The following is a 114,241-nucleotide window of genomic DNA, read 5'->3' as shown; positions in this document are numbered from 1 at the left end:
ATGGTGTCCTCGTCGACGGGCTCGCCTCGCTCGATCTGGCCTACCTGAGCGTGCTCCACGCCGACCCGCGCGGCGAATTCGTGCAGAATCTGCGTACCCGCTTTGCTGGTGTCTTCCTGGTCAATACTGGATTCGGCGCCATCACCGCGCGCGACGAGGCCCTCGCCATCGTTCGTGACGACGTTGCCGACGCCGTCGTCGTCGGTCGCGCGGCCATCGCCAATCCCGACCTCGTGCGGCGCTGGCGCGATGACCTGCCGGTGAACGAGCCCAACCCGCTCACCTACTATGCCGACAGCGCAGAGGGCTACACCGACTACCCCGCACTCGCTTCGTAAATTTCCCACGAAGAGCGCAAAGAGTGCTCGTATGACAGGTTCATACGGGCACTCTTGTCATTCTCGCGCCCAGGGGCGCGACAGTGCCGCGAGTTGTGACGAGGCCTGATCGAGCAAGGCCTCTTTCTTGCAGTAGGCGAACCGGAGAAGCGGCGCATACTCGGCCCGGTGTGCGGGGGAGCAGAACGCCGTGATCGGCACCGCGACCACGCCGACCAGCGCCGGCAGTTGCCGGCACAGTTCGGCACCATCCGAAAAACCGAGCGGCGTCGCATCCGCCACGATGAAATACGAGCCCTGTGGCACGCTGATCGCGAAGCCGGCCGCGCGCAGTCCCGCAGCGAGCACGTCGCGTTTGTGCATCATGCCGGACGCGAGGTGCGCGAAGTACGAATCGGGCAGGTCGAGCCCGACGGCGATTGCGGGCTGAAAGGGTGCCGCATTTACATAAGTGAGAAACTGCTTGACTGCGAGGATCGCCGTCACGATCGCGGCCGGGGCGCTGAGCCAGCCCACCTTCCAGCCGGTGAGGCTGAAGGTTTTGCCGCCCGATGAAATGGTGATCGTGCGCTCCCACGCCCCGGGGAGGGTTGCGATCGGAATGTGCGGCGCCCCAAAGGTGAGGTGCTCGTAGACCTCATCGGTGACGATGAGCGCGTCGTGCCGGTGCGCGAGTTCCACGATCAGCTCCAGGGTGTGCCGCGGAAAGACCGTCCCGGTGGGGTTGTGCGGATCGTTCACGATGATCAGACGGGTGCGGTCGGTGACCACAGCTCGAAGCGCGTCCAAGTCGGGCTGAAAATCCGGGGCCCGCAGCGGCACCGTGCGGTGGATGCCTCCGCCCAAGCCGATCAGGCCGCCGTAGGCGTCGTAGAACGGTTCAAAGGTGACGACCTCGTCACCCGGCTCGATCAGCGCCAAAATGGTCGCCGCGAGGGCCTCGGTGGCACCGGCCGTGACCAAAATCTCACTGCCGGGGTCGACAGGCAGATCATAGAACCGCTGCTGATGCCGGGCTATCGCCTCAAGCAAGACCGGCTGGCCACGGCCAGGCGGATACTGGTTCACCCCGTCGCTGATCGCTTGGCGGGCTGCCTCGAGCACCACAGCCGGTCCGTCTTCATCCGGAAAGCCCTGGCCGAGGTTGACGGCCCCGGTGCGCACGGCGAGAGCGCTCATCTCGGCGAAGATGCTGGCCGCAACGGTCCCGTCAGCGGCGAGAAGCCCAGCCCCGCGAGCCGTGCGTCGCCACGCGCCGGAAATGGTCATCGCTGGCTTGCCTGTCTCGAATCCTGCATGGTTCCAAACTACGACATGGGCAAGATCTCGGCTGGATCATTGAATGCTCTCAGGAGGTACATATCGAATGTTCAGGTTCGGGCGCAAAGCTGGCAACGCTTGGAAGGAGCACCTGATGACTGATAACACCCAAGATCCCGGCCCCACCCCCGACAGGTCCGCGAATGCCGCCGATTTTACCGTGAACGAATCCGGCGAGGCAAACCCGCCCACGTCTCCGCCCACGTCTCCGCCCTCTTCTCCGGACGCTCCTCCCGCTCCGCCCGCCCAGCCGGTCAGTTCCCAGCCAGCCGATGCCCGGCCGGTCGAGGAACCCACCGTGCCGGTCGTGGAAGCACCGGCCATGCCGGCAGCATCCGCAGCAGACCAGGGCCAGCCAGACCAGGCCCAGACGGCCGCGTACCCGACGGATGCCTTCGGTCAACGGATCGAGACGGCCACCGCGTCGAACCCGGCCTATGCCACTGCGGATGTTCACCCCACGAACGCTTACCCGTCTCAGACGTACCCCGGGCAGCCCGTCGCGTCCAGTACGACCAAGGAATCCGGTCGCCGTAGGGGTAGCGTCGCGCTGATCGCCGCCCTCGCCATCGGTGCGCTGGTCGGTGGATCGTCCGGCGCCGGCATCACCGCCCTCATGATGAGCGGCCAGAATAACGGTGTGCCGATCAGCCAGGCCTCCGGCCCGAGCAACGTCGTCGTCAACAACACGAAGAGCGTCAACCAGGTCACCGCCGTCGCTGCCAAGGCCTCCCCGAGTGTGGTGACCATCGATGTTGCGGGCAGTTCGTCCGGCGGCACCGGATCCGGCGTGATCCTCACCGCCGACGGCTACGTGCTCACCAACACCCACGTAGTCACGCTCGACGGCGCCGCCTCCGATGTAAAAATCGAGGTCAAGAGCAACGACGGCAAGCTCTACACTGCCACCCTCGTCGGCACCGACCCCATCTCCGACCTCGCGGTGATCAAGCTGACCGACGCAAGCGGCCTCACCCCGGTCGCCTGGGGCGATTCGTCCCAGCTCAACGTCGGTGACAGCGCCATCGCCATCGGCGCCCCGCTCGGCCTCTCCGGCACGGTCACCGACGGCATCGTGAGCGCGCTCAATCGCAGCATTACCGTCGCGAGTTCGGCCGCTCCGTCCTCACCCGACACCACCACACCCGACGGGAGCCAGGGCCAGAACCCGTTCTTCTTCGACTTTCCGAAGCAGGACGGCACGCAGTCGCAGGGTCCCCGGGCCGCTTCTGCCAGCATCGCCCTCCCGGTGATCCAAACGGATGCCGCCATCAACCCGGGTAACTCCGGTGGCGCCCTGCTCAACGGTAAGGGTGAACTGATCGGCATCAACGTTGCCATTGCCAGTGCTGGCAGCACGACGGCCTCGTCCGCGGCGGGCAGCATCGGAGTCGGCTTCTCGATTCCGTCGAACTTTGCCAAACGCATTTCCGATGAGATCATCGCCAATGGCACCGCCACCCACGGCCTGCTCGGGGCGAGCGTCACAAACGCCTCGAGCTCGACCAGCAGCACGGTCGGCGCCCTGATCAGCGAGGTCAGCTCGGGCGGCGCCGCCGAGAAGGCCGGCCTGAAAGCCGGTGACGTGATCACGAACTTCAACGGTGTTCCCATCACGGATTCGATCGACCTCACCGCTCAGGTTCGCGTACTCGCCGCCGGGGGGACTGCCGACCTCACGTATGTGCGAGGCGGCAAGGCGACCACCATCCCTGTCACGGTCGGCGAGCTCGCGAGCTAACCGCCGGCTCCTTCGCCCACATCGCGTCGCCGGCTCTCCGGCGGCGCGATCGTGCGTTCCTGGCTGCCGGCACTTCACCATTTGCCGGGCTGGTAGGCTCGATCGTCCTACCATCAACCGGAAAGCTGGCTAGCAGGGTGCACCAACGTGGTACGGGATTTCTTGCCGGAGTGTCGTATGTGATGCCTGTGCTCAACGAGGCGACCCACGTGCGTGCCGCTGTCGAGAGCCTATTGGTGCAGGACTACCAGGGCTCATTCGAAGTGACATTGGCCCTCGGACCGAGCATCGACGGTACGACCGAACTGGTCGCAGAAATGGCCGCCGTTGACTCGCGCATTCGCATTGTGGCCAACGAGGTCGGCTCGACGCCGGCCGGCCTGAACATCGCCATCCTTGCGTCCCAGTACGCGGTGGTCATTCGCGTGGACGCCCACTCGGTACTGCCGCCCGACTATGCGCGCGTCGCGGTGGAGACGCTTGAACGCACCGGCGCCGCCAATGTCGGCGGCATCATGGACGCCCGCGGTATCAGCTCCTTCGAGCGGGCCGTGGCCCGCGCCTACGGCACCCGGATCGGCCTAGGCGGCACACCGCACCACGTCGGCGGGGCGGAGGGCGCGGCCGACACGGTATACCTCGGCTGTTTTCGCACAGAGAGCATTCTCAACGTCGGGCTCTTTGACGAGGGAGTGAAACGCGGCCAGGACTGGGACCTCAACCGGCGTCTGCGCGAAGCCGGCGGTACGGTCTGGTTCACCCCGAAGCTTCGGGTGCTCTACCGGCCGCGGCCGACTTTGGCCCAGCTGGCACGGCAGATGCTGTCGACCGGACTGTGGCGCGGGGAGCTGGCCCGGCGCTATCCGGCGGCCAACGGCCTTCGCTATTTCGTGCCGCCGGCCATGGTGCTGGCAGTGGCTCTCGGACTGCTCCTCGGCCTTGGCGGCCTCGTGCAGGGCGCTCTCGGTGCGGCGCCGTGGCTGCTACTGGGCCTGATCGTTCCCGCCGGCTACCTGCTCATTGTGGTGGGAGCGACGCTCATCGTGGCCAGGCCGGACGGATTTCGTGCGTCCGTGCGTTTTCTCGTAGTCTTGCCCTGCATTCACTTCTGCTGGGGGGTCGGGTTCGTTCTCGGTTACCTGAAACTCACCAGCAACATCACGGCACACACGGGAAGGTGAGCAGATGACCAGTTCGCCGAATATCTCACACCAGCGGCCGACCCGACCGGAGTCGATCGCCCAGCTGCGCGCGGTCGCGCAGCCGCCCGAGGTGCGCCTGCGCGCCAATGCTGAGCACTGGACGGCGAGCCTGTACCTGCGGGACCTGTCGCCGTACCTCACTTGGATGCTGCTGAAGACCCGCATCTCCGCCAACGGTGTGACCGCCCTGATGATCCTGGCCGGTTGGTCGACCGCCGCCGCCCTGCTGATCCCCGGAATCTGGGGAGCCCTGCTCGCGCTCGCGCTCAGCCAGGTGCAGATGCTCATCGACTGCTGCGATGGTGAGGTAGCGCGCTGGCGGGGCACCTCCTCGCCCGCAGGCGTGTTCCTCGACAAGGTTGGACACTACTCCACGGAATCGCTCATCCCCATCGTCCTCGGAATTCGGGCGGCCGCGTACCCATTCGAATCGCCCGCAGACTTTCTGTGGACCAGCCTGGCGCTGCTGCTGGCCCTGATCATCGTGCTGAACAAGTCCCTCAACGATATGGTGCACGTCGCCCGCGCCAACGCCGGCCTCACCCGACTCGCCGACACCCACGGTGAGAAGACACCGACCTCGAGCCTGATCGCCCGGGTACGTCGCCTCGCCCGCTTCCTGCCGTTCCACCGGCTCTACCACTCGGTCGAGCTGACCATGGTCATCTTCGCGGCGGCCGTTGTGGGGTTGGTTTTCGGGCAGCCGGTCGTGGACCGTGCCGTGCTCATCCTCCTGGTCCCGCTTGCATTTTTGTCGCTCATCGGCCATTTCGTGGCGATCATGGCGTCCAAGCGTGTCCGGTCTTAACGAAGCGGCCGGCACTGTGACGGCCGGTACCGTGACGGTCGGTGTCGTGGTGCTCACCCAGGGCACCAGGGCAGATGACCTCGAGCGGGGCATTCGGTCGGTGCTGGCCCAGCAGGGGGTGACTCTTGATGTGGTCTGTGTCGGCAATGGCTGGCAGCCGACAGGCCTGCCTACCGGCGTGCAGTCACTGGGATTGCCGACCAACCTGGGCATTCCGGCTGGCCGCAACCGCGGGGTGCCGCTCGTCACCGGCGAGTACCTGTTCTTTCTCGACGACGACGCGAGCATTCCCGATCCGAACTTTTTGATCGACGCGATCAGCAAGTTGCGCGCCGACCCGACCATCGGAATGCTCCAGCCGCGGGTCGAAGACCCGACCGGTAAGCAATCGCCCCGGCGGTGGATTCCCCGCATCCGCAAGGGTGAGGCCACGACGCCCGGACCGGTGTTCTCTGTCTGGGAGGGCGCCGTTTTGCTGCCGCGCAGCGTCTTCGACGCGACCGGAGGCTGGGCCGAACCGTTTTTCTACGCGCACGAAGGCATCGAACTGGCGTGGCGGGTCTGGGACCAGGACCGGGTCGTCTGGTATGCCGGCGACCTTGTGGCCAACCATCCGGTCATCTCCCCTACCCGGCATGCCGACTATTACCGGTTGAATGCCCGCAATCGGGTCTGGCTGGCCCGCCGCAACTTGCCCGCCCTGCTGGTGCCGCTGTACGTGGGCTCCTGGACGGCGATTCAGATGCTGCGCTGGGCCCCGAGCAACCGGCCGGCACTGCGCGCCTGGTTCGACGGCTGGCGCGAAGGGTGGCGCAGTGACCCGGGGCCGCGGCATCCGCTTCGAGCACGCACGGTCTGGCGGATGACCCGCGCAGGGCGCCCCCCGATCATCTGACGAAAGGTAGTCTTATTGGGTGGTAATTCGGAAAGACGTCAGGCGTGCAGTCAAACTGGTCAAGGATGTCATGGCCTCCCGCAAGGTCCAGCACCAGCTGCGTGGGCGGCTGCAAGCGCGGGAGCTGCGCGAGGACAATCACTTTAAGATCGCCGTCTACTTTGCCGACGGCCCGGTCAACATGTACCAAATGCGGCAGTGGTACCAACCCCTCGCCACCCTCGCCAAAACCTGGCCGGTACTCGTTCTCAGCCGGACCGGTGGTGGCACCCTGAGGCTCATGAACGAGTCGCCTGTGCCGGTGGCCTACGCCCGCACGGTGCCGCAGCTGGAGCAGATTATCGCCGAGCAGGACATCCGTATCGTGTTCTACGTCAACCAGAACCCGCGCAACTTTCAGATGATGCGCTATGGGCGGTGCTGGCACGTTTTCATCAACCACGGTGAGAGCGACAAAATGTACATGATCACCAATCAGTTCAAGGCCTACGACTATTCCTTCGTGGCCGGTGATGCCGCGCTGGCCCGACTCGACCGGGTGCTGTGGGACTACGACTTCGACAAGCGAGCCATCAAGATCGGGCGCCCGCAGGCCGACTACTTCAGCGGTGAGCTCCCCTACACGCCCGATGAACGCCAGGTCGTGCTCTATGCTCCCACCTGGGAGGGCGACCGGGCCGCCGCGGCCTACGGCTCAGTCGCAACCCACGGGGTCGCGCTCGTCACCGCCCTGCTGGCCAGCGGCACCCACCGGGTCATCTACCGACCGCACCCGCGCAGCGGCGTCGTCGACCATCTCTACGGGGCCGCCAACAAGAACATAATCGCCGCCCTCGCCGCGGCCAACGCCCGCGACCCGCGCGCGCAGCACGTCTACGACTCCGGTCCCGATCTCGGCTGGCAATTAGCCGCAGCAGATGTGGCCATCGTCGACATCTCCGCCATGGTCTACGACCGACTCGCCACCGGTAAGCCGCTCATTGTCACCCGGCCGGTGAACCCGGCGGCCATCATCGACACGAGCGGCTACCTCTCCGATTGCGAATGGCTCCCGGCTGAGCGCGCCGACGGCGTTGTGGCTGCCGTTGAACGGCTCACTCACGATGACGCGGCGGTGGAACGCCTGCAGGGCTGGGTGCAGCGTTACTTCGGAGACACGACCCCCGGTGTAGCGACCCAACGGCTGCATGTGGCCGTGCAGCACCTGATGGATGAGTGGGATCGGTTTGCGGCCGTGCCTGACGTGGGTATCGCACATGTTCGAGATCCCGCAATGATTGCACGCGACGAGCTATAGCGGCGGGTCCTGATCGGGCGCTGGCCGGGGTGTGGCCTGGAGAAACCTGCGTCGTCCCGGGTCGCGCACGGTCTTTTCCAGTACGGTGATCTCCCGTACGCGCGGGTCCAGGTCTGGTTGAAAACCGCTTGGCGCCGGACCAAACGCGAGGCGCGCGGCATGCATGACCTTCTTGCCCAGGATATGGTTTCCTGCGCCGCCGATCACCGCTCCGATGCCGAACGGGAGGGCTTTACCGAGCAGGCTGGCGCCGCCGCGGGCGGCGAACTGGCGTAGAAATGCACTCTTGAGGCGGTCGGTGAGCGGGCCGAGAATTGCCCGGGGAAGACTGTTGGTGATGAGCTCACCCCAATAGGTGGTGCGTGCTGTGCCCGACCCGGTCACCTGACTGGCGAGCTGCCGCACCAGGTCGCTGCCGTCACGGCCCAGCATCATGGTCATGACGAGGGCGCGGGCGCGGTCGGGGTCTTCCACGGCGATCCCATGCACCTCGCTGACCGATTGTGTGAACAGGGCCGTCGTTTCGAGAAAACCAGCGGTCTCTACCCCCGACAACGCGAGTGTGATTGCGGTACTGACGCCGGGAATGACCGCGGTGGCGCCCACGGCGGCACCGCCGGCCGTGACCGCGGCGAGGTAACGCTTCTCCAGGATGCGCACGATCTGTTCGGGGGAGGCGTCGGGATGGCGACGTCGGAGGCTGCGGATATGCGCAAGCACAACGGGGCGGTGAATGGAAAGCACCCGATCGAAGCCCGTGACGAACCCGGTCGGAAGTGCGCCACCCTGCGGAGTGCCGCCGGTGGAGGATAACATCGGTGCGCTCTTCCGTGCCATTGCTCGCCTTCCCTGCATCCGTTTGCTTGAGTGTACGGGGTGAACCGGGGTAGAAGCCGGGGCGCGCGCTGGGCCAGCCTGATCCAAATACCATCTTCCACCAAATGTCCACCCGCTAGTCAAGACCGTTCCGGGCCGCTACAACTGAGGAATGCTTGAGTCTAAATCAGAAGCGTCCCGACTGCTCGGCCTCCGTCTCCGGGAGCGTCGCCTGGCGCTCGGTTTCAAGCAGGAGTCCGTCGCGCTCCTCGCCGGACTCAATGTGTCGAATTACGCCCGCATCGACCGCGGTCACGGCAACCCGACGATGTATACGCTCATTCGGTTGGCGGCCGTGCTGCAGATCGAATTGAGCGAACTCCTGGCCGGTCTCGCCGTCGAGCAGCTTCCGCCTACTCGCGACGCCTACATCGCGATAGATTTTCGTCGATCGCAGGAATCGATAGCCAATCGACGACTCGGCTAAGCTCCAGTCGAGGGTTTGACGCCGTAGTCGGTGTTGTACCGGGCGAGCACCTCGGTGATCGGCCCGTCGAGCACCAGGTCACCCTTGTCGAGGTAGAGACCCCTGGTGCAGAAACGCCGTAGGTCTCGTTCGTTGTGCGAGACGATGAACAGGGTACGACCTCCCGCCAGAAGTTCTTCGATGCGGCGGTAACACTTCTCTCGAAATGCCTTGTCACCTACGGCCAGAACTTCATCGACGAGCAGAATCGGTTCCTCCAGCCGCGAGATCACGGCGAAGGCGATCCGTACCTTCATCCCGCTCGACAAATGCTTGTACGGAGTGTCAATGAAGTCGGCGATCTCGGCGAATTCGATGATTTCGTCGAACCGATCGGTGATCTGCTTGCGCGTCATGCCGTGCAGGCCCGCCGTCAGATAGACGTTGTCGCGCACACTGAGATCGTCGACGAACCCGCCGGTGATCTCAATCAGTGGAGCAACACCCTCGGTGACGTGTACCGAACCCGTGTCGGGCAGCACGACGCCGGTGACGAGCTTGAGCAGCGTGGACTTGCCCTGCCCGTTTCGACCGACGACGCCAATGGCTTCACCCGGTTGCACCGTGAAGGTCACGTGCTGCAGGGCCCAGAACTCTCCCGGCCGGCTCCGCCGCTTGCGCGCACCGAACAGGTCCTTGAAATTGCGACGCCCGCGCCGATTCCTGCGAAAGCGGATGCCGACATCGTGCAGCGAGATCACGGGTGCTGCCGAGGGTGTCACTGCCATCGTGGCCACTAGATCTCCTTCAGAACGGCACGTTCACTGCGGCGAAAGACCAGCAGTCCGAGCCCAAGGAACGCGAGGGAGATGACCGCGCTGAGCGTGACCGCGAACCAGTCAAGTTGCTCGGGAAAAAAAGCAGCCCGATACAGACTGAAAATGCCATTGAGCGGGTTGAAAGCAGCCCAGAAATGCAGTTCAGGCGGCAGATCGGTGGTGCCGTAGATTATGGGGGAGGCGTAGAACAGAAAACGCAGAATGAGTTTGACGGCCCGCTCGAGGTCGCGAAAGAACACCACGAGCGGGGCGACGAGCAGTCCGACGCCAGTAGTCAACATCGCCTGAATCGTAATGGCGAGGGGAAAGAAGAACGCCTCGACACCCAGTTCGGCCCCGTACACAATAACGAACAAGACGAGCACCGGGATCGATGCGACGAACTCGATGCCCTTGGACAGCACAAGTCGGTTCACCCAAATGGTGCGGGGGATGCGGGTGGAGCGGATCAGCTTCGCCTCGCGCAGAAACGCCCGGGTGCAGTCGGAGACGGCACCGTTGAACCACATCCAAGGCAGCAGGGCAGCCAGGAGAAACACAATATACGGGCCGTTGCCGACGCTGCGGTCGAATACCTGGGTGAAGACAAACCAGTATATGCCTGCCATCACGAGCGGATCGAGAATGGACCAGAAGTAGCCGAGCACCGAGGTGGAGTAGCGCACCCGCAGATCGCGCTGCGTCAGCAGCCACAGGGAATGCCGATAGCGGGCGATCGGCGTGCGCTGTTCGGGGCGCACTTGGGCGTAACTACTCACGCGGTCTATCGTATGGGAGCGCGGGGAGCGTTCCGTGCCAGTCGCCGCCGCGTTGCAGACGCACGGACGACGAAACCCCCACGCCGTGGCGAGGGGGTTTCGGGCGGTGCGGTTTCGCGTCGGTTAGACGAACAGGTTGGCGCGCTCGAGGTCTTCGGCGAAGTCCACCTCGACGGCGTAGAAGTCGGAGATGTTCACCGGCTCCACCAGCATGCGGTTCTGTTCGATGGCCAGCTCAATGCCGCGCTCGAAGTAGTCCTGGTCGGCCACCTTGGTCAGCTGGCGAATGAGGGTCGCCTTGTCGGCACCTGACACGTAATTGATGCCGACGGCTTCGCCGAGGCCGCCCTTCACGGTCTTGGACAGCTCCTTGATGTAGCCTTCGGCGCTCGTGGTGTACTTGACCTCTTCATCGGATACCTTGTCGGTGTTCACGGTGACGAAGGACTGGTCGCGCGCCATCATGGCGGCAGCGCGGTCGAGAATCGCCGGATCGAAGACCACGTCTCCGTTCATCCAGAGCACGCCGCCCGACTTCGAGGCCTGCAGGGCACGCAGCAGGCTCTTCGACGTGTTGGTCTGGTCGTACTCCTCGTTATAGACAAAAGATGCCTGCGGGAACGCTTCGATGATGTGCTCGAGCTTGTACCCGACGACGATCGTGACCTTGGCAGCTTTGCCGAAGGCGTGCGCAATGTTATCGAACTGCTGCTGCATGATCGTGCGGCCATCGCTCAGTTCGGTGAGCGGCTTCGGCAGCGAGCGCCCGAGACGGCTGCCCATACCGGCCGCCAGAATGACTACTTGCGTCGTCACGATTATCTCCTCAAAAATGGTTGGGGCTACGCCTGAAAACCCACTCAGTCAAGAAGAGTTTGCTTAGGATTCACCCACATGTTCATGTAAAGACACACCATTATGTCATTCTCACCATAACCTGTCGGGCAGTTCCGGGGGAGGAAACGGTTCAGCACGTGTCCATTTCGTGACCCGGTACTGAGCGTACTCACAGGTTGTAACGGTTGCTGCGCAGGCGTCCGCGCCCCAGGGACAACGGTCCTTGATAGGTTAGCGGAGTGACTTTCGTGCCGCCCCACCTCGAACCCGATAACGAGTCTGCCGCGGACCGTGCCGTCGAATCGGAGGCACCGCCCACCGCCAAGCCGGCGGCCAGCAAGCCCGCCGTTCGAACGCCAGCGGTACGCAAACCCGCTGCACGCACACCCGCTGCACGCACACCCGCTGCACGCAAACCCGCTGTACGCCCGGCGACTGCGACCGAGCCGACCGTAGCCAAACCTGCGGCCGCGACCGAGGCGACCGCATCCGGCCCAGAAGTTTTCAAACCGGCCGAATCGCAGCCGACTGCAGAAGCGGACATGAAACCGGTCGTGACCAAACCGGCCGTTGGTAAGGCGGCCGTTCGCAAGGCGGCCGTTCGCAAGCCGGCCGTTCGCAAGCCGGCCGTTCGCAAGCCGGCCGTTCGCAAGGCGGCCGTTCGCAAGCCAACAGTGCGGAAGCCGACGACAACGAAGAAACCGACCGTTGCCGCGCCGGCGACAGCGCAGATTCTCGCTGAGAACGCAGCCGACGACACTACGCGGCCCTACGTGACCCGCGATGCGCTGGTCACCACGACCGCGACAGAAAAGCCGCTTACAACGCCGATCTCACCGCCGCCTGAACCGGCAGCCACGCCGGCTCTTGACGCGACACCGAAGGCCACGTCGAAGACCGCGTCGCAGCCCGCCGCGAAGACCGCGTCGCAGCCCGCCGCGAAGACCGCGACCTCACCAGCGGCCACGGCCTCGACGCAGCCGGCACCCAAGGTGGCACCGATTGTTCAAGGCCCGATTGTCATTGAGGCGCGCGGACTGATCAAACGGTTCGGCCATAACGCCGCGGTCTCCAACCTCGACCTGACTGTGCGAGCCGGGTCGTTCTACGGCATCGTCGGACCCAACGGTGCCGGAAAAACGACTTCCCTTTCGATGATCACCGGACTGCTGCGCCCGACCGCCGGCACGGTCATGGTGCACGGCATCGACGTCTGGGCTCGACCCAGCGAGGCCAAACGTGTCATCGGTGTTCTGCCCGACCGGCTTCGGCTATTCGATCGTCTGACCGGCGCACAACTCCTCTACTACGCGGGTACCCTGCGCGGACTCGACAATGACACCGTGCGAAGCCGGTCGGCTGACCTCGCCGCAGCTTTCGGCCTCGAGGATGCCCTCAATCGCCTCGTCGCGGACTACTCCGCCGGCATGACCAAGAAGATCGCCCTGGCCTGCGCGATGATTCATTCCCCACGCGTACTCGTGCTCGATGAGCCCTTCGAGTCGGTCGACCCTGTGTCCGCGGTCAACGTCACCGAGATTTTGCAGAAATATGTGGCTGCCGGTGGAACCGTCGTGCTGTCCAGCCACGGTATGGACCTGATCCAGCGTGTCTGCGATCACGTCGCCATCATTGTGCAGGGGCGTGTTTTGGCAGCGGGAACCGTCGACGAGGTCCGTGGGCAGAAGACCTTGGAGGATCGGTTCGTCGAGCTCGCCGGTGGTCGCAAGGTCGCGGAGGGCATGGAATGGTTGCACAATTTTTCGGACTGAAACTACGGCTGGTCGCCAATTTGTTTCGTCGTAGCCCGTGGCAGGTCGTCGGCCTCGTTGTTGGCCTGCTGTACGGTCTCGGCCTCGCCGTGGCGCTTCTCGTCGCTCTGATCGGCCTGCGCTTCATCGGTGACCCCGCTCTCGTCCGGGATTCGCTCACGGTGGCCGGATCGGCCGTGGTCCTCGGCTTTCTCGTCATCCCGATTGTGGTCGGCATCGACGACAGCATGGATCCGCGCAAGTTTGCGTTCCTGGGTATTCCCAACCGATCTTTATCGCTCGGTCTGGCCGGTTCGGCGCTGATCGGAGTTCCGGCGCTCGCCTTGACCATTGTGTTGCTCGGCACGGTTTTCACCTGGTCGCGCGGCATCGGCCAGACCCTGCTCGCCTTGGTTTCGGCGGGGCTGATCCTCGTGACCTGCATTCTGCTCTCGCGGGTGAGCGCATCCCTCGCAGCTTTTCTCCTGTCGACCCGACGTTCTCGGGAGTTCACCGGGCTGATCGGTGTCGTCGTGCTCGTGCTGATTTCTCCGCTGGTAGTGGTGCTGTTCAGTACGGACTGGGGCCGTAACGGACGCACCCTGCTGGGCACCGTGGCTGCGATTCTGGGCTGGACCCCGCTCGGTGCAGCATGGGCTGTTCCCGGAGACGCCTCCACGGGCGCCTGGGGTGCGGCGATTCTCAAACTATTCGTTGCCGCGGCGTCTGCCTATGTCCTCTGGCTGGTCTGGCAGCTCGTTGTGGCCCGCATGCTGGTGTCACCCGGCCGTGAGGCAGCGGCGAAGCAGTACTCCGGGCTGGGTTGGTTCGACCGGCTGCCGCACAGCTCCGTTGGCGCCATCGCCGCTCGCACCTTCACTTACTGGGCGCGAGACTCGCGGTATTGGATGTCGCTGATCATGATCCCGATCGTGCCGATCATCGCGATTCTTCCGTTGAGTATCGCCGGGGTACCGCTGAACTACCTCGCGCTCGTCCCCGTACCACTCATGTGTGTCTTTCTCGGATGGACCATGCACAATGACGTGGCCTACGACAGCACCGCGATCTGGCTGCACGTGGCGTCGGGAACGCGCGGCATGGCCGATCGTGTCGGCCGACTCCTTCCCGCACTTCTCATGGGCATACCGCTCATCGGTATCGGCTCAGCCCTCAGCATCGCGTTTTACGGAGACTGGTCGGTGCTGCCGTCCATGCTGGGCGTAAGCACGTGCATCCTCTTGGCAGGCTTGGGCTTCTCCAGCTACACCTCGACCCGGTTCCCCTACCCGGTGACCAAACCCGGTGACAGCCCGTTCGCCCAGCCGCAGGCGTCCGACACTGCTTCGGCACTCGTGCAGTCGCTGACTTTCACGGGATCGATCGTCGTGGCGCTTCCCGCGCTCATCTTCGCCTATCTCGGAATCTTCGAGGACCCTGTCTGGCATCTGCGTGCCCTCGGTGTCGGCCTCGGCATGGGACTGGTAACCGTGATCGTGGGAATCTGGGTCGGCTCGCGTACCTTCAACCGGCGCGGGCCAGAGATGCTCGCCTCCGCGCAGCGCGCCTGACCACCAACCGCCACAGTGCTTAGACTGGTCATATGACTGAAATCATTCGTGCGAGCATTGCAGAGCCCGGCCAGCCCGGCGGCGGAACGTCCACGCTCGACCGAGAGCTCGAAGAACTCCTGAACCAGGAGCAGATCGAACCCGGCGACCACGAACGTTTTTCGCACTACGTACCCAAGGACAAGATTCTCGAGTCCGCCATTTCGGGCAAGCCGGTCAAGGCACTGTGCGGCAAGAAGTGGTTGCCGGGCCGCGATCCGGAAAAATTCCCGGTGTGCCCGACCTGCAAGGCCATCTACGAGAAGATGAAGGCGAAGTAGCTCATCGATACGTGGTCGGAATAACGGCCTCGCCGCGCCCCAACCGAAAAGCCTCGATCGGCAATTCCTGCATAACGGATGCGTTGTGCGCGCGTGCACGAAGCGTTCCGGCTGATCCCAGATAACGCTCGTCGACGGTGCCGTTCGTGATCAGCGGAACGAGAAGCGCTCGTTCCAGGCCGCTTGGGGAATCGCGTTGTGCCTCGGCGTCGGGGCCTTCGCCGAGCAGAATGATTTCTTCCTGGGCGGTGCCACCGGCATCCAGTCGGCGCAGGGCGCTCTTGCGGCCGCCGATGGAAAGTTTTGCGGTCGACGTTTTGGCGACGGAGATCCAGTCGTCGCCGTGCCCCTTGTGGGCGACGAGCTTGTACACCAGGCCGGCGGCTGGTTCGCCCGACCCGGTCACGACAGAGGTGCCGACACCGAAGGCATCCACCGGGCTCGCCGATAGAGCCGCAATGGCGAACTCGTCGAGGTCGCTCGTGACGGTGATCTTCGTATTGACCGCGCCGAGTGCATCGAGTTGGGCTCGTGCCGCGGCAACGACGGTGGGCAGATCGCCCGAATCGATGCGAATCGAGCCGAGCTCCGGCCCTGCGGTCTTGACGGCCAGGGCGATTCCGGCGGGAATATCGTAGGTGTCCACGAGCAGCGTGGTTGCGCTGCCGAAGGCATCCACCTGCGCCTGGAACGCTTCTTCTTCGCTGTCGTGCAGCAAAATGAAGGAGTGTGCGGCGGTTCCCATGGTCGGAAGGCCCCATTGGCGGCCAGCTTCCAGGTTGCTCGTCGACGCGAAGCCGGCAATGAACGCGGCACGGGCGGCGGCGACCGCTGAGTGCTCGTTGGTGCGTCGTGATCCCATTTCAGCGATCGGGCGTCCGAGACTCACCGAGACCATTCGTGCGGCGGCGCTGGCCACGGAGATGTCGTAGTTGAGCACGCTGAGAATGAGCGTCTCCAGAATGACGCCCTCGGCGAAGGTGCTTTCTACCAGCAGCAGCGGCGATCCGGGGAAGTAGGCATCGCCCTCCTGGTAGCCCCAGGCATTGCCGCTGAAGGCGTAGTCGGACAGGTAATCGAGGGTGCGCGTGCGTACGATGGTGTTCTCGGCAAGCCAGGTCAGTTCCGAGGTCTCGAAGCGAAACTTAGCGATCAGCTCGAGCAGGCGACCGGTGCCGGCGACGATGCCGTAGCGACGGCCGGCGGGCAGGCGTCGGGCAAAAGCCTCGAACATGCACTCCCGGTCGGCGGTCCCGCTCTGGATAGCGGCATCCACCATGGTGAGCTCGTACCGGTCGGTGCGAAAAGCGGGGGTGTAGGCAGCTGGTCTGCGCTGTGTTGACACGGGGAAAGCAGGGGACGGGGTCACCCGGCACAGCTTAGCCGCTACGTCGGGCTAGGCTAGATCACCGTGACGGATGCACCGATTGGTATTTTCGATTCCGGAGTGGGCGGCTTGACCGTCGCCCGGGCGATCAAGGACCAGCTGCCGGGCGAATCCATTCTCTATATCGGCGATACTGCACACTCGCCGTACGGGCCGAAGAAGATCGCCGACGTGCGTGGCTTCGCCCTCGACGTGCTTGACGACCTTGTGGCGCAAGACGTGAAACTGCTCGTGATCGCCTGCAACACGGCGTCGGCAGCGATGCTGCGGGATGCCCGCGAACGCTACAGCGTGCCCGTGATCGAGGTGATCCAACCGGCTGTGCGCCGCGCTGTCTCAACCACCCGCAACCAGCGGGTGGGGGTCATTGGCACCCTGGGCACCGTCAATTCCCGGGCCTACAATGACGCCTTCGCTGCCGCGCCCCAGATCAGTCTCTTCAGCCAGGCCTGCCCACGCTTCGTCGAGTTCGTGGAGGCCGGCGTTACGACCGGATCCGAGGTGCTCGAAGTCGCCGAGGAATACCTCGCACCGCTGCGCGCCGCTCAGGTCGACACCCTCGTGCTCGGCTGCACCCATTATCCATTTCTGCGCGGCGCGATCTCGTACGTGATGGGCGAGGGCGTCACCCTGGTGTCAAGCGACACCGAAACCGCCAATGACGTCTATCGGGTCTTGGTGAGCCAGGGCCTGGAACGCGCAAGCACGAGCCCTCCCAGCTACCGTTACGAGGCCACCGGCGACAGCGCCGAGGACTTTCTGGCCCTCGCCCATCGTCTGATCGGACCCGAAATCAGCCGCGTCGACCTGATCGAGACCGGCACGCTCAACCTGAGCGCGTTGGCTACACCCCCGCTTTTCACCGGAACCGCCACCGGGGCCCGAACCACTAGGAGTACACCGTGACCGAAATCCTGCGCGCCGACGGGCGCACCAACGACGAGCTTCGCCCGATCACGATCGAGCGCGGCTGGAGTGACCAGGCCGAGGGCTCGGCATTGATCTCCTACGGAGGCACCAGGGTGCTCTGCACGGCGTCGTTCACCAACGGCGTCCCTCGGTGGATGAGCGGCAAGGGTAAGGGCTGGGTCACCGCCGAATACTCGATGCTGCCGCGTTCGACCAATAGCCGCATGGACCGGGAATCGGTCAAGGGTAAGATCGGCGGCCGCACCCACGAGATCAGCCGCCTGATCGGTCGCAGCCTGCGCGCGGTCGTCGATATGAAGGCGCTCGGCGAGAACACGCTCGTGCTCGACTGCGACGTGCTGCAAGCCGACGGTGGAACCCGTACCGCGGCCATCACCGGCGCCTATGTGGCCCTCGCCGACGCCCTGGAGTGGGGGCGCGCCAAGAAATTCATCTCCCAGAAGGCGCAACCGCTCACCGACAGCGTCTCGGCCGTGTCCGTCGGCATCATCGGCGGAGTTCCCATGCTTGATCTCGCCTACACCGAAGACGTGCGCGCCGACACCGATATGAACGTCGTCGTCACCGGTCGCGGCAAGTTCGTCGAGGTGCAGGGCACCGCCGAAGCGGCACCGTTCGACCGCAGCGAGCTCGACACGCTGCTCGACCTCGCCCTCCAGGGGGCCGTCAGTCTGACCGAGTTCCAGACCAGCGCGTTGGAGCGCTGAGCGGTGCAGCTCGTTCTCGCCACGCACAACGCCCACAAGGTTGAGGAGTTGCGGCGCATCCTGGCCCCTCAGCTGCCCGGCATCGAGGTGCTTGCCTACGACGGCCCCGAACCTGTCGAGGACGGTGTCAGTTTCACCGAAAATGCCCTGATCAAGGCGCGCGCCGCTGCGGCTCATACCGGGTTGCCGGCGATCGCCGACGACTCGGGCATCTGCGTCGACATTCTCGGAGGGGCTCCTGGAATCTTCTCGGCACGCTGGTCGGGACCGGCCAAGGACGCCGGCGAGAACCTGCGCCTACTGCTCTGGCAGCTCAGCGACGTTGCCGAGCAGCACCGCGACGCCCACTTCACCTGTGTCGCGGCTCTCGCCTTGCCCGACGGCACCGAGCGGGCCGTCACCGGCGAATGGCCGGGACAGCTTCTGTTCGAACCGACCGGTGCCAACGGTTTCGGTTACGACCCGATCTTTCTCCCCGACGGCTACGCCATCTCGGCAGCCGAGCTCTCGGCACACGTCAAGAACCAGGTCAGCCATCGGGCGATCGCGTTCGACGCGCTCGTCCCGGTGCTGCGAGAGGTGCTCGGCGTCTGACTTTGGGGATGCTGAGAACGGCATTCATTCCCAACTAGCCGGTCGGCTGGCAAGCGGCGCGCTACAGGCCTAACGTTGCGCCATGGGCCACGACCACGAGCACGGCACCGGATCGAACCGGAGACGATTGTCGATCGCCATCGGCATCGTGGCATCCGTGCTGCTGGTCGAAGTGATCGGAGCATGGCTCACCGGCTCGCTTGCCCTGCTCGCTGATGCCGGGCATATGCTGTCCGATCTGTTCGGCCTCAGCGTTGCGCTGGTCGCGACCGTGGTCGCGGCCCGGCCGCCGACCGACCGGGCCACCTTTGGGTTTCAACGCGCCGAGGTGTTCGGGGCGCTCATCAACGGATTGATCCTGATCGGTGTGGCCAGTGTGGTCTCCGCCCTGGCCATCGCCCGGTTGATCAGCCCGTCGGGCACCGCGGTGCTCGGCACGCCGATGCTCGTCGTCGCCATTATCGGACTGGCCGCCAACGTGGCCGCGATGGTATTGCTGCGCCCGGCTGCTACCGGGTCAATCAACATGCGCGGCGCGTACCTCGAGGTGCTCGGCGACGCTCTGGGATCGGTCGCGGTTATCGTGGCCGCCATCATTATTCTGACCACCGGCTTTGCCCAAGCGGATGCCATCGCCTCGCTCGTCATCGCCGGAATGATCTTGCCGCGCGCCTACTTTTTGCTGCGCGACGTCGTGCGGGTGTTCAGCCAGTCGACCCCGGCCGACACCGACGTGAGCGAAATTCGACGCCACCTGCTCGCCACGGCGGGGGTGGTCGCCGTGCACGACGTCCACGTCTGGGCGATCACGAGCGGTGCCCATGTGTTCACCGCCCACATCGTCGTCGAGCCCAACGTGCTCGCTGCCGGTACCGACGCTCTGCTCGATGAGCTGTCGGGATGCCTCGCCGTGCACTTCGACGTGGCCCACTCAACTTTTCAGCTCGAACCAGCCGAGCATGCCGAGCACGAAGACCAGCAGCATCGCTGAGCTGATCAGACCTCGTGACGACCATTGTGATTGGTCTTGAACGTGTCCGGATCGAGCAGGTGGCTGCTCGGCGCGGTGGTCGGCTGGCCGCGCAGGCGACGGGCTTTCAGCATCGACTGCACGTAGTGATACACCGTGGGAATGAGGGTGACGACGACCGCGCCGAGCAGGATGAGGTCGATGTACTTCGTGACGAATTCGGCCACCGGTGGAATGTAGCCGAGAAAGTACCCGCCGAAGGTCAGGCCGGTACCCCAGAGCAGAGCACCGATGAGGTTGTACAGGGTGTACTTGCGGTAGTCCATGTGGCCGACGCCGGCGGCGACCGGTGCGAAGGTGCGCACAATCGGCACGAACCTGGCCACGATGACGGCGACGCCACCGAATCGAACGAAGAAGGCATTGGTGCGGTCGACGTTCTTGATGCTGAACAGGCCGGATTCCTTGCGCTCGAAGACGCGGGGACCAAATTTATGCCCGATCAGGTAGCCGACTTCACCGCCCAGAAAAGCGGCAAACCCAATAGCCAGGGCCACCCACCAGATGTCGATCTGGATCACGCCGGCGGCGGGGAACGCGAGCAGGCCGGTGATGATGAGGAGGGTATCGCCCGGCAGCAGAAATCCGACCAACAGGCCGGTTTCGGCAAAGACGATCGCACAGACGACGAGCAACGCCCACGGGCCGGCCGATTCAATGATCTGGGTCGGGTCGAGCCAAGGAATCAGAGCGGTGTGAATCACGCGGGTGTGCTCCAGTCGGCGGCGGGCAGACGTTCGGGTAACGACGGCGGATACCGAGACACAGGGTATCGCTTTATGGTGAGAATGCTCCGCCGATTACCCCCTGAAACAGGGGGGTTTGGTCGATTGTGGCCCTGGTTTCGCGACCGTCAATGGCGGCGTGCGCTCAACGCTGCTGAAACCTGCTCCATGTGCGGGAGAGGGGACTTGAACCCCCACGCTCGAAAGCACAGGAACCTAAATCCTGCGTGTCTGCCAATTCCACCACTCCCGCGGGTGTGGCCCCAGTCTAGTTGGGTTGATCATCGTCGGGAGCGCTAGCTGGGGTGTCGTGGCCGCGCAGCGCGGTCGCGTAGGACGCCATTTGAGCGCGAAGCGCACCCACGAGCGCCGCCACCGCCGGCAGTCGCAGCGATTCGGCGCGCACGACCATCCAGTATGAAAGTCGTTCCTGAAATTGCTCCGGCAGCAGACGCACCAAATCGGCGTGCTGATCGGCCATGAAACACGGCAGAAAGCCGATTCCGGCGCCGGCGCGGGTGCCCTCGACGTGCACGAAGACGTTGGTGGAACTCAGCGACTCCCGCATCTCTGGCACGAGTCGTCGGGGGGCGTCAAGGTCGTCGACCTGCAGCATCGAATCCACAAAATAGACGAGCGGATGCTGAGTCAGCTCGGCAATGCTCCGGGGCGTTCCGTGCGTCTGCAGATAGAGACGGGAGGCGTACATGCCCAGGTTGTAATAGCCGAGCAGAATCGACTCCGCCCGGTGCACTTGCGGCTCGCCAACGACCACTTCGATGTCCAGCCCGGAACGGTGCTGCAGGGCACGTCGGGTGACGGTGACGATTTCGACCCGCAGCAGCGGATGTTGTCGCTGGAGGCCGGCGACAGCGGGGGCGGCGATGTAGGCACTGAAGCCGTCCGTCGCCGACATGCGCACCACGCCGGCAATCTGCTGTGCTTCAGCGGCGGAACCGCGCAGCAAAGCGACGGCGGATTCCACCCCCTCCGCCGCGGTGCGGGCGCGTTCCCCGAGTTCGGTCAGTTCCCAACCAGCCACGGCATGGGCCAGGAGACGACCGTCCAGGGCTTTTTCGAGGGCGGTGATGCGCCGCGACACCGTGGTGTGGTTGAGCCCGAGGCTCTCGGCCGCGGTCGTGAATCGACCGGTGCGGGCGACGGCCAACAGGATGAGGAGATCATCGGGATTGGGGGCGGTGCCAGCCAGCTGAGAGGTCATATCTGCAATTATGCACACGTGCTCTGTCGTTTTGGTTCTTGTTGCCCGTTCGTCGTGCGGGAATACTCAATCAGGTCGTGTTTCTCTAGAGACGACCAAGCTTTTCCCTAGTACTCAGGCCAACGACGTGTCATCGACGACACAAAGGAGATAGACAATGAGTGTCAATCAACGCGTTGGGGCTGCCGATTCCGGCACGGCCACGCGCCTCGCCGGAAGCGAAACCGAAAAATCAGGTTTAAAGAAGATTGTCGCCGCTTCCATGGTGGGCACGGTCGTGGAATGGTACGAGTTCTTCTTGTACGCCACCGCCGCGAGCCTGGTCTTCGGCACGGTCTTCTTTCCGAACGCTGGCAGTGAGCTTGACGGCATCATTGCCGCCTTCCTCACGTATGCGGTGGGGTTCATCGCCCGGCCGCTCGGTGGCATCGTGTTCGGTCAGATCGGCGACAAGCTCGGCCGCAAGCACACCCTGCAGGTGACAATCATCATGGTCGGGGCAGCCACCTTCCTGATGGGCTGCCTGCCCGGTTTCGACACCATCGGCTACTGGGCACCGGCGCTCCTTGTGGCCCTGCGCTTCATTCAGGGTTTCGCCGTCGGTGGTGAGTGGGGCGGCGCTGTTCTTCTCGTTGCCGAGCACAGCCCGAACCAGTCCCGTGGCTTCTGGTCGAGCTGGCCGCAGGCCGCTGTTCCGGTGGGCAACTTACTCGCCACACTCGTACTACTCACCATGACCTGGATTCTCCCGCCCGAGCAGTTCCTCAGCTGGGGCTGGCGCGTGGCGTTCTGGCTGTCCGCAATCATCGTCGTGATCGGTTACTACATTCGTACCCACGTCAGTGAAGCCCCGATCTTTCTCGAGGCTCGCGCGCAGGTCGAGGCCGAGAAGGCTGTCAATTACGGGGTGCTCGAGGTTGTGCGCAAGTACCCCAAGGGCATCCTCGGAGCTATGGGACTGCGTTTTGCCGAGAACATTTTGTACTACATCATCGTGAGCTTCTCGATCGTCTACCTGAAAACGGTGCACGAGTACGACACCGGCCAGCTGTTGATTGCTCTGCTGATCGCGCATGTCGTGCACTTCATCGTGATTCCGCAGGTCGGTCGTCTCTCGGACCGCGTGGGGCGCAAGCCCGTGTATCTGGCCGGCGCCGTGCTCGGTGCTACCTGGGCGTTCTTTGCCTTCCCCATGTTTGACACCCTGAACCCTGTGCTCATCATCCTGGCCGTCACGGTCGGGTTGTGCTTCCACGCCCTGATGTACGCGGGCCAGCCCGCCATCATGAGCGAGATGTTCCCGACTCGCATGCGGTACTCGGGTGTGTCGCTCGGTTACCAGGTCACCTCGATCCTGGCCGGGTCGATGGCGCCGATCATCGCCGCCGCACTACTGCAGGAATACGGCACCTGGGTGCCCGTCGCGATCTACATCATGATCGCCTGCGCGATCACAGCGGTCGCTGTGGTCACCCTCAAGGAAACCAAGGGAGTATCGCTGCGCGAGGTCGACGCCGTGGATGCGCGCAAGCATGGGCTCGAGCCCGTCACCCAGAAGAACTGACCGGCTCGATCTGTCGGGGCAAGGCGGTGCCGTTGGTGCCCCGCCTCCCACCGCCCTGCTCGTGCAACAAGCGCGCAATCAAAGGAACAACATGACTGATCTCACCGACGCCGTTGGCGACACGCCTGTGCGCACCAGCGAACAGCCCCTCGCCGGGCGTCGAGCCCTCGTCACCGGCGGAGCGAGCGGAATCGGCGCCGCCGTGGTGCGGGCGCTCGCCGCCCGTGGCGCGCATGTCGTCGTCGCCGACATCGACACGGCCGGTGCCACCGCCCTGGCGGAGGAGATCGGGGGATCAGTCTGGACCGTCAACCTCATGGACACCGATACCCTCACCGACGATGCCCTCCGACTCGCGCTGGACGGCGTCGACATTCTGGTCAATAACGCAGGAATTCAGCGGATCAACCCGATCCAGGACTTCAAGCCGACCGATTTTCATAACATCCTCACGCTGATGTTGGAGGCGCCGTTCCTGCTGATTCGGGCAGTGCTACCGCAGATGTATGCGGCTAATTTTGGGCGCATCGTCAACGTGTCGTCGGTGCACGGCATTCGCGCCTCACCGTTCAAGAGCGCCTACGTGGCGGCCAAACATGGACTGGAAGGCCTGTCCAAGGTCACCGCTCTCGAAGGGGGAATCCACGGCGTCACGAGCAATTGTGTGGCTCCCGGTTATGTGCGAACGCCCCTGGTCGAAAAGCAGATCACCGACCAGGCGCTCGTGCACGGAATTCCGGAGGCTGAGGTACTGAGCAAGATCATGCTCACCGAGAGCGCGATCAAGCGTCTGGTCGAACCGGACGAGGTGGGGTCGCTCGTGGCCTGGCTCGCCTCCGACGACGCCGCTATGGTCACCGGGTCGAGCTACACGATGGACGGCGGCTGGTCGGCCCGCTGACGTTGGGTCGGGCGGGCTGGCAGGCTGGGTCGGTCGGGCGAGCCGGGTCGGGCACGGATGGCCGCGACGGATGCCGAGGCATCCGCCGCCGCCATTTTTGCTGTTCAGGGCACCGAAAAACAAGCCCTGTGGAGAACTTGCACAAAGAACTGTGAATGAGGCCATCATTCGGGGATGACCGAAGCCGTTCGTATCATTACAGAGCAAGTTCGACTACGGGTGCGCCGCGAGGGCGTTGACCTGTCAGCCAACAACGCGTTGGTGGAGCAGTATGTGCGCGACGAACTGCGTCGTTACAGCGAGCGGGCGCTCGGCGGGTTCGCGCCGATGATCGCCGACGAGCACCAGGCCACCCGCGAGGTTGTGGCGGCGCTCACCGGTTTCGGCGTGCTGCAGCCTTTTCTTGACGACCCCGACATCGAGGAGATCTGGATCAATGGCCCAGCCCGGGTGTTCGTGGCGCGCGACGGGGTTCCCGAGCTGACGACGCTGCTGCTCAGAGAGCAAGACGTGCGCGATCTGGTCGAGCGGATGTTGCAGGCCTCCGGTCGCCGGGTCGACCTCTCGTCACCGTTCGTCGATGCCTCGTTGCCGGATGGTTCCCGGCTGCACGTGGTGATTCCGGATATCACGCGCAAGCACTGGGCGGTGAACATTCGCAAATTCACTCGACGCATCCGCGAGCTCAACCAACTGGTCGGGCTCGGCGCGCTCACCCAGCAGGCCGCCGATTTTCTGCGAATCTGCGTACTCGGCGGGCAGAACATTCTGGTGTCCGGCGCCACTCAGACCGGCAAAACGACGATGCTGAACGCTCTGCTCTCATCCACGCGTCCGGGCGAACGCATCGTGACCGTGGAGGAGACTTTCGAACTGGACCTGTCGGCCCGCGACGTGGTCGCGATGCAGTGCCGACAGCCAAGCCTGGAGGGGACCGGGGAGATCACCCTGCGCCGGCTGATCAAGGAGTCGCTGAGGATGCGTCCCGACCGGCTGGTGGTCGGCGAGGTTCGCGAGGCGGAAAGTCTCGACCTGCTGATTGCGCTGAATAGTGGACTGCCCGGCATGTGTTCGATTCATGCCAATAGTGCACGGGATGCGCTCGCGAAACTCTCGACCCTGCCGCTGCTTGCCGGCCGCAATATTGACTCGTCGTTCGTGCTGCCGACCGTGGCGGGCTGCATCGACATTGTGGTGCACTGCGAGATCGATCGGCATGGCCGCCGACGGGTCACCGAAATCATCGCGCCGAGCGGCCAGCTGGCAGGCTCGACCATCGAGGCGAGCCCGCTGTTTCTCTCCCCGCACGGACACCTCGAACCAACCGGTTCGCACCCTACCAAGCTCGCCAAGTTTCGAGCTGCCGGCGTCGACCCGGCGCAGGTGTTGCGGCAGGGGGCCGCATGACGCTCGTGCTGGGGTGCCTGCTTGGCAGCGGACTCGTGCTGGTACTTGCACCATTCCTCTGGCCGGCCGGGTCCGTTGCCGAGCGTACGCGCGTGGGTGCGCGGATGCGGGTGCGCCTGGTTCAGGGCGGGCTGCGGTCGGTGCCAGTGCCGGCGTTCCTGGCGCTGTCGGCGATCGTGGGTGTGGCATCCGCTGCCCTCGTGCACGGAATCTTCGCGGTGCTCGCGCTCAGCGCTGTCGCCGGCCTGGCCGGGCTGCTGCTGCCGTGGTTGATCGTGTCGTGGCGGGCTGCGGCGCGGCGCCGGGCTAATCGCACGGTGTGGCCCGACGTTGTCGACCATCTGGTGTCGGCGCTCCGCTCCGGGCTGGCGTTGCCAGACAGCGTGAGCAGCCTCGCCCAGGCCGGGCCGCCCGCGACCCGCATCGCGTTCGCGCAGTTCGAGCGTGAATACCGCGCCACCGGCAATTTCAGCTATTGCGTCGACGAGCTTAAACGATCCCTCGCCGACCCGGTCTCCGATCGTATTCTGGAGACCTTGCGGATGGCACGGGAGGTCGGCGGGAGCGATCTCACGATCGTGCTGCGCAGCCTCGCTGCCTGGCTGCGACAGGATGCCGCGGTGCGGCTCGAAGTGGAAGCCCGCCAGTCGTGGGTGGTGAACGCGGCCCGGCTGGGCGTTGCGGCGCCGTGGATCATCCTGATTCTACTCGCCTCCCGGCCGGAAGCCGCCATTGCCTACAACTCGCCGGCCGGCGTCGTCGTGATCGCGAGCGGCCTGGCCCTGTCGATCGTTGCCTATCGCGTCATGATTGCCTTGGGTCGTCTGCCGGAGGAACGCCGATGGTTCGCCTAGACATCAACCTGTGCATAACTCTGACGTGTTTCGTCGCTATGCGTCACTATTCACGCATGACCCCCATGAGTGTTCTGAAGTCGTGGGACCGATGAGCGCCGCGTTGGGCTGGGCCGTGTTGTGCGGAAGTGGCCTCGGCGTGGGGTTGTGGTCGCTCGTGAGCTTGACACCGCGGCTGACCCGGCCCCGCCTGATCGACCGGGTGGTGCCCTACATCCTTGACATTTCCCCGGAAGCGCGCCGCATCGTCGCCCGGCGAACGGTGAATCCGATTCCCGTGCTGGGCGGCCTATTCGCGCCGATGTTCGGTGCGCTCACCCGCGGGCTGTCGAGTCTGCTCGGTGGCAGCGACACCATTGCGCGTCGTCTGCACCAGGCCGGGTCGGTGAAGACGGTCGAGGAGTTTCGCTCCGTGCAGCTCGTCTGGGCGTTGCTGGCCTTTGCCGCCGGAACAGTGATCACCATCGTCGCCCTATCCGAGCTGTTACTGCCTGCACGTCTGTCCGTGCCGTTCGTGGCCGCGGTCGGGGGCGCCATGCTGCGGGATTGGCTGCTCCAGCGTGCAGCCACCGCCCGGCTGGCACGCATGCGAAGCGAACTGCCGACCGTCCTCGAATTCCTCACCTTGTCCCTATCGGCCGGAGAAGGCATCCTGGACTCCATCCGACGCGTATCGCGGACGAGTTCGGGGGAGTTATCGCGAGAATTCGCCGGGGTGGTCGCGGAGGTGCATACCGGGGTTCCGATCGCATCGGCGTTGCAGGCCCTGTCGCGGAGTATCCAGTTGCCGGAGGTGACCCGGTTTGTGGACCAGGTCACGGGCGCACTGGATCGGGGGTCGCCGCTGGCCGAGGTGTTGCGGGCGCAAGCGCAGGATTCCCGCGACCAGACCAAGCGCACGCTGCTCGAGCTGGCCGGCAAGAAAGAAGTCGCGATGCTCGTGCCATTGGTCTTTTTGATTCTGCCGATGACCGTACTGTTCGCTGTTTTTCCAGGGCTCGTTGTGCTTCAGGCCGGGTTCTGACGCACCACCGCACCACCGCACCACTGCACCACTGCACCGCTGTACTGCCTTCGCACCGTCCGCGCTCAAGCTCACGAGAAAAGGGAATGCCATGAACGGATTCACGCTCCGCCTCCGCAGTCTGGTCCGCGATGAAACGGGTGACGTCCCCGGTTGGGTGCTGATCACGCTGATGACGGCCGGTCTGGTTTTGATTATCTGGGGACTCGCGGGCCCCGCCCTCAGCGGAGTGTTCCAGCAGGCCATGGATCGCGTCAGCAGTTTCTGACCGGGCGGCATGTACGAGAGCTGCAAGCGGATGCGACACCGCAACTGGCTGCGCCCGAACAGGCTCCGAGACGAGTCGGGTTCCGCTGTGGCCGAATTTGTCATGGTGGTGTCGCTGCTGACCTTTCTGACGCTCATGGTCATGCAGCTGGCCCTCGCACTGCACATTCGCAATACCGTGCTCGACGCCGCCGCCGAGGGCGCACGCTATGCCGCGCTGGCGGACAGCAGCTTGCTCGCGGGAGCCCAACGCACGCGCGATCTCATCACGACGGCCATTGGAATGACCTACGCCACCGATGTCGTGGCGAAATACGGCGTGAGTTCCGGGTACACCACCGTTGAAGTGCGGGTGATCGCGCCGCTGCCGCTCATGGGGTTGCTCGGCGCCCCGCGTGGGTTGGAGGTGGTCGCTCATGCTGCGGTCGAATCGCTGGGGTAGGGGCAGCGCTCGCGCCGGGCTGCGCGATGGGGAGGCTGGCTCGGCGTCGCTCGAGTTCATCACGGCGGGCATGATTCTGCTGGTTCCACTGGTCTACCTGGTGCTCGCGCTGTCGGCCTTGCAGGGCGGTGCACTCGCGGTGGAGGGCGCCGCGCGGCAGGCGGCCCGGGTATACGTGCAGTCCCCGGATGAGGTCACAGCCACGGTGCGGGCTCGCCGGGCCGTCGCGTTCGCGCTCGAGGACTACGGTCTGGACCCGGGCGATGCCGAGGTGCAGATCGAGTGCGCTGGTGCTGCGAGTCGCTGTCTGATCCGCCAGGGGCTCGTGACGGTCACCGTGCGCATTGGCATTTCACTTCCGCTGGTACCCGACCTGCTCGCGCTGAAGCAGAACGCGAGTGTGCCGATGACGGCGTCGTCGACGCAGATCGTGTCCCGGTTTGGAGAGCTCGGATGACCATGCGCTTTTCGCACTCGTCGAACGAAGACGGGTCCACATTGCTGCTCACTATTTTCTATGGCTTTCTGGCCTTGAGCCTGGTGCTCGTAGCCCTGTCTGCGACGTCGCTCTATCTCGAACACAAACGGTTGCTGAGCCTCGCCGACGGGGCGTCGCTCGCCGGGTCTGAAGCGTTCACCCTCGATGCGGTCCAGCTCGGCATCGTTGGACCTCGGCCACAATTGCGATCGGACGCGGTCTCAGCGGCAGTGGACGAGTACCTGCGCCTCGTTCCGCACGACTCGTTCGAGGCGCTCGCCGTGACGAGTGCGGCATCAGCAGATGGGCAGAGTGCGTCGGTGACGTTGCGCTCGTGGTGGCGCCCGCCCGTGCTCACCCTCGTGGTCCCTGATGGTGTACCGCTCGAGGTGACGGTGGTATCCCGGGCGGTGTTTCACTAGCGCCGATTTCAGCAGCATCGGTTACACAGATTCACCCCTCGAAGCCTGGGTGCGCCAGGGTGGTTCGGGGCTGGGGGTGTTGGCGCGGTGGGTGCGGGCGGGTCGCCAGGTTTGGGTCGGGTCCCAGAGCAGTGGCCCGCGTATCTGGGGTCGGCCGTTGACCATGCGGATCTTCCACCCACTCGTGTCGATGGTGTGGTGGTGGTACCAGCATAAAAGGGTGCCGTTGTCGATGTTGGTGGGTCCGTTCTGCTGCCAGGGGGTGACGTGGTGCACCTCACACCAGCGGGCCGGGATGGTGCAGCCGGGAATGATGCACCCCTCATCGCGGGCGGCGATCGCCGCGCGTTGCTTGGGGGTGAAGCAGCGGATGGTGTTGCCGAGGTAGAGCACGTTGCCGTCGTCGCCGAGCAGTACTTGTTGATACCCACCGGCGCAGATGAGTTCGCTCACGCGGCGGAAGCTGAGGGGGGCGTCGATGCCGTCGATCCAGCCGACGCCGCGGCCGCGTTCGAGGTCGACCGCGTTGATGTGCACCGTGACGGTGGGGGCGGCGCCGCCCATGGTGGGGGTGTGGGGGTCGCGGGCGGCGGATTCGAAGATGGTGCGGAGGATGTCGGCGCGTTTCTCCCCGCCGGTGCGACGGTCGCCGTCGAATCTGGCGTCGCCCGTGAACGGGTCGGCACTGAAAGGTTCAGCGTTGGAGATGCTCTCGCCCGCGTCGATGCGGGCTTGCGTATCGGCATCAGGCTCGCCGTTGAGCAGTTCGGTTGGCAGAAACCTGGGTGTGGTCGACCGTGCCGACAGGTAGGTGTCGAACAGGGTGTCCATGATGCCGCGGAGCTCGGGGGTGACGTCGGCGCGCAGCGGGTAGAGCCCGNGCCGCGGAGCTCGGGGGTGACGTCGGCGCGCAGCGGGTAGAGCCCATTGCGGAGCAGCCCGAACGTGAGGGTGCTTGTCGCTTCGACGGCGTCGTCATTGGGGGCGGTGCCGTCAGGGTCGAGGCGCCCTTGCCACTCCAGGGCTTGGGCCCGCAGCAGGTCGGGCGCGAAGCGGATCCCCGCGCCGGGTAGCCCGGCGGTCTCTGGGGTGATGGCGCCGGTCGCCGAGGCGACGAGGGCGCGTTCGACCCGGTCAAGGTCGTCCTGCCCGACCCGGCCGTGCAGGCCGGTGAGGGTGGTGGCGATGATCTCCGCCGACTCCAGCCCGAGGTCGCCACTGATCAGGCCGTCGGCAATGACCGGATACCGGGCAGGCACCGGCAAGCCAAGCGGCGTGCGTTCCACCGCGGTCTCGCCAAGCTTGAGGCGGCGTGTGGCTTCGCGGGCGGAGATGCCGGCGAGGTGGCTGATGAAATCGACCCGGTTGCGGCATCCGTTCCTGTAGGCGAGCGACCCGGTGCCGAGGTCGGTCTCGGCACGCGCACCAATGTCGGTGGTGGCTCGGAGCCTGGCCCCATCAACCTTGCGACCGAGAGCTTCCAAGGCCGCCATTACCGCGATGGCTTCGGCGTCGTCGAGGTGACCAAACCGCACCCCATCTAACGCCCCAGCCAGAATCGCACCAGCTTGCGCAATCGCCGCCACCCAGGAAACCTCGGGTTCCGGCACGGAGCCGGCTGCGGCGGGCGGGGCGGTGAGGGTCATGGCGGCGGTGCCTTCTTCACCCACAAGTTTACCCCAAACCACACTAATACGCGAGAGAGACTCAGTTAAATGCTGATGTTTTATAAGAGTTGTCTACGGAGCGCGAAGGCGGGCAGACGGTGTGCTTCACACTCGAGACGCGATCATTTTTCTCGCTCTCGCTCCGTGTCGAGCCATTGCATATGCGCAACCTGTGACCGATATTTCAGGACCCGTCGTCGCCGGCCCGACCCGAGCCTGCATCAATACTCGGGTGGGGGAGCGTTCGGCGGCGCCCGCGTAAGGTAGACGGGTGCCTACACGTCTCTCCAACTACTTTCTCCGTACTCTCCGCGAAGACCCCTCCGACGCCGAAGTGACCAGCCACCGCCTGCTCGTGCGGGCCGGCTACATCCGTCGTCAGGCGCCGGGTATTTTCGCCTGGCTGCCGCTCGGCTTGCGGGTGAAGGCCAAGGTGGAGCGCATCATCCGTGAGGAGATGCAGGCCGCCGGAGCGCACGAGGTGCACTTTCCCGCCCTGCTGCCACGCGAACCCTACGAGGTGACCGGCCGCTGGGACGAATACGGCGAGGGATTGTTTCGCCTGAAAGACCGCAAGGGCTCCGATATGCTGCTCGCGCCGACCCACGAAGAGGTCTTCGCGCTGCTGGTGAAAGACCTGTACAGCAGTTACAAAGACCTGCCGCTGTCGATTTATCAGATTCAGGACAAGTACCGCGATGAGGCCCGTTCGCGGGGCGGACTGCTGCGCGGCCGCGAGTTCACCATGAAGGACGCGTACTCCTTCGACTACACCGATGCCGGCCTCGACGTCAGCTATCAGTTGCAGCGCGACGCCTACGAGCGCATCTTCTCCCGATTCGGTCTCGACTATGAGATCGTGCAAGCGGATGCCGGCGCGATGGGTGGCTCCAAGAGTGAAGAGTTCCTGCACCCCACCTCCGTCGGCGAAGACACCTTCGTGCGCAGCAGCGGTGGCTATGCGGCCAACATCGAGGCGTTCCGCACCCTCGTACCGGCCGACAAAGATTTCACCGCTCTGCCCGCCGCGCAGGTCTTCGACACCCCGAACACCCCGACCATCCAGACGCTGGTCGACAAGGCCAACGCCGAACACCCCCGCCCCGACGGCCGGGTGTGGACGGCAGCCGACACGCTCAAAAACGTCGTGCTCGCGCTGACCAGCCTGGACGGCACGCGAGAACTCATCGCCATCGGCGTTCCTGGCGACCGCGAGGTCGACCTCAAACGCGTCGAGGTGGCATTCGCGCCGGCCGAGGTTGAGGCCGCCAACGAAGGCGACTTCGCCAAGAACCCCGGCCTGGTCAAGGGTTACATTGGCCCGTGGGGGCTCGGCGTCGATGAAACCCGTAGTGCGGTGCTCGGTGAAAAGTCGACCACCGGCATCCGTTTCCTGGTCGACCCGCGCGTGGTCGCCGGCACCGAGTGGATCACCGGCGCCAACGAAGCGGGCCGTCACGTGTTCGGCCTGGTCGCCGGCCGCGACTTCGCGATCGACGATGTGGTCGAGGCCTCCGATGTGCGCGCCGGCGACCCGGCCCCCGACGGGTCCGGCCCGGTCGAACTCATTCGTGGCATGGAAATCGGGCACGTTTTTCAGCTCGGCCGCAAGTACGCCGAGGTGCTCGGCCTCAAAGTTCTCGACGAGAACGGCAAGCTGGTCACGGTCACAATGGGCTCGTACGGCATCGGCGTCACCCGCATCCTCGCGGTCATCGCCGAACTCAACAACGATGCAAAGGGCCTGATCTGGCCCGAATCGGTCACTCCGTTCGATGTGCACGTGATCGCCACCGGCCGTGACGAAATCGTCTTCGACACGTCAGAGGCCGTTGTCGCGGCGATCGAGGCCACCAATCGTGAGGTGCTCTACGACGACCGCCGCAAGGTCTCGCCCGGCGTCAAGTTCGGCGACGCTGAACTCATCGGCGTGCCGTGGATCGTCATCGTCGGCCGCGGCGCCGCCGACGGCATCGTCGAACTGTGGAACCGCCGCACCGGCGACCGCGAGCAGGTCGACGTCGCCGACGTTGCCAAGCACTTCGTCTGAGAGCTGCCCGATTCGTTTGGAACGGATGCTGACCGACTGGCAGCATCCGTTCTGTTGCGACCCCGCCAGAACCAGCGAGGCACGGCTGAGTGGGTGACGGGGCGCCGCAGAGTCAGGTACCGTAGTATCCAGCCCGCTGCGCGGTTTCGCGGCGGCAAGATCTGAATAGAGGAGGCCGGCCATGGACATCGACCTCAGTGTTTTGCGGCTACTGGAGCGCGAAAAAGAGATTCCCTTTGAGGAACTCGTACAAATCATTGAACAGGCGATTCTGACCGCCTATGTCAAGCACATCCAGCAGGATGTGACCAAGCTTGAAGCTTCAAAGATTGCCGACGCCAATCATTCCAGTCAGGAAGTTCCCGAAGCGCGCGTCGTTCTCGACCGCAAGTCCGGGCACGTCGACATTTACATTCCCGAGCACGATGATGAGGGCAACGTCATCGGCGAGGCCGTCGACAACCCGACCGATTTCGGTCGAATCGCTGCCTTTGCCGCCAAGCAGGTCATCAACCAGCGTCTGCGCGACCTGGCCGACGACGCTGTGCTCGGTGAGTTCAAGGGCCGCGAGGGTGACATCGTTGCCGGAATCATCCAGCAGGGCCCCAACCCGCGCATGATTCACGTCGATCTCGGTACCATCGAAGCGATCATGCCCCCCGAGGAGCAGGTTCCCACCGAAAGCTATGTGCACGGCGCGCGCATTCGCGTGTTCGTCACTGCTGTCGGTCGCGGGCTCAAAGGCCCCCAGATCACCGTGTCGCGCACGCACCCGTCGCTCGTGCGTAAGCTCTTCGCACTCGAGGTGCCCGAGATCGCCAGCGGAGTCGTCGAGATCGTCTCGCTTGCCCGCGAAGCTGGCCACCGCACCAAGATCGCCGTGCGTGCGACCGAGCCCGGCGTCAATGCCAAGGGCGCCTGCATCGGCGAACTCGGCCAGCGCGTGCGCGCCGTGACCGTTGAGCTCAACAACGAGAAGATCGACATCGTCGACTTCTCGCCCGACCTCGCGACCTTCGTTGCGAGCGCCCTGTCGCCGGCCAAGGTGACGAGCGCCTACGTGATCGACGAGTCGATCAAGGCTGTGCGTGCCCTCGTGCCCGACTACCAGCTCTCGCTCGCGATCGGCAAAGAGGGGCAGAACGCCCGCCTCGCGGCCAAGCTGACCGGTGCGAAAATCGACATCCAGCCCGACAGCATTCTGGAGGATGCCGAATAGGGGGTACGATGAAACCCGTAAGAACGTGTATTGGCTGCCGTTCGCGCGCCCCTCGATCCTCACTATTGCGGATCGTTGCTGGGAATTCAGAAATTGTGGTGGATGAAACCGCCACACTCCCCGGTAGAGGTGCGTGGCTGCATGCCCGCCACTCGTGCTTTCAGGACGCCGTAAGGCGACATGCTTTCGGGCGTGCCTTTCGTGTGACCAGGTCACTGGACGCGAAACAACTAGAGAACAGGCTGAATTGGCTTATGGATAACTAATGAGCGGCTCGAAATGAGACCCGTCCGTTACTAACGGTCTGCCCCTTTCCGGGTGCAGGCCCGGAACAGGAGAATTGTGGCTGCGAAACCACGCGTACACGAGATCGCTACCGAGCTCGGAGTCGACAGCAAGTTAGCTCTTGCGAAATTGAAAGAAATGGGCGAGTTCGTTAAGGGACCGTCTTCCAGTGTTGAACCGCCGGTAGCGCGTCGCCTTCGCGCTGCGCTCGAGGCAGAGAGTGCCGCTGCCAAGGCTTCAACACCCGCGCCCGCCGCAGGTGCAGTCGTTGGTGCTGCCACTACGGCAACGCCCGCTCGTCCGAGCCACGGCGCCAAGCCGGGTGCTCGTCCCGGCCCCAAACCCGTCGCTGAACCGGTAGCCCCGGTTGTGGTCGAGTCAGTCCCGGCAGCGGATGCGGCGCCCCTTCCGGTAGCGCCGCTGACCGTGGCCGAGCGCCAGGCTCAGGCCGCTGAGAAGGCTGCTGCTGCCCAGAAAGCTGCCGCTGCCGACCAGGTCGCCGCAGCTAATGCCGCAGACAAGCCCGGCACGGACACCCCCGAAGCGAAAACCACGGAACGTTCGGCTTCGCCGGTCAAGCCGGGCATGCCTCGCCCCGGAGCAGCACGACCGGGCAACAACCCGTTCGCCAGCAACCAGGGCATGGGTCAGCGTCCCACCCAGCCGCCGCGCCCGGGTAACAACCCGTTCGCGAGTGCGCAGGGCATGGGCCAGCGCCCCGCAACACCCACCCCGAGCAACATTCCGCGGCCGCCAGCGCCTCGTCCGGGCGCACCGCGTCCCGGCGGACCCGGTCAGGCTGCACGCCCGACCGGTTTCGGCCAGCGCCCAGGCGCTTTCCAGCGCCCGGGCGGCGCCCCGGGTGGAGCCGGCGCCGCACGCCCCGGATTCACTCGTCCTGGCGCTCCGGCCGGAGCTCCCGGCTTCGGTCCGCCCCGCCCGGCCGGTGGCGGCGGCGGAGCCGGCCGCGGCCGCGGCCCGGGCGGTGGCACCGCTGGTGCCTTCGGTCGCGGTGGCGGCAAGAACAAGGCGCGCAAGTCGAAGCGTACGAAGAGAGCAGAGTTCGAGCTGCGTGAGGCCCCGTCGCTGGGTGGAGTATCCGTACCCCGCGGCGACGGTGGCACCGTTGTTCGTCTCCGTCGCGGAGCATCCATAACGGACTTCGCCGACAAGATTGACGCGAGCCCCGGAAACCTCGTCACCGTGCTGTTCCACCTCGGTGAAATGGCCACGGCAACGGAGTCCCTCGACGAGGCTACGTTTGACGTGCTCGGCAGCGAGCTCGGCTACAAGATCCAAATGGTCTCTCCCGATGACGAGGACCGTGAGCTGCTGCTCGCGTTCGACATCGACATCGACCAGGAACTGGAAGACGAAACCGATGAAGACCTCGAGATTCGCCCTCCTGTCGTTACCGTCATGGGCCACGTCGACCACGGTAAGACCGCGCTTCTTGACGCGATCCGCAACGCCAAGGTCGCCGAGGGTGAAGCCGGCGGAATCACGCAGCACATCGGTGCGTACCAGATCATCACCGAGCACGAGGGTATCGACCGCGCGCTGACCTTCATCGACACACCGGGCCATGAGGCGTTCACCGCCATGCGTGCTCGTGGTGCGCAGGTCACCGACATCGCCATTCTTGTGGTCGCCGCCGATGACGGCATCATGCCGCAGACGATTGAAGCGCTCAACCACGCCCAGGCCGCCAACGTGCCGATCGTGGTCGCAGTGAACAAGATCGACAAGCCCGGCGCCAACCCGCAAAAGGTGCGTCAGCAGCTCACCGAATTCGGTCTCGTCGCCGAAGAGTACGGCGGAGACGTAATGTTCGTCGACGTGTCGGCCAAGAACAAGACCGGCATCCAGGAAATCCTTGACGCTGTGCTCCTGGTCGCCGATGCCGGACTCGACATGCGCTCCAACCCGAACAAGGATGCCCGTGGTGTCGCCATCGAGGCCCGCCTCGACAAGGGCCGCGGCGCGGTGGCAACCGTGCTCATCCAGTCCGGAACGCTGCACGTGGGAGACTCCATCGTCGCCGGAACGGCCTACGGCCGCGTTCGTGCGATGGCCGACGAAAACGGTGTTGCCGTTCTCGCCGCCACACCGTCTCGCGCCGTGCAGGTGCAGGGTCTCTCGAGCGTTCCCCGCGCCGGTGACACCTTCCTCGTCATCGAGGAAGACCGCACCGCGCGTCAGATCGCCGAGAAGCGTGAAGCCGCCGAGCGCAACGCACTGCTGGCCAAGGCCCGCAAGCGCATCAGCCTCGAAGACTTCACCCGTGCCCTCGAAGAGGGCAAGGTCGAGTCGCTCAACCTCATCATCAAGGGTGACGTTTCCGGTGCCGTTGAGGCCCTGGAAGAGTCGCTGCTCAAGATCGAGGTCGACGATTCGGTTCAGCTGCGGATCATCCACCGTGGTGTCGGTGCGGTCACGGAGAGCGACGTCAACCTCGCGACCGTCGACAACGCCATCATCATCGGGTTCAACGTTCGCCCGGACACGAAGGCCCGCGAGCGTGCTGCTCGCGAAGGCGTCGACGTGCGCTTCTATTCCGTCATCTACTCCGCCCTCGAAGACATCGAGAATTCCCTCAAGGGAATGCTCAAGCCCGAGTACGAAGAGGTCCAGAGCGGTATCGCCGAAATTCGCGAGGTCTTCAGCTCGTCGAAGTTCGGAAACGTCGCCGGTGTCATTGTGCGCTCCGGTACTATCACCCGAAATGCCAAGGCTCGCGTCATTCGCGAGGGCATCGTGGTGGGGGACAACCTGGGTATCGAGTCGCTGCGCCGGTTCAAGGACGATGTCACCGAGGTTCGTACGGACTTCGAGTGTGGTATCGGACTGGGCAAGTTCAACGACATCCGGATTGGCGATGAGATTGAGACCATCGAAATGAAGGAAAAGCCGCGCGTCTAGCGTTTGGCTTTCCGGGGTCGGGCTCCGCTGGGGCCCGACCCCGATTGGGGTTGGGTCGGTGGGTGGCCGTCCTTTCCTCGCGGACAGAAAAGTATAGGGAATGACCGGGCGCCTCGGCGCCCGCTAACAAGGAGTGAGTCATGGCAGATCCGGAACGCGCCAGAAAGATGGCGGACCGCATTAAGGTCATCGTCGCCAAGCGACTGGAACGCGGCCTGCGCGATCCTCGGCTCGGATTCGTGACCATCACCGACGTGAAGGTCACCGGGGATCTCCAGCATGCCTCGGTGTTCTACACGGTCTATGGCTCGATCGAGGAGCGCACCGACAGTGCAGCCGCGCTGAAGGCCGCGACCGGCCTGATGCGCAGCGAGGTCGGCAAGAACATCACCGCACGGCTCACACCGTCGATCGAGTTCATCGCCGATGGCATTCCCGAGAACGCCGCGCTCATCGACGACCTTCTGCGCGAAGCGCACGATCGTGACAGCGCGACCGAAGACAGTAAGGGCACAGCCACCTACGCCGGCGACGCCGACCCCTACAAGAAGCCGCGCGACTACGACCTCGACGACGACGAGTCAGACGACCTCGACGAACCGGACTCGGCCAGCACCGCCAAACACTAGATTCAGCAGCACCATGTCGAACCGGGCCCGGGCCCGGAATGCGGCCCATGATCAATCGGGGCTCTCGTTCCGGGCCGGGGCCCGGCCTGGTTTAATGCGCGGGTTCCTGGGCGGGCGGATGCTCGGCACGCCCGCCGGTGCCAAAGGCTCGCTGGTAGCGTGCGAAACGAAACGGCAGGCCGGTGCTGGAGCGAAGCCATCCGTGTGCTGGGTCGGTGTCAACGAGGTTCCAGGCCGCGGTGATCGCGGGGGCGATGGTGTCACCGGCAATCTGTGCGTCGATCTCGGTCACCTCGAGGGTGTCGGCGTATGGCAACGCGAGCCGATAGATTTCGGCCCCACCGATCACCCAGACCGGCCCCTCGGTGAGGGCGTGCGCGTCGTCGAAGGTGTGCGCGACGGATGCCCCCGCCGCGGCCCAGCCGCGCTGCCGGGTGATCACGACATTCTGTCGGCCGGGCAGGGGACGAAAACGCTCGGGCAACGAGTCCCAGGTGCGCCGACCCATGATGACGGCGCCGCCCTGGGTGACAGAACGAAAATGGGCAAGGTCTTCGGGCAGATGCCAGGGCATCACCCCGTTGGCTCCGATGACGCCGGCGAGGGTCTGCGCCCAGATCAGGCCGAGCATCAGACGGCGACGCGCCCGCGGATGGCGGGATGGTGCTGGTAGTTCTCGAGCACGAGATCGTCGTAGTCGTAGTCGAACAGGCTCCTGCGGCCCGGCTTGATGCGCAGAGTGGGGGAGGGGAACGGGGTACGGGAGAGCTGCTCGGCAACCTGCTCGACGTGGTTGTCGTAGATGTGGCAGTCCCCTCCGGTCCAGACGAACTCGCCGAGCTCAAGGCCGGCCTGCTCCGCCACCAGCTGGGTGAGCAGCGCGTAGCTGGCGATATTGAAGGGGACGCCGAGAAAGAGGTCGGCGCTGCGCTGGTACAGCTGGCAGGAGAGTTTGCCGTCGGCGACGTAGAACTGGAACAGGGCGTGGCAGGGTGCGAGCGCCATTTTCTGCAGGTCGGCCACGTTCCAGGCGGAGACGATCATGCGACGGGAGTCCGGATCGGTTTTCAGGGTGTCGATCACCTGGCTGATCTGGTCGATGGTGTCGCCGCCGGGGGTGGGCCAGGAACGCCACTGCACCCCGTAGACCGGGCCCAGCTCACCGTTCTCGTCGGCCCACTCATTCCAGATGCGCACGCCCTTCTCCTGCAGCCAGGTCACGTTGGAGTCGCCGCGCAGAAACCAGAGCAGTTCGTAGGCGATCGACGCGAAGTGCACTCGTTTCGTGGTCACGAGCGGAAACCCGTCGGCCAGGTTGAAGCGCAGCTGACGGCCGAACACGCTTCGGGTTCCGGTTCCGGTGCGGTCGGCTTTCTGCGCGCCGTTCTCGAGGGTGTCCCGGAGCAGCGCCGAATACTGAGCATCCGCGGTGGGCGAAGAGGTGGGGAGTGTCGTTGGTGTCACCGGTCAATCGTACGCACTACTCGGGCAGCGTGTACCCGTCGGCCGCCGGTATGGCCAGACCGTCGGTCACGAGGCTGGCCAACGCGCGCCGCAACTGTGCCGGATCGGGCCAGAGCGTCATGATCTCGGCATCCGTAACCGAGCGGTGCGCCCCGCGCAGCTCGGCCATGATCAGTCCGCGCACCTGCCGGTCGCTGCCCTCGAACTTCTTCTGCACCGTTTTTCGGATTCCGGTGTACTCGGGGTAATCGGCAGCCCGCCAGGCACACGCATTCCGAATCGGGCAGAGGTCGCACTGCGGGCTGCGGCTGGTGCAGACGACCGCGCCCAGTTCCATGATCGCGGCGTTGAACAGGGCCGCTTCGTGCGCGCTCTCCGGCAGCAGCCGTCCCATCGCCTCGAGGTCCCGGCCGCGGCTGGGCGGTGCGGGTTCACCGGCGCCGGCGATTGCGCGGGCGATCACGCGCCGCGTGTTGGTGTCGACGACCGGATGCCGATGGCCATACGCAAACGCGGCCACCGCCCGCGCGGTGTAATCCCCGATACCGGTCAATGCCAGCAGATCGTCCAGGTCGGAGGGGACCACACCCCCGTGAAACTCGGTGATCTGCACGGCTGCGGCATGCAACCACAGCGCGCGCCGCGGGTAGCCGAGGCTGGACCAGGCCCGCACCGCCTCACCGGGGGGCACCGCTGCGAGATCGGCCGGTGTGGGCCAGCGCGCCAGCCATTCCTCCAGCCGGGGAATGACCCGGTTCACCGGTGTCTGCTGCAGCATGAATTCGCTCACCAGAATGCCCCAGGCCCCAAAACCGTCGCGGCGCCACGGCAGGTCGCGCGCGTTGGCCAGAAACCAGGCGTTGAGCGTTGCGCTGACGGTGGCCGAATTCACTGGCGGGGTGTGATTGGCGGGTGTGACGTTCATCCGTTCTAACCTAGGCTCGATTCATGAAGCTGGTTTCCACACCCCGCACGGAGTTCCTGCGCACGATCGCCGCCGAGATTCTGCACAACTACGGTCGCGGCCGCACGATCATTGCCATCGATGGAACGGACGCCCGCGGTCGAGCGGACTTCGCCGACGACCTCGCCGCGGTATTCCGCGAAGACGAACGGCACATCTTCCGGGCGAGCCTGCGCAACTTCCAGCACTCCCGCGCCGAACAGCAACGACTCGCGCCGGAACTGTCGGATACCCCCGAGCGGCTGTACCGGATCGGCTACGACTACTCGGCGCTGCGCCGGGTGCTCGTGGAGCCCTTTCGCATGGGCGGCAGCACTGGATTCGTCACCGAAGAATTTGATCCCGACCGGGATGCCTGGATTCAACCCACCTGGCAGACCGCGCCAGCCGACGCCATCCTGATCATCGACGGCGACTACATCAACCGCCCCGAGCTACACGGACTCTGGCTGTACAGCGTGTTGTTGGAAGGCGGAGCCGACAGCGGATCCGCGACTGATTCTGCCGCGCGTTACCTCGCCGAGGTTCACCCGCGCGACATCGTATCGGCCGTCGTCGATACGACGAATCAGCAGGTCCCGCGCCGCGTGTTGACGGACCGCTGCTGAGTGGCAGACCGACCGGACCGACCGGACTGACCGACAGATTGAGCGACCGGACTGACCGACCGGACTGTGCGCCGCGGCGCATCCGCTGGACAGCGCCCGGCCCTTCCTAGGTAAACCGGGCGAGAACGTCTCCCGGCCGCAGGAATTCGCCGCTTCGTTCAACCTCGTGCACGAGTTCGGTCAGCAGCGCGTTCACCGGCGCGGCCACGCCGATCCCTGCGGCGGCCTTCGCCACGGCCCCGTTCAGAAAATCGATCTCGGTGCGCTGGCCGCGCCCCAGGCTCTGCAGGGTCGAACCCTGGTTGGGCACCGTGCCCATGCGCGAGCGCATCGACAGCGGCAGCAACTGGTCGGCCCAGAGCGGAGCCAGTGCAAACATATGCAGCCGCCGGTGGGAGAGGCCCTGAAGCGAGCCGAACCGCACTTGCGTTGCCAACCCCACCCGAACGGTTTCGCGCATGCTCCGGGTCATCAACCGGCGCAGGCCCGCCTGCCCGATCACCTCCTGCACGCTGAGCCCGGTGATGGCTGGCAGAGCGTTGAGCATGTTGACGACGAGTTTGGTCCACTGCGCGCCGACGAAGTTATCCACGGCCAGGGTGGGCACTGCGGCGTCGAGAACCGCCTGCCAGTGCAGGGTCGCCGCATCGGCCGGGCCGTCACCGCGCCCGAGATAGCTGGGGGCCGCGGTCGTCACCCGCACCCGGCCGGGCCCCTCATAGTGAGCGGCAATGATCGTGATCAGCCCAAAACACGCGGACTGCGGCAGCAGCCGTCGTGCGGTCGTGACCCCGTCGAGCCCGTTCTGCACGACGATCACCGGGGTGCCATCGAGCACGGCAGCGTTCTCGGCAATCGCCGCCGCAGCATCCTGCGCCTTGGTGCAAACCAGCGCGAGGTCGCACGGCGCAACCAGCCGTTCAACGACCAGCGGCCGCGCGAGCCGGTCACCGTAGCCGCCGCTCAAACGGATGCCGTCGGCCTGTACCACCGGCAGCGCGGCCCCGCGGGCGGTCACGATCAGATCGTGCCCCTGCTCCGCCAGTAGGCACGCGAAGGTACTGCCCAGGGCGCCCGCACCGATCACCGCGATTCTCACGGCACATATACTACGCGTCAGAAGCACCGCCCCGATGTGCACCGCGGCCACGGTCGCACGCTGGTATCCTCGGGAAGTGACCAGCGGCCTTCTACTCATTGACAAGGCGCAGGGCTGGACCAGCCATGACGCTGTCGCTCGTACCCGACGTCTGGCCGGAACCCGCAAGGTCGGTCATGCCGGAACCCTCGACCCGATGGCCACCGGTCTGCTCGTCCTCGGCATCGACAGCTCGACCCGGCTGCTCACCTACGTCGTCGGCCTCGACAAGGAATACCTCGCGACCATCCGCCTCGGCCAGTCCACCACAACGGATGACGCGGAGGGCGACGAGCTCACCCGCGCCGCGCCCGGGCAGGTCGTCGCTCTTGATCCCGCAGCCGTCACGGCCGGCATCGAAGCACTCACCGGCGACATCATTCAGCAGCCGAGCGCGGTCAGCGCCATCAAGATCGACGGCAAACGCGCATACGCCCGGGTGCGCGCTGGCGAGGACGTGCAGTTGCCGTCCCGCCCGGTGACTGTGAGTGAGTTCGAACTGCGCTCGAGCACACACCGAGACGGTTTTCTCGATCTCGAGGTGCGCGTCGCGTGCGCCTCCGGCACCTACATTCGCGCCCTGGCCCGCGACCTCGGGCTCGCGCTCGGCGTCGGCGGCCACCTCACGAGCCTGCGCCGCACCCGCATCGGCCCGTTCCTCATCGCGGACGCCGCCACACTGGAACAGGTCGACGTTGGCGCCGACCTCATTTCTCCAGCGGATGCCGCCACCCGGCTGCTCCCGCGCCTCGACGTGTCGGCAGAGCAGGCGGTCGACCTCGGCCACGGCAAACGCATCCGTGCTGAAGGGGATGCCACCCGCACGGGACCGGTTGCCGCCATAGCGCCCGACGGCCGCCTGATTGGACTGGTCGAGTATCGCGGCGACCAGGTCAAGTCGCTGCTGAACTTTCCGCCGGATGAACCAGGCACCACCGAACCGAGGCAGACCTCGTGATCGATTGGTTCACCTGGCTGCAATTGGCCATCGCTGTGCCCGGTGGCCTGCTCTGTGTCATCCTCGGCATGGTTGGTCGCAAGCCCACCGACCTCACCATGGGGGCGACCGCGCTCGTAGAGTTGTTGTTGATCGTGCAGCTCGCTGCCGCGATCGCGGCGCCGCTGGCCGGCAACAATGCCACCGGCAGCCTGCTCGAGTTCTACACCTACCTGGTCAGCGCCATTTTGCTGCCGGTCGCGGCCGGGTTCTGGGCCCTCGTCGAACGCAGCCGCTGGAGCACGGTCATTCTCGGCGTGACCTGCCTGTCGGTCGCCGTCATGATCTATCGCATGAACCAGATCTGGAACGTGCAGGGAAGCTGACCCGTTCCCGGGTTCGCTGCGGATGCTGCAATAATTACCAAGCAATGATGAATGCGAAGCGATGACAGATTCCCAGACCGAAGCGCGCGTGCCCGCCAACCGGGTGAGCGGCATCGGCCGACTCCTCATCGCCGTCTACGGCGTGTTGGCCCTGGCGGCCACCGGACGTTCATTCGTGCAGATCGTCGCGGCGTTTGATGATGCCCCGCTCGCGTACTCGCTGTCGGCTCTGGCCGCCGTGGTCTACATCGTCGCGACGGTCGCCCTGATCAAGCGCAGTGCGCTCTGGTATCGGATCGCCTGGACCACGATCAGCTTCGAACTGCTCGGTGTGCTCGTCGTCGGAACGCTGAGCCTCATCGACCCGGCCCTGTTCCAACACAAAACGGTCTGGTCGGTCTTCGGTCAGGGCTATGGTTTCGTTCCGCTCGTGCTCCCGCTGCTCGGCATGTGGTGGCTCGCGCGCCACCCGGTGTCGCACGATGAAAGCCACGCATGAAAACCCTCTACGGTGTCGACTCGGTACCGGGTGACTGGCCTGCCTCGGCCGTGTGCATCGGCAAGTTCGACGGCGTGCACGCGGGGCACCGGGCAGTCATCACCGACCTGAAGGCCATCGCCGCGCGGGAACAGCTGACAGCCGTCGTCGTCACGTTCGATCGGCATCCGCTCGCCCTGCTCTCACCGGCAACCTGCCCGAGCACGCTGGTCAGCGCCGGGCAGAAGCTCACGCTTCTGGCCGAGACCGGGGTCGACGCGACACTGCTGCTCGAATTCAACCACGCCCTGTCCAGCCTGCCGCCGCGCGAATTCGTCGAGCACATCCTGGTAACCGCCCTGCACGCCCGCTTCGTGCTGGTCGGTCGCGACTTTCGGTTCGGCGCGGGTGGCGCGGGCGATGTCGACCTACTGCGTGATCTCGGCTTGGAGTTCGGCTTCGAAGTACGCACGATCGACGACGTGAAGCCGGACGGGGAACGCCGGGTGTCGTCAACCTGGATTCGCGAACTGCTGGGCACCGGCGCGGTGACCGCAGCTGGCCAGCTGCTCGCACACCTGCCGACCGTGCGCGGTCTCGTCGTGCACGGTGCTGCTCGTGGTCGCGAGCTGGGCTTTCCCACCGCCAACCTGTCGGCCGATTCTGAGGGCTTGATTCCCGCTGACGGTGTGTATGCCGGCTGGCTGACGGATGGCGGTCGCCGCTATCCAGCAGCCATCTCGGTGGGTAACAACCCCACCTTCCACGGCGTAGCCCAGAAGCAGGTCGAAGCGTACGTGCTCGACGAGGTTGATCTCGACCTCTACGATCACGTCGTCGACGTCTCATTCGTGGAACGGATTCGCGGAATGGTCGCGTACTCGGGCATCGACCCGCTGATTGAGCAGATTCGCGATGACGTCGTGCGGGTGCGTTCGATCCTGGCCCGCGAGAGCTCGCACTAGTCTCGGAGCGGCCGGTGTGACGGCAAACCGCGCCGTCACACCGTTGTAGGCTCATTCGTGGCGGTAAGTTCGCCCGGTACGCTGCGGGCACGAGCATTTTCCTGGGGGTTCCATGCCACAACAAATACGAGCGCAAGAAACGCGCGCGGCCATCATTCGCGGCGCTGCGGCGGCCTTTGAACAACGCGGGTACGGAAGCACATCCCTGGCGCAGGTGAGTGCTGCCGCCGGTGTCACCAAGGGTGCGTTGTACTTCCATTTCGATTCCAAGGAAGCCCTCGCGGTCGCCATCATCGATGCGCAGCACACGGAATCGGTCAGTGCCGGTCGAGAGCTGCTCGACAACAACGTGCCGGGCCTGCGTGCCCTCGTCTCGATAACGTACGAGCTGGCTCGCCAGCTGCGTGATGACCTCATCGTCAGTGCCGGGGTGCGACTGACCATCGAGGCCGTCAACTTTTCGACGCCGGTGTCTGCCTCCTATCTCGATTGGATAGCCGCCTGTGAGGAATTCGTGCGCCGGGGGATCGCCGACGGCGATGTGGTTCCAACGGTCGACGTGCGTGCAGCGGCACGCTTCGTCACGGCCGCTTTCACGGGGGTGCAGGTCGTCTCCGACGTGCTGACCAGGCGTGGGGACATCGATCAGCGACTGACCGAGATGTGGACGCTGCTGCTGCCTGGCCTCGTCGCCCCCGAGCGCTGGGACGACCTGAAAGACCTACCGGAGCGCGTCCAGCGGGAGCGCGTCGCAGCCCGGCCGTAGACTGGTCGAGTGATAACCGCTCTGTCCCGCCGACTGTGGCCGGGACGCGGCCTCGCCCTCTTTGGCATCATTCTGGTCGCCGCGAACCTGCGCACCGCCGTCGCCGCCCTCTCGCCGATCGTGGCCGAAATCAATGTCGACATCCCCCTCGGTGCGGTGTCGCTCGGGGTGCTCGGCATGCTCCCACCGGTGTGCTTCGCCCTGTTCGGCATCTTCACCCCGATGATCACTCGCCGTCACGGCCTGGAAGCACCACTCGTGTTCGCCCTCGTCGCGATCCTGCTCGGTCACGTCACCCGCGGCCTGTCCGGCTCGATCATCATGCTCATCATCGGCAGCGTCATCGCTTTCGCCGGGCTCGGCATTGGCAACGTGCTGCTGCCTCCGCTAGTCAAGAAGTATTTCCCCGACCGGGTCGGGCTCGTGACGAGCCTCTATGTCACCGTTGTGGCCCTGAGCACCCTGGTACCGCCGCTGATCGCGGTTCCGGTAGCGGATGCCGCCGGCTGGCGCATCTCGCTGGGCATGTGGATGCTGCTCGCCCTGCTCGCTCTGGTGCCCTGGATCACCATGCTGGTGCGGCACCGTGCGCGAACGCCCGGCCCGATCGTCGACGAGGCCGACGCCACCATTCTCGGGCGCCTCTGGAAGTCGTCAATCGCTTGGGCCCTCGCGGGCGTGTTCGCGGTCTCGTCGCTCAACGCCTACGCTATGTTCGCCTGGCTGCCGCAACTGCTCGTCGATACCGCCGGGGTGAGCCCCGCCCAGGCAGGAACGCTCCTCGCGGTCTATGCCGGCATGGGCATTCCGTGCGCACTGATCATTCCGGCTCTCACGGCTCGCATGACCAACGTCGGGCCGCTCGTTTACATCGGTGTGTTCGCGTTTGTCGCCGGTGACCTCGGGCTGCTGTTCGCACCGGAGACCCTGACCTGGCTCTGGGTGAGTCTCGCCGGCCTCGGACCACTGTTCTTTCCCCTCGCGCTCGTGCTCATCAACCTGCGCACCCGCACACACGCCGGTGCAGTCGCCCTCAGCAGCTTCGTGCAGAGCATCGGCTACACCCTGGGAGCGCTCGGGCCGCTGGTCTTCGGCTTGTTGCATGAACTCAGCGGCGGGTGGACCTGGCCGCTCATTTTTCTGTTGGCCACCGCGCTGGCCATCATCATCGCCGGCGCGGTGATCGGGCGTCCGCACATGCTGGAGGACGACCTGACACCCTCGCACTGAGTGCCTCAGGGCACGAGCTCGGCGCGGTGGATTAGCGCCGCGGCGCCGATCAGCGGGCCGTCGCCTGACAAAGCTGATGGGACCACGCGCACCCGGGTCGCGTAGGCGAACTGCACGCGCTGGGCAATCGCCTCCCTCGCGAACTCGAGCAGGTCCGGGGTGACGTTGGAGAAGCCACCGCCGATGGCGACCAGGTCGAGGTCGAGCAGGGTCGCGGCGGAGGCGATCGCCTGGCCGAGCGCCCGGCCGCTGCGCGCCACCGCCGCCACAGCGCTCCGATCGGCGGCAGCGTAGGCCGCCGCGAGGTCTTCGCCCGATTCGCCGGCGAATCCCTGCGTGCGCGCCCACGCGACGGTCTTCGGCCCCGAGGCGATCGCCTCGATGCAGCCGATTCCGCCGCAGGCGCACGGGTCGTCGAAGCCGCCCACCTCGATATGACCGATATGACCGGCATTTCCGGTCGGCCCCGACGTGGTGACGCCGCCGAGAATCAGGCCGCCGCCGATGCCGGTCGACACGATCATGCCCATCAGATTATCGATGCCCTGCCCGGCCCCCACCCAGTGCTCGGCGAGGGTGATGCACAACCCGTCCATCCGCAGGCGCACCGGCAGATCCGGCACGAGCGCGGCGACCAGATCTTTCAGGGGGTACTCGCGCCAGACCGGAAGGTTCAGTGGTGACACCGCTCCCTCCCGCAGGTGGATCGGGCCGGCACAGCCGATCCCAACTCCGACCAGGGCCGCGCCAGCGGGCAGGCTCGCGCGGGTCTGGGTCACCACGGTGCGCACAGCGGATGCGAGTTGCTCGCTCGAAGCGTCGGCGCCGGTCTTCGCCCGGTGCCGGCTGGCCCCGAGCACGACTCCCCGGTCGTCCACGAGAGCGGCTTCGGCCTTGGTTCCCCCGACATCAATGGCGAGAACGTAACGGGGCGCTGCACTGCTGCTCATGCACCGATCGTACCGGTGCCCACTGCGGCTGGTGTCTGGTCAGGTCCCCCTGCTCAGATGAGCGAAGATCCCTACGGCTGTTGATTCACGCGGCTGGTCAACGTAGGCTGGGCGCAAACGATTGGACCGCGACACCTTCATGAGCGACACCGACGAACTCCTGTCAATCCGCGCCGCCGAGCTCTATTACGAAGAAAACCAGACCCAGGACGAGATCGGCGTCATCCTGCGCCTGACCCGCTGGAAGGTCGGCCGGTTGCTCGCGAGTGCCAGGGCCAACGGGTTCATCCGCATCGAGATCGTGCATCCGCGCGCCCGCCGCCTGCCGATCGAGCGGCGTCTCCGCGAATCGACCGGCCTCACCGACGCGATCGTGGTCTCCTCCGCCGGGGTATCAACCGACGCCGAACTGCAGTCGCGCACCGCGCAGGCCGCCGCCGACTATCTCACCAGCCTCCGTCCGATTCCGCGTACCCTCGGCATCAGCTGGGGTCGTACCCTGCACGACGTGTCCCTGCACCTGAAGCAGGGCTGGGCGTCGGGGGTGAACGTGGTGCAGATCAACGGCGGTGTCAGTCTGAATCAGCGCACCGGCACCGCGGCGTCCACTGCCGTCACCATCGCGCACAAGGCCGACGGTTCGGCCACCCTGCTGCCGAGCCCGGCTATTTTTGAACGCCTCGAAACCAAGCAGGCGATGGAAGCCGACCGCACCGTCGCCGGGGTACTCGCCCTGGCGCGCGACGCGCAGGCCTACGTCTTCAGTGCCGGCCAGGCGGATGCGAATTCCGCCCTCGTCGACAGCGGCTACCTGACCGTCGACCAGATCAACGACCTCGTCGCCCGCGGCGCCGTCGGCGACGTGGTCGGCCGCTACATCGACCAGAACGGGCGCATCGTCGACCCGGAACTGAACGAACGCACCGTCGGGATTCAAATCGATCAGTTGCGCCGTGCCCCACTCACCATCGCTGTCATCTCCGGAAAGACCAAGCACGCCATCGCTCGCGCCGTCGTACGCAACGGCCTGTGCACGGTGCTGGTGACCGACGAAGATACCGCGAACGCCCTGCTTCACGATTGATTTCTGTGACAACTAAATTCTGTGACAACTAAATTCTGTGACAACCAAATTCTGTGACAACGCCCAAAAGGACACTCCCATGACCAGTAGCCCCTTGGCGACCTACCAGCCCGATCAGCGCGCCCTCGCGCTGATCGGGGGGGAAGCGACCGATGCCAACCTGCGCCGGTACCTGCACGGCATCCCCGGAATCGACGCCGTCGGCCTCGAAGCCCGCGCTGCCGACCTCGGCACCCGCTCGATCAAAACCAGCTCTAAACGCTGGGCGATCGACACCATTATCGGCCTGATCGACCTCACCACTCTCGAGGGCGCCGACACCCCGGGCAAGGTGCGTTCTCTCGTGGCCAAGGCCCTCGTGCCCGACGCGGGCGACCCCGGCTGCCCCCGTGTCGCCGCGGTCTGCGTCTACGGCGACATGGTCGGTTCGGCCGTCGCGGCCCTCGGCTCGGCCCACGCCGCCGGTGGTACAGAGGGGGTCAACGTCGCGGCGGTCGCGACCGCCTTTCCGAGCGGCCGTGCCTCACTCGCGGTCAAGCTCGCCGACGTGCGCGACGCCGTAACGGCCGGCGCCGACGAAATTGACATGGTCATTGACCGTGGAGCGTTTCTGGCTGGCCGTTTCGGCCAGGTCTACGACGAAATCGTCGCCGTGAAAGAGGCCGGCCGCCGCGCCGACGGAACGCTCGCCCACCTCAAGGTGATTCTCGAGACCGGCGAACTGAACACCTACGACAACGTGCGCCGTGCCAGCTGGCTGGCCATTCTGGCCGGAGGAGACTTCATCAAGACTTCCACCGGCAAGGTTGCCCCGGCCGCGACGCTGCCGGTGACGCTGTCGATGCTCGAGGTCGTGCGGGACTGGCACCGTCTCACCGGCGTGCGCATCGGAGTGAAGCCGGCCGGCGGCATCCGTACCTCCAAAGACGCCATCAAATATCTCGTGACGGTCGCCGAGACAGTGGGGGAAGAGTGGCTCAGTCCGCACCTGTTCCGGTTCGGCGCCTCCAGCCTGCTGAACGACGTGCTTCAGCAGCGCCAGAAGATGACGACCGGGCACTACTCCGGCCCCGACTACGTGACGATTGACTAGGGAACGACCATGAAATTTCTTGACTACGCCCCGGCCCCCGAGTCGCAAGCCCTGCTCGACCTCAAAAGCGACTACGGGCTGTTCATCAACGGCGACTTCACGGCCGGCCGTGGCACCCCCTTTGCGACCATCAACCCGGCCACCGAGCAGCGGATCGCGATGATCGCCACCGCCAATGAAGCGGATGTCGACGCCGCCGTCTCGGCAGCGCGTCACGCCTACGACGGGGTCTGGTCGCGCCTGTCCGGCAGCGACCGCGGCAAATACCTGTTTCGCATCGCCCGCCTGGTGCAGGAGCGCGCCCGCGAACTCGCCGTCGCGGAAACCCTCGATAATGGCAAGCCGATCAAGGAATCCCGCGACGTCGATATTCCCCTCGTCGCGGCCTGGTTCTTCTACTACGCCGGCTGGGCCGACAAACTCGACCATGCCGGAGTCGGCCCGAACCCGGCCTCCCTCGGCGTCGCCGCCCAGGTCATTCCATGGAACTTTCCACTCATGATGCTCGCCTGGAAGATCGCCCCGGCGCTCGCCGCCGGAAACACCGTCGTGCTCAAGCCCGCCGAAACGACCTCGCTGACCGCGCTGCTGTTCGCCGAGATCCTGCAGCAGGCCGATCTGCCCGCCGGCGTGGTCAACATCATCACGGGCGACGGCAGAACCGGCCACACCCTGGTCAACCACCCCGGCGTCAACAAGGTCGCATTCACGGGCTCGACCTCGGTCGGTCGGGCCATCGCCCGGTCGGTCGCCGGAACTGACAAAAAGCTCAGCCTCGAACTCGGCGGCAAGGGCGCCAACATCGTCTTCGACGATGCCCCCATCGACCAGGCCGTCGAGGGCATCGTGCGCGGCATCTTCTTCAACCAGGGCCACGTCTGCTGCGCTGGCAGTCGCCTGCTCGTTCAGGAGAGCATCCACGACGACGTCATCGACCGGCTCAAGCGCCGTATGCAGACCCTGCGCCTGGGCGACCCGCTCGATAAGAACACCGACATCGGCGCCATCAACAGCGCCGAGCAACTGGCCCGCATTCGTGAACTCTCCGACCGCGGTCAGCAGGAAGGGGCCGAGCGATGGAGCGCCGACTGCGAAATTCCAGCGAACGGTTTCTGGTTCGCGCCGACAATCTTCACCAACGTGGCGACCAGCCACCGCATCGCCCGCGACGAGATCTTCGGCCCGGTGCTCTCGGTGCTCTCCTTCCGCACCCCGGCCGAGGCAATTGCCAAGGCGAACAACACGCCGTACGGACTCTCCGCCGGAATCTGGAGCGACAAGGGCAGCCGCATTCTCGCCGTCGCCGACAAGCTGCGTGCCGGCGTGATCTGGGCGAACACCTTCAACCAGTTCGACCCGTCGAGTCCGTTCGGTGGCTACAAGGAGAGCGGGTACGGCCGTGAGGGTGGCCGGCACGGCCTCGCCGCGTACCTCAAGCCCGCCGTGCGCAGCGGCGCGCGGTCGATCTCCGCAGCCGCTGATCACACGACGACACCCGTCAGCAAGAAGTCCGCACCTGCACAGAAGGCAGCCAAGTGAAACGCCTCGCCATCCCCAAGACCTACAAGCTCTACATCGGCGGCAAGTTTCCGCGCAGCGAATCCGGCCGCGTCTACGAGGTGCTCTCGCACACGGGCGACTTTCTGGCCAACGCCGCCAAGGGCAGCCGCAAGGATGCCCGCGACGCGGTCGTAGCCGCCCGCGGCGCCCTCGGCGTCTGGGCCGGCGCCACGGCGTACAACCGTGGCCAGGTGTTGTATCGCATCGCCGAACTGTTGGAAGGCCGCCGGGCGCAATTCATCGCCGAAATTATGAGCTGTGAGGGCGTGAACGCCGCCGGCGCGGGTGCGCAGGTCGATGAGGCCATCGACCGCTGGGTCTGGTACGCCGGCTGGGCCGACAAATACGTGCAGGTCGCCGGCAACGCCAACCCGGTCTCCGGCCCGTTCTTCAACCTGTCGGTGCCCGAACCGACCGGGGTCGTGGCGATCATCGCGCCCCAGGGCGACGAATCGTTGCTCGGGCTGGTCAGCGCGATCGCGCCGGCCGTCGTCGCCGGCAACACCGTCGTCGTCGTCGCCAACGAGAACGCTCCGCTGTCGGCGATCAGCCTGGCCGAGGTGCTCGCCACGAGCGATGTACCCGGTGGGGTGATCAACATCGTGACCGGTTCGCCGGCCGAGATCGCACCGTGGCTGGCCAGCCACGCCGACGTCAACGCCCTCGACCTCGTCGGTGCCGGCGACCTGGACTGGGTGGAGCTGCAGATCAGCGCCGCCGACACGCTCAAGCGGGTGCTCCCGCCCGAATCAGGTGCAGATGCCGCGGCACCGGCCCTGTCCCGCATCCTCGCGTTCACCGAACTCAAGACGATCTGGCATACCAAGGCCATACTCTGATTCGGTTCGGGGCATCCACTCAGCGCCCGGCCGGGGGAACAAGATAAACTCCGGCGCATGACCTCACGCAGAGCACTTGTCACGGGCGCTACGGGCTACATCGGCGGACGCCTCGTGCCCAGACTACTCGAAGCCGGCTTCACCGTCCGGGTGCTGGTGCGCACCCCGTCGAAGCTGCAAGACGTGCCATGGGCCGACCAGGTGGAGATCGCGGAGGGTGATCTGGGTGACCTCGCGTCGGTACAGCGCGCCTGTGCCGACATCGACGTGCTGTACTACCTCGTACACTCCATGGGTGCGCCGGGAGACTTCGAGAAAACCGAGCACCTGGCCGCCGAGAACGTCGCCCACGCTGCTGCCGAAGCAAACGTTCAGCGCATCGTCTACCTCGGCGGTCTGCACCCCGACACCGACACGCTCTCCGCCCATCTGCACTCCCGCAGGGAGGTCGGCCGCATCCTGCTTGACAGCGGCGTGCCGACCATCGCGTTTCAGGCCGGCGTGGTGATCGGCTCTGGTTCAACCTCGTTCGAGATGATCCGCCACCTCACCGACGTTTTGCCCTACATGCCCGCACCGAAATGGGTGCGCAACAAGATCCAGCCGATCGCCGTGCGCGACGTACTGTACTACCTGCAGGCCGCGGCCGACCTTCCGCACGAGGTGAATCGCACTTTCGACATCGGCGGCCCCGACGTGCTGCGCTACGGCCAGATGATGAACGGTTACGCCCTCGAAGCCGGCCTCAAGCAGCGAGCCATCGCCGCTTTGCCCGTGCTCACCCCGTGGCTCGCCTCGCAGTGGGTAAACCTGGTCACGCCCATTCCACGCAATCTCGCCGTCCCCATCATCGCCTCCCTGCAATACGACTGCGTCATGCACGAGAGCGACATCAACGAGTACATACCGCCGCCGGAGGGTGGCCTCACCGGCTACCGGCATGCGGTGCGCCTGGCGCTTGGCCGTATGCGCGACGGTGACGTCGAGACCAGCTGGCGCAACTCCTCGATCGACGGCGCGTCGAGCAACCCGCTGCCGAGTGACCCGGACTGGGCCGGTCACTCCGTCTACACCGACCTGCGCATGAAGACGACCTCGGCAGCGCCCGCGGCGCTGTGGCGAGTAATCGAAAGCATCGGCGGCGAGAACGGATGGTATTCTTTTCCGCTGGCCTGGGCCGTGCGCGGTCTCATGGACAAGGCCGTCGGCGGCGTCGGGCTGCGCCGCGGCCGCCGAAACCCCGACCACCTGCACAACGGCGAGGTGCTCGACTTCTGGCGGGTCGAGCGGATCGACCACGGCAGTTTTCTGAGGCTGCGGGCCGAAATGCGCGTTCCCGGCCGAGCCTGGCTCGAAATGAGCGTCACCCCGACGGATACCGGCGGCTCGATCTATCGCCAGCGTGCGGTTTTTTTCCCCCGCGGTCTCAGCGGTCGGCTGTACTGGGCGGCGATACTCCCATTTCACGGCATAATCTTCGAGGGGATGGCCACTCGGATCACGGCGACAGCCGCAGCGGAAAGCGTAGCCGCGGCGCAGCATCCGCTCGCGTCTGTCTAACACGGCGACCGACTCCGCCAGTAGAACGTGCGTATAGTCTGAGAATTCTGGCTACACGGGCCGGTTCGGGGCATGATGGAGTACGAGTAGGAGGTCAAAATGTCAGTTTCTCTCGTTTTTTTGGGCGACGGCCTCGTTGCGGATGGTCGGTGGGACGAATGGTTTCCCGAGCACGACGTGCACAATCTGGCCGTCAGCGGCAACTCCACCGACGAGGTGATTGCCCAGCTCGAACAGGTGATTGAGCTGGGGCCCGACGCCATCGTGATCGGGGTCGGAACCAATGATCTCGGCTGGCGCAGGTCCGACGAATACGTTGTCCGCAACCTCGAGACCATTTTGTACACCCTGCGTCGCGCCCTGCCGGATACCCGCATAATGGTGCAATCCGTTTTGCCTCGTGACCGGGACTTTGCCGAGACAATCCGCTCCATCAACCGACATGTCTGGCAGTACGCGCCCACCCAGCACGTGCAATACCTCGACCTCTGGCCCGCCCTCGCTCTGCCAGACGGCGAACTCGACCCGGCGCTGGGCATCGACCGCCTGCATTTGAACCCGGCCGGTTATGCGGCTTGGCTGGCCGAACTGAAGCCCGGGCTGGAGATGTTGTTCGAACGCCCGCCGTCGACGACGTCGATCCCTATCCAGCACGCCTGAGGCCCCAGCCGGCGTTGACCGGGAAGTGGCCTGCGCTGCGCGCTCGGTAGACTGACTTCATGCTTTGCTCCGCCCGCCCCGCACCTGTCCTCACTCTCGGTGCCAGCTCATCCTCCGCGCCCGAGACCGCATCGTGCGCAAGGAACTTATCGAGTCCCGGCTGCGGTTTCTCTGGCGGCGGTCTCTCAGGCTGCGGTCTCTCAGGCAGCGGTAGGGGCGTCTGATGGGCACGCCAGCCGCACCGACCTTTACCCGCTCGGCCCTCGCACCCGGCCTGCTCGGTGCCATCGTTCTGCTCGCCGGACTTGCACTGCTGGACAGTGAAAGTTTCATCATTATCCGTTACGCCGTGAGTATCCTCGCGCTGATTATCTGTGTTTTCGTGATCCAGGCACGCTCTTGGTACTGGCTGATCGGACTCGTTCCGATGGCCATTCTGTGGAACCCGATCGTGATCCTCGACCTCAGCGGTCAGGGCTGGGTCTCGGTGCAATTCATCGCGGCAATCGTGTTCATATTCGTTGGCCTTCGCACCAAGGTGCCGGTTCGCAAGGGTTGAACGTCGGGCGTAGACTACTATCGCGTTGAGAGAACTGGGTCAGGTCCCTACTGTGCGCTCGCACGCGGTGGCAGAACCCGTTGAACCATGTGGGTTGAAACATTCGGGTTGAAACATTCGGATTGAACCATTGGGTCGAACTGCTTGGTCTGATGGTTGTCACCGCTGTGGCAGCATCTGCTTGGCCTCGGGTTCGGCGTGATGATCGTGACCCATGCTGTGTTTCGTGAATCGGTTGTTTCTGGAATAAACGGCAACAATTTGGGGAATGCGGCGTTTTCGGTAACACCAGAATGCCGTGTCCGGCAAGTTCGGTCCCCGTACCGTGCTGCTTCGAAGTGGAGAACAATGGCTTATTCCCGTACCGATGCCTCGAGCAGCCGGAACAACCTCGGCCGTGGCGGAGTCACCCGCAATCGGGCTCACACGCGTTCCCGTGACGATGACGCGCCCATCATTCCCATTCTCGCCCGCAAGGTGCGGGAGGTCGAAGCGAAGGCGCAGTCCGGCACCAAACTCGGACCCACCAACCGCACGAAATATCAGGTCATCGCCCTGCTCATGCGCGAAGAACGTGCCCGTGTCAAAGGCGACAAGGAACTCTCCGACGGTAACCGAGCAGAGTTGCTCAAACGCCTCGACGGGATCGCTCAGATTCTGGCAAAGACCGCGGCCCGTGACACGAGCCTGATCACCCTGCTCGAGCCCGACGCCGGCGTCTCCACCGTGGCTCAGCGCTTTCGCCGGGACTGGCTGCTCGAATCCGGTGCCGAACTGAGCCCCGACGAACTCATCATCACCCGCGAGCCCGAAGCCCAGCCGGTCGTGCTGCAGAACCAGGTCATTCCGCAGTCGGTGAAGGCCCGTCAGCTGGCCAACCCGTTCCTCGCCCCCGACTTCAGCGCCACTGCCCAACCGATCGTGCACCCGCGAAGGCTTGCCAACTGGGAACTGCTCGGCCCCCTGTTTAAATCGTTCGAGTACGGCTCAGGCGGGCAGGCAGCCAGCATGGACATGCCGGAGGCCCCCCGCCTCGATCGGCTCTCGCCAAGCGGCATGGAGCTCATGCGGCACCAGGCCCGTTTTATTGAGAGCGCTCGTCTGGGGCACCGCAGCTACCTGCTCGCCGACGAGCCGGGTCTCGGCAAAACCGCGCAGAGCCTGCTGGCAGCATCCGTTGCCGATGCCTACCCGCTTTTGGCCATCGTGCCCAACGTGGTCAAGATGAACTGGGCCCGTGAAGTGGAATTGTGGACGCCGAACCGGCGTGCGACCGTCATTCACGGTGACGGTGACAAGCTGGACGCCTTCGCCGATGTCGTCGTGGTGAACTACGACGTCCTGGACCGGCACCTGGCCTGGCTCGGCACCCTCGGCTTCAAGGGGATGGTCGTCGACGAGGCGCACTTCATTAAGAATTTGTCATCTCAGCGGTCCAAACACGTACTCTCGCTGGCCAACCAGATCCGACGGCGTACGCCCGGCGGCAACCCGCTGCTCATGGCGCTCACCGGAACCCCGCTCATCAACGACGTCGACGATTTTCGAGCCATCTGGCAGTTCCTCGGCTGGATCGATGGAGACAAGCCTGCCCCCGCCCTGCTGAAACGCCTGGAAGAGACCGGACTGACCCCGGCCGACATGGGCTTCTATAAGGAAGCCCGCGCCGCCGTCATAGACATGGGCATCGTGCGCCGCCGGAAGGTCGACGTCGCCGCTGATCTGCCGGCCAAGCGCATCGCCGACCTGCCGGTCGAACTGGATGACGACCTCGGCCGTTCCATCCGCCAGGCCGAGCGCGAGCTCGGTGCCCGTCTGGTCACCCGTTATCAAACGCTCGTCGCGGCCAGGTATGCCGGCTCGGGCGGCCCGGCCGTTCCCGACGAAGATCAGCGGGATGCGTACATACGCGCCGTCGCCCACGCCGAGCTCGAAGATTCCAAAGGCCAGACCACCGGCGAAAACGTCTTCACCATGGTGCGCAAGATTGGCCAGGCCAAGGCCGGGCTCGCGGCGGACTATGCAGCGCAGCTGGCACGCTCGGTCGGCAAGGTCGTGTTCTTCGCCAAGCACATCGACGTCATGGACACCGCCGAGGAGATCTTCGCCAAGCGTGACCTGCGCACGGTCTCGTTGCGCGGAGACCAGACCGCGCTGGCCCGGCAAGCCGCGATCGACTCCTTCAACAACGATCCTGAGGTCGCGATCGCGGTCTGCTCGCTCACCGCGGCCGGAGTCGGCGTCAACCTGCAGGCGGCGTCGAACGTCGTGCTCGCTGAACTCAGCTGGACCGCTGCCGAGCAGACCCAGGCCATCGACCGGGTGCACCGTATCGGCCAGGACGAACCGGTCACCGCCTGGCGCATCATCGCCGCCCACACCATCGACGCGCGAATCGCCGACCTGATCGGTAGTAAGCAGGGTCTCGCAGCGCGCGCCCTCGACGGTTCCCAAGAAGAGTACGCGGCGGCCGATTCCGTGCAGACGAGTGCACTCATCTACGTACTCACCCAGGCTCTCGATGGAAAGTTGTAGACCGACCAGCCAGGTCGGCGGGGTACGGCCGATTTGAGTCGGACCTACTCGAGGCACCATGATTGTGGCAATGCCATTGTAAGAACATGGTGTGACCGAGCGCGGGTCACGCCATGACTCGTTTCACGCGACGTGTCCCGCTACCAAGATCGGCCAGATATGAAAATCGGTATTCTCACGAGCGGTGGCGACTGCCCCGGACTGAACGCGGTCATTCGCGGCGCCGTGCTCAAGGGTGTGCGCACCCACGATTTTGAGTTCATCGGAATTCGCAATGGTTGGCGGGGGCTCGTGCAGAACGAGTTCATGCCCCTCGATCGGCACAGTGTGCGCGGTCTGTCCCGCCAGGGTGGCACCATCCTCGGCAGCTCCCGCACCAACCCGTTCGAGGGCGAGAACGGTGGCCCGGCTAACATCCAGCGCACGCTCGACGCCAATGGCATCGATGCCGTCATCGCGATAGGCGGCGAGGGCACGCTCACCGCCGCCCACCGACTCACCGAGGCCGGCCTGAACATCGTCGGGGTGCCCAAGACGATCGACAACGACCTCGAGGCCACCGACTACTCCTTCGGGTTCAATACGGCCGTCGAAATCGCCACCGAGGCCATCGACCGGCTGCGTACCACCGCCGAATCCCACGGACGCTGCATGGTGGTCGAGGTTATGGGACGTCACGTCGGCTGGATCGCCCTGCACTCCGGCATGGCGGGCGGCGCCCATGCCATTCTCATTCCCGAACAACCCAAGTCGATCGATCAGATCTGCGGCTGGGTTGAGCACGTACGCGACCGTGGCCGGGCCCCGGTCATCGTCGTCTCCGAGGGCTTTCTGCTCTCCGGCATGGAGGAAGCGCACTCCACCAAAGGTCTCGACGCCTTCCATCGGCCCCGGCTGGGCGGAATTAGCGAGGTCATCGCCCCGCTCATCGAGGAACGCACCGGCATTGAGAGCCGGGCTACCGTTCTCGGCCACACCCAGCGCGGTGGCGCTCCCTCGGCCTACGACCGCGTGCTGGCCACCCGCCTCGGCATGGCCGCCGTCGACGCGATCCACAACGCGCAGTGGGGGTCGATGGTGTCGCTGCGTGGCACCGAGATCGACGTCGTGAGCATCGCCTCGGCCACTATCGGCCTCAAGCGGGTCTCTCCGGCCCGCTACGACGAGGCCGCCGTTCTTTTCGGCTAGGCCCCGTTACGCAGGTCCGACAATCGCGTGAGGACGGTCGGGTGAGTAGGGTCAGGCGAGTTTAGCCTGCACCTGGGCCAGCGAGGGGTTGGTCGCGGCCGATCCGTCGGGATACAGAATCGTCGGCACGGTCTGGTTGCCGTTGTTGAGGCTCATCACGAGCTCCGGCGTGCCGTCAACCCGCTCGATGTTGACCTCGGTGTATCCGATGCCGGCGGCCTCCAGCTGCTTCTTCAGGCGTTTGCAATAGCCGCACCAATCGGTCGTGAACATGGTGATGGTTCCGGTTGCGGGTACAAAGTCCATGTTCGGAGCATATCCGAGCTGCCTTTGAATTCACTCCGTGCGCGTTAAGCTGGGCCGATGACTTTGCCCCAGGTATGCGTGTGCTATCTCACTCGGCTCTCTCCCGAAGGTAAGCGGCAGGTTTTGCTGGGGCGTAAGAAGAAAGGCCTCGGCGTGGGCAACATAGTCGGCCTCGGCGGCAAGCTCGAAATCGGTGAGAGTGCGGTGGATGCTGCGGTGCGCGAAATCGAGGAGGAATCCGGTCTCGTGGTGGCGGCATCCGCTCTGACCGAACTCGGATTTCTCACCTACCTGTTTCCGCACCGCGAGCAGTGGAGCCAGGAGTCGACCGTGTTCGTCTGCGACGAGTGGTCGGGTACCCCGCGTGAATCGAATGAGCTGAACCCCCTGTGGTTTGACGTCGCGAGCCTGCCGGTTGACGAGATGTGGGACGATGCGCGCCACTGGCTGCCGGGAGTGCTGGCCGGGGTGCCGGTGCGCGCCACGTTCACCTTCGGCGCCGATCTGGAGAGCGTGGTGTCTCGTGCCTGATTCGGCCTCATCATCGTTTTGGTCATCGCGCTCACGCTTATCTTCGACTTCAGCGTGAACGGGCGCGCGAGGCGGCCGCGGCTAACCCGGCTGCCTCTGGGCTGAGGCTCGTGGCAATCTACGGCGGCGACGCCTGCCTCATTCTCTGCGGCGTCTACTTGTCGTGCCGGCCCTGCACCGCTGGTCGTGCCATTTCGCACCGAACCGAACACGTTCGGTGGCCGTTACGCAGTCTTGCGCACCCGACCGAGCCAGGTCATCAGGTGATAGATGACGATGGCGGCGACCGTGCCGAGGGCGATGCCGTTGAAGCTCAGCGCGCCGGCGTTGAGCGTGAAATCGGCGATGCCGATGATGAGCGCGGTCGCGGCCGTGAATTGATTCACCGGCTTCGAGAAGTCGACCTTGTTGTCAAGCCAGATCTTGACGCCGATGACACCGATCAGCCCGTACAACGCCGTTGTGACACCGCCGAGCACACCGTCAGGAATCGTGAAGATGATCGCACCGACCTTGGGGGAGAGGCCGAGCAGAATCGCGACGATTCCGGCCACCCAGTAGGCCGCCGTCGAATAGATGCGGGTTGCTGCCATGACGCCGATGTTCTCGCCGTATGTCGTGGTGCCGCTGCCCCCGCCAAAGCCGGCGAGCATGGTGGCCAGCCCGTCGGCCAGCAGAGCCCGGCCGGTGAGCCGGTTGACTTTCGCACTCGTCATCTGGGCCACCCCCTTGATATGGCCAACATTCTCGGCGATCAGCACGAGCACAACCGGCAGGAAAGCGGGCAGTACCCCAAACACGGCTGCGGGGTTCTCAAACGGATTGGCCGGCGCGATGAACGGCGGCAGGCCGATCCACGCGGCGTCGGCGACCCGGCTGAAATCGACCTCGCCAAAGAAAACCGCCGCGACGTAGCCCACCAGCACACCGAGAAAAATCGACAACCGACCGAGGATGCCGCGAAAGAGCACCGTGCACAAAATGACGGCGACGAGGGTGATCAGCGCGGTGAGCGGTGCCTTGTCGAAGTTCGCCTTAGCGACGGGGGCGAGGTTGAGGCCGATCAGTGCGACGATGGCGCCCGACACGATCGGCGGCATGAGCCGGTCGATCCAGCCGGTGCCGGTGAGCTGCACGATGAGGCCGACGAGGGCGAGCAGCACACCGACGGCCATGATGCCGAACAGGGCGCTTCCCATTCCGGCCGAGGCCGTTGCCGCGGTGATCGGTGCGATGAACGCGAACGATGAGCCGAGGTAGCTGGGTAGTTTGTTGCCGGTGATCAGCAGAAACAGCAGGGTTCCGATGCCGGAGAACAACAGTGTCGTGCTCGGCGGAAAGTCGGTGAGCAGCGGCACCAGAAAGGTCGCACCGAACATGGCGACGACATGCTGCGAGCCGATACCGATGGTCAGGGGCCAGCTCAGTCGCTCGCCCGGGCCGACGACATCTTGCGCCCCGACCGTTTTTCCATCGCCGTGCAGGGTCCAGGGCAGTGCCATGTGCGTTCTCGTCTCGTCTGGTGCGTGATCAGTTCTGTTGCGTGAGCACTGTCGAGCGTAGTGCTAGCGGATACCGCCTCGAGCAAGCTCCCAATGTGCCGGCGCGCCCCATAGACTCGGGCGTATGAGCCAGCTCGCCGATTCCAGCGCCATGGCGGGCCTTGAGGTGCGCGTGGCGACCGGCCTGCTGCGCGGGGTGCGCGAGCGCGGCGTGCTGGCATGGCGGGGTATTCCCTACGCGGCGGCACCGGTTGGCGATCGACGTTTTCGTGCCCCACAGCCGGCGCCCGCCTGGCGCGGCGTGCGCGACGCGAGTGCGTGGGGGCTGGTCGCGCCACAAAGCTACAAGGGCCAGTTTCGTGGCGCTCACCCGCGTATTCCGCAGGGGGAAGATTGCCTCAACCTCAACGTGATCGCGCCCGACGAACGCATGCGACCCGGCGCGCAGGTGCAGGACGACCTCCGACCGGTGATGGTCTTCATTCACGGCGGCGCCTACAGTGTCGGCTCCAGCCGCGAGGTGCCCCGGCAGGGGGAGGGGCTGGTGCGGCGGGGCGGCATCGTCTACGTCAGTGTCAACTACCGACTGGGCGCCCTCGGATACCTGGACTTTTCCCGGTTTGCCACGCCGGAGCATCCGTTTGAGAGCAATCTGGGGCTGCGCGACCAGGTCGCCGCCCTCCAGTGGGTGCGGGACAACATTCGTGCCTTCGGTGGAAACCCGGATGCCGTCACCCTGTTCGGAGAATCGGCCGGCGGTAACGCGGTCACCACCCTGATGACCGTGCCGAGCGCGGCCGGCTTGTTTCACCGGGCCATCGCGCAGAGTGCGCCGCCCAACGCGGTCTACCCGAGCGACCTCACCGCGCGCTGGGCGGGTGAGTTCGTTGACAGCCTGATCGAGGGCAGCGAGCCTGGCCAGTACAGCACCACCGACGCCGCGCGGCTGCTACTCGCCGTCGATCCCACGGTGCTCGCCGCCGCGACGACGGCGCTGACCGTGCGCACGCCGGACCAGGACCCCGGCACGATTCCGCTCTGCCCGGTCATCGATGGTACTTTTCTCCCGGAACGGCCCCTTGATGCCTTTCGCGACGGCCGAGCCACGCGCATTCCGCTGATCATCGGCACCAACGCGCGCGAAGGCTCGCTGTTCAGCGGCCGGATCGACATTCTCGCCACGACGCCCGCGCGCATCCGGGCCATTTTCAAGAAGACCACCAAGAAAGCGAAGAAGGCCCTCAAAGCACAGTATCCGGGCATTCCGGCGCTGCGGGCCGCGCTCGATTTCGGAGGCGATTACTCGTTCTGGTACCCGAGCGTGAAAGTCGGCGAACGCCATTCGCGGTATGCGCCGGTGTACTTCTATCGGTTCGATGCCGCTCCGCGGCTGCTGCGGTTGATGGGCCTCGATGCCACGCACGGGCTCGAACTGTTTCCGCTGTTCGACCGGCTCGACGGCTGGTTCGGCCGCGGTATGACGGCGCTCGGTGGGCGTCGTACCTTTCAGGACATCGCCGCGCGGATGCAGGGCTGGTGGCTTGGCTTTGTGCAAGACGGGGTGCCGTCGGACGCGTGGCCGCGCTACGACGAAACCATGCGTGAGACGCTCATCATCGATCAAACCGACCACGTCGAATCCGACCCGCATCGGGAACGGCGCCTGGCTTGGGGACGGTTCGTGCCGCACGTTTGAACCAGCTGCCCGCCCCGGTCGTAGACTAGAGCCTTGCGTTGAGAGCCACGGCACCGGGAGCACACTATTTCGAACACTAAGACAACCAGCGAAGCGGCATCCCCGCAGCCGGCAGCACGGGGCCTGAAGGCACGTCTCGACGCTTACTTTGAGGTCACCAGCCGCGGCTCCAGCTGGTCCCGAGAATTTCGCGGCGGAGTCGTCACCTTCGTCACGATGGCCTATATCGTCATTCTCAACCCGCTGATTCTTGGCGGGTTCAGCGCCGGTCAGGCCGCCGTCGACGTGGAGGGCGGCTGGCTGCCCAACGAGCAGGTCGCCGCGGTCACCGCACTGACCGCGGGCGTCATGACGATTCTGTTCGGCGTCATCGCCCGACTGCCCTACGGTTTCGCGGCCGGGCTCGGCATCAACTCTTTCCTCGCTGTGAGCGTCGTCGGCCAGGTCACCTGGGCCGAAGCGATGGGCCTCGTCGTCATCAACGGTCTCATCATCGTGCTGCTCGCCTCGACCGGCCTGCGCGAGCTCATCTTCAATGCCATTCCCCGCCAGCTGAAAATCGCCATCACGGTCGGCATCGGTCTGTTCATCGCCTTCATCGGCCTGGTCGACTCTGGCTTCGTGCGGGCCAGCGGCGCGAACTCGCCGCCGGTTCAGCTCGGTGACGCCGGCTCGGTCGCCACCCTGCCGACCGCGGTTTTCGTGGTCGGACTCATCATCATCGGCGTGCTCCTAGCCCGTAAGGTCAAGGCCGCCCTGTTGATCGGCATCGTCGCGACGACGGTCATCGCCGTGATTTTGGAAGCCATCTTCAAGGTCGGCCCCTCACTCGGCACCAACCCGGCCGGCTGGAACCTGAATGCCCCCGTGCTGCCGACGAGTGTCGTTGCCCTGCCCGACCTCGGCCTGATCGGTCAGGTCTCCTTCGGCGCATTCGAGCGCATTGGCATGCTCGCCGCCGTCATGCTCGTATTCACCCTCGTATTCACGAACTTCTTCGACGCCATGGGCACGATGACCGGCCTGGCCAGTGAGGCCGGGCTCGCCGACCAGGACGGCAAGTTTCCGCGACTGAAATCCGCACTGATCGTCGAGGGTATCGGCGCCGTCGCCGGCGGCGCAACCAGCGCCTCTTCGAACACCGTATTCATCGAATCGGGGGCTGGGATCGGTGAGGGCGCGCGCACCGGCGCAGCCAACGTGATCACCGGCATTCTCTTTCTGGCCGCCATGTTCTTCACCCCGCTGACCCAGATCGTGCCGCTTGAAGTGGCCGCCGCCGCCCTCGTCATCGTGGGGGCGCTCATGGTGTCGCAGATTCGCCACCTCGACTTTACCGAGTTCTCGAGCACGCTGCCCATCTTCCTGACCATCATCGTGATGCCGCTGACCTACTCGATCGCCAACGGCATCGGCGCCGGGTTCATCAGCTGGGTGCTCGTGCGGAGCTTCTCGGGCAAGGGTCGCGAGATCAGCCCGCTACTCTGGGTAGTCGCGGTCGGTTTCGTGCTCTACTTCGTGCGCGGCCCGGTCGAGGCACTCATCGGCTGAGTGGCCCAGCGAGCGAATGTTGCGGCTCGCCTGCTCGAGCTGCGGCGACGCCAGAGGGGCCTAATCGAGAAAGCCGCGCAGGAGCAGGGCGGTACCGCTCAGGTGCTCGCGCATGGCCTCGGCCGCGGTATCCGGCCGACCGGTGAGAATCGCGATGACGATCTGTTCGTGCTGCTGATTCGAATGGGCGATGTTGGGCGACAGCAGGGGAATGGCATCGAGCAATTCGTTGACGCGCATCCGCACGTCGGCGAGGAGCGGTACGAGCGACGGCGACCCGGCCAGCTCGCCGATATACAGGTGCAGGCGGGCATCGACACGGCGGTATTCGTCTGCGCCGGCGTTCACGGCCGCTCCGAGGCTGGACCAGAGCAACTCCCGCTCCGGCGGTGTCAGCAACCGGCCGGCGGCGGCGCGGGCAGCGCCGACCTCGAGAATGTCGCGCAGGGTGAGCACATCATCGATCTCCGCGGCAGTGATCGACGGGTGCGGGTCGCCGGCTAGGGGCTCAGTGGCATTCACCCGCGGCGTGGGAATGACCTCGCTGACAAAGGTGCCGCCGTATCGCCCGCGCTTGGGGATCAGGTAGCCAGCCTCGGCCAGCGACCCGATCGCCTCCCGCAGGGTGTCGCGACTGACGCGCAACTTGGCCGCAAGTTCGCGCTCCGGCGGCAGCCGAGCGCCCGGAGCGATAAGGCCCAGGCGCACGGTTTGCAGGAGGCGTTGAACCGTCTCCTCGAACGTGTTGGTGCCCGAGACCGGGCCCAACAGCAGATCACTGTTCAGACCAGCTGTCGGTGTCGGCGCACTACTCTGGCGTGACATAGGCCGAGCTGATGCCACCGTCGACGAGAAAAGTCGAACCGGTTATGAATGATGAATCGTCACTGGCCAGAAAAGCAACGGCCGCCGCGAGTTCCTCGGGTTCGGCGAAGCGACCTACCGGAATATGCACGAGCCTCCGAGCGGCGCGTTCGGGGTCTTTCGCAAACAAGTCCTGCAGCAGCGGTGTGTTGACCGGTCCCGGGCAGAGCGCATTCACGCGAATACCCTGGCGGGCAAACTGTACGCCCAGTTCCCGGCTCATTGCGAGCACTCCGCCCTTGGACGCGGTGTAGGAGATCTGGCTGGTCGCCGAACCCAGAACGGCGACGAAACTTGCCGTGTTGATAATGGAACCGCTGCCCTGCCGAACCATGTGGCGAAGAGCCGCGCGGCAGCAGAGGTACACCGACTTCAGGTTCACGTCTTGCACTTTTTGCCAGGCGGGCAGTTCGGTCGTTTCGATGGAGTCGTCGTCGGGCGGTGAAATTCCTGCGTTATTGAAGGCCACGTCCACCGAACCGTAGGTCTCAAATGCGGTGTCGAAGAGGTGGTCTACCTGCTCCTGATTGGTGACGTCGACCCTCACGAACAGACCCCCCACCAGCAGTGCGGCCGCTTGGCCGGCCTCGTCGTCGAGGTCACCGACGACGACTGTGGCGCCCTCGGCTCTGAAACGTTTCGCGGTGGCCAGACCGATGCCGCTGGCCCCGCCGGTGATGACGGCGATCTTGCCGGCCAGGCGCTGGGTCAGGTCGATGGGAGTGATGCTCACAGGTTCTCCTTAGTGTGGGACTAGTCCGCCGCGATGAAAACGTTCTTGGTTTCGGTGAAGTTCAGGGGCGCATCCGGCCCCAGCTCCCGACCGAGTCCGGATTGCTTGAACCCGCCGAAGGGGGTCGAGTAGCGCACCGAGGAGTGCGAATTGATCGACAGATTGCCCGATTCGACCCCCCGTGCCACGCGAATGGCTCGGCCGACATCGCGAGTCCAGATCGACCCGGACAGTCCGTACGGGGAATCGTTCGCCAGCGTCACAGCGTCGTCTTCGTCGTGGAAGGGCAGCACGGTCACAACCGGGCCGAAGATCTCCTCGGTCACACATCGGTCCGTGCGGCTCGGGGGGAGCAGCACTGTCGGAGCCATCCAGAATCCGGCACCGGTCGGAGCGCTGCCGCGGAAGGCGATCGGTGCGTCCTCCGGCAGATACGCCGAGACGAAAGCGTGGTGCTGGCGGGAGACGAGGGGCCCCATCTCGGTGACCGGGTCGGTCGGGTCGCCGACCCGCACCGCGGCCACGGCCGGTTCGAGCAGCTCCATGAATCGATCCATCGCGCTGGCCTGCACCAGGATTCGGCTTCGAGCGCAGCAATCCTGTCCCGCATTCTCAAACACGCCGGACGGCGCCGCGGCGGCCGCACGTTCCAGATCCGCATCGGCGAAGACGATATTGGCGCTCTTGCCGCCCAGTTCGAGCGTTACCCGCTTGACCTGGTCCGCGCAACCGGCCATGATCTGCTTGCCGACGGCGGTCGAGCCGGTGAACACGATTTTGCGAACGTCGGGGTGCGTCACGAACCGTGTTCCCACGACCGAACCACGACCCGGCAGTACCTGGAACAGTCCCTCCGGCAGCCCGGCTTCGAGGGCGAGTTCACCCAGACGGATGCTCGACAGCGGTGTCCACTCCGCCGGCTTCAACACCACGGCGTTGCCGGCAGCGAGGGCCGGCGCGAAGCCCCAGGCGCCGATCGTCATCGGAAAGTTCCACGGGGTGATCACTCCGACGACGCCGAGCGGTTCGTGAAAGGTGAGATCGATACCGCCAGCGACCGGAATCTGTTGGCCGAAAAGTCGCTCAGGTGCCGCCGCATAATACTCGAGAACATCACGCACATGCCCGGCTTCCCAGCGCGCTTGCGTGATCGGATGCCCAGAATTGCGCACCTCGATCCCGGCCAGGTTTTCTCGGTCACCGTCCACGACCTGGGCGAATCGGCGCAAGACGCGGGACTTGTCGGCGGGAGCCACGCGCGCCCACAGCTTTTGGGCTTGGACGGCGCGGGCGATCGCCTCGTCTGTTTCGTCCCGGCTCAGGTGTTCGACGGTTTCACCGAGCGATTCATCGGCCGGGTTGACGACGGTGTAGCTGCTCATGCTGTTGCGTCTCCTTCCTCGTAGAGTGCGCGCCTGGACGCGCGCGCCTCTGCTGCGCGGTAGCCGCGGGCGGCACTGACCAGTCCGGTGAAGAGGCGAAGGTCGTCGGGCGCCTGCTCCGGATGCCATTGCACGGCCACCCCGAACGGCACAGTCGTGAGCTCGATCGCCTGCACAATGCCGGCATGCGTTGTGGCCGTCACCCGCAGCCCTTCGGCGACGCGGTCGATGGCCTGGTGGTGGTACACCGGCACCCCGGGCAGCAGGGTTTGGCCGCCGAGAAGCGTACTGAGCGTCGAGTCCGGTTCAACGGCAACGTCGACGACGTTGAACACACCATTGCCAGCCTGATAGGTCGTGTTGCCGATCAGATCGGGCAGATGCTGGTGCAGGCTGCCGCCGAGGGCGATATTGAGCATTTGCGCTCCCCGACAAATGCCGAGGAACGGCAGCTCGCGAGCGATGGCCTGGTGCAGCAGGACATCCTCCCAGGCGTCTCGGTCGGGTCGGGGGTCGTCGGTGTGGGCGTGCCGATGCTGCCCGTAGCGGGCCGGGTCGACGTCTTTCCCGCCGGTGATGATCAGGGCGTCGAGCCCGTCGAGCACGCGATTGGCGATGGCGGCGCTCACCGGCTGTGGGGGTAACAGTACGGCTATGCCGCCAGCGCGCGTGATCGCGTCGAAGTACACGCGCGGCAGAATCGCGGCTGGTACATCCCAGACCCCCGTCTGGGCTTGTTCCAGATACGTGGTCAGGCCGATGACCGGTCCGGCGTCAGAGTCGCTCAAATCCGCGCACCCGCTCCCAGTCGGTCACGGCGGCGTCGTAAGACTCCACCTCTATGCGGGCGTTGTTCAGGTAGTGGTCGACGACCTCGTCACCGAAGGCCTCACGGGCCACAATGGAACCGGCGAACAGTTCGGCCGATTCGCGCAGGGAAGACGGAACTCGCGGCACGTCGCTGGTGTACGCATTCCCCTGGTACGCAGGTTCCAGTTCAAGTTCGTGCTCGATGCCGTAGAGGCCGGCCGCGATCAGGGCGGCAACGGCCAGATATTGGTTGACGTCGCCCCCTGGCACCCGGTTCTCCACCCGCAGAGCAGGGCCGTGCCCGACGACGCGCAGCGCGCAGGTTCGATTGTCGAAGCCCCAGGCCAGCGCGGTCGGCGCGAAACTGCCCAGAACGTAACGTTTGTACGAGTTGATGTTGGGTGCGGAGAACAACGTCAGTTCACGCATGAGGGTGAGCTGTCCGGCCAGGAAGTGTCGGAACAACTTCGACATACCGTTCTCGGCCTCCGGGTCGTGAAAGACCGGTTCGCCACCCGGGCCCTGCAAGCTGATGTGGATATGGCAGCTGTTGCCCTCGCGCTCGTTGAACTTGGCCATAAAAGTAAGGCTCTTGCCGTGCGCGTCGGCGATCTCCTTCGCGCCACTCTTGTAGACGGAATGATTGTCACAGGTTGCCAGTGCCGTCGCATACCGAAACCCGATCTCCTGCTGCCCGAGATTACATTCGCCTTTCACTCCTTCGCAGTACATGCCCGCGCCGTCCATGGCCAGACGAATATCGCGCAGCAGCGGTTCCATTCGCGTCGACGCCAGCAGCGAGTAATCGATGTTGTAGTCGCTGGCGGGGGTGAGGCCGTGGTACCCCTTTTTCCACGCCTCGCGATACCCGTCGTCGAAGATGATGAACTCGAGCTCGGTCGCGCAAAATGGAGTGAGACCGTGTTCGGCCAGTCGATCCAATTGCCGACGCAAAATCTGGCGTGGCGAGGCGAGCACGGGTTTTTCATCGAGCCAGTGCAGGTCGGCGGTGACCAGGGCGGTTCCGGGGAGCCAGGGAGCCAGGCGCAGCGTGTCGAGGTCGGGAATCATGGCCATGTCGCCGTAGCCGTGCGACCAGCTCGACGTGGAGTAGCCCTCGACGGTGTTCATTTCCACGTCGACGGCGAGAAGGTAATTGCAACATTCCGCGCCATGCGCGGCCGCATCCTCCAGGAACAGCCGAGCGGAGAGTCGTTTACCCACGAGGCGGCCCTGCATATCCGTGAACGCGACGATCACCGTGTCGATCTCGCGCCGGGAAACCAGAACGGTCAATTCGTCGAGGGTCAGGTTTCCGGATCGAGTAGCCACTGAGCTTCTCCTCATTGAGCGGGTCAAGGGATAGAGCGGGTCAATCGTGCGATTTTCCACCATTAGACCACACTTCGCCCGCGCAAAGTGCGGCACTACTGCCTGGATCGAGGTCCTCAATTTTTCTCAAAGGTATATACACCGCACCATTCAGCCCCTAGCATCATGGCAACCTCACTGAACGATTGCTCCCCGACCGCAGTTTTCGCCATCGGGCGCGCAACGAGCGAAAAGGAATTGAGATGTCCAAAGACACCTTGAAAGTTTCAGGCGTGAAGTACAGCACGGCGCAGGCTGGATATTTTGAGAAGCGCCGGCTGACCCGCAGTGCCGGCATCTGGGGCCTGTGGGGTCTGGCCGTGGCAGCGGTGATCTCCGGGGACTTTTCGGGCTGGAATTTCGGTATCGACTTTGCCGGTTTTGGCGGAATGTTGATCGCCTTCCTGGTTCTCATCGTCATGTATTACGGCATGATCTTCAGCATCGGTGAGATGGCGGCAGCTATGCCGCACACCGGCGGGGCCTACTCGTTTGCCCGAGCGGCAATGGGGCCCTGGGGCGGATTCGTCACGGGGCTCGCCGAGACCATCGAATACGTGGCGACCACTGCGGTCATCGTGTATTTCTCCGCCTCCTACGCCGACGGAATAACGCAGGAACTTCTCGGCATCTCCCTGCCGCCGTGGCTGTGGTGGGTCATTCTGTATGTGGCCTTCATCGCTCTGAACGCTGCCGGGGCGGCCATATCCTTCAAATTCGCCATTGTCGTGGCGATCATCTCCATCGCCATTCTGTTGGTGTTTTCGGCCATGGCCGCCTTCTCGGGCTTGTTCAGCTGGGACCGTCTTTTCAACATCGCGCCGGATGCCGGCCAGAGCGCATTCCTGCCCCACGGGATCATTCCGATCCTGTTCGCTCTGCCGTACGCCATGTGGTTCTTCCTGGGCATCGAGGAACTTCCACTGGCCGCCGAGGAATCGCACAATCCGGTGCGAGATATTCCGCGTGCCGGCCTCATTGCCCGCACCACGCTGATCGTCACCGGGCTGCTCGTCTTGTTTCTCAATACCGGCGTAGTCGGCGCTTCCGAGATTGCCGGATCGAGCGAGCCCTTGCTCGATGGGTTTCGGGCTATCGTGGGCGACGGCGCCGCAGCGGTGCTGGCCCTGTTCGCGTTGATCGGGCTTCTGGCATCCTTGCAGGGGATCATGTTCGCCTACGGACGCAACATGTACTCGCTGTCTCGGGCCGGTTATTACCCCAAATTCTTGTCGCTCACGGGAAAGCGACAGACTCCGGCCATCGCCCTGCTGGTGGGTGCGATTATCGGTTTTGTGGCGCTTGTGCTGGTCGATTCGCTCGGCGGGGCCGGGGGCGTCGCCGGTGCTATCGTGCTCAACATAGCCGTCTGGGGCGCTGTGGTCGCCTACGTGCTGCAGATGGTTTCCTTTGTGCTGTTGCGCAGAAGGTTTCCGAACGCCAGCCGCCCCTACCGCAGCCCGTGGGGGGTTCCCGGAGCTGTTATCGCCGGCATCCTCTCAGTAGCGATCTTCTTCGGATTTTTCATCAACGAGCCGGCCCGGCCAGCGATTGCGGCTATTGCCGTGGTCTACGTCGTCATGCTGGCGGCATTTGCCATCTGGGGGCGCAAACGGCTGGTCCTCTCGCCCGAGGAGCAATACGCGGTTTCGGGCGGATTGCACCGAGACCCGCAAGCGGATGGCTACGGCGGCATCGTCGAGGACGAGCTGCTCGCCCTCGACGGCAAGGACGACCCCCGACTTTGACGAGCTGAAGTGAGCGCGGCTAGATTTCGCGGCAGTGCGTGGTGAGCATGCCGATCTTGTCGATCGAAATGGTTACGGTCGACCCTTCGCCGAGGAAGATCGGGGGTTTGCGGCTGTAACCGGCACCCCCCGGGCTGCCGGTGGAGATCAGCGTTCCGGGCAGCAGTGTAGACGTTTTCGAGAGGTAGGAGATGATCTCCGCGACCGTGCGCACCATGTCGCCGCTCGACGCGTCCTGCAGAATGCGACCGTCGACGTGGGTGGTCAGCCAAAGGTTCTGTGGGTCACCGATCTCATCGGCGGTGACCACGAGCGGGCCGGTTGGGGTGAATCCGTCGAAGGACTTGCAGCGCGACCACTGTGCCTCGGAGAACTGCAGGTCGCGCGCGGTGATGTCGTTGACGACCGTGTAACCGAAGACATAGTCCAGGGCGTCGGCGACCGACACGTTGCGGGCCGGACGGCCGATGATGACGCCGAGTTCGGCTTCGTAATCGACCTGGGTGGTGAGGTCGCGCGGCCAGGTGATGGTTGAGCCGTGCCCGGTGAGCGAGTTCGGCCAGAGCGAGAACACGGTCGCCGACGTTTCGAGGCGCAAGCTCAGCTCGGAGGAATGGGCGGCATAATTGGCGCCGATCGCGATGATCTGTGGCGGTCGGAGCACCGCGGAGGAGTGCCGCAGTTCGTCGACCGGGGTCAGTACGGCACCGTTGGAGACGGCGTCCAGGCTGATCGCGCGGATGCGTTCATACCCGGCGTCGCCCCGTTCGAGCAGGTCTTGCAGGTCGCGGGGGGCGTCGTCCGTGACGTCGTCGAGAAACAGTGCCGCATCGTCGAAGATCACGGCCAATCGTGGAACGGAGGAGCCGTCAACTCTCAGATGCGCAAATTTCACTCTTCTAGGCTAGCTGGCCCTGCCCCGGGGTCGCCCTGTGGGGTACTCCAACCCTCGAACGGTCTGCTTGGAGGATATCGGGGAAGTCGCCAGCCACAGGTGCATTCCGGCATAGCTGCGCCACGGAGCCCAGTCGGCCCCGCGGGCAGCCAGAGCACGCTGTTCACCGGTGAGCCCGAAACGGACGGCACCCTGCCGCAGTGCCAGGTCACTCGTCAGCAGAATGTCGGGGCTACCGAGCACCCGCATAGCCACATACCCGGCCGTCCACGGTCCGATCCCGGGCAGCGCTACGAGGCTGGCCTCCAGCTCGGCGCGCGTCTGCCCGAACGACAGCGCCAGATCGCCCGATGTCAGAGCCTGCGCGACCCGCAGAATGGTCTCGATGCGGGCACCCGGCCCGCGCAGGACCGCGCGACCGCCCGCGGCGATCTGCGCCGGCGTGGGAAACACCAGCCGCGGCTCCGGGCCGGGCAGACGCTCACCGAGTGCGTCGGCCAGTCGCGTCAGCGCGGTGCGGGCGGCTGCGACCGAGATCTGCTGCCCGATCAGCGCCCGAAAAAGTGTCTCCTCGGGATCCATGCTGCCCGGCACGCGGATACCCGGGGTCTGGGTGACGGATGCAGCCAGCGCCGGGTCTGCCCCGAGGTGACGGTCGATCGCCGATGCATCGGCATCGAGATCGAACAGGCGGCGCACCCGGCTGACCAGCGGTGCCAGATCGGCGAGATGCGCGAGACGGATGCTGCAGGCCAGCGCGGGGGCCGCCTCCGTTCCCGACAGGGTCACCTCAACCGCGGCCGTGCCGTGCGGCAACCGCACGGTGCGGGCGTAGCTCGTGCCGGTGGCGCTCTCGACGCCGGGCAGCGCGCGCGTGCCGAGAAACCGCAGCACGCCGGCACCGTCGAACGGTGCCCGTGCCGGCAGCTGCAGCGTGATTCTGGTTTCGGCCTGATCGACGACCGGAGCGGCGTGCTCAGGCGCTGTCCGCCGGGCAGCGCGCACTTCGGACGGGGTACGTTCGTACACGGCGACGACGGTGTCGTTGAACTGGCGCACACTGCCAAACCCGGCGGCGAAGGCCACGTCGGTGATCGGCAGGTCGGTGCTCAGCAAGAGCAGGCGGGCGGTCTGCGCACGATGAGCCCGGGCGAGCGCGAGCGGACCGGCACCGAGCTCGGCGACGAGCACTCGGGTGAGATGGCGCGGAGTGTAGCCGAGCCGGGCGGCGAGGCCCGGAACACCATCACGCTCCACGACACCGTCAGAAATGAGTCGCATCGATCGGGCGGCGAGATCGTCTCGCATGTTCCAGGCGGGGGAGCCGGGTACCGCGTCGGGCAGGCAGCGTTTGCAGGCCCGCAGCCCGGCATCATGGGCGGCCGCAACCGTGAGGTAGAACGAGACATTGCCGGGTTTGGGCGTGGTAGCCGGGCAGCTCGGCCGGCAGTAGATTCCGGTCGTGTGCACGCCGGTGATGAACTGGCCGTCGAACCGGGTGTCTCGCGAACACATGATGCGGTAACGCTCGGCGAAGACCGGGTCGGTCAGCCCGGTCCGGGTGGCGGGAGAGGTGGTCACCCCTTGAGCCTGCCACGCGTGGCCGCCCCAGGGTAGCGAAAATCAGACATGGAACGGCTCGATAGGCTGGTGCGATGAACGCACTGCTGCGCCTCCAGTCCGAGCTCGGACGTCTCGTCAGCGTCGACCCCCAGGACTTGGCGGCCAGCCGCACCGACAAGTCTGGCTGGGTGGCCGACGGCACACCGCTCGCCGTCGTTCGCGCCACGACGGTGGGCCACGTTCAAGCGGTGCTGCGCATAGCAACCGAATTTCGGGTGCCGGTGGTAACCCGCGGCGCCGGAACCGGCCTGGCGGGCGGTGCCTGCGGCACCGACGGTTCCATCGTGTTGAGTGTGGCCGGACTGGGCCGCATCCTCGAGATCAACCCCGACGACGAACTCGCCGTCGTCGAAGCGGGCGTGATCAATCAGCACCTCAACGACGTGCTCGCGCAGCAGAACCTCTGGTTCGCCCCAGACCCGGCCAGCAAAGCCATCTCCACCGTCGGTGGCAACATCGCCACGAACGCCGGCGGCTTGCTGTGCGCCAAATACGGGGTCACCCGGGAGGCGGTACTCGGCCTGACCGTCGTGCTCGCCGACGGCAGCCTGCTGCACACCGGGCATCGCACAGTCAAGGGCGTCACCGGCTACGACCTCACCGCGCTGCTGACCGGATCCGAGGGCACACTCGGGGTCATCGTCGAGGCGACCGTGCGGGTGCGGTCGCTGACCCCGGGCACGGTAGCCACGATCGGTGCGGTCTTTGAGACGGTCACGGCGGCGGCCGCAGCCAGCGCTGCCGTCACGGCTGCACGCATTCGTCCCGCCATCATGGAACTGATCGACCCGGTCGCACTCGGTCTGGTCGCCACCTACCTTGGGCCAGAAGGCTCGGCCGGACTGCCGTTGGGGCGGGGTGCGTTTCTGCTCGTGCAGACCGACGGCCCGGCAGCGCTCGCCGAGGCCGAGGCGGCTCTGGCGGTATTGCGGGCCGCCGGTGGGGAAGCCAGCCTGTCCACGGATGCTGCCTCGGGCGAGCGCCTGCTGGCCATTCGCCGTGCCATGCACCCGGCCCTGGAGCAGTTCGGTCGGGTGCTCATCGAAGACGTGGCGGTGCCACGCTCGCGCATGGCCGAAATGTTCGCCGCGATCGCTGAGATCAGCGCCCGCACCGGCATCGCCATTCCTACGGTCGCCCACGCCGGCGACGGCAACCTGCATCCCAACTTCGTCATTCCGCGCGGCGACACTGCGGATGCGTCGGTGCCCGAGGAAATTTGGGCGGCCGCTGATGAGCTGTTCCAGGCGGCGCTCGCCCTCGGCGGCACGCTCACCGGCGAACACGGCGTCGGCGTTCTGAAGCGTCGCTGGCTGCAGGGCGAGATCGGCGACACGAGCCTCGCCTTGCAACGCCAGCTTAAAGCGGTCTTTGACCCGTTGGGTATTCTGAACCCCGGCACCATGTTCGACGCCTGAGTGGCGCGGGCGGTACCCGGTCGATTTTCACATCGTTCCCGGTACCGGGGCCGGTATTCTCTAATCATGAGCCTCGACCAGACACCAGGCCACGACCCGGCCCCCGTGCAGAGGCCGGAACAGTCTCTTCCCGTGCAGGCGAGTCCGGCCCCGGTGCAACCGGTCTGGAGCCGGCCGGTGCGCCCGTCGCGCGCCGGCCGCATCGTCGTTGCCGTTGTCGGCATCGTGCTCGCCGGGCTGGCCCTGCTCGTTGTGTTCGTGTATTTGACCACCTTCCTCGGAACCGGCGCGCTGCTGTTCGGACTGCTCCTGGCTCTGCTGCCGCTGGCCGTCGTGCTACTCGCGGTGCGCTGGATCGATCGCTGGGACCCGGAGCCGCGGCCCGCGTTGATCTTCGCGCTGCTCTGGGGCGCCGGAATCTCCATTTTCAGCGCCCTGGTGTTCGACCTCGGCGTGCAGATCACGATTGCGGCCAGCGCGGGCGCGCTCACCGGGAGTGATTTCGCATCCGCTGTTATTCAAGCCCCGATCGTGGAGGAAGTCGCCAAGGGCTTTGGCGTGCTCGTGTTGTTCTGGGCGGTGCGACGACATTTCGGCGGCCCCGTCGACGGCGTCGTCTACGCCACCACGATCGCGGCCGGCTTCGCGTTCTCGGAGAATATTCAGTACTTCGGCCTGGCCATGACCGAGGGCACCGCGCAGAGCCTCGGCATCACCTTTCTGCTGCGTGGGGTATTCTCGCCGTTCGCGCACGTCACGTTCACGATCTGCATCGGGCTCGCTCTCGGCCTGGCGGCGCGCCGCGGCGCCACCAAGAGCGCAGCGGTTGGCTACTTTCTGCTCGGCCTGGTGCCCGCGATCGCCCTGCATGCGCTCTGGAACGGCTCAACCTTCGTGCTCGCCGGCGACGCCTCGATGCTGTTCTACTACGTGGTTGTGCAGGTGCCGTTGTTCATCGTCGCCATCCTGATCGTGGTGTTCCTGCGCCGCCAGGAGGAACGCATCACCCTGCGCCGGCTGCACGAATACTCGCAGGCCGGGTGGTTCACGCCGGCGGAGGTTTCCATGCTGGGAACCGGCACCGGCCGACGCCAGGCGCTGGCCTGGGGCAGACGACAGGACCGATCGAAGAAACTCGCAATGAGGCGCTTCATAGCGGATGCCACGCGGCTCGCCTTCGTGCGCGACCGCCTCGTTCGTGGCCAGAGCACCCCGGCACTGCACGCCTATGAGGCGCGATTGTTCCAGCTCCTGATGAATCATCGGGCCGACGTACTCGGGCCGACACTGCCCGGTGCGGCGCCAGCGGCACGGTAGTCGCGCTCACCCGGACCGCGATTCTTCGGTTGCAAGATCAGCACAAACAGAAACCCGCCGCCTCGGTGGTGTGGCAATGCCGACGACTCTACCGATGCGACGAGTTGGTGTACGTCAAGAGTGCACCCGTCGGCGACCGGGCGCAAGCATTATTTTTGAAGGTCCCGCTCGGTGTGCATTCCGGCGCTGAATCCGGTTGGATAGGGGCATGACTGATTTGAATTCCAAGCCCGAAATTGACTTCCCCGAGGGCGCAGCGCCCGAACAACTCGAGATTACCGATGTCGTCGTCGGTGACGGCGCCGAGGCCACCGCCGGTGCCACCGTTGACGTGCACTACCTTGGCGTCGAGTTCTCGTCCGGCGATGAGTTCGACTCGTCCTGGAACCGGGGCCAGTCGATCAACTTTCCGCTGCGTTCGCTCATCGCCGGCTGGCAGCAGGGTATTCCCGGAATGAAGGTCGGCGGCCGGCGCAAGCTCATTGTGCCCCCGCACCTCGCCTACGGGCCAGCCGGTTCCGGCCACCGTCTGTCCGGCCAGACCCTGATCTTCGTCATCGACCTGCTCGGCGTGAGCTAGGCGGAGTCCCACCCGAAGTGCCACACCGGCCGGGATGCCGCTGATAAAGTCGCATCTCGGCCGGTGCCGTTCATCATGTTTGCCCCGGTTCGTGGCGACGGAAAGCAACGCCACCAGATATCAGCGCAGGGCGGCTAGAGCAGGGTCGCTGCCGGCTCTGGGCCGAGTGGGAACCGCCGGCCGGTGATCGATGCGGGCACGATCTCGACGAAGACCGGCTTGACCGTTGGAATCAGCGGTCGCAACGGCAAGCCCCCGGCAACATCGATGTCACCCTGGGTATCAAGCGCCCTGGCCGTTCCATGCACGACGACGCTCCACGCGTCGTCCCGGCCGACGCCATCCGTTTCAAAAGCAACCCGGTTGTTGACCGTGAGTTCGACCAGTTTGGTACCGGCTGCGGTGCGAAACAACAGCCGCCGGTCGGCGGCGATGAAGTTGACCGGAAAAATATCGGGTATCCCGCCCGCGGACACCGCGAGGCGCCCCAGACTGGCCGAGAGCAGCGCATCCCAACATTCTTCATCGCTGAGAATCTGCACCGCTACTGCAGCCGCGTTCGCATCGTCGAAAGTCATGATCCATCGTCACACGCCGGAAGCTTCAGGGCGAGGGGGAGAGACCCGATTGCTGCGCCGGAGTTGGCAAACACGCAATAAAGCATATTGCCCCGACAACGTGGGCCGCATACCTGTAGGCTGGAATTTTTGCCCGGTGGGGCAGGTTCCTGGCAGTGCAGCACCGTATTTCCATCGCGCGCCGAATTCTATTTTTTGAGAAGGTCCGAGTGAGCGCACAACCCGAAGTACCGGCCAGAACGCCGAAGAGTAGCCCGACTAAATCCCGACGTTTCGTCGTTTCTGCACCCCGAGTGTTTTATCCGGCGCTCGGCATCATTCTCGCCGTCGTCATCGTCGCCATCGCCTTCCCGGTGCGCACAGGCAATGTTCTCGCCCTGCTGCAAGGCTGGGTAGTGGCTGGCCTCGGCCCGTACTATATGGTCATCGTGGCCGCGTTCGTGGTGTTCGCGATCTGGATGGGTGCAAGCCGTTTCGGCGACATCAAGCTCGGCCAAGACGACGATAAGCCCGAATTTGGCATCATGAGCTGGTTTGCCATGCTGTTCGCGGCCGGTATGGGCATCGGCCTCGTGTTCTGGGGGGCGGCCGAGCCGCTCACCTTCTTTACAGACCCAAAACCCGGCGTGACCGGGGGCTCGCGGGAGCTCGCTGCGGCCGCCATGTCGCAGACCTTCTTGCACTGGGGCTTCCACGCCTGGGCCATCTACGCCGTGGTGGGGCTCGCTCTGGCCTACTCCATTCACCGCAAGGGGCGCCCGGTATCCATTCGCTGGGCGCTGGAGCCCCTGCTCGGTGACCGGGTCAACGGCCGCCTGGGTGATGCCATCGACGTCATCGCCATTGTCGGAACGCTGTTCGGAGTGGCAACCTCGCTCGGCCTGGGGGTCAAACAGATTGCAGCCGGGCTGAGTTACCTCGGTGTGGTGGGAGACGTCAACAACACCCTCCTCGTTGTGCTCATAATCGTGATAACGGCCATCGCCACTGTCTCCGTGGTCAGTGGTGTCGGCAAGGGCATCAAATGGCTCTCCAACATCAACCTCGGCATGGCCGGACTGCTCCTGATCGCCGTGCTGGCTCTCGGCCCCACCCTGTACCTGCTGCGCCTACTCGTCGAGTCCATGGGCGGGTATTTTCAAAACATCGTTGGACTCACCTTCGACGCCGCTACCTTCACCGGCCAGGCCGGTATCGACTGGCAGGGCGCTTGGACGATTTTCTACTGGGGCTGGTGGATCTCGTGGGCGCCGTTCGTCGGTGTCTTCATCGCCCGTATCTCGCGTGGCCGTACCGTGCGCGAGTTCATCGCGGGCGTGCTCCTCGTTCCGACCCTGGTTACCTTCGTCTGGTTTGCTGCCATGGGTGGAAGCGCCATCCGCCTCGCCTGGGAGGGCGATGGCGGCGGGCTCTTCGACCCCGCGGTCGGGATCATTTCCGAGAACGTGCTGTTCAACTTTCTCGGTCAGCTGCCGCTCGGCGGCATCCTCTCGGTGCTCGCGGTTATTGTCGTGGCGATTTTCTTCATTACCTCGGCTGACTCTGGTTCTCTCGTGATCGACATGCTCGCCTCCGGCGGCGACACCAACCCGCCCAAGTGGAGCCGCATCATGTGGGCGAGTCTCAGCGGAATCGTGGCCATCGCCCTATTGCTGGCCGGTGGGCTCGCTGCGTTGCAGACCGGTGCGATTCTGACTGCGATTCCGGTGAGTATCGTCATGATCGGTATGTGTATCGCCACTTACCGGGCATTCCGCACCGAACACGAGGTGCTCGTCAGCGCTGAGCGCCGCCAGCGCCGCGAGGAGATGGCTCGCCGCGTCGGCAAGACCGTCACCGCGAACCTCGAGAAGAACTTCGACGATCACTTCGGCGACCAGGTCGACGGGCACATTGAAGCGGCACTGACCGATGATCCGGATCGCCGGCCGCGCTGGGGCCGTCGCCCCAAAAAGTAGCGCCGGCTGCAGCGCTCAGGCGGCTACATGCCGTTGGCGGCCCTGACCCGGTTGACCAGATCGCGCCACGGACCGTTCATCTCCTGTTCGGCGAGCACCACTTCGTGTGGGGCACACCGAATGCGGTAGGCGAACCGGTCGGGGGTGGCCTCGCTGTCGGTGACCTCGTCCCAGGGCAGGGAGTTCAGAAACTCGGTCCAGAGAATCGGGTCGGGTTGTTCTTCGACCTGGACTTCCCATGTCAGGCGGATGCCCGCCATCCCGCCGCTGCGAGAGACGATGACTTTCATGGCGCGATGTTACTCCGGTGGTTGGGCCGGGGCTGGTGGCGTCGGCAATGTGGGTTGCGTGAGTGCCGGTGCAGGGGATGCCGCCACCACACCGACCGTCGCCCAGGCCTGCAGAACCGCGTCGTGGGCGGTGGAACTGTTGCCGTAGAGACGAGCGGCCGTGTCGGCCGTTGCCGCCGCGAAGGCGGCAAAGTTGCTCCTCCGGTCGAGACCGGTGCCGGTCAGCGTGTCGTACCAAATGCGACCGGGTGTTTCCCAGGCATTGCCGCCGAGACTCTCCGCAACCAGGAAGAACGCACGGTTGGGGATGCCCGAGTTCAGGTGCACCCCGCCATTGTCGTCCTCCGTTTCAACGTAGCCGGCCATGCTGGCGGGCTGCGGATCCTTACCGAGGACATCGTCGTTGTACGCCGTACCGGGCGCTTTCATCGAACGGAGGGCTTCGCCCTCGACTTGGTCGGTGAACAGGCCTTTGCCGATCAGCCAGCTGGCCTCGGCCGTCGATTGTTTTCTGGCGTGCTGCTCGACCAGGGCGCCGAAGACGTCGGAGATGGACTCGTTCAAGGCCCCCGACTGGCCCCGGTATTCCAAGTTTGCCGTGAACTGAGTGACGCCGTGTGTGAGCTCGTGCCCGATCACACTGAGCGAAATCGTGAATCGGTTGAAGACCTCCCCGTCACCGTCGCCGAACACCATGCGTTCGCCATCCCAAAAGGCGTTGTCGTACTGCTTGCCGTAGTGCACGGTCGCGTCCAGCGGAAGTCCGGAGCCGTCGACGCTGTCCCGACCGAACTGCGACCAGAACAGGGTCTGGGTGGAGCCGAGACCGTCGTACGCCTCATTCACGGCTGGATCGCTACCGGGCGCTTGGCCTTCGGCGCGCACCCGGCGACCGGGCAGGCGCTCCTGGCCGCCAGCATCTGAAATTGTGCGGTCAAACTCGCCCGGGGTACGAGTAGGCAGAGTGCGAGCCCCGGAATAGGCAAATGGACGCCCCCCACCGCGCAATTGCCGAATCTGCGAGTCCCGCAGCAGCGACTGCCGCGCGGCCGCCGCGGCCTGTGCGAATCGGGGGCCGTCAAGTTTCGCCAGCCGCACGAGCAGGTACGGCGGAACGATCGTGCAGTGCGGGGGGAGCCTGGGATTCAGCGGATACGGCAAAGTGTCCATGATCAGAGTCTGGCACCGGCCACCGACATTGCAACCGCTCCGGCGCCGAGCCGTACGGTTTCGATCATGCCTTCACCTACGATCACCTGTCGTGGCGGTCGCTCGCCGACGGGCCGTGGAATGCGACCATGCCCACCCTGACCGCGCGAGCGCGGCATCTTTGCCGGTGACGAATCCATTCTCGACACGGTCGCGGCCACCCTCGAGTGAATCGGCCAAAGAGCCGGTCGGTCGAGGTTTCTGCGTAGCGGATGTCTAGGCTGGGTGTATGCGCGCACAAGACGACCCCACGCCCTTGGTTTCTCGTACCCCGCTGACCGACCGACTCGGCTGGCTCGGATTGCGTAGCGGGCAGATTCTGCTCGTCATCCTCCTGTCCGCCGTGGTCATCTACGGGCTGGTGCAGCTCAAGCTCGTCGTTATTCCCGTGCTGATCGCCATCATCCTCGCCGCAGCATTGAGCCCGGTCATCAACGGCCTGCGCCGGCGCGGCGTCGCTGCGATTCTGGCCACCTGGATCACCCTGCTCGGCGGCATTGCCTTTTTCGGCGGCATCATCACGCTCATCGTCTTCGCGGTGCGCGATCAGTGGAACGAGCTATTTTCCTCGGCCTCCCAGGGCATCGATCGGCTGCAACAGTTTCTCATCGAGGGGCCGATCCAGATCGATGAGAAGCAGATAGACGACGCGCGCACCGCGGTGGTCGATTTCCTCACCAGCAGTCAGTTCGGCACCGGAGCGCTCGCCGGAGCGTCGGTAGTGTTCGAGCTGGTGACCGGGGCCGTGCTGCTTGTGGTCATTCTGTTCTTCTTTCTCAAGGACGGCGACCAAATCTGGAACTTCTTCCTGACGCCCTTCAAGGGCGAGCGCCTCGCCCGCGGGCGCCGCATCGGCCAGACCTCGCTGCGGGTGCTCGGCGGCTACGTGCGCGGCACGGCGATCGTCGCCGCCGTCGATGCAACCGCGATCGGTGTCGGCCTGGCCATTCTGCAGGTGCCGCTTGCCCTGCCGTTGGCGGTGATCGTGTTCCTCGGAGCGTTCATTCCGCTGATCGGTGCGACCGCGGCCGGTGTCCTCGCCGCCCTGGTGGCCCTCGTCGCGAGCGGGCCGGGCGTCGCGCTGATCGTCATCATCATCGTGATCGCCGTCAACCAGCTCGAGGGCAACTTTCTGCAGCCGGTCGTCATGGCTCAGTCGCTCAAGCTGCATCCGCTCGTCATTCTGGTGGGGTTGACCGCCGGAACCATCCTCGGCGGCATCGTCGGCGCCGTGCTGTCGGTGCCGATCGCGGCCGTCGCATGGGCCATCGCCAAGGCCTGGCACGCAGCGGATGTTCCGCGCCCGCGCGCGATCCCGCCCAAGCGTCGCGTACGTAAGCGCTGACCCGGCGCATCCATGTCACCTCGTCGGTCTACCCGTGCTCGTGCCACCCTCGTGACTGGAGAACAATGACCAAGCACAGCCCCTTCCACCTGCCGCGCCCACGCCTGACGCTCGCGCAGGCGACCCAACTTGCCCGCGATCGGTTTGGCGTCACGGGCACCGTCAGGGAACTCGGCAGCCACCAAGACCGCAACTTTCGCATCGAGACGGATACCGCCACCGTCGTTCTCAAAGTCTCCAACCCGGCCATCGCCACGGTCGAGCTCGAGGCTCAAAACGCTGCCCTGGCGCACCTCGACAGCGCTGGACTCGACGTTCCCGCAGTCGTTGTCGGGATCGACGGCCGTGCGATTCAGCGCGTCACCGTCGACGGACAAAACCTGGACCTGCGCCTGCTGACCTATGTCGACGGGCATCCGCTGACCGACTCCGTGCGCCTCTCGAACGAGCAGATCTGCTCGCTCGGTGACGTGGCCGGTCGCATTGTTCGCGGCCTCGCCGACTTCGAGCACCCGGGAGCCGACCGGTTTCTGCAGTGGGACCTGCGGCGCGGCGGCGAGGTCATCGACGCCCTCCTTCCCGCCGTCGACGACGATGCCCGCCGCGAGCGACTGCGCAGGGTCACCGACGCCGCCCGGCAGCAGCTCGCACGGGTCGCCGCCGAACTGCGGGTGCAGACCATTCACGGTGACCTGACCGACGACAACGTGGTGAGCCGGGAGGACGTCGCCGAGACCATCACCGGCGTGATCGACTTCGGCGATGTGGCCCACGGCTGGATCATCGCCGAGCTTGCCGCGACATGTGCGTGCGTGCTCTACCGCAGCCCGCAGCATCCACTCGCCATTCTCGACACGATCGAGGCTTTCGCCGCGCAGGTGCCGCTCACCGACGCCGAACTCACCGCCCTGTGGCCCCTGATCGTGCTGCGCACGGCGGTACTCGTCGTGAGCGGCGAACAGCAGGTGCACCTCGACGGTGACAACGACTACGCCGATGCCAACCGTGCCAGGGAGTGGCTCGCCTTCGACACGGCGGCCGACCAAACCGCAGCGCAGATCGAAGCCCTCATTCGCTTGGCGTTGACCGACGAGGGCGCGCCGGTCGTGGCCGGCAACCACCCCCTGTTCGGCCCACTGGAGCCGGCGGCCATCATCGACCTGTCGGTCACGAGCGCCGTGTTCGATGCCGGAAGCTGGCTCGAGCCCGGCATTGACGAGCGGGTGGCAGCGGATGCCGCAGCCCATCTCGGCCACGCCGTCACCCGTTACGGCGAGTACCGGCTGTCGCAGACCCGCCGAGACACGGCCGACGAGTCGATCACCCTGGCTCTCGGCGTCGAGGTGTATCTGTCTGCCGAAACCCCGGTCATGGCGCCGATCGACGCGACCGTGGTGGTGGTCGATGCCGATACGGTTCGGCTGGAAGGCGGCAACTACGACCTCTGGTTGACCGGCGTCGACGCTGCCGCCCTCGACGGCCAGGCCATTCGAGCCGGAACCGCTCTCGGCACGATCTCCGGCGCCGTGGGGGCGCGCTCCATCGGAGCACGGCACGGCACGGCCATCGCCCGGGTGACGGTGCAGACCGGCCGGCTCCGCGGCATCCGCCCCCCGTTTTTCGTCGCACCGTCGAGCGCTGTGCTGTGGCAACGGGTCTGCCCCGACCCCTCTGCCCTGCTCGGGCTGGCGACCATGCGCCCGCTCGCCGACCCAGCCGCCCTGTTGCAGCGCCGCGACACGGTCTTCGCGCGCGTGCAGGAACACTATTACGCGGCACCGCCGCAGATTGAACGCGGCTGGAAACACCACCTCATCGACACTCACGGCCAGAGCTACGTCGACATGATCAACAACGTCACGACCGTCGGACACGGTCACCCGCGCATTGCCGAGGCGGCACGCAGCCAGTGGTCGCTGCTCAACACCAACTCCCGTTTTCACTACGAAGAGCTCGTGCGGTTCACCGAGCGCCTCGCCGAACTCGCTCCCGACCCCCTCGACACCGTATTCCTGGTCAACAGCGGCACCGAGGCCGTCGACCTGGCCCTGCGCCTGGCCCTGACCCATACCGGCCATGACACCGTGCTTGCGGTGCGGGAGGCGTATCACGGCTGGTCGATGGCAGCGGATGCCATCTCATCCTCGGTCGCCGACAACCCGCGGGCGCTGGAAACGAGGCCGGACTGGGTGCATCTCGTCGAGGCACCGAACGCCGTGCGCGGCAAATACCGGGGCCTGCAATCGGCGCCGCACTACCTGAGCGATCTCGACGGCGACCTGCAGACCCTCGCCGGAGACGGACGCACGGTCGCCGCGTTCATCGCCGAACCGGTGTTCGGCAACGCCGGCGGTGTGCTGCTGCCCGATGGCTACCTGGCCGGAGTCTACGAGAAAGTGCGCTCGCGCGGCGGGCTCTGCATCGCCGACGAGGTGCAGGTGAGCTACGGGCGCCTCGGCCAATACTTCTGGGGCACCGAACAGCAAAACGTGGTTCCCGACATCATCACCATCGCCAAGGCGATGGGCAACGGGCATCCGCTCGGGGCGGTGATCACCCGCCGGGACATTGCCGAACGTTTCGCCGATGACGGACCCTTCTTCTCCTCCGCGGGTGGCAGTCCGCTCAGCTGCCGCATCGGCCTCACCGTGCTCGACATCATGCGCGACGAAGGCCTGCAGCAAAATGCCGAGGCGGTTGGTCGGCACCTGAAGCGGGGACTCGAGCGTCTCGGCGAACGATTCGATCTGGTCGGTGCGGTCTACGGTACGGGGCTCTACCTCGGCGTCGAACTGGTGAGTGATCGGGAGGACTTCACGCCGGCCACCGCCGTCGCCGCCATGATCTGCGACGAACTGTTGCTGCGCGGCTGCATCGTGCAGCCCACCGGCGACTTCAAGAACGTACTCAAGATCAAGCCGCCGCTCTGCCTCAGCGTCGCCAGCGCCGACCATTTTTTGCTCGCTCTCGAAGACGTGCTGGGTGTACTCACGACCTGAGACGGGTCTCAAATTCGCCCAGCGTGACCGCGTCGGCCGCCCACTCTGCTAAAGTATGTAGGTTGCCGTTCAACGGCCGCGGATAAAGAGAGCTCAGGCATTCAGCCAAGGGCACCGCGCAGTGAGAGAAAGGGGATCCCACTTTATGGCACTCGAACCAGATGCTAAGAAGGCGATCATCGAAAAGTACGCTACCCACCCAGGCGACACCGGGTCCCCGGAAGTTCAGATTGCAATGCTCACGCAGCGCATTCTCGACCTCACGGAGCACCTGAAAGAGCACAAGCACGACCACCACTCACGTCGTGGCCTGCTTCTTATGGTTGGTCAGCGTCGCCGTCTGCTCGGTTACCTGTCGGACATCGACATTACTCGGTACCGCACACTGATCGGCAGCCTCGGCCTGCGTCGCTAACGTTCTTCCAGCGAATGCAGCGTTGATAACGCGAACTTCTTACAAACGGGTCGTCACCTTGCAGGTGGCGGCCCGTTTTGTTTACCCCGCGTTGTGAAAACGGATGCCTCTGGCCAGATTCACACGGAGATGCCGACCCAAAAAACCTCGCCCGGTCGCATGCGGACCCTCGAGCGCTAGCATGGAGGGTCGGTAATAAACGGATCGGACCCCACCACGCATGAGTCTCTGGCGCATCAAAAGTATTGAAGATTCCATCGCAGACTCGCTGGAGAAGGGCCATAGTCTCAAACGGACCCTCGGCACCTGGGACCTCATGATCATGGGTGTCGCCGTGGCTGTCGGCGCGGGCATTTTCTCGGTCGGAGCCAAGGCAGCGGGCAGTTATGCCGGTCCGTCTGTCACGCTCGCCTTCTTGCTGGCCGCCTTCACCTGTGCCCTCGCCATCATGTGTTATGCCGAGTTTGCCTCCGCTGTGCCGGTCGCCGGCTCCGCCTACACCTTCACCTACGCCACCCTCGGCGAGCTGCTCGCCTGGATCATCGGCTGGGATCTGATCCTCGAGATGCTTACCGCTGCTGCCGTGATCGCCAAGTATTGGGGCATCTACCTCAGCACAGTGTTCGACCTGGCCGGCTGGAACGTTCCTTCTACGATCAGCGTGCTGGGGCTCGACGTCAGCTGGGGTGCCTTCGTCATCGTGGCCATTTTCACCGCGCTGCTCGTGCTCGGCACTCAGCTCTCCGCTCGGGTTGCGAGCGTCTTCACCATCATCAAGGTCGCCATCGTCGTCTTCGTCATCGTCGTCGGGGCTTTCTTCATTAATCCGAAAAACTACACCCCGTTCATTCCGGCCGAAGTTCCCACGACCGGCGGCGGCGATGATGTCTGGATGCAGTCGCTGTTCTCCTTCATGACCGGTGCGGCTCCCGCCCAGTACGGCCTGTTCGGCCTGCTCGCCGGCGCTTCCCTGGTCTTCTTCGCGTTCATCGGCTTCGACGTCGTGGCCACGAGCGCCGAAGAGGTGAAGAACCCGCAGAAGACCCTGCCGCGCGGCATCTTCGCCGGCCTCGCCATCGTCACCGTGCTCTACCTCGGCGTGAGCTTGGTGCTCACCGGCATGGTGCCGTACACGGTGCTGGCCGATGACCCCAATGCCTCCTTGGCGACCGCATTTGTTGCCGTCGGCGCCGGGTGGGCCGCGCAGGTTATCTCCCTCGGAATCCTGGTGGGCCTCACAACCGTGATCATGGTGTTGTTGCTCGGTCTTTCCCGGGTGTTGTTCGCGATGAGTCGCGACGGTCTGTTGCCACGCTGGCTCAGCGTCACGAGCGAGAAGCGCCGCACTCCGGCCCGCATCCAGATCATTTCCGGCACCGCCGTCGCTCTCATCGCCGGGCTCACCGACGTGGGCGTGCTGGAAGAAATGATCAACATCGGTACGCTGTCGGCCTTTGTTCTGGTCAGCATCGCCGTCGTCGTGCTTCGCAAGAAGCGACCAGACCTGCCTCGTGCCTTCAAGGTGCCGTTCTCGCCGGTGCTGCCTATTCTGTCGGCCGGGCTGTGCTTCTGGCTGATGCTCAACCTCACCACGCTCACCTGGGCGCGGTTTGCGGTCTGGCTGGCCGTCGGCTTCATTGTCTACTTCGCCTACGGTCGTCGCCATTCCGTGCTCGGCATCAAGCAGCGTGCTGCCCTTGCGGAGAGCGCGAAAGCGTCGGTCACCCAGCCTTAGGGCCGGGGACCGGGGCAGCCACCAAGACCCATTCGGTACCGACCGCGGGCCACGCCGATGCGCGCGCCCCTGCTGCCGTGCCAGGACCGACGGTTTCTGGAGGGTCTGTTAGAATTAAGGCGGTTAATCTTGGGATTGGCCGGTTATCTGGAGCGGCCCGGTAGAACGCTGGTTGTCGGTGGTGATTTTCCAACACGGTTTGCACGTGGTGGTGAGTTTCTTCTGATGGCCAGCGGTTACGCCGTTTGACACTGCTCCCTGTCCCACTCGCCTGCCATATGGGCACGCGAGCCTTCATCGCCAGCATGGCGAGAAGCAAACCTAAAGGAGAAAACCCCCACATGGAGGGTCCAGAAATCACGTTCGCCGAAACCGTTATCGATAACGGCAAGTACGGCAAGCGCACCATCCGTTTTGAAACCGGGCGTCTCGCCCAGCAGGCGCAGGGCTCTGCCGCCGCGTACATCGATGAAGAGACGATGCTGCTCTCCGCCACGAGCGTCAGCAAGCAGCCGAAGGACAACTTCGACTTCTTCCCGCTCACCATTGACGTCGAAGAGCGCATGTACGCTGCCGGCCGCATCCCGGGCAGCTTCTTCCGTCGCGAGGGTCGTCCCTCGACCGACGCGATCCTCACCTGCCGTCTGATCGACCGGCCACTGCGCCCGTCGTTCGTCGACGGTCTCCGCAACGAGATCCAGGTTGTCATCACCGTCCTGGCCATCGAGCCCGACGAACTCTACGACGTTCTCGCCATCAACGCGGCCTCGATGTCGACCCAGCTCGCCGGTCTTCCGTTCTCCGGACCGATCGGTGGCGTTCGTGTCGCCCTGATCCCCGACGAGAACGGTGGCGGCCAGTGGGTCGCCTTCCCGAAGCACTCGCAGCTGGACGATGCTGTGTTCAGCATGGTCGTCGCCGGCCGCGTGGTCACGGATGCCGCCGGCGCGCAGGACGTCGCGATCATGATGATCGAGGCCGAAGCGACCGACGCCGCCTGGAACCTGATCAAGGGTGGCGCCATTGCGCCGAACGAAGCCGTTGTCGCTCAGGGCATTGAGGCCTCCAAGCCCTTCATCAAGCAGCTCGTTTTCGCACAGCAGCAGGTAGCCGACGCTGCCGCCAAGCCGACCGCCGACTTCGCCCTGTTTCCGCCGTACCAGCCGGCGACCTATGACGCCGTCGCCGCGCTGTCCTACGACCAGCTCAAGACGATCTATGCGATTGCCGACAAGGTCGAACGCCAGAACGCCGACGACGCGCTCAAGGCATCCGTCAAGACCGCCATCGCCGCCAAGGTCGACGCCGGTCAGCTCGACGCGAGCGCCAACAACCAGGTCAATGCGGCGTACAAGTCGGTCACCAAGCTCGTCGTGCGCTCCCGCGTTCTCGACGAGGGCATCCGTATCGACGGTCGCGGGCTGGCGGACATCCGTCCGCTCGACGCCGAGGTTGCGGTCATCCCGCGCGTGCACGGCTCGGCCATCTTCCAGCGCGGCGAAACCCAGATTCTGGGAGTCACCACTCTGAACATGCTCAAGCTCGAGCAGTCGATCGATTCGCTGAACCCGGTCACCAAGAAGCGCTACATGCACAACTACAACTTCCCGCCCTACTCCACCGGTGAAACCGGTCGGGTCGGAACGCCCAAGCGCCGCGAGATCGGTCACGGAGCGCTCGCTGAGCGCGCCCTGGTTCCGGTCCTGCCGACGCGTGAGGAGTTCCCGTACGCCATCCGTCAGGTCTCCGAGGCGCTCAGCTCCAACGGATCCACCTCGATGGGTTCCGTCTGCGCCTCCACCTTGTCGCTGCTGAACGCCGGAGTGCCGTTGCGCGCCCCGGTCGCCGGCATCGCCATGGGCCTGATCAGCGACACCGTCGACGGCCAGACCCGCTACGCGGCCCTCACCGACATCCTCGGCGCCGAAGACGCTCTCGGCGACATGGACTTCAAGGTGGCCGGCACGAGCGAATTCATCACCGCGATCCAGCTCGACACCAAGCTCGATGGCATCCCCGCCTCGGTTTTGGCTGGCGCGCTGACGCAGGCGAAAGACGCCCGCACCACGATCCTTTCCGTGCTCAACGCGGCGATCGACGCTCCCGACGAGATGGCGCCCACCGCGCCCCGCGTCATCAGCGTGCAGATCCCCGTCGACAAGATCGGCGAGCTGATCGGCCCGAAGGGCAAGACCATCAACTCGATCCAGGACACCACCGGTGCCGACATCTCGATCGAGGAAGACGGCACCGTGTACATCGGCGCCGTCGACGGACCGTCGGCCGAGGCCGCTCGCGCCCAGGTCAACGCCATCGCGAACCCGACCAACCCCGAGGTCGGTGAGCAGTTCCTCGGAACCGTCGTCAAGATCGCCGCGTTCGGTGCCTTCGTCTCGCTGCTTCCGGGCAAGGATGGTCTGCTGCACATCTCTGAGGTGCGTAAGCTTGCAGGTGGCAAGCGTGTCGAGAACGTCGAAGACGTGCTCGGCGTCGGCCAGAAGGTTCTCGTGGAAATCACGAAGATCGATGACCGTGGCAAGCTGTCGCTCGCCCCGGTGCTCGACGAGGCTGCTGACACCGAAGGTCGCGCTGCGGCTTCCGACAGCGCAGACGCTTCGACCGAGCAGTAACACCCCGGTCCAACCTGCCCCACTAGATCTCCCGATCACCTCTCGCCAGGTCGGTCGGGTAGACGGAAGGCCCGCACTGCTTGCAGTGCGGGCTTTTTCGCGCCTGCGGGCCTGCAGAACCGCGACCATGCCTTGCCGACTTCCCGCACCGGGTTTACCGTTCAGCGCATGGCAAATCATCGGTTAATCGTGCGCTTCCTGTCGCGCCTCGGCGCCCTCTCCCTGCTCACCGTCGGCCTGGTCGCGGGCGTGGCAACCGCTCCGGCGCTCGCACAGTCCAGCGCACAGTCCAGTGCGGCATCCGCTCTGGGCTATGTCGCTCTCGGTGACTCATTCACGGCCGGTCAGGGAGCCCCGCCGTACGCGAGCGACGGCACCTTGTGCCTGCGCAGCAAGCGGGCGAGCTACCCGGCGATCGCGGCCCTGGTCAGCCCGTATCGGCTGGTCGCCAACCAGGCCTGCTCCGGCGCCAGCACGGCGGATATCCCGGCGCAGCTCCGCGGTGTCAGCACGCGCACCGCCCTGGTGACCATAACCGTCGGTGGCATCGATGCCGGCTCGAACGCCGTTCTGGCGGCGTGCGCCCCCGACCCGACCAGCCCGGTCTGCAGCGGCGCCATCGATAATAGCCTGGCCGCGCTGGGTGTTCTCGCCCCGAAGCTCGTGGCCACCTATTCAGCCGTGGCGGCGGCCGTCCCGCAGGCGAAGATCGCGGTACTGAGCTACCCGCGCCAGTTCAAACCCGGTTTCTCCCCGCTCGGCGATCTGCTGAACACGGCGACCGACGCCCTGAACGGCGTCATCGCCGGGTCCGTCGCGGCCATGGCGACTCCGCGCATCCGCTTTGTCGACGCCGCACAGGAATTCGCCGGACACGGTATCGGATCCGGGATTCCGTACTTCGCATTTGATCCGCTGAACCCGTTTGCGGTGGCGAACTTTCACCCGAACGCGCTCGGAAACAGCCTCGGTTACACGAGGGCTCTCGCCAACGATGGGGTGTTGCGTCGGCCGTAGCCCGCGTCGCGGCATCATCTAAATGAAGGAATTATAAAGTAGCGATATACTAAAGCTGTGATGTCTTCTGGTCTCCCCGCCGCGCAATTGAAATCCGAGTTGTTCAAGTCGCTCGGGCATCCATTGCGCGTGCAGGTTTTGGAGCAGCTCATTGCCGGGGAACGTTCGGTGGGTTCGCTGGCTGAAGGGCTCGGCTGCGAGCTGTCCAACCTCTCACAGCAGCTCGCCGTGCTGCGCCGCGCTGGCGTGGTCGCGACCCGCCGCGAGGGCAACTCCATCTTCTATGCCCTGCGAGACCCGAGCGCGGTCGAGTTGCTGGCGGCGGCCAAGCGCATGGTGCTGGCCAACCTGACCGACTCGCACGCCATGCTCCAGCACCTCGAGAAGGAATAGCGTCTCGGTACGCTGTGCCGACAGGAGTCAGACAACTGTCGGCCCGTGTCGCTTATGTGATCACCTCATCGCTCGCGGCTACTTCGCGCAGTGAGGCCATCGCTACAGGTCGTTTCCGGCGTAGGAGAGGTTGAAGCTCTTGTTGGCCAGCGGAAAGTCAGGAACGATCGTCTCCGACAGGGCGTGCGGTACGGCGGGCCAGTTGAAGAACGACGGGTCGACGATTTTTACCCGGGCGAGCGTGCCGTCTGCGGCGAGTTCGACCCGGTGGGTGACTGTCCCGCGCCACGCCTCCACCAGGCCCAGCCCGGTGCCGGCCGACGTCGGATTCACGATGAAGGCCGTTCCGGTGTGGCCGTGCAATCGCCGCAACAGGTCCAGGGCGAGGGCGGTGGAGACTTCCACCTCGCGGGCGCGCACGGTGTACCGGGCTAGGACATCGCCACCCTCCTCGGTGACGACGTGGAAGACCTCACCGAGGTTGACGAACGGATGCTGGGTGCGAGCATCCGTAGCGATGCCGGACGCGCGGGCGACGTAGCCGAGGGTTCCGATCGTGGTCGCGTGCCCGTTGGAGAGCCGGGCAGTGCCGGTGAAACGACCGCGCACGATGGCGTGGCCAAGCGTGATGCCGACCAGTTCGGCCATGGCCGCGCTCACGCTGGTGAGCTCGGCCGCATCGGGGAGTGCGTTCACCCGCGTGCCGCCGACGCTGAGGGCGCCGCGCAGCAGGCGATGCCCGGTGACCGATTTGTTGATGCGCAGCAGTTGCTCGCGCAAACCCTGCGCATGGGCGTCGATGATGCCGAAGCCCACGTCATTGGCGAGGGAACCGAGGTCGGTCACGTGGTTGTACAACCGTTCGAGCTCCAGTAGCAGGGCGCGCAGCAGCCGGTCGGGCTCGGAGACCTCGATACCGGCGGCCTGCTCGACGGCCATGACGTAGGCGAGGGAGTGGCCGACGGCGGTGTCACCGCTGATCTGCTCGGCCAAAAGCACTCCCGCGGCGGCGGTCTTGCCCTCGAACACCTTCTCGACGCCGCGGTGAAGATACCACTGGCGGGCTTCCATGCGCACGATGGTCTCGCCGACGACCGAGAATCGAAAGTGACCCGGCTCGATGATGCCGGCGTGGATGGGACCGACTGCAATCTCGTAGACGCCGGGGCCTTCCACGGGCACGAACGGAAACGATTCGACGTCGGGCTCGAACTCGGGCACGACGGCGTTGGCACGCAGCATCGGGTACCAGCCGCGCGGCCAGTGGCCGTGGCGCACCAGGCGGTGCGGCTGCGGGTGGTTGCGGGGAACGACGCCATACAAGTCGCGTAGTTCGCGCTCGAAGTTACCGGCCGACAGGGAGATTTCGGCGAGGCTGGGGATCCAGGCATCGTCCCGCGGCACCCTGACCGAGAGGTCGGCGCGTTGCGACGGGGTGACTCCGACGAAGGAATAGACGATGCGAAAGTCGTCATCGTCCTCGTGGCAGGCGACCAGGGCCAGGCGGCTGCCGGCATCCAGCAGTGCGCCGGCCTCCCTCGTTAGTCTGGAGCGGTCGAGGTGGCGCAGTTCGGCCCCGCCAGCAGCCAGGTTCGTGTCGGCGGCCGGGTCGTGGGGCGTTTGCTCGTCAGTCATCAGTTGGTACCTCCCAGAACAGCTGTGGCCTGCAGCAGCAGGGTGCCGACCGGTTCGGCGACGAACGCGACCGTCGCCGTCGTCGCCAGGGCCAGAATGATCGGCAGGCGTGGCCCGTGGGCCGAGTAGTCGGGCGTGAACGCAACGCCCTCCGGGGGAGCGCCGATGGTCATCTGCACGGTCAGTCGGGTGAACGCGGCGAAGATCACGAGCAGCAGCATGAGGGCCGCTGCGACGACGCCGCCGAGGCCCACCGACCAGCCGGCCATGAAGATGCCGATTTCGGAGAAGAAGATGCTGAACGGCGGAAAACCGACGATGGCGGCCATGGCGATGAGCCACGGTACGGCGAGGCCAGGCCGTCGTATCAGCAGGGCGCGCACGTCCGAGATCACCGGGGTGCCTTCGACCGAGAGGATGCGTCCGGAGATCACGAACAGGGTCGCCTTGATCAGGCCGTGGCCCAGAATGTACAGCAGTACCGAGGGCAGCGCGGCCGGTCCGATGGCGACACCGATCGCCATCAGACCCATGTGTTCGATGCTGGAGTAGGCGAGCATCCGCTTATAGTCGCGTTGGCGGATGAGCAGGGAGGCCGCCACGAGCAGGGAGAGCAGGCCGCCGATGCTGAGCATGATGCGCAGAAACTCCGGGCCGATCACGAGGTTGGTGATCGACTGGATGCGCAGGATGGCGTAGAGAGCGACCGAGAGCAGTACGCCGGACATGAGGCCGGAGACCGGCGCCGGGGCTTGGCTGTGGGCGTCCGGCAGCCAGCTGTGCATCGGGGCGAGGCCCGCTTTGGTGGCGAAACCGAGCACGGCGAGGGCGCCGCCGGCGGTGATGAGCGCCGGGTCGAGGCCGAGGTCGGACCGGCTCAGCAGCAGCCAGGACAGGGTCGGGGTGTCGGTGCCGACCGAGGCGGCGTAGATGAGCACGATACCCAGCAGCGCGATGGCCACTCCGACCGAACCGAGGATGACGTACTTCCAGGCGGCTTCGAGCGATCGGCGGGTGCGGTGGTGACCGACCAGGAACGCGGTCGCGATGGTCGTTGCTTCGACCGCGGCCCACATCAGGCCGATGCTGTCGGCGAGTACGGCGAGTGACATCGCGGCGAGGAACAGGGCGATGAGCGCCTCGTAGCCGGCGGCATCCTCGGTGGGGTGGGGCGTAGCGGGGCTGAGACCGCCCCAGGTGGAGATGAGCCCGACCACCCCGACGACGCCGAGCATGTAGGCCGAGAGCGCATCGGCGCGCAGCATGCCGCCGCCACTCGACGGCACGGTGCCGTCGAGCGCCGCGCTGACCAGGAGCAGCCCAGAAACGAGCACGGCGCTCGACGCGGCCACGCCGACGAAGCGGTGGAGCGTCGAGTTGCGCAGCAGCAGGCCGAGGCCGGCGAAAGCGAGCGGGCCGACGAGGGGAATCCACAGAACCAAGGACATCAATCGTGCAACTCTCTGAGCTGATCGACGGAGGTGCCGCCGAACTTGGTGCGCATACGGCCGGTGAACACGTGCAAAATGAGCACGACCAGCAAAACGTCGAGGGAGACGGCGAACTCGAGCAGAACCGGCACGCCGCCGCTGGTCAGGAAGGCGATGGTGGCAATGCCGTTGTCGAGCAGCAGAAAACCGATGAGCTGCGAGCGGGCGCGGCGCCGGCTGATCAACAGGAGAAAGCCGATCAGCACCATGGCGAGGCCGATCGGGGCGGCATGGCCGGTCTCATTGTCGCCGAGGCCGAAGACGCGGCTGACGACGACGTAGCTGAGGATGGTCAGCAGGGTAACGGCGAGCAGCGCGGCCGTCGGGTTGAGCCGGGGCGATTCCTGAATCTGCTTGATCGACGCTTTGGATTGGTGCGCAAGCACCCACGGCAGGCCGATGCCCTTTACCGAAAGGATGAGGAGCGACACGAGCACCAGCTCCGATTCGCCCTCGGCGATGCCGATCACGGCGACGAGAGCGGCGAGGGCGATGCCCTGCAGCGCGAGTAGCCGGATCGACGCGAGCAGGGAGTGCCGCCAGACCATCAGCGCGCTCGTCAGCAGCAGGGCCCCGGTGCACAGGCCGATCAGTTGGGGATAGAAAGTTTCAAACATGACGGATGCTCCTCAGGCGACCAGGTAGGAGGCGGTGACGGCGAGGAAGGCGAGGGCAAAAGAACCCGCGAGCAGCTCGGGCACCTGGAACAGGCGCACCTTGGCCAGGAAGATCTCGCCGATGCTCAGCATCACGCCGAGCACGAGTACCTTCACGGCAATGCTGACGACGCCGACAGCCAGGCCGAGGGCGCTGAAATCCGTGACGACGCCCCACGGCACGGCCAGGTTGCTGACCAGGCCGAGCAGGGCGGCCAGCTTCAGCCAGGAGCCGACCTCGAGCCAGGCCAGGTCGCGCCCGCTCGCTTCGAGGGTCATCGCCTCGTGCAGCATGGTCACTTCGAGGTGGGTACCCGGATTATCGACCGGCAGACGACCCGTTTCGGCCATGATCGCGATCGACAACGCTACGAGGGCCAGCACGCTGACCGGCGAGATGATGATCTCGGGGGAGAGCAGGCGGGTTTCGACGATGGCAGAGATGGTGCTGGTTCCGGCCGGGATCGACAGTGCGTAGACCGAGAGCAGCAGCGTCGGTTCGACGAGCGCGGCGACCGTCATGTGCCGGCTGGAGCCCATGCCGCCAAACGCCGTACCGCCGTCGAGGCCGACCAGGGCCAGTGCGACCACGCCGATCAGCATGACCGAGACAACGACGAACAGGTCGCTGGGAATGGTCAGGAACGAGATGGTACCCACGAGTGGAAGCAAGACGCACAGCAACAGGCTCGAGACCGTCAGGGCGACCGGCCCGGCCCGCAGCATCCAGCTGCTCTCGGCGGCGCGCACCGGGTCTTTCGCGAGCAGCTTGCGCAGGTCCCGCCAGGGCTGCCAGATTCCCGCACCGGCGCGACCTTCGATCGTGGCCCGAACCTGGCGGATCACCCCGATCAGCAGTGGGGCGAGGAAGACGAACAGAACGACCTGCACGACGGCGATGATGATGGCGCTGATGACGGCGTTCATAGTGAGACCACGATCAGCACGATCAGTAGAGCAACGAAGGAATAGGACAGGTAGCGGTGGATGCTGCCGTTGGCGACGTGCCGCACGACGATTCCGTAGCGTTGGAACAGGTTGAGTACCGGCCGATACAGCCGGGTTTCAAAGACGTCCGAGACGCGCTGTTCCACCCGCACCCGTTCCACCAGATAGCGGGACTCGGCCACGTGGGTGACCTGCACGTCACGCGACGGCTTGAGCACGTCGTCGAAGACCCGCACGAGCGGTTCGGCGTAGGAGGTCGCGGTGTACTGCATGCGCGGCCTCGCCCGGGAGCCGCCGCCGCCCCAGGGCAGGTCGACCGTGCGATGCGGATGTCCGCGGGCGGACACGATGATCGAGACGATCACCGGGATGGCGACCAGCGCCGACAGCACGACGAGCATGATCGGGTCGAGCACCGCCCCGATACCCGGCAGCGAGACGCCGCCGAGACCGATGGACTGCACGGCGGCGCTCGGATTCGAGCTGACGGTGTGCCCGACGAGCGCGGCAATCGGCCCGGGGAGCAGCCCGAGGGCGAGCACGAAGAGGGCGCCGAGTGCAAGCGAGAGCTGCATGAGCGGCGGCACCTCGCGCGCCTTTGCTGCTTCGGCGCTACGCGGTCGGGCTAGAAACGCGATGCCGTAGGCCTTGACGAAGGTGAGCAGCGCGAGGCCGGCGGTGAGGGCGATCACGGCGACCGCGAGGGGCATGGCAACGGATGCTGTGACCGAGACGACCGCCCCGTCCAGACGACCGCCGTGAATGAGCGACTGCAGCAGCATCCACTCGGCGACGAAACCGCTCGTGATCGGGATGGCGGCGGCGCCGAGGCTGGCCACGCCGAACGCGGCGGCGGTGACGGGCATGCGGGCACCGAGCCCGCCGAGCCGGTCGAGGTTGCGTTCCCCGGTAGCGTGGATGATGGCGCCGGCGCCCAGGAACAGCGTCGATTTGAACGCGGCGTGGCTGACGGCGAGGAGCAGGGCGGCCACGAGCGCGGCATCCGCTGCCGCTGTGGCGTCGTAGCCGCGCAGCAGCAGGCTGGCGCCGAGCCCGAGAAAGACCAGGCCCATGTTTTCGGTCGTCGAGTAGGCGAGCAGCACCTTGAGATCGCTCGACACGGAAGCCTGCAGAATGCCATAGAGAGCGGAAGCGCCACCGACCACCATGATGGCGATGCCCCACCAGGCGGGCCCGTCGGGCAGCAGCCGAACGCACACCAGCAGGCCGCCGTAGACACCGATCTTGACCATGGCGCCACTCATCGCGGCTGAAACGTGGCTGGGCGCTTCGGGGAGCACCCGTGGCACCCAGACGTGCAGCGGCACCAGTTCGGCCTTGCCACCGAAGCCGAGCAGGAACAGCACGAACGCCACGTTCGCAGGCCCGGGTTCGATCGCTTGCGGGGTGCTGAAGCTCGTTCCGCCCGAGGCGGCGGCGAGCACGGCGAAGCCAGCCAGAATGAAGAAGAAACTCAGCTGCGACATGGCCGAGTACCAGATTCCCGCCGAGGCGACAGTGGCGCGGCTGGCATGGTCGGCCAGCAGCAGCACGGTGGAGCCCAGGGTCATGATTTCCAAGGCCAGCAGAAACGAGACCGAATCCGTCGCGGCCGGCACGAGCTGCATGCCAACCAGGAACACCGGCATGGCGACCCAGGCGGTGCGGCTCGCGTCGGGTCCATGGGTGGAACTCATCGAGTAGAGCGACACGAGAATGCCGACACCCGAGACGATGAGCATGAACAGGCCGCCGAGGCGGTCGGGGGCCAGCAGCAGTGGGTCCATGGGCAGGGCGATCGAAATGCGCAGGCCACCGGTGCCGCCGAGCATGGCCACGAGGCCGGTCAGAAAGCCGGTCACTGCGATGAGGGTGCAGAGGATGCCGACAGCCCGCGACCGCAGGAACGGTGCCGCTGTCAGGGCGGTCAGCACGGCCAGCGCGCCGAGCCCGAGTTGCAGCAGCAATCCTGCTTCCAGTCCGGTTTGTGGGATCAGTCCCGCTTCGATTTCGGTTTGCAGGAGCAATCCTGCTTCCATTCCGGTCATCGGCCGGTCATTCGGCGCAAGGCTCGCACAATATCGGTCGGCTCTGGCGGGCTGCCCGGCACCTCGATATCCACGTGCACGAAATCGGAAACGGGCCCGATGACGCCGTAACCATCGCGGAAGGCGCCGCCGTGCAGGGCGCAATCACCGACCGCGATCACGAACCGGGGCGTGGGGGTGGCCTCGATGGTGCGCAGCAGAGGCTGGGCCATATTGCGGGTCACGCTGCCGACGATGAGCAGCACGTCGGCGTGTCGCGGTGAGGGAACCAGGCGCACGCCGTAGCGTTCCACGTCGTAGACCGGGCCGAACGCGGCTGCCACCTCGAGCGCGCAGTCGTTGCAGCCGCCGGCGTTGATGAAGCGCACCTGCACGCTGCCGCCGAAGACCTGCGCGCCGTCGAACAGGGGCGGAGCGATCGCGGCCGGTTCGGCGATGCGCGCGCCGTGCCGAATAAGCGTGGCCAATCGCAGGAAACTCACACGAGCCCCCGGTCTGCATGGATGTTCACGAAGCTGGTGCCTTCTGTGGGGAACCCGACGTCGAAGAGAGACGGGCAGACGACGGATTCTGCCATGCGTCTGGTGACGGCAAGACGATCAACGCATAACTTCATTACTTCTTTATATAACTATATAAAGAATATAGCAAATAGATCGTGGCGGACGGGTGCCGCCTACCCGCGTCGGTCGAGCAGCGGAGTGAGCCGATAGGGAATGACCTCGCCCATCGCGAGCGAGGTCTCGGTGCGTTCCACACCATCGCAGGCGAGGATTGTGCCGTCGATGCGAAACAGATCGGCGGCGTCCGTGCAAACCACCCGCACGAGCAGATCGGTCTGCCCGCTCATGCCGTGTGCCTGCACGATCTCGGGGATCAGGGCGAGATCGAGCACGATCTGGGCGAGCCGTTTCTGCTGCACGTGCACCTCGATGAACGCGGTCAGGGGGTAGCCGAGGGCGGCCGGATTGATGCGGCGATCAAAGCCGAGAAAGGCGCCGGAATCTTCCAATCGTTTCATGCGGGCCTGCACGGTATTGCGGGAGAGACCCAGGGTGTCGGCGAGCGCGACGAAGGTGCTGCGCGGGTCGTCCGAGAGCGCTTGGAGGAGCTTGGTGTCGGTCTTATCAAGGCTGTACATAGTGCAAAACATTAACATGGTCTGGCGAGTCTGAATAGGGCACTCTGCTCACTATTTTTGACGGCAGTTGTGCTCTCTGTCCGGTCGACATAGGCTCACGTCAACTTTAGCAATGACGCTCGGAGCGAACCATGATCGATTTCTCCCCCCAGCTGGTGCAGCTTCTCTCGCTCGATGGCGAACGGATGCCCAGCGGCGACTTCGACCCCTGGGTCGCCGACCTCGACGGGCCGGCCCTGCTCGCGCTCTACCGGGACATGGTCGTGGTGCGTCGCATCGACACCGAGGCGACCGCCCTGCAACGCCAGGGCGAGCTGGGCTTGTGGCCGCCGCTTCTCGGCCAGGAAGCTGCCCAGATCGGCTCGGCCCGCGCCCTGCGCAGCGACGACTTCATCTTTCCGAGCTACCGCGAGAACGCGGTCGCGTACTGCCGCGGTGTCAAGGTGAGCGACATTGTGAAGGTCTGGCGCGGCAACGCGCAGTCGGGCTGGGACCCGTACACGGTCAATATGGCGACCCCGGCGATCATCATCGGCGCGCAGACCCTGCACGCCACCGGCTGGGCGCTCGGCGCCCAGCGCGACGAGGTCGACTCCGTCGCCATCGCCTACTTCGGTGACGGCGCCACGAGCGAGGGCGACGTCCACGAGGCCATGGTCTTCGCGGCGAGCTTCCAGGCCCCGGTGGTCTTCTTCTGCCAGAACAACCAGTGGGCCATCTCCGAGCCGGTCGGAGTGCAGGCGCACCGCAACATCGCCGATCGTGCCCCGGGCTTCGGCATCCCGAGCCTCCGCATCGACGGCAACGACGTGATCGCGGTGCTGGCGGCGACCCGCATCGCGCTCGACCGGGCCCGCACCGGAGGCGGACCCACCTTCATCGAAGCCGTCACCTACCGCATGGGGCCGCACACCACAGCGGATGATCCCACCCGCTACCGCGATCCGGCCGAACTCGCCGAGTGGAAGACGCGCGACCCCGTGCTGCGCCTGCACCGGCTGCTGACCAGTCTCGGTGAAATCACCCCGGAGGTCGAGGCGGAAACGGCGGCCCTCGCCGACGCCGCAGCCGCCGAACTGCGCGCCGGCTGCATCGGCATGGCCGACCCCGAGCCGCTCAGCGTCTTCGACCATGTCTACGCGACCCCCAATGCAACCCTCGAACGCCAGCGCAGCGATTATGCCGGCTACCTCACGAGCTTTGGCACGGAACACGATAGTGCCGAACAGAACCGAAAGGCGTGACGACCATGACCACCCTGATGACCCCGGCAATCGTGTCGACGGTTCCCGGTCTCAATGCGCCGAAACCTACCCCGCTGAGTGAGACGAAGACCCTCACGGTGGCGAAGGCCATCAACGAGGGCCTGCGCCAGGCCATGCTCGATGACCCCAAGGTCGTGCTGCTCGGAGAGGACATCGGCGCCCTCGGCGGTGTCTTCCGCGTGACGAGTGACCTGCTCGCGCAATTCGGTGCTCGCCGGGTCATCGACACGCCGCTCGCGGAATCCGCGATCGTCGGCACCGCAGTCGGCCTCGCCTACCGCGGCTACCGCCCGGTCTGCGAGATCCAGTTCGACGGCTTCATCTTTCCCGCTTTCGACCAGATCGTCAGTCAGGTCGCCAAATTTCACTACCGGACCCAGGGGGCCGTGCGCATGCCGATCACCATTCGGGTGCCGTTCGGCGGCGGCATCGGCGCGGCCGAACACCACTCCGAATCGCCGGAGGCTTACTTCACCCACACCTCCGGCCTGCGCGTCATTGCCGTCTCCAACGCTCAAGACGCCTACAGCCTCATACGGCAGGCCATCGCGAGCGACGACCCGGTGCTCTACTTCGAACCCAAGCGCCGCTACCACGTGAAGGGCGAGGTCGTGCCAGAGCTCGGGCTTGTGATGGAGCGGGCCGTCATCGTGCGACCGGGAACGGATGTCACACTCCTCGCCTATGGCGCGCTCGTGACGACCGCGCGGGACGCGGCCCTCGCCGCTTTCGACGAGGGCATCTCGATCGAGGTCATCGACCTGCGCTCACTGTCACCGGTGGATTATGCGGTGGTGGAGGCATCCGTTCGTAAAACCGGGCGACTCGTTGTGACCCACGAGGCGGCGCAGTCGGGCGGTCTCGGTGGGGAGATCATCGCGACCATCACCGAACGCTGCTTCAGCTTTCTGGAATCTGCGCCGGTGCGGGTCACCGGCTTCGACGTGCCATACCCGCCGGCCAAGCTGGAAAGCCACCACCTGCCCGATCTTGATCGCATTCTCGACGGTGTCGACCGGGTTATGGGGCGACGATGATCAAGGTCTTCAACCTGCCCGACCTCGGGGAGGGGCTAACCGAATCAGAGATCGTCGCCTGGCTCGTGGCGCCGGGCGATGAGGTCACGCTCAACCAGCACATCGCCGACGTCGAAACGGCCAAGGCCGTGGTCGAGCTGCCGAGCCCGTTCGCCGGAGTCGTGCGCGTGCTGCACCAGCCGGCCGGTGTGGTCGTGCACGTCGGCGAGCCCATCGTCTCGTTCGACATCGGCGGCGCCGCTGAACCCGACTCTGCTCCAACAGCGGAGGACGCCGCTCCGACCCCCGCGTCGGGCCCAGCTCTGGCCGAGCAGCGCGAAGCCAACCTGGTCGGCTACGGCCCCGCGGTGGAGAGTGGCGGCCACCCCCAGCGTCGTGCCCGCCCGGGTGCTGCCGGGACCCCGGTGCCGGCGGCCGACCAGGCTGACCAGCGTGTGGTCGCCGTGACGCCTGCTGCGACATCGGCCGGAGAACGCCCGCGCTCGACGCCGCCGGTGCGTTCCCTGGCCCGTGACCTCGGGATCGACCTCGCTGCCGTCACCGGAACCGGACGGGATGGCCTGATCACCCGGGATGACGTGCGTACCCACGTCACGGAGTCGGTTCCGGCGCCCGCGCTGCACGGGGCCCCGGAATCATTCCCGGAGCAGGGCGCGGCTCTCGGCGCCGCCGAGCGCGAGACACGCTCGCCGATCAAGAGCCTGCGCAAGCTCACCGCGGCGGCCGTGGTGCAGAGCGCGTTCACGGCGCCGCACGTCACCGAGTTTCTCACCATCGACGTCACGCCGACCGTCGAGCTGCTCGATTCCCTGCGCGCGGACCGGCGCTTTGCCGACGCCGGAATCGGAATCCTCGCCGTGGTGGCCAAGGCCCTCTGCCTGGCAGTGGGCCGCACCCCCGCGGTGAACACCCGGTGGGATGAGCGGGCCGGCGAAATCGTGCAGTTCAACCACATCAATCTCGGCATCGCCGCGGCGACCCCGCGCGGGCTGCTCGTGCCGAACATCGTCGATGCCGACCGGCTCGACCTGCGCGGCCTCGCTGCCGCGCTCGCCACGCTCACGACCGCGGCGCGGGCTGGCACGACCACCCCGACGGCGCTGTCCGGGGGCACGATCACCATCACCAATATCGGAGTGTTCGGCATCGACGCCGGCACGCCCATTCTCAATCCGGGCGAGGCGGCAATTCTTGCGATGGGCGCCATCCGCTCGCAGCCGTGGGAGTATCGCGGGCAGGTCGCGCTGCGCAAGGTGCTCACGCTCAGCCTGTCGTTCGACCACCGCCTGGTCGACGGCGAGCAGGGTTCCCGATTTCTCGCCGACATCGGAAGCATCCTTGCCGACCCCGCCCGGGTACTGACCATGGTCTGACGGTTGACCGCGGTGCGGCGGCGGAGGACAGTGGAGACATGAACGCTCACGGCGGACTCCTCGCCCCCTCAACGACGAAGAAGCAGCTGGAGGGCACGGCTTTCGTGCATCTCGACGGATCCCTTCACGCCACGTTCGCCACGGCGGACTTCGCGTCGGCTCTGGAACTCGTCAACCGGGTCGGCGAGGTCGCCGAGGCCCTGAACCACCACCCCGACGTGCGCCTCGGCTACGGCACGGTGTCGCTCGTGCTGACCTCGCACGATGCCGGGGGAGTCACCGTGCGCGACCTGGACCTCGCGGCCCGTGTGCAGCAGATCGCCGACACCCTCGACGCCTCGGCACGGGCCGAGCCACCAACCCGCTACGACATCGCGATCGACTGCGCCGACGCGGATGCCGTGCGCCCCTTCTGGCGGGTCGGCCTCGGCTACAGCGAGGTCACCGGCGACGATGGTGTAGAACTGCTCGACCCGCGTGGCCTCGCCCCCAAGATCTGGTTTCAGCACATGGAGATCGCCCGCACCGAACGCAACCGTATCCATCTGGACGTCTACGTGCCGAGCGACGCGGCCGAAGACCGGGTCGCGGCCGTGCTCGAGGCCGGCGGTGTACTGCTCAGCGACGAACACGCGCCCGACTGGTGGGTACTCGCCGACGTCGAGGGCAACGAGCTCTGCGTCTGCACCGCAGCCTTCTGAGCTGCTAGACCGGTCGGAGAGCCGTTCGACCGTCGCCTCGGGGCCAGGTCGACCAGACGACCGCCGGCGATCTCGCCGGCGCACCGCTGCGCAGGAAGTATGCCCCAACCGAAGCCCAGAGGACCTAGCGTTGCACGGGTGACGACAACTCTGCTACCTGCCCTGCTGGGACTCGCGACCGGGCTCTCCCTCATCATCGCGATCGGGTCGCAGAATGCGTTCGTGCTGCGCCTGGGCATCGAGGGGCGTAGCCGGGTCATCGTTCCTGTCGTTGTGATCTGCGCGGTGTCGGATGCCGTGCTGATCCTGGCCGGAGTGCTCGGACTGGGGGCGGTCATAGCCGCAGCGCCCGTGGCAATCGTCGTGATCCGCGTGCTGGGCTCCACATTCCTGATTGCTTACGGGCTGTTGGCGGCTCGCCGGGCGATTCGCCCCGGAGCGCTGCTGGTGTCGGGGGTCGTGGCCCCAACCGGAATGCGGGTCGCGGTCATGTCGGTGCTCGCCCTCACCTGGCTGAATCCGCATGTCTACCTCGACACCGTGCTTTTACTGGGTGCCGTCGCGAACCAGCAGGGCACGGCGGAACGCTGGTGGTGGGCCGGAGGCGCCATTGCGGCCAGCGTCATCTGGTTCTCGGTACTCGGCTTCGGGGCGCGCCTACTCCGCCCGTTGTTCGCCAGGCCGGCATCGTGGCGGGTACTCGATGCTGTGATTGCCGTCGTGATGATTGCCCTCGGCGTGCGCCTGGCACTCGGGTATTAGTTCACGCCTGAACGTCATGCGCCGGGCAGGCCGAGGGCTGCGAGGGCCATCTCCTCGAGCAGGGCGCGCACGGCGGGCTGCACCGAGGCGCGTGCGCTGTGTGGTGTCGAGTTCACCAGCCCGAAGGTCGCGTGCGCGCGAATGCGCAGTTGTGCCTCGTCGACCGTCGGGTGCACTCGTTGAAGCACCTGCACCCAGAGTTCCACGTACTCGCGCTGTAGGGCCCGCACCCGATGCCGGTCCGACACGGCCAGGCTGTCGAGGTCGCGGTCCTGCACGCGGATCACGTCCGGGTTCGTTAGGGCGAAATCAACGTGAAAGCGCACGAGGCAGTGCAGGGCGGTCGCGGCATTCGTCGTCGCTGTGACAACGGTGCGGCCTCCGGCGACGAGGTCCTCGCTCACGCCGACCAGCAGGGCCGCGAGTACGGCCTGCTTGCCGGTGAAATGGCGGTATACCGCCGGTCCGCTCACTCCGACGGCGGCACCGAGGTCTTCGATCGAGACACCGTTGAAGCCCGAACGCGCAAACAGCGTGGCCGCTGCGCCGAGCAGGGCGGTGCGCCGGTCGGCCTTGGCCTGGCTGCGCGGAGTGGACGGGCTCTGTTTGCTGGACATTTCAGTTAACAATAGCTAACCTGATCTGAGTTACCGATCATTAACTGTGATTGGCGCCAAGTCGAAGGAGACGCGGGCCGAGATGCACGTACTCACCAGCGAGCTCGACCACAACGCCCCGACCTTTCGTGCCAACGACACCGAGCAGCGCGCCCTCGTCGCCGATCTCCGCCTGCGCCTCGCCGCGGCCGCGCTCGGCGGTCCGGAGGCCTCCAGGCGGCGGCACATCGCGCGCGGCAAGCTCCTCCCGCGGGAGCGCGTCGACCGCCTGCTCGATGAGGGCAGCCCCTTTCTCGAAATCGCGCCGCTCGCCGCCACCGGCGTCTATGACGACGACAGTCCCGGCGCCGGACTCATCGCCGGAATCGGCCAGGTGCACGGCCGCCCCGTGCTCGTCATCTGCAACGACGCCACAGTCAAGGGCGGCACCTACTACCCCCTCACCGTCAAGAAGCACCTGCGCGCACAGGAGATCGCCGCCGAGAACCGGCTGCCGTGCGTCTATCTCGTCGATTCCGGCGGCGCCTTCCTGCCGCGTCAAGATGAGGTCTTTCCCGACCGTGACCACTTCGGTCGTATTTTCTACAATCAGGCACGGCTGTCAGCAGCCCGCATTCCGCAGATCGCCGCGGTGCTCGGCTCGTGCACGGCCGGCGGCGCCTACGTTCCCGCGATGAGCGACGAAACCGTGATCGTGCGCGGCCAGGGCACCATCTTTCTCGGCGGTCCCCCCCTCGTCAAGGCCGCGATCGGCGAGATCGTCTCGGCCGAGGATCTCGGCGGAGGTGACCTCCACTCCCGCGTGTCCGGCGTCACTGATCACCTCGCCGAAAACGACGAACACGCCTTGCAGATCGTGCGTGACATCGTGTCGACCCTGCGCCCACCTGCCAGGTCCGCCTGGCCCGTGCTGCCCGTGCGCGAGCCAGCCGCACTAACCGCCGACCTCTACGGCGTCGTCCCCGTCGACGTGCAGCAGCCCTACGACGTGCGCGAGGTCATCGCCCGACTCGTCGACGCGAGCGAGTTCCACGAATTCAAAAAGGAATACGGCACCACCCTCGTCACCGGGTTCGCCCACCTGCACGGCCACCCGGTCGGTATCGTCGCCAACAACGGCATCCTGTTCGCCGAATCAGCGCAGAAAGGCGCGCACTTCATCGAGCTGTGTGACCAGCGCGGCATCCCGCTGATCTTTCTGCAGAACATTTCCGGCTTCATGGTCGGTAAAGACGCCGAGGCCGGCGGCATCGCCAAACACGGCGCCAAAATGGTCACCGCCGTTGCCACCACCCGCGTCCCCAAACTCACCGTCATCATCGGCGGCTCGTTCGGCGCTGGTAACTATTCCATGTGCGGCCGGGCCTACTCGCCGCGCTTTCTGTGGATGTGGCCCGGCAGCCGCGTGTCGGTGATGGGTGGCCCGCAGGCCTCCGCGGTCCTCGCGACCGTTAAACGCGAACAGATCCAATCGCGCGGTGAGGAATGGCCGGCCGAGGCCGAAACGGCGTTCAGGAAGCCGATCGCCGAGCAGTACGAAGAACAGGGGAGCCCGTACTACTCAACCGCCCGGCTCTGGGACGACGGCGTCATCGACCCGGCCGACACCCGCACGGTGCTCGGCCTCGCCCTCGGCGTCTGCTCAGCCGTACCCCTGCCAGAGCCCGCCTTCGGCCTGTTTCGGATGTGAAATGATGCCCCAGAACACCCTCTTCGATACCGTGCTCGTCGCCAATCGTGGCGAGATCGCCTGCCGCATCATGCGCACCCTGCGCGCGCGGGGCATCCGCTCGGTTGCCGTCTACAGCGACGCCGACCGTGCAGCCAGACACGTGCAGCTGGCGGATGCAGCGGTGCGTATCGGCCCCGCCGCTCCGGCCCAGAGTTACCTCAGCATCGACGCCATTCTCGACGCCGCCGCGCAAACCGGCGCCCAGGCCATTCACCCGGGCTACGGGTTCCTCAGCGAAAACCAGGCCTTCGCGCAGGCCTGCGCTGACGCCGGCCTCGTCTTCATCGGGCCGAGCGTCAACGCGCTGGCCGTGATGGGCGACAAAATCCGCTCGAAGAACCACGTCGCCAGCTTCGGTGTGCCGATCATTCCGGGAATCGCGCGCCCGGGGCTCAGTGACGAAGCACTCATCCGGGCCGCGTCCGAGGTGGGGTATCCGCTGTTGATCAAACCGTCCGCCGGCGGCGGCGGCAAGGGCATGCAGATCGTGCAGAGCGCCAACAACCTCGCCGACGCTCTCCTGACGGCCCGCCGCATCGCCGCGACGGCGTTCGGCGACGACACCCTCTTTCTGGAGCGACTTGTGGCCACTCCGCGCCACATCGAGGTGCAGGTGCTGGCCGACAACTACGGCGCCGTCATCCACCTCGGTGAACGCGAGTGTTCATTGCAGCGTCGACACCAGAAGGTCATCGAAGAGGCACCGTCGCCGCTGCTCGATGCAGCGACGCGGGCTCGCATCGGCGAGGCCGCGTGCGCTGCCGCCCGCAGCGTCGACTATCGCGGAGCTGGCACCGTCGAATTCCTGGTCGCCGCCGACGTGCCCGACGAGTTCTTTTTCATGGAGATGAACACCCGCCTGCAGGTCGAGCACCCGGTCACCGAACTCGTCACCGGCGTCGACCTGGTCGACTGGCAGTTGCGCATCGCCGCAGGGGAGCCGCTCACCCTCCACCAAGCGGATGTCCGCCTGAGCGGGCATGCAATCGAGGCGCGGGTCTACGCCGAAAATCCCGATCGAGACTTTCTGCCGATGACCGGCACGGTGCTGGCCCTGCGCGAGCCGGTCGGCGACGGCATCCGTGTCGACAGCGCATTGCTGCCGGGCCTTCCGATCGGCAGCGCGTACGACCCGATGCTGGCCAAGGTCATTGCCTGGGGCTCCGACCGGGACCTCGCCCTCGCCCGTCTCGACCGTGCCCTCGCCGACACGCTCGTACTCGGCGTCCATACCAATCTGGAGTATCTTCGCCTGCTGCTGAACGAACCCGCCGTGCGCGCCGGGCAGCTCGACACCGGATTGATCGAGCGCACCCTGCCGCACCTGGCTTTCCGGCAGGCCGACGACCATGTGCTCGCGGCCGCGGCTCTTCTCCTGCATTCTGCCACCGAGCCCGAGACGTCGATCTGGCAGCGGCCGAGCGGCTGGCGCCTCGGCGAGCACCGACCCGCCCGGTATACGTTCAGTGTGGACACTGCCAGCGTGCTCACCGTCGGCGTTCTCGGGGATCCGGGCGCAGCATCCGTCACTGTCAGCGAGCGCCCGTCGGCCGTCGGCCGCCTCGCGACCGTGGGCGCCGACCGGATCCGCATCGAGTTCGGGGGCGTGACGCGACTGTACGACGTGGCACGTACCGATAGCCACCTGCATCTCGGCCACGATGGTGTCGCCTTTGACCTGGGGTTGCCCAGCCGCGCCGAGCAACTGGCGGAGCTGCTCACCGGTCGCAACCGGGTTGCGGGCACACTGCGCCCTGAGGTGCGCTCCCCGATGCCGGGCACCGTCGTCTCGGTGCCGGTCAGGACCGGAGACCGGGTGGTCACCGGGCAGACCCTCGCCACTATCGAGGCCATGAAAATGGAGCACAAACTCGTGGCGCCCCTGCCGGGCACGGTCACCATCACCGTCACCCCCGGCGACCTCGTGAGCCTCGACCAGATCGTCGCGACGGTCACCCCCGCGCCCGCCGACCCCGCTGCCAAACCCGGCACCCGTCCACACCCAGACCAGGGAGACCACGAATGAGCTACGAACTCAGCCCCACCCAACAGGCCCTCAGCGATCAGGTGCGCGACTTCGCCGACACCGTCGTCGCCCCGGCCGCCTACGAGTACGACACCAAGCGCAGCCTGCCCTACGGCATCATCGACCAGATGGGCGAGATGGGATTGTTCGGCCTGCCTTTTCCGAAGGAATACGGCGGCCAGGGCAGCGACTACTTCTCACTCTGCCTCGCCGTCGAACAGCTTGCTCGCGTCGATCAGAGCATCGCCGTCACCCTCGAGGCCGGCGTGGGCCTTGGCATCATGCCGGTCTACCGCCGTGGCACCGAGGAGCAGAAGCAGGAATGGGTTCCGCTGCTGGCCAGCGGAAAAGCGCTCTCGGCCTTCGGACTCACGGAAGCGGATGCCGGCTCCGACGCCGCCGGAACCAAGACCACCGCAGAACTCGAGGGCGGCGACTGGGTGATCAACGGCAGCAAGCAGTTCATCACCAACTCCGGCACCGACATCACCCGGCTGGTCACGGTCACCGCGGTCACCGGCCAGTCGACCCGCCCGGACGGCTCGGTCAAGAAGGAGCTCACCGCCATCCTGGTGCCGACCCCGGCCGCAGGTTTCACGGTGCTGCCCGCCTACGACAAGGTCGGCTGGCACACCTCCGATACGCATCCGCTGCTCTTGGACAACGTGCACGTGCCAGAGGCCAACCTGCTCGGCGAGCGTGGCCGCGGGTTCGCAAACTTCGTGCAGACCCTCGACGAGGGACGCATCGCTTTCGCGGCGCTGTGCGCCGGCGCGGCCCAGGGCTGCCTCGACGAGTCGGTGCGCTACGCCAAGAGCCGCAACGTGTTCGGTCGCGCCATCGGATCCAACCAGCACATCGCCTTCAAACTCGCCCGCATGCAGGCACGCGTGCACAGTGCCCGACTCGCCTACTACGACGCGGCGCTGACCATGATCAGCGGTCGCCCGTTCAAGATGGAGGCGTCGATCGCCAAGATGATCGGCAGCGAAGCAGCCATGGACAACGCCCGCGACGCTACCCAAATCTTCGGCGGCTACGGCTTCATGAACGAAAATCCGGTCGCCCGGCACTATCGTGACTCTAAAGTGCTCGAACTGGGCGAGGGTACGACCGAGGTGCAGCTCATGGTCATCGCACGATCGCTCGGCTTCGCGGCCTGATATGCCTGAGCGGCTCGATAAGGCTGAGCGGCCCGATAAGGCTGAGCGGCTCGATAAGGCTGAGCGGCCCGATAGAACTGAGGAGAAGCGGATGCCCGACCCCGGTACCCCCGACCCAGAGACTCACGCCGGTCCGCCCAGCGTCGGGGGGCGCTACCCGGTCGAACAGCGCGGCCTCTTCTTTGAGGAGTTCGACGTTGCCGCCCTCTACCAGCACCGCCCAGGTCGCACGGTGACCGAGGCCGACAACGTGCTGTTCACGACGATGACCATGAACACCCAGGCCTTGCATCTCGATGCGGCCTGGTCGGCCACCCAGCCATTCGGCGAGCGGCTGGTGAATTCGATGTTCACCCTCTCGACCATGGTCGGCAGCTCGGTCGCCCAGCTCACCCAGGGTACGATCGTGGCCAACCTGGGTTTTTCGGCCGTGACGTTTCCGCATCCGCTTCATCACGGCGACACCCTGTACTCGGAGACCATCGTCATCGACAAACGGCTCTCCAACAGCCGCCAGGGGCAGGGGATCATCACGCTCGAACACACCGGCCGCAACCAGCACGGGGTCGTGGTCGGCACGGCCGTGCGCACTGTGCTGGTCTGGTGCCGGGAGGCAGCGCTATGAGCGGCCCGTTCGAGGGCGGCCCCCCCGATGACCCGTTCGATCAGGATTTTGACACGGCTGGCCCCGACCCCTTCGATGACAGCCCCACCGGGCTCAGCCCGTTCACCCCCGCCCCGTTCACGCTCGGGCCCGCCCTGCTGTTCTGCCCGGCCGACCGGCCCGAACGCTACGCGAAGGCGGCCGAGCGCGCCGACGCCGTCATCCTCGACCTCGAAGATGCCGTGGCGCCCGCCGACCGGGCCGCTGCGCGGCGCGCGCTGATCGAGCATCCGCTGCAGGCGGCCCGCACGATCGTGCGCATCAATCCGGCCGACAGTATCGATTTCGCGCTCGACCTGGCCGCGCTCGAGCGCACGGACTACCGCGACGTCATGCTCGCCAAAACTGTCAGCGCCGGCCAGGTCGAACGGCTCGCTGAGTACCGGGTGATCGCCCTGTGCGAAACCGCCGCCGGCATCGTCTCGGCGATGGAGATTGCCGCCGCACACAACGTCGTCGCGCTCATGTGGGGTGCCGAAGACCTTGTCGCCTCACTCGGTGGCACGTCCAGTCGGTTTCCCGACGGACGCTACCGGGACGTCGCCCGCCAGGCCCGCGCGCTGGTGCTGCTCGCGGCCGGAGCCCACGACAAGGCCGCCATCGACACCGTGCACCTCGACATCGCCGATGTGGCCGGACTCGCGCTCGAGGCAGCGGATGCCGTCGCAAGCGGATTCACCGCCTCGGCCTGCATCCACCCCCGCCAGGTCGCCGTCGTTCGCTCGGCCTACCAGCCGACCACTGCCGAAGTCGACTACGCCCTCGGACTGCTCGAGGCCGCCGCGAGTGCGCGCGGTGTCTTCCAATATGAGGGCCGCATGATCGATGGCCCGGTGCTGCGTCATGCCGAGGCCGTATTGCGCCGAGCAGCCCGCTGACCCCGCCTTGTGAGCCCTCGATCGCGCGAGGGGTCAGGCGACCTTGTCGGCCAGGACCTTTTTGATCGCGTTGACGATCTCCGGCGACTCCGGCTCCACCGACGAGGCGAAGCGGTCCACGATCACACCGGCAGGTGTCACCAGAAACTTCTCGAAGTTCCATTTGATCAGCCCGGGGAACAGTCCCTGCTTGAACTTCGTCAGCTCTGCATAGAGCGGATGCTGGTGCTTACCCCGCACATCGACCTTGGCCGTCATCGGAAAGGTCACCCCGTACGTCATCCCGCAGAATGCCGCAATGTCGTCTTCGGTGCCGGGCTCCTGTCCCATGAACTGGTTGCTCGGTAGTCCCAGCACGACCAACCCATCGTCGGCGTAACGCTGGTACAGCGCTTCGAGTCCCGCGTACTGTGGGGTGAAGCCGCACTTCGATGCCACGTTGACGACGAGTATCGCTTTGCCCTTGAAGGCGCCGACGGTGGTTTCGGTTCCATCGATGAGGGTGAGGGGAATGTCGTACAGCGCGGAAGCAGTCATATCGTGAACTTATCGATCCAATCTCCGAGCTTGCTGCACGATATCTGTAGCTGCTCGATGTCTGTCCAGCTGCCCGATTTCTGAGCCTGTCTGGCTGCATGATGTCTGTCCAGCTGCACGATGTCTGTGCCTGTCTGGCTGCACGATGTCTGTCTAGCTGCGCAATGCCTGTGTAGATGGTGTGTTTGCCCCAACGAGCGACGCTATCACCTAGTCTGGTAATAGTTCAGAAACCATGGCGGTCCATTAGAGGATCCGGGTTTCTCAGCCCGCGCGGCGCAGCGCATTTCCCGCCGAACGGGCCAACACCCCAGTTTCACTCGAACCAGTCAGTCAAGGAGCGCACATCGCGCATTCCTGCGGACACTCGAGTGGTCTGTGTCATGTCATTGCTCTGGCCCCCGGTCGGCATCCGTTATCACCAGATCGCACCAGGAGCATCATGAATTCTTACGTTTCGAACACCACCACCCTGCCCAACGAGTTCATCTCCCACACCGCACGGCGTATAGTCACCGGCAGCGGCTACGTGAGCGGAACCGCGCAGCACCTCGACGCCGGTGAGTACGTGTCGCGCCGCCGCGTGACCTCGGCGCCGACGCCTCGCGTCGCGACGTCACAGGTGGCCGACAGCCGGCACTTGGCCGCGGCAGCCTAAGCCAGCACGTTCCGGTCGCGCCGGAATCGACAGATCGAAAGAGGGACTCCGCCGAGCGGAGTCCCTCTTTTGCTTTCTCTACGCGTCGCACCGGCGGCACCGAAACGACGGTCGCCGACGCGCCGGTACACTAGAGACGTATCTGGCCGGTATTTCGATTGCCCGCCAGGCATGACACGAGGTAGGCGTATGCGCGCTGAGGCCCCCCTGAGTATTTCTCGCAGGCTTCGCATGCCCGAGCTCGGTCCCCACACACCTGGACATGCAGTACCGCAGACAACGAAATGAGATTCATGAATAACCACTACCTCGACCTGAGCACTCCGCCGGCCCTGCCGGCTCGCGGCATGCGCATCATCCCGCTCGGAGGTCTCGGCGAGATCGGCCGCAACATGACCGTCTTCGAGCACAAGGGAAAGCTGCTGATCATCGACTGCGGCGTTCTCTTCCCCGAAGACAACCAGCCCGGCATCAACGTGATCCTGCCCGACTTCACGGCCATCCGCGACCGTCTGCAGGACATCGAGGCCATCGTGCTCACCCACGGCCATGAAGACCACATTGGCGCCGTCCCCTACCTGCTCAAGGAACGCGGCGACATTCCCGTCATCGGCTCCAAGCTCACCCTGGCCTTCCTCGCCGCCAAGCTGCAGGAGCACCGCCTCAGCCAGAACTTCATCGAGGTGAAAGAGGGCGAGCGCCGCACCGTCGGCCAGTTCGACCTCGAGTTCATCGCCGTCAACCACTCCATCCCCGACGGCCTGGCCATTGCGATCCGCACCGAAGCCGGCCTTGTGCTTGCCACCGGTGACTTCAAAATGGACCAGTTCCCGCTCGACAAGCGCCTCACCGACCTCGGCGCCTTCGCGCGCCTGGCCGAAGAGGGCGTCGACCTGTTCATGACGGACTCGACCAACGCCGAGGTTCCCGGCTTCACCACCGCCGAGAAGGACATTGGACCGGCGATCGATACCGTGTTCCGCACCTCCCCGCGCCGCATCATCGTGTCGAGCTTCGCGAGTCACGTGCACCGCATCCAGCAGGTCATCGACGCTGCCGTCAAGCACAACCGCAAGGTGGCCTTCGTCGGCCGTTCCATGGTGCGCAACATGGGAATCGCGAGCGAGCTCGGCTACCTGAATATTCCCAAGGGTCTGCTCGTGGACATGAAGGCGCTCGAGCGCATGAAGGACGACAAGGTCGTTCTCATCTGCACCGGTTCGCAGGGCGAGCCGATGGCTGCCCTCTCGCGCATGGCGAACCGCGAGCACGTGATCAAGATCGGCGAGGGCGACACCGTGTTGCTCGCGAGCTCGCTGATCCCCGGCAACGAGAACTCCATCTACCGCGTCATCAACGGCCTGA

General features: G+C 65.5%; 107 protein-coding genes and 1 tRNA gene (2 of these 108 cut by a window edge). 72 read left to right on the top strand and 36 right to left on the bottom strand.

Annotated features, from left to right (window positions below; genetic code table 11):
- On the top strand, window positions 1-338 hold the end of the coding sequence (locus E3T50_RS02325) for an alkene reductase (protein WP_134550359.1). 736 nt of this gene lie to the left of the window's left edge; 338 of the gene's 1,074 nt are visible here — the last part of the coding sequence; its start codon lies beyond the left edge, outside the window; it ends in the stop codon at window positions 336-338.
- 57 nt (window positions 339-395) lie between these two features.
- On the opposite strand, the gene E3T50_RS02320 is transcribed toward E3T50_RS02325, so the two are convergent.
- A complete protein-coding gene (locus E3T50_RS02320) occupies window positions 396-1,607 on the bottom strand; it encodes an aminotransferase class I/II-fold pyridoxal phosphate-dependent enzyme (RefSeq protein ID WP_134550358.1) in 1,212 nt (403 codons plus the stop codon).
- Between the two features lie 145 nt (window positions 1,608-1,752).
- Here E3T50_RS02320 and E3T50_RS02315 point away from each other — a divergent pair, with 145 nt between their 5' ends.
- The 5 genes from E3T50_RS02315 (at window position 1,753) to E3T50_RS02295 (ending at window position 7,601) form a co-directional block, all read left to right on the top strand.
- On the top strand, window positions 1,753-3,399 hold the full coding sequence (locus E3T50_RS02315; protein ID WP_134550357.1) for a S1C family serine protease: 1,647 nt from the start codon (window positions 1,753-1,755) through the stop codon (window positions 3,397-3,399).
- Between the two features lie 182 nt (window positions 3,400-3,581).
- Window positions 3,582-4,580, top strand: a complete 999-nt coding sequence (locus E3T50_RS02310; protein WP_134550356.1) for a glycosyltransferase family 2 protein — start codon at window positions 3,582-3,584, stop codon at window positions 4,578-4,580.
- 4 nt (window positions 4,581-4,584) lie between these two features.
- Complete coding sequence (locus E3T50_RS02305; RefSeq protein WP_134550355.1) at window positions 4,585-5,409, top strand: CDP-alcohol phosphatidyltransferase family protein; 825 nt, start codon at window positions 4,585-4,587, stop codon at window positions 5,407-5,409.
- Window positions 5,396-6,304 (top strand): glycosyltransferase family 2 protein, encoded by a 909-nt coding sequence (locus E3T50_RS02300; RefSeq protein ID WP_241990699.1) that lies wholly within the window; start codon window positions 5,396-5,398, stop codon window positions 6,302-6,304. Before E3T50_RS02305 ends, E3T50_RS02300 begins: the two co-directional genes overlap by 14 nt.
- 70 nt (window positions 6,305-6,374) lie before the next feature.
- Entirely contained in the window at window positions 6,375-7,601 is a 1,227-nt protein-coding gene (locus tag E3T50_RS02295; protein ID WP_134550354.1) for a CDP-glycerol glycerophosphotransferase family protein, read from the top strand.
- On the opposite strand, the gene E3T50_RS02290 is transcribed toward E3T50_RS02295, so the two are convergent.
- The gene (locus tag E3T50_RS02290) at window positions 7,596-8,417 is read right to left on the bottom strand and encodes a low temperature viability 1 family protein (protein ID WP_241990698.1); all 822 of its coding nucleotides are present in this window, start codon (window positions 8,415-8,417) and stop codon (window positions 7,596-7,598) included. The genes E3T50_RS02295 and E3T50_RS02290 overlap by 6 nt on opposite strands.
- 172 nt (window positions 8,418-8,589) lie before the next feature.
- On the opposite strand from E3T50_RS02290, the gene E3T50_RS02285 reads away from it, so the two are divergent.
- Window positions 8,590-8,904: a helix-turn-helix domain-containing protein gene (locus E3T50_RS02285; protein ID WP_134463984.1), complete on the top strand. Its 315-nt coding sequence runs from the start codon at window positions 8,590-8,592 to the stop codon at window positions 8,902-8,904.
- Here E3T50_RS02285 and E3T50_RS02280 read toward each other — a convergent pair.
- The 3 genes from E3T50_RS02280 to E3T50_RS02270 all read right to left on the bottom strand — a co-directional run bounded on the left by E3T50_RS02280 (window position 8,901) and on the right by E3T50_RS02270 (window position 11,296).
- Window positions 8,901-9,671, bottom strand: coding sequence for an ABC transporter ATP-binding protein (locus tag E3T50_RS02280; RefSeq protein ID WP_134550482.1), 771 nt, complete (start codon window positions 9,669-9,671; stop codon window positions 8,901-8,903). The two genes, E3T50_RS02285 and E3T50_RS02280, sit on opposite strands and share 4 nt — an antisense overlap.
- Window positions 9,672-9,679: 8 nt before the next feature.
- A complete protein-coding gene (locus tag E3T50_RS02275; protein WP_241990697.1) occupies window positions 9,680-10,480 on the bottom strand; it encodes an ABC transporter permease in 801 nt (266 codons plus the stop codon).
- A 123-nt stretch (window positions 10,481-10,603) separates the two neighbouring features.
- Window positions 10,604-11,296, bottom strand: coding sequence for a phosphocholine cytidylyltransferase family protein (locus E3T50_RS02270; protein ID WP_134463982.1), 693 nt, complete (start codon window positions 11,294-11,296; stop codon window positions 10,604-10,606).
- Between the two features lie 1,013 nt (window positions 11,297-12,309).
- Here E3T50_RS02270 and E3T50_RS02260 point away from each other — a divergent pair.
- From E3T50_RS02260 to E3T50_RS02250, 3 genes are read left to right on the top strand one after another with little or no spacing between them, the layout of a single operon-like run.
- On the top strand, window positions 12,310-13,089 hold the full coding sequence (locus E3T50_RS02260) for an ABC transporter ATP-binding protein (protein ID WP_420898704.1): 780 nt from the start codon (window positions 12,310-12,312) through the stop codon (window positions 13,087-13,089).
- Entirely contained in the window at window positions 13,065-14,639 is a 1,575-nt protein-coding gene (locus E3T50_RS02255; protein ID WP_134550352.1) for a hypothetical protein, read from the top strand. Before E3T50_RS02260 ends, E3T50_RS02255 begins: the two co-directional genes overlap by 25 nt.
- A gap of 32 nt (window positions 14,640-14,671) precedes the next feature.
- Window positions 14,672-14,959, top strand: coding sequence for a DUF3039 domain-containing protein (locus tag E3T50_RS02250; protein ID WP_174722491.1), 288 nt, complete (start codon window positions 14,672-14,674; stop codon window positions 14,957-14,959).
- Window position 14,960: 1 nt separating this feature from the next.
- Here the strand turns inward: E3T50_RS02250 and E3T50_RS02245 are convergent, their stop codons facing one another.
- Entirely contained in the window at window positions 14,961-16,238 is a 1,278-nt protein-coding gene (locus E3T50_RS02245) for a nicotinate phosphoribosyltransferase (protein WP_134550479.1), read from the bottom strand.
- 132 nt (window positions 16,239-16,370) lie between these two features.
- Between E3T50_RS02245 and murI the strand changes: the two genes are divergently transcribed.
- The 4 genes from murI (at window position 16,371) to E3T50_RS02225 (ending at window position 19,568) form a co-directional block, all read left to right on the top strand.
- Window positions 16,371-17,252 carry a glutamate racemase gene (gene murI, locus E3T50_RS02240; protein ID WP_134550351.1) on the top strand — a complete coding sequence of 294 codons (882 nt, stop codon included), beginning with the start codon at window positions 16,371-16,373 and terminating at the stop codon, window positions 17,250-17,252.
- A complete protein-coding gene (gene rph, locus E3T50_RS02235) occupies window positions 17,249-17,983 on the top strand; it encodes a ribonuclease PH (protein WP_134550350.1) in 735 nt (244 codons plus the stop codon). The genes murI and rph overlap by 4 nt, the downstream gene beginning before the upstream one ends.
- 3 nt (window positions 17,984-17,986) lie before the next feature.
- Window positions 17,987-18,577, top strand: a complete 591-nt coding sequence (rdgB, locus tag E3T50_RS02230; RefSeq protein WP_134550349.1) for an RdgB/HAM1 family non-canonical purine NTP pyrophosphatase — start codon at window positions 17,987-17,989, stop codon at window positions 18,575-18,577.
- 82 nt (window positions 18,578-18,659) lie between these two features.
- The gene (locus E3T50_RS02225) at window positions 18,660-19,568 is read left to right on the top strand and encodes a cation diffusion facilitator family transporter (RefSeq protein WP_134550348.1); all 909 of its coding nucleotides are present in this window, start codon (window positions 18,660-18,662) and stop codon (window positions 19,566-19,568) included.
- Between the two features lie 5 nt (window positions 19,569-19,573).
- On the opposite strand, the gene E3T50_RS02220 is transcribed toward E3T50_RS02225, so the two are convergent.
- The 3 genes from E3T50_RS02220 to E3T50_RS02210 form a co-directional block, all read right to left on the bottom strand.
- On the bottom strand, window positions 19,574-20,308 hold the full coding sequence (locus tag E3T50_RS02220) for a DedA family protein (protein ID WP_174722497.1): 735 nt from the start codon (window positions 20,306-20,308) through the stop codon (window positions 19,574-19,576).
- 195 nt (window positions 20,309-20,503) lie between these two features.
- Window positions 20,504-20,585, bottom strand: a tRNA-Leu gene (locus E3T50_RS02215).
- A 15-nt stretch (window positions 20,586-20,600) separates the two neighbouring features.
- Complete coding sequence (locus E3T50_RS02210; RefSeq protein WP_134550347.1) at window positions 20,601-21,554, bottom strand: LysR family transcriptional regulator; 954 nt, start codon at window positions 21,552-21,554, stop codon at window positions 20,601-20,603.
- A 157-nt stretch (window positions 21,555-21,711) separates the two neighbouring features.
- On the opposite strand from E3T50_RS02210, the gene E3T50_RS02205 reads away from it, so the two are divergent.
- From E3T50_RS02205 to E3T50_RS02170, 9 genes are all read left to right on the top strand, one after another.
- Window positions 21,712-23,118 carry an MFS transporter gene (locus E3T50_RS02205; protein WP_134550346.1) on the top strand — a complete coding sequence of 469 codons (1,407 nt, stop codon included), beginning with the start codon at window positions 21,712-21,714 and terminating at the stop codon, window positions 23,116-23,118.
- A gap of 91 nt (window positions 23,119-23,209) precedes the next feature.
- Window positions 23,210-24,019, top strand: coding sequence for a 3-hydroxybutyrate dehydrogenase (locus E3T50_RS02200; protein WP_134550345.1), 810 nt, complete (start codon window positions 23,210-23,212; stop codon window positions 24,017-24,019).
- 174 nt (window positions 24,020-24,193) lie between these two features.
- The gene (locus tag E3T50_RS02195; RefSeq protein WP_134550344.1) at window positions 24,194-25,426 is read left to right on the top strand and encodes a TadA family conjugal transfer-associated ATPase; all 1,233 of its coding nucleotides are present in this window, start codon (window positions 24,194-24,196) and stop codon (window positions 25,424-25,426) included.
- On the top strand, window positions 25,423-26,280 hold the full coding sequence (locus E3T50_RS02190; RefSeq protein ID WP_134550343.1) for a type II secretion system F family protein: 858 nt from the start codon (window positions 25,423-25,425) through the stop codon (window positions 26,278-26,280). The genes E3T50_RS02195 and E3T50_RS02190 overlap by 4 nt, the downstream gene beginning before the upstream one ends.
- A gap of 91 nt (window positions 26,281-26,371) precedes the next feature.
- Window positions 26,372-27,304 (top strand): type II secretion system F family protein, encoded by a 933-nt coding sequence (locus E3T50_RS02185; protein WP_134550342.1) that lies wholly within the window; start codon window positions 26,372-26,374, stop codon window positions 27,302-27,304.
- Window positions 27,305-27,395: 91 nt separating this feature from the next.
- Window positions 27,396-27,572, top strand: a complete 177-nt coding sequence (locus E3T50_RS16095) for a hypothetical protein (protein ID WP_166784175.1) — start codon at window positions 27,396-27,398, stop codon at window positions 27,570-27,572.
- Between the two features lie 87 nt (window positions 27,573-27,659).
- Complete coding sequence (locus E3T50_RS02180) at window positions 27,660-28,013, top strand: TadE/TadG family type IV pilus assembly protein (RefSeq protein ID WP_338145325.1); 354 nt, start codon at window positions 27,660-27,662, stop codon at window positions 28,011-28,013.
- Window positions 27,988-28,470 carry a hypothetical protein gene (locus E3T50_RS02175; protein ID WP_134550341.1) on the top strand — a complete coding sequence of 161 codons (483 nt, stop codon included), beginning with the start codon at window positions 27,988-27,990 and terminating at the stop codon, window positions 28,468-28,470. Before E3T50_RS02180 ends, E3T50_RS02175 begins: the two co-directional genes overlap by 26 nt.
- Window positions 28,467-28,913 carry a pilus assembly protein TadG-related protein gene (locus E3T50_RS02170; protein WP_134550340.1) on the top strand — a complete coding sequence of 149 codons (447 nt, stop codon included), beginning with the start codon at window positions 28,467-28,469 and terminating at the stop codon, window positions 28,911-28,913. The genes E3T50_RS02175 and E3T50_RS02170 overlap by 4 nt, the downstream gene beginning before the upstream one ends.
- 21 nt (window positions 28,914-28,934) lie before the next feature.
- Here E3T50_RS02170 and E3T50_RS02165 read toward each other — a convergent pair whose 3' ends face one another.
- On the bottom strand, window positions 28,935-29,744 hold the full coding sequence (locus E3T50_RS02165) for an HNH endonuclease signature motif containing protein (protein ID WP_134550339.1): 810 nt from the start codon (window positions 29,742-29,744) through the stop codon (window positions 28,935-28,937).
- 329 nt (window positions 29,745-30,073) lie between these two features.
- On the opposite strand from E3T50_RS02165, the gene E3T50_RS16500 reads away from it, so the two are divergent.
- The 6 genes from E3T50_RS16500 (at window position 30,074) to rbfA (ending at window position 37,685) form a co-directional block, all read left to right on the top strand.
- A complete protein-coding gene (locus E3T50_RS16500; RefSeq protein WP_241990696.1) occupies window positions 30,074-30,457 on the top strand; it encodes a hypothetical protein in 384 nt (127 codons plus the stop codon).
- Between the two features lie 394 nt (window positions 30,458-30,851).
- The gene (locus E3T50_RS02155) at window positions 30,852-32,630 is read left to right on the top strand and encodes a proline--tRNA ligase (RefSeq protein ID WP_134550338.1); all 1,779 of its coding nucleotides are present in this window, start codon (window positions 30,852-30,854) and stop codon (window positions 32,628-32,630) included.
- Window positions 32,631-32,811: 181 nt separating this feature from the next.
- Window positions 32,812-33,849: a transcription termination factor NusA gene (gene nusA, locus E3T50_RS02150; RefSeq protein WP_134463946.1), complete on the top strand. Its 1,038-nt coding sequence runs from the start codon at window positions 32,812-32,814 to the stop codon at window positions 33,847-33,849.
- Window positions 33,850-33,857: 8 nt separating this feature from the next.
- Window positions 33,858-34,115 carry a YlxR family protein gene (locus tag E3T50_RS02145; protein WP_134550337.1) on the top strand — a complete coding sequence of 86 codons (258 nt, stop codon included), beginning with the start codon at window positions 33,858-33,860 and terminating at the stop codon, window positions 34,113-34,115.
- Window positions 34,116-34,191: 76 nt separating this feature from the next.
- The gene (gene infB, locus E3T50_RS02140; protein WP_134550336.1) at window positions 34,192-37,056 is read left to right on the top strand and encodes a translation initiation factor IF-2; all 2,865 of its coding nucleotides are present in this window, start codon (window positions 34,192-34,194) and stop codon (window positions 37,054-37,056) included.
- 140 nt (window positions 37,057-37,196) lie between these two features.
- On the top strand, window positions 37,197-37,685 hold the full coding sequence (gene rbfA / locus E3T50_RS02135) for a 30S ribosome-binding factor RbfA (RefSeq protein WP_134550335.1): 489 nt from the start codon (window positions 37,197-37,199) through the stop codon (window positions 37,683-37,685).
- Window positions 37,686-37,776: 91 nt separating this feature from the next.
- On the opposite strand, the gene E3T50_RS02130 is transcribed toward rbfA, so the two are convergent.
- From E3T50_RS02130 to E3T50_RS02120, 3 genes are read right to left on the bottom strand one after another with little or no spacing between them, the layout of a single operon-like run.
- Complete coding sequence (locus E3T50_RS02130; RefSeq protein ID WP_134550334.1) at window positions 37,777-38,316, bottom strand: dihydrofolate reductase; 540 nt, start codon at window positions 38,314-38,316, stop codon at window positions 37,777-37,779.
- Window positions 38,316-39,149 carry a thymidylate synthase gene (locus E3T50_RS02125; RefSeq protein WP_166784174.1) on the bottom strand — a complete coding sequence of 278 codons (834 nt, stop codon included), beginning with the start codon at window positions 39,147-39,149 and terminating at the stop codon, window positions 38,316-38,318. Before E3T50_RS02125 ends, E3T50_RS02130 begins: the two co-directional genes overlap by 1 nt.
- Before the next feature lie 16 nt (window positions 39,150-39,165).
- Window positions 39,166-40,074 (bottom strand): HhH-GPD family protein, encoded by a 909-nt coding sequence (locus tag E3T50_RS02120; RefSeq protein ID WP_134550333.1) that lies wholly within the window; start codon window positions 40,072-40,074, stop codon window positions 39,166-39,168.
- Window positions 40,075-40,097: 23 nt separating this feature from the next.
- Between E3T50_RS02120 and E3T50_RS02115 the strand changes: the two genes are divergently transcribed.
- On the top strand, window positions 40,098-40,721 hold the full coding sequence (locus tag E3T50_RS02115; protein WP_134550332.1) for a nucleoside/nucleotide kinase family protein: 624 nt from the start codon (window positions 40,098-40,100) through the stop codon (window positions 40,719-40,721).
- Between the two features lie 106 nt (window positions 40,722-40,827).
- Here E3T50_RS02115 and E3T50_RS02110 read toward each other — a convergent pair whose 3' ends face one another.
- Window positions 40,828-41,820 carry a ketopantoate reductase family protein gene (locus tag E3T50_RS02110; protein WP_134550331.1) on the bottom strand — a complete coding sequence of 331 codons (993 nt, stop codon included), beginning with the start codon at window positions 41,818-41,820 and terminating at the stop codon, window positions 40,828-40,830.
- 34 nt (window positions 41,821-41,854) lie between these two features.
- On the opposite strand from E3T50_RS02110, the gene truB reads away from it, so the two are divergent.
- The 6 genes from truB to E3T50_RS02080 all read left to right on the top strand — a co-directional run bounded on the left by truB (window position 41,855) and on the right by E3T50_RS02080 (window position 46,621).
- The gene (gene truB, locus E3T50_RS02105) at window positions 41,855-42,817 is read left to right on the top strand and encodes a tRNA pseudouridine(55) synthase TruB (protein WP_134463930.1); all 963 of its coding nucleotides are present in this window, start codon (window positions 41,855-41,857) and stop codon (window positions 42,815-42,817) included.
- The gene (locus tag E3T50_RS02100; RefSeq protein ID WP_134550330.1) at window positions 42,814-43,182 is read left to right on the top strand and encodes a hypothetical protein; all 369 of its coding nucleotides are present in this window, start codon (window positions 42,814-42,816) and stop codon (window positions 43,180-43,182) included. Before truB ends, E3T50_RS02100 begins: the two co-directional genes overlap by 4 nt.
- Before the next feature lie 61 nt (window positions 43,183-43,243).
- The gene (locus tag E3T50_RS02095; RefSeq protein ID WP_134463926.1) at window positions 43,244-43,681 is read left to right on the top strand and encodes a hypothetical protein; all 438 of its coding nucleotides are present in this window, start codon (window positions 43,244-43,246) and stop codon (window positions 43,679-43,681) included.
- Complete coding sequence (locus tag E3T50_RS02090) at window positions 43,678-44,625, top strand: bifunctional riboflavin kinase/FAD synthetase (RefSeq protein ID WP_134550329.1); 948 nt, start codon at window positions 43,678-43,680, stop codon at window positions 44,623-44,625. The genes E3T50_RS02095 and E3T50_RS02090 overlap by 4 nt, the downstream gene beginning before the upstream one ends.
- A gap of 112 nt (window positions 44,626-44,737) precedes the next feature.
- Window positions 44,738-45,391 (top strand): ScbR family autoregulator-binding transcription factor, encoded by a 654-nt coding sequence (locus E3T50_RS02085; RefSeq protein ID WP_134550328.1) that lies wholly within the window; start codon window positions 44,738-44,740, stop codon window positions 45,389-45,391.
- 9 nt (window positions 45,392-45,400) lie between these two features.
- The gene (locus tag E3T50_RS02080) at window positions 45,401-46,621 is read left to right on the top strand and encodes an MFS transporter (protein ID WP_241990695.1); all 1,221 of its coding nucleotides are present in this window, start codon (window positions 45,401-45,403) and stop codon (window positions 46,619-46,621) included.
- A 5-nt stretch (window positions 46,622-46,626) separates the two neighbouring features.
- Here E3T50_RS02080 and E3T50_RS02075 read toward each other — a convergent pair whose 3' ends face one another.
- Window positions 46,627-47,571 (bottom strand): ROK family protein, encoded by a 945-nt coding sequence (locus tag E3T50_RS02075; protein WP_134550327.1) that lies wholly within the window; start codon window positions 47,569-47,571, stop codon window positions 46,627-46,629.
- A gap of 121 nt (window positions 47,572-47,692) precedes the next feature.
- On the opposite strand from E3T50_RS02075, the gene E3T50_RS02070 reads away from it, so the two are divergent.
- The 9 genes from E3T50_RS02070 (at window position 47,693) to E3T50_RS02030 (ending at window position 58,649) form a co-directional block, all read left to right on the top strand.
- Window positions 47,693-48,655, top strand: a complete 963-nt coding sequence (locus E3T50_RS02070; RefSeq protein WP_241990694.1) for a sugar-binding transcriptional regulator — start codon at window positions 47,693-47,695, stop codon at window positions 48,653-48,655.
- Window positions 48,656-48,734: 79 nt separating this feature from the next.
- Window positions 48,735-49,748 carry a deoxyribose-phosphate aldolase gene (gene deoC / locus E3T50_RS02065; RefSeq protein WP_134550325.1) on the top strand — a complete coding sequence of 338 codons (1,014 nt, stop codon included), beginning with the start codon at window positions 48,735-48,737 and terminating at the stop codon, window positions 49,746-49,748.
- A 9-nt stretch (window positions 49,749-49,757) separates the two neighbouring features.
- Window positions 49,758-51,287 carry an aldehyde dehydrogenase family protein gene (locus E3T50_RS02060; RefSeq protein ID WP_134550324.1) on the top strand — a complete coding sequence of 510 codons (1,530 nt, stop codon included), beginning with the start codon at window positions 49,758-49,760 and terminating at the stop codon, window positions 51,285-51,287.
- Entirely contained in the window at window positions 51,284-52,147 is an 864-nt protein-coding gene (locus tag E3T50_RS02055; RefSeq protein WP_134550323.1) for an aldehyde dehydrogenase family protein, read from the top strand. The genes E3T50_RS02060 and E3T50_RS02055 overlap by 4 nt, the downstream gene beginning before the upstream one ends.
- Window positions 52,148-52,204: 57 nt before the next feature.
- On the top strand, window positions 52,205-53,707 hold the full coding sequence (locus tag E3T50_RS02050) for an SDR family oxidoreductase (protein ID WP_134550322.1): 1,503 nt from the start codon (window positions 52,205-52,207) through the stop codon (window positions 53,705-53,707).
- 99 nt (window positions 53,708-53,806) lie between these two features.
- Window positions 53,807-54,367: a GDSL-type esterase/lipase family protein gene (locus E3T50_RS02045; RefSeq protein WP_134463908.1), complete on the top strand. Its 561-nt coding sequence runs from the start codon at window positions 53,807-53,809 to the stop codon at window positions 54,365-54,367.
- Window positions 54,368-54,590: 223 nt separating this feature from the next.
- Window positions 54,591-54,926, top strand: a complete 336-nt coding sequence (locus E3T50_RS02040; protein WP_241990693.1) for a DUF6804 family protein — start codon at window positions 54,591-54,593, stop codon at window positions 54,924-54,926.
- A gap of 348 nt (window positions 54,927-55,274) precedes the next feature.
- Window positions 55,275-57,461 (top strand): DEAD/DEAH box helicase, encoded by a 2,187-nt coding sequence (locus tag E3T50_RS02035; RefSeq protein ID WP_134550320.1) that lies wholly within the window; start codon window positions 55,275-55,277, stop codon window positions 57,459-57,461.
- Window positions 57,462-57,620: 159 nt separating this feature from the next.
- Window positions 57,621-58,649 (top strand): 6-phosphofructokinase, encoded by a 1,029-nt coding sequence (locus E3T50_RS02030; protein ID WP_134463904.1) that lies wholly within the window; start codon window positions 57,621-57,623, stop codon window positions 58,647-58,649.
- Window positions 58,650-58,700: 51 nt separating this feature from the next.
- Here the strand turns inward: E3T50_RS02030 and E3T50_RS02025 are convergent, their stop codons facing one another.
- Window positions 58,701-58,955, bottom strand: coding sequence for a mycoredoxin (locus E3T50_RS02025; RefSeq protein WP_134550319.1), 255 nt, complete (start codon window positions 58,953-58,955; stop codon window positions 58,701-58,703).
- A 57-nt stretch (window positions 58,956-59,012) separates the two neighbouring features.
- Between E3T50_RS02025 and E3T50_RS02020 the strand changes: the two genes are divergently transcribed.
- Window positions 59,013-59,486 (top strand): 8-oxo-dGTP diphosphatase, encoded by a 474-nt coding sequence (locus E3T50_RS02020; RefSeq protein WP_134463899.1) that lies wholly within the window; start codon window positions 59,013-59,015, stop codon window positions 59,484-59,486.
- Between the two features lie 224 nt (window positions 59,487-59,710).
- Here E3T50_RS02020 and E3T50_RS02015 read toward each other — a convergent pair whose 3' ends face one another.
- Window positions 59,711-60,988: a uracil-xanthine permease family protein gene (locus tag E3T50_RS02015; protein WP_134550318.1), complete on the bottom strand. Its 1,278-nt coding sequence runs from the start codon at window positions 60,986-60,988 to the stop codon at window positions 59,711-59,713.
- A gap of 124 nt (window positions 60,989-61,112) precedes the next feature.
- Here E3T50_RS02015 and E3T50_RS02010 point away from each other — a divergent pair, with 124 nt between their 5' ends.
- A complete protein-coding gene (locus E3T50_RS02010) occupies window positions 61,113-62,684 on the top strand; it encodes a carboxylesterase/lipase family protein (RefSeq protein ID WP_134550317.1) in 1,572 nt (523 codons plus the stop codon).
- 66 nt (window positions 62,685-62,750) lie between these two features.
- Window positions 62,751-64,235, top strand: coding sequence for an NCS2 family permease (locus E3T50_RS02005; RefSeq protein WP_134550316.1), 1,485 nt, complete (start codon window positions 62,751-62,753; stop codon window positions 64,233-64,235).
- A 60-nt stretch (window positions 64,236-64,295) separates the two neighbouring features.
- On the opposite strand, the gene E3T50_RS02000 is transcribed toward E3T50_RS02005, so the two are convergent.
- From E3T50_RS02000 to E3T50_RS01980, 5 genes are read right to left on the bottom strand one after another with little or no spacing between them, the layout of a single operon-like run.
- Window positions 64,296-65,060 carry a FadR/GntR family transcriptional regulator gene (locus E3T50_RS02000; RefSeq protein WP_134550315.1) on the bottom strand — a complete coding sequence of 255 codons (765 nt, stop codon included), beginning with the start codon at window positions 65,058-65,060 and terminating at the stop codon, window positions 64,296-64,298.
- Window positions 65,044-65,832 (bottom strand): 3-oxoacyl-ACP reductase, encoded by a 789-nt coding sequence (locus E3T50_RS01995; RefSeq protein WP_241990691.1) that lies wholly within the window; start codon window positions 65,830-65,832, stop codon window positions 65,044-65,046. The genes E3T50_RS02000 and E3T50_RS01995 overlap by 17 nt, the downstream gene beginning before the upstream one ends.
- 20 nt (window positions 65,833-65,852) lie before the next feature.
- The gene (locus tag E3T50_RS01990) at window positions 65,853-67,214 is read right to left on the bottom strand and encodes an aldehyde dehydrogenase family protein (protein WP_134550314.1); all 1,362 of its coding nucleotides are present in this window, start codon (window positions 67,212-67,214) and stop codon (window positions 65,853-65,855) included.
- The gene (locus E3T50_RS01985; protein ID WP_134550313.1) at window positions 67,211-68,002 is read right to left on the bottom strand and encodes a gamma-glutamyl-gamma-aminobutyrate hydrolase family protein; all 792 of its coding nucleotides are present in this window, start codon (window positions 68,000-68,002) and stop codon (window positions 67,211-67,213) included. Before E3T50_RS01985 ends, E3T50_RS01990 begins: the two co-directional genes overlap by 4 nt.
- Window positions 67,989-69,371, bottom strand: a complete 1,383-nt coding sequence (locus E3T50_RS01980; protein WP_134550312.1) for a glutamine synthetase family protein — start codon at window positions 69,369-69,371, stop codon at window positions 67,989-67,991. Before E3T50_RS01980 ends, E3T50_RS01985 begins: the two co-directional genes overlap by 14 nt.
- Window positions 69,372-69,598: 227 nt before the next feature.
- Between E3T50_RS01980 and E3T50_RS01975 the strand changes: the two genes are divergently transcribed.
- Entirely contained in the window at window positions 69,599-71,143 is a 1,545-nt protein-coding gene (locus E3T50_RS01975) for an amino acid permease (RefSeq protein ID WP_134550311.1), read from the top strand.
- A gap of 19 nt (window positions 71,144-71,162) precedes the next feature.
- On the opposite strand, the gene E3T50_RS01970 is transcribed toward E3T50_RS01975, so the two are convergent.
- Together E3T50_RS01970 and E3T50_RS01965 are read right to left on the bottom strand one after the other, a co-directional pair.
- Window positions 71,163-72,038, bottom strand: a complete 876-nt coding sequence (locus tag E3T50_RS01970) for a fumarylacetoacetate hydrolase family protein (RefSeq protein WP_134463881.1) — start codon at window positions 72,036-72,038, stop codon at window positions 71,163-71,165.
- A gap of 9 nt (window positions 72,039-72,047) precedes the next feature.
- On the bottom strand, window positions 72,048-73,619 hold the full coding sequence (locus E3T50_RS01965) for a DNA-3-methyladenine glycosylase 2 (protein ID WP_255454253.1): 1,572 nt from the start codon (window positions 73,617-73,619) through the stop codon (window positions 72,048-72,050).
- A gap of 74 nt (window positions 73,620-73,693) precedes the next feature.
- Here E3T50_RS01965 and E3T50_RS01960 point away from each other — a divergent pair, with 74 nt between their 5' ends.
- The 3 genes from E3T50_RS01960 (at window position 73,694) to E3T50_RS01950 (ending at window position 76,976) form a co-directional block, all read left to right on the top strand.
- Window positions 73,694-75,079 carry an FAD-binding oxidoreductase gene (locus tag E3T50_RS01960; RefSeq protein ID WP_134550310.1) on the top strand — a complete coding sequence of 462 codons (1,386 nt, stop codon included), beginning with the start codon at window positions 73,694-73,696 and terminating at the stop codon, window positions 75,077-75,079.
- 66 nt (window positions 75,080-75,145) lie between these two features.
- Window positions 75,146-76,396, top strand: coding sequence for a PrsW family intramembrane metalloprotease (locus E3T50_RS01955; RefSeq protein WP_134550309.1), 1,251 nt, complete (start codon window positions 75,146-75,148; stop codon window positions 76,394-76,396).
- Between the two features lie 208 nt (window positions 76,397-76,604).
- On the top strand, window positions 76,605-76,976 hold the full coding sequence (locus E3T50_RS01950; protein ID WP_134463875.1) for an FKBP-type peptidyl-prolyl cis-trans isomerase: 372 nt from the start codon (window positions 76,605-76,607) through the stop codon (window positions 76,974-76,976).
- 134 nt (window positions 76,977-77,110) lie between these two features.
- Here the strand turns inward: E3T50_RS01950 and E3T50_RS01945 are convergent, their stop codons facing one another.
- Complete coding sequence (locus E3T50_RS01945; protein ID WP_134550308.1) at window positions 77,111-77,554, bottom strand: pyridoxamine 5'-phosphate oxidase family protein; 444 nt, start codon at window positions 77,552-77,554, stop codon at window positions 77,111-77,113.
- Between the two features lie 209 nt (window positions 77,555-77,763).
- On the opposite strand from E3T50_RS01945, the gene E3T50_RS01940 reads away from it, so the two are divergent.
- Window positions 77,764-79,512, top strand: a complete 1,749-nt coding sequence (locus E3T50_RS01940) for a BCCT family transporter (protein ID WP_241990690.1) — start codon at window positions 77,764-77,766, stop codon at window positions 79,510-79,512.
- A 23-nt stretch (window positions 79,513-79,535) separates the two neighbouring features.
- Here E3T50_RS01940 and E3T50_RS01935 read toward each other — a convergent pair whose 3' ends face one another.
- Together E3T50_RS01935 and E3T50_RS01930 are read right to left on the bottom strand one after the other, a co-directional pair.
- A complete protein-coding gene (locus E3T50_RS01935) occupies window positions 79,536-79,802 on the bottom strand; it encodes a protealysin inhibitor emfourin (RefSeq protein WP_134550306.1) in 267 nt (88 codons plus the stop codon).
- A 9-nt stretch (window positions 79,803-79,811) separates the two neighbouring features.
- Complete coding sequence (locus tag E3T50_RS01930) at window positions 79,812-80,972, bottom strand: M4 family metallopeptidase (RefSeq protein ID WP_134550305.1); 1,161 nt, start codon at window positions 80,970-80,972, stop codon at window positions 79,812-79,814.
- A gap of 268 nt (window positions 80,973-81,240) precedes the next feature.
- Between E3T50_RS01930 and E3T50_RS01920 the strand changes: the two genes are divergently transcribed.
- The 7 genes from E3T50_RS01920 (at window position 81,241) to E3T50_RS01890 (ending at window position 91,545) form a co-directional block, all read left to right on the top strand.
- A complete protein-coding gene (locus tag E3T50_RS01920; RefSeq protein ID WP_134463867.1) occupies window positions 81,241-82,356 on the top strand; it encodes an AI-2E family transporter in 1,116 nt (371 codons plus the stop codon).
- Between the two features lie 65 nt (window positions 82,357-82,421).
- Complete coding sequence (locus E3T50_RS01915; RefSeq protein ID WP_134550304.1) at window positions 82,422-85,355, top strand: aminotransferase; 2,934 nt, start codon at window positions 82,422-82,424, stop codon at window positions 85,353-85,355.
- Between the two features lie 145 nt (window positions 85,356-85,500).
- A complete protein-coding gene (gene rpsO, locus E3T50_RS01910; RefSeq protein WP_092112143.1) occupies window positions 85,501-85,770 on the top strand; it encodes a 30S ribosomal protein S15 in 270 nt (89 codons plus the stop codon).
- 220 nt (window positions 85,771-85,990) lie between these two features.
- Window positions 85,991-87,505 (top strand): amino acid permease, encoded by a 1,515-nt coding sequence (locus E3T50_RS01905; RefSeq protein WP_134463863.1) that lies wholly within the window; start codon window positions 85,991-85,993, stop codon window positions 87,503-87,505.
- Between the two features lie 341 nt (window positions 87,506-87,846).
- On the top strand, window positions 87,847-90,135 hold the full coding sequence (locus E3T50_RS01900) for a polyribonucleotide nucleotidyltransferase (RefSeq protein WP_134550303.1): 2,289 nt from the start codon (window positions 87,847-87,849) through the stop codon (window positions 90,133-90,135).
- A 168-nt stretch (window positions 90,136-90,303) separates the two neighbouring features.
- Window positions 90,304-91,152 (top strand): SGNH/GDSL hydrolase family protein, encoded by an 849-nt coding sequence (locus E3T50_RS01895; protein ID WP_134550302.1) that lies wholly within the window; start codon window positions 90,304-90,306, stop codon window positions 91,150-91,152.
- A gap of 60 nt (window positions 91,153-91,212) precedes the next feature.
- On the top strand, window positions 91,213-91,545 hold the full coding sequence (locus E3T50_RS01890) for an ArsR/SmtB family transcription factor (protein ID WP_134550473.1): 333 nt from the start codon (window positions 91,213-91,215) through the stop codon (window positions 91,543-91,545).
- Window positions 91,546-91,647: 102 nt separating this feature from the next.
- On the opposite strand, the gene E3T50_RS01885 is transcribed toward E3T50_RS01890, so the two are convergent.
- From E3T50_RS01885 to E3T50_RS01855, 7 genes are all read right to left on the bottom strand, one after another.
- Window positions 91,648-93,180: a hydrogenase large subunit gene (locus E3T50_RS01885; protein WP_134550301.1), complete on the bottom strand. Its 1,533-nt coding sequence runs from the start codon at window positions 93,178-93,180 to the stop codon at window positions 91,648-91,650.
- A complete protein-coding gene (locus E3T50_RS01880) occupies window positions 93,180-94,628 on the bottom strand; it encodes a proton-conducting transporter transmembrane domain-containing protein (protein ID WP_134550472.1) in 1,449 nt (482 codons plus the stop codon). Before E3T50_RS01880 ends, E3T50_RS01885 begins: the two co-directional genes overlap by 1 nt.
- On the bottom strand, window positions 94,628-95,287 hold the full coding sequence (locus tag E3T50_RS01875) for a hypothetical protein (protein ID WP_134550300.1): 660 nt from the start codon (window positions 95,285-95,287) through the stop codon (window positions 94,628-94,630). The genes E3T50_RS01880 and E3T50_RS01875 overlap by 1 nt, the downstream gene beginning before the upstream one ends.
- Before the next feature lie 12 nt (window positions 95,288-95,299).
- Window positions 95,300-96,253: a respiratory chain complex I subunit 1 family protein gene (locus E3T50_RS01870; RefSeq protein WP_134550299.1), complete on the bottom strand. Its 954-nt coding sequence runs from the start codon at window positions 96,251-96,253 to the stop codon at window positions 95,300-95,302.
- Window positions 96,250-98,322: a proton-conducting transporter transmembrane domain-containing protein gene (locus tag E3T50_RS01865; protein ID WP_198417921.1), complete on the bottom strand. Its 2,073-nt coding sequence runs from the start codon at window positions 98,320-98,322 to the stop codon at window positions 96,250-96,252. Before E3T50_RS01865 ends, E3T50_RS01870 begins: the two co-directional genes overlap by 4 nt.
- Entirely contained in the window at window positions 98,319-98,804 is a 486-nt protein-coding gene (locus E3T50_RS01860) for an NADH-quinone oxidoreductase subunit B family protein (protein ID WP_134550298.1), read from the bottom strand. The genes E3T50_RS01865 and E3T50_RS01860 overlap by 4 nt, the downstream gene beginning before the upstream one ends.
- A gap of 194 nt (window positions 98,805-98,998) precedes the next feature.
- Entirely contained in the window at window positions 98,999-99,463 is a 465-nt protein-coding gene (locus tag E3T50_RS01855) for an Lrp/AsnC family transcriptional regulator (RefSeq protein WP_134550297.1), read from the bottom strand.
- Window positions 99,464-99,594: 131 nt separating this feature from the next.
- Between E3T50_RS01855 and pdhA the strand changes: the two genes are divergently transcribed.
- The 5 genes from pdhA to E3T50_RS01830 all read left to right on the top strand — a co-directional run bounded on the left by pdhA (window position 99,595) and on the right by E3T50_RS01830 (window position 104,601).
- Window positions 99,595-100,707, top strand: coding sequence for a pyruvate dehydrogenase (acetyl-transferring) E1 component subunit alpha (pdhA, locus tag E3T50_RS01850; protein ID WP_134550296.1), 1,113 nt, complete (start codon window positions 99,595-99,597; stop codon window positions 100,705-100,707).
- 5 nt (window positions 100,708-100,712) lie between these two features.
- Complete coding sequence (locus E3T50_RS01845; RefSeq protein WP_277612653.1) at window positions 100,713-101,765, top strand: alpha-ketoacid dehydrogenase subunit beta; 1,053 nt, start codon at window positions 100,713-100,715, stop codon at window positions 101,763-101,765.
- Entirely contained in the window at window positions 101,762-103,138 is a 1,377-nt protein-coding gene (locus E3T50_RS01840) for a dihydrolipoamide acetyltransferase family protein (RefSeq protein ID WP_134550295.1), read from the top strand. The genes E3T50_RS01845 and E3T50_RS01840 overlap by 4 nt, the downstream gene beginning before the upstream one ends.
- Window positions 103,139-103,176: 38 nt before the next feature.
- Window positions 103,177-103,839, top strand: a complete 663-nt coding sequence (locus E3T50_RS01835) for a VOC family protein (RefSeq protein ID WP_134550294.1) — start codon at window positions 103,177-103,179, stop codon at window positions 103,837-103,839.
- A gap of 138 nt (window positions 103,840-103,977) precedes the next feature.
- Entirely contained in the window at window positions 103,978-104,601 is a 624-nt protein-coding gene (locus E3T50_RS01830; RefSeq protein WP_134550293.1) for a LysE/ArgO family amino acid transporter, read from the top strand.
- 14 nt (window positions 104,602-104,615) lie between these two features.
- Here the strand turns inward: E3T50_RS01830 and E3T50_RS01825 are convergent, their stop codons facing one another.
- On the bottom strand, window positions 104,616-105,218 hold the full coding sequence (locus tag E3T50_RS01825; RefSeq protein ID WP_134550292.1) for an SACE_7040 family transcriptional regulator: 603 nt from the start codon (window positions 105,216-105,218) through the stop codon (window positions 104,616-104,618).
- An 82-nt stretch (window positions 105,219-105,300) separates the two neighbouring features.
- On the opposite strand from E3T50_RS01825, the gene E3T50_RS01820 reads away from it, so the two are divergent.
- The 5 genes from E3T50_RS01820 (at window position 105,301) to E3T50_RS01800 (ending at window position 111,681) form a co-directional block, all read left to right on the top strand.
- A complete protein-coding gene (locus E3T50_RS01820) occupies window positions 105,301-106,908 on the top strand; it encodes a carboxyl transferase domain-containing protein (protein WP_134550291.1) in 1,608 nt (535 codons plus the stop codon).
- A 1-nt stretch (window position 106,909) separates the two neighbouring features.
- The gene (locus E3T50_RS01815) at window positions 106,910-108,976 is read left to right on the top strand and encodes an acetyl/propionyl/methylcrotonyl-CoA carboxylase subunit alpha (RefSeq protein WP_134550290.1); all 2,067 of its coding nucleotides are present in this window, start codon (window positions 106,910-106,912) and stop codon (window positions 108,974-108,976) included.
- Entirely contained in the window at window positions 108,973-110,139 is a 1,167-nt protein-coding gene (locus E3T50_RS01810) for an acyl-CoA dehydrogenase family protein (RefSeq protein ID WP_134550289.1), read from the top strand. Before E3T50_RS01815 ends, E3T50_RS01810 begins: the two co-directional genes overlap by 4 nt.
- 91 nt (window positions 110,140-110,230) lie before the next feature.
- On the top strand, window positions 110,231-110,764 hold the full coding sequence (locus tag E3T50_RS01805) for a MaoC family dehydratase (RefSeq protein WP_134550288.1): 534 nt from the start codon (window positions 110,231-110,233) through the stop codon (window positions 110,762-110,764).
- On the top strand, window positions 110,761-111,681 hold the full coding sequence (locus E3T50_RS01800; protein ID WP_134550287.1) for an HpcH/HpaI aldolase/citrate lyase family protein: 921 nt from the start codon (window positions 110,761-110,763) through the stop codon (window positions 111,679-111,681). Before E3T50_RS01805 ends, E3T50_RS01800 begins: the two co-directional genes overlap by 4 nt.
- 33 nt (window positions 111,682-111,714) lie before the next feature.
- Here the strand turns inward: E3T50_RS01800 and E3T50_RS01795 are convergent, their stop codons facing one another.
- On the bottom strand, window positions 111,715-112,218 hold the full coding sequence (locus tag E3T50_RS01795) for a glutathione peroxidase (RefSeq protein WP_134550286.1): 504 nt from the start codon (window positions 112,216-112,218) through the stop codon (window positions 111,715-111,717).
- A 442-nt stretch (window positions 112,219-112,660) separates the two neighbouring features.
- Here E3T50_RS01795 and E3T50_RS01790 point away from each other — a divergent pair, with 442 nt between their 5' ends.
- Together E3T50_RS01790 and E3T50_RS01785 are read left to right on the top strand one after the other, a co-directional pair.
- On the top strand, window positions 112,661-112,876 hold the full coding sequence (locus tag E3T50_RS01790) for a hypothetical protein (RefSeq protein ID WP_134550285.1): 216 nt from the start codon (window positions 112,661-112,663) through the stop codon (window positions 112,874-112,876).
- 293 nt (window positions 112,877-113,169) lie between these two features.
- Window positions 113,170-114,241, top strand: the 5' portion of a protein-coding gene (locus tag E3T50_RS01785; RefSeq protein WP_134463821.1) for a ribonuclease J. The gene runs 614 nt beyond the window's last position; 1,072 of the gene's 1,686 nt are visible here — the first part of the coding sequence; it begins with the start codon at window positions 113,170-113,172; its stop codon lies off the right edge, out of view.

The organism is Cryobacterium gelidum (assembly GCF_004403985.1).
Classification (GTDB): domain Bacteria; phylum Actinomycetota; class Actinomycetes; order Actinomycetales; family Microbacteriaceae; genus Cryobacterium; species Cryobacterium gelidum.
This window is presented reverse-complemented; position numbering and strand designations above follow the sequence as displayed.

Coding starts and splice junctions, on each gene's coding strand:
- E3T50_RS01825 (WP_134550292.1), bottom strand. CDS start 105,218: ATGTCCAGCAAACAGAGCCCGTCCACTCCGCGCAGCCAGGCCAAGGCC.
- rbfA (WP_134550335.1), top strand. CDS start 37,197: ATGGCAGATCCGGAACGCGCCAGAAAGATGGCGGACCGCATTAAGGTC.
- E3T50_RS01875 (WP_134550300.1), bottom strand. CDS start 95,287: ATGTTTGAAACTTTCTATCCCCAACTGATCGGCCTGTGCACCGGGGCC.
- E3T50_RS01835 (WP_134550294.1), top strand. CDS start 103,177: ATGAACGCTCACGGCGGACTCCTCGCCCCCTCAACGACGAAGAAGCAG.
- E3T50_RS02195 (WP_134550344.1), top strand. CDS start 24,194: ATGACCGAAGCCGTTCGTATCATTACAGAGCAAGTTCGACTACGGGTG.
- E3T50_RS01930 (WP_134550305.1), bottom strand. CDS start 80,972: ATGGACACTTTGCCGTATCCGCTGAATCCCAGGCTCCCCCCGCACTGC.
- truB (WP_134463930.1), top strand. CDS start 41,855: ATGTGCACCGCGGCCACGGTCGCACGCTGGTATCCTCGGGAAGTGACC.
- E3T50_RS02115 (WP_134550332.1), top strand. CDS start 40,098: ATGAAGCTGGTTTCCACACCCCGCACGGAGTTCCTGCGCACGATCGCC.
- E3T50_RS02310 (WP_134550356.1), top strand. CDS start 3,582: ATGCCTGTGCTCAACGAGGCGACCCACGTGCGTGCCGCTGTCGAGAGC.
- E3T50_RS01900 (WP_134550303.1), top strand. CDS start 87,847: ATGGAGGGTCCAGAAATCACGTTCGCCGAAACCGTTATCGATAACGGC.
- E3T50_RS02225 (WP_134550348.1), top strand. CDS start 18,660: ATGGGCCACGACCACGAGCACGGCACCGGATCGAACCGGAGACGATTG.
- E3T50_RS01950 (WP_134463875.1), top strand. CDS start 76,605: ATGACTGATTTGAATTCCAAGCCCGAAATTGACTTCCCCGAGGGCGCA.
- E3T50_RS01865 (WP_198417921.1), bottom strand. CDS start 98,322: ATGACCGGAATGGAAGCAGGATTGCTCCTGCAAACCGAAATCGAAGCG.
- E3T50_RS01815 (WP_134550290.1), top strand. CDS start 106,910: ATGATGCCCCAGAACACCCTCTTCGATACCGTGCTCGTCGCCAATCGT.
- E3T50_RS01990 (WP_134550314.1), bottom strand. CDS start 67,214: ATGAGCAGCTACACCGTCGTCAACCCGGCCGATGAATCGCTCGGTGAA.
- E3T50_RS01890 (WP_134550473.1), top strand. CDS start 91,213: ATGTCTTCTGGTCTCCCCGCCGCGCAATTGAAATCCGAGTTGTTCAAG.
- E3T50_RS02185 (WP_134550342.1), top strand. CDS start 26,372: ATGAGCGCCGCGTTGGGCTGGGCCGTGTTGTGCGGAAGTGGCCTCGGC.
- E3T50_RS01795 (WP_134550286.1), bottom strand. CDS start 112,218: ATGACTGCTTCCGCGCTGTACGACATTCCCCTCACCCTCATCGATGGA.
- E3T50_RS02170 (WP_134550340.1), top strand. CDS start 28,467: ATGACCATGCGCTTTTCGCACTCGTCGAACGAAGACGGGTCCACATTG.
- E3T50_RS02050 (WP_134550322.1), top strand. CDS start 52,205: ATGACCTCACGCAGAGCACTTGTCACGGGCGCTACGGGCTACATCGGC.
- E3T50_RS02200 (WP_134550345.1), top strand. CDS start 23,210: ATGACTGATCTCACCGACGCCGTTGGCGACACGCCTGTGCGCACCAGC.
- E3T50_RS01885 (WP_134550301.1), bottom strand. CDS start 93,180: ATGACTGACGAGCAAACGCCCCACGACCCGGCCGCCGACACGAACCTG.
- E3T50_RS02290 (WP_241990698.1), bottom strand. CDS start 8,417: ATGTTATCCTCCACCGGCGGCACTCCGCAGGGTGGCGCACTTCCGACC.
- E3T50_RS02205 (WP_134550346.1), top strand. CDS start 21,712: ATGAGTGTCAATCAACGCGTTGGGGCTGCCGATTCCGGCACGGCCACG.
- E3T50_RS02025 (WP_134550319.1), bottom strand. CDS start 58,955: ATGGACTTTGTACCCGCAACCGGAACCATCACCATGTTCACGACCGAT.
- E3T50_RS02040 (WP_241990693.1), top strand. CDS start 54,591: ATGGGCACGCCAGCCGCACCGACCTTTACCCGCTCGGCCCTCGCACCC.
- E3T50_RS02280 (WP_134550482.1), bottom strand. CDS start 9,671: ATGGCAGTGACACCCTCGGCAGCACCCGTGATCTCGCTGCACGATGTC.
- E3T50_RS02035 (WP_134550320.1), top strand. CDS start 55,275: ATGGCTTATTCCCGTACCGATGCCTCGAGCAGCCGGAACAACCTCGGC.
- E3T50_RS01980 (WP_134550312.1), bottom strand. CDS start 69,371: ATGAGGAGAAGCTCAGTGGCTACTCGATCCGGAAACCTGACCCTCGAC.
- E3T50_RS02075 (WP_134550327.1), bottom strand. CDS start 47,571: ATGAGCAGCAGTGCAGCGCCCCGTTACGTTCTCGCCATTGATGTCGGG.
- E3T50_RS02000 (WP_134550315.1), bottom strand. CDS start 65,060: ATGTCACGCCAGAGTAGTGCGCCGACACCGACAGCTGGTCTGAACAGT.
- E3T50_RS01820 (WP_134550291.1), top strand. CDS start 105,301: ATGCACGTACTCACCAGCGAGCTCGACCACAACGCCCCGACCTTTCGT.
- E3T50_RS02305 (WP_134550355.1), top strand. CDS start 4,585: ATGACCAGTTCGCCGAATATCTCACACCAGCGGCCGACCCGACCGGAG.
- E3T50_RS01845 (WP_277612653.1), top strand. CDS start 100,713: ATGACCACCCTGATGACCCCGGCAATCGTGTCGACGGTTCCCGGTCTC.
- E3T50_RS02250 (WP_174722491.1), top strand. CDS start 14,672: ATGACTGAAATCATTCGTGCGAGCATTGCAGAGCCCGGCCAGCCCGGC.
- E3T50_RS01880 (WP_134550472.1), bottom strand. CDS start 94,628: ATGTCCTTGGTTCTGTGGATTCCCCTCGTCGGCCCGCTCGCTTTCGCC.
- E3T50_RS02285 (WP_134463984.1), top strand. CDS start 8,590: ATGCTTGAGTCTAAATCAGAAGCGTCCCGACTGCTCGGCCTCCGTCTC.
- E3T50_RS02120 (WP_134550333.1), bottom strand. CDS start 40,074: ATGAACGTCACACCCGCCAATCACACCCCGCCAGTGAATTCGGCCACC.
- E3T50_RS01935 (WP_134550306.1), bottom strand. CDS start 79,802: ATGAAAGTCATCGTCTCTCGCAGCGGCGGGATGGCGGGCATCCGCCTG.
- E3T50_RS02320 (WP_134550358.1), bottom strand. CDS start 1,607: ATGACCATTTCCGGCGCGTGGCGACGCACGGCTCGCGGGGCTGGGCTT.
- rpsO (WP_092112143.1), top strand. CDS start 85,501: ATGGCACTCGAACCAGATGCTAAGAAGGCGATCATCGAAAAGTACGCT.
- E3T50_RS02045 (WP_134463908.1), top strand. CDS start 53,807: ATGTCAGTTTCTCTCGTTTTTTTGGGCGACGGCCTCGTTGCGGATGGT.
- E3T50_RS02175 (WP_134550341.1), top strand. CDS start 27,988: ATGCTGCGGTCGAATCGCTGGGGTAGGGGCAGCGCTCGCGCCGGGCTG.
- E3T50_RS02015 (WP_134550318.1), bottom strand. CDS start 60,988: ATGGCACTGCCCTGGACCCTGCACGGCGATGGAAAAACGGTCGGGGCG.
- E3T50_RS01960 (WP_134550310.1), top strand. CDS start 73,694: ATGAACGCACTGCTGCGCCTCCAGTCCGAGCTCGGACGTCTCGTCAGC.
- E3T50_RS02130 (WP_134550334.1), bottom strand. CDS start 38,316: ATGCTCGGCCTGATCTGGGCGCAGACCCTCGCCGGCGTCATCGGAGCC.
- E3T50_RS02190 (WP_134550343.1), top strand. CDS start 25,423: ATGACGCTCGTGCTGGGGTGCCTGCTTGGCAGCGGACTCGTGCTGGTA.
- E3T50_RS01800 (WP_134550287.1), top strand. CDS start 110,761: ATGAGCGGCCCGTTCGAGGGCGGCCCCCCCGATGACCCGTTCGATCAG.
- E3T50_RS01945 (WP_134550308.1), bottom strand. CDS start 77,554: ATGACTTTCGACGATGCGAACGCGGCTGCAGTAGCGGTGCAGATTCTC.
- E3T50_RS02255 (WP_134550352.1), top strand. CDS start 13,065: ATGGTTGCACAATTTTTCGGACTGAAACTACGGCTGGTCGCCAATTTG.
- E3T50_RS01810 (WP_134550289.1), top strand. CDS start 108,973: ATGAGCTACGAACTCAGCCCCACCCAACAGGCCCTCAGCGATCAGGTG.
- E3T50_RS02145 (WP_134550337.1), top strand. CDS start 33,858: ATGAAACCCGTAAGAACGTGTATTGGCTGCCGTTCGCGCGCCCCTCGA.
- E3T50_RS02020 (WP_134463899.1), top strand. CDS start 59,013: ATGACTTTGCCCCAGGTATGCGTGTGCTATCTCACTCGGCTCTCTCCC.
- pdhA (WP_134550296.1), top strand. CDS start 99,595: ATGATCGATTTCTCCCCCCAGCTGGTGCAGCTTCTCTCGCTCGATGGC.
- deoC (WP_134550325.1), top strand. CDS start 48,735: ATGACCAGTAGCCCCTTGGCGACCTACCAGCCCGATCAGCGCGCCCTC.
- E3T50_RS01870 (WP_134550299.1), bottom strand. CDS start 96,253: ATGAACGCCGTCATCAGCGCCATCATCATCGCCGTCGTGCAGGTCGTT.
- E3T50_RS01840 (WP_134550295.1), top strand. CDS start 101,762: ATGATCAAGGTCTTCAACCTGCCCGACCTCGGGGAGGGGCTAACCGAA.
- E3T50_RS01955 (WP_134550309.1), top strand. CDS start 75,146: ATGAGCCTCGACCAGACACCAGGCCACGACCCGGCCCCCGTGCAGAGG.
- E3T50_RS01855 (WP_134550297.1), bottom strand. CDS start 99,463: ATGTACAGCCTTGATAAGACCGACACCAAGCTCCTCCAAGCGCTCTCG.
- E3T50_RS01790 (WP_134550285.1), top strand. CDS start 112,661: ATGAATTCTTACGTTTCGAACACCACCACCCTGCCCAACGAGTTCATC.
- E3T50_RS01895 (WP_134550302.1), top strand. CDS start 90,304: ATGGCAAATCATCGGTTAATCGTGCGCTTCCTGTCGCGCCTCGGCGCC.
- E3T50_RS02030 (WP_134463904.1), top strand. CDS start 57,621: ATGAAAATCGGTATTCTCACGAGCGGTGGCGACTGCCCCGGACTGAAC.
- E3T50_RS01975 (WP_134550311.1), top strand. CDS start 69,599: ATGTCCAAAGACACCTTGAAAGTTTCAGGCGTGAAGTACAGCACGGCG.
- E3T50_RS02165 (WP_134550339.1), bottom strand. CDS start 29,744: ATGGACACCCTGTTCGACACCTACCTGTCGGCACGGTCGACCACACCC.
- E3T50_RS02245 (WP_134550479.1), bottom strand. CDS start 16,238: ATGGTGGATGCCGCTATCCAGAGCGGGACCGCCGACCGGGAGTGCATG.
- E3T50_RS02315 (WP_134550357.1), top strand. CDS start 1,753: ATGACTGATAACACCCAAGATCCCGGCCCCACCCCCGACAGGTCCGCG.
- E3T50_RS02210 (WP_134550347.1), bottom strand. CDS start 21,554: ATGACCTCTCAGCTGGCTGGCACCGCCCCCAATCCCGATGATCTCCTC.
- E3T50_RS16095 (WP_166784175.1), top strand. CDS start 27,396: ATGAACGGATTCACGCTCCGCCTCCGCAGTCTGGTCCGCGATGAAACG.
- E3T50_RS02085 (WP_134550328.1), top strand. CDS start 44,738: ATGCCACAACAAATACGAGCGCAAGAAACGCGCGCGGCCATCATTCGC.
- E3T50_RS02090 (WP_134550329.1), top strand. CDS start 43,678: ATGAAAACCCTCTACGGTGTCGACTCGGTACCGGGTGACTGGCCTGCC.
- E3T50_RS01915 (WP_134550304.1), top strand. CDS start 82,422: ATGACCAAGCACAGCCCCTTCCACCTGCCGCGCCCACGCCTGACGCTC.
- E3T50_RS02060 (WP_134550324.1), top strand. CDS start 49,758: ATGAAATTTCTTGACTACGCCCCGGCCCCCGAGTCGCAAGCCCTGCTC.
- E3T50_RS01805 (WP_134550288.1), top strand. CDS start 110,231: ATGCCCGACCCCGGTACCCCCGACCCAGAGACTCACGCCGGTCCGCCC.
- nusA (WP_134463946.1), top strand. CDS start 32,812: ATGGACATCGACCTCAGTGTTTTGCGGCTACTGGAGCGCGAAAAAGAG.
- E3T50_RS01905 (WP_134463863.1), top strand. CDS start 85,991: ATGAGTCTCTGGCGCATCAAAAGTATTGAAGATTCCATCGCAGACTCG.
- E3T50_RS02295 (WP_134550354.1), top strand. CDS start 6,375: ATGGCCTCCCGCAAGGTCCAGCACCAGCTGCGTGGGCGGCTGCAAGCG.
- E3T50_RS02010 (WP_134550317.1), top strand. CDS start 61,113: ATGAGCCAGCTCGCCGATTCCAGCGCCATGGCGGGCCTTGAGGTGCGC.
- E3T50_RS01920 (WP_134463867.1), top strand. CDS start 81,241: ATGCGCGCACAAGACGACCCCACGCCCTTGGTTTCTCGTACCCCGCTG.
- E3T50_RS02095 (WP_134463926.1), top strand. CDS start 43,244: ATGACAGATTCCCAGACCGAAGCGCGCGTGCCCGCCAACCGGGTGAGC.